Origin of the sequence: Psychrobacter cibarius (assembly GCF_904845955.1) — a bacterium.
Taxonomy (GTDB): Bacteria; Pseudomonadota; Gammaproteobacteria; order Pseudomonadales; family Moraxellaceae; genus Psychrobacter; species Psychrobacter cibarius_B.
Map to the genome: position 1 here is coordinate 115,343 of NZ_CAJGYX010000001.1, position 115,343 is coordinate 230,685.

The 115,343-nt window shown below is 41.8% G+C and carries 92 protein-coding genes and 5 pseudogenes (2 of these 97 running past the window's edge); 56 read left to right on the plus strand and 41 right to left on the minus strand.

The annotated features are described in order from the left end of the window. The 8 genes from JMV76_RS00440 to JMV76_RS00475 all read left to right on the plus strand — a co-directional run. A protein-coding gene (locus JMV76_RS00440; protein ID WP_201501236.1) for a glycosyltransferase family protein crosses the window boundary here: on the plus strand, positions 1-1,952 show its 3' portion. It extends 208 nt beyond the left edge of the window; the window shows 1,952 of its 2,160 coding nt (coding positions 209-2,160); the start codon falls outside the window, past its left edge; it ends in the stop codon at positions 1,950-1,952. A gap of 30 nt (positions 1,953-1,982) precedes the next feature. After that, positions 1,983-2,222 carry a hypothetical protein gene (locus JMV76_RS00445; protein WP_201501237.1) on the plus strand — a complete coding sequence of 80 codons (240 nt, stop codon included), beginning with the start codon at positions 1,983-1,985 and terminating at the stop codon, positions 2,220-2,222. A gap of 288 nt (positions 2,223-2,510) precedes the next feature. Next, positions 2,511-3,434 carry a heparinase II/III domain-containing protein gene (locus JMV76_RS00450; protein WP_201501238.1) on the plus strand — a complete coding sequence of 308 codons (924 nt, stop codon included), beginning with the start codon at positions 2,511-2,513 and terminating at the stop codon, positions 3,432-3,434. 81 nt (positions 3,435-3,515) lie between these two features. Then, positions 3,516-4,370: a hypothetical protein gene (locus JMV76_RS00455; protein WP_201501239.1), complete on the plus strand. Its 855-nt coding sequence runs from the start codon at positions 3,516-3,518 to the stop codon at positions 4,368-4,370. 68 nt (positions 4,371-4,438) lie between these two features. After that, entirely contained in the window at positions 4,439-5,926 is a 1,488-nt protein-coding gene (locus tag JMV76_RS00460; protein ID WP_201501240.1) for a hypothetical protein, read from the plus strand. Between the two features lie 131 nt (positions 5,927-6,057). Next, positions 6,058-7,674: an aldolase catalytic domain-containing protein gene (locus JMV76_RS00465; protein WP_201501241.1), complete on the plus strand. Its 1,617-nt coding sequence runs from the start codon at positions 6,058-6,060 to the stop codon at positions 7,672-7,674. A 33-nt stretch (positions 7,675-7,707) separates the two neighbouring features. Beyond that, the gene (locus tag JMV76_RS00470; protein WP_201501242.1) at positions 7,708-8,448 is read left to right on the plus strand and encodes a 3-deoxy-manno-octulosonate cytidylyltransferase; all 741 of its coding nucleotides are present in this window, start codon (positions 7,708-7,710) and stop codon (positions 8,446-8,448) included. A gap of 2 nt (positions 8,449-8,450) precedes the next feature. Continuing rightward, complete coding sequence (locus JMV76_RS00475; RefSeq protein ID WP_201501243.1) at positions 8,451-9,137, plus strand: HAD family hydrolase; 687 nt, start codon at positions 8,451-8,453, stop codon at positions 9,135-9,137. On the opposite strand, the gene JMV76_RS00480 is transcribed toward JMV76_RS00475, so the two are convergent. After that, positions 9,119-9,964 carry an IS630 family transposase gene (locus tag JMV76_RS00480; protein WP_201501244.1) on the minus strand — a complete coding sequence of 282 codons (846 nt, stop codon included), beginning with the start codon at positions 9,962-9,964 and terminating at the stop codon, positions 9,119-9,121. The genes JMV76_RS00475 and JMV76_RS00480 overlap by 19 nt on opposite strands. Positions 9,965-10,231: 267 nt before the next feature. Between JMV76_RS00480 and JMV76_RS00485 the strand changes: the two genes are divergently transcribed. The 3 genes from JMV76_RS00485 (at position 10,232) to JMV76_RS00495 (ending at position 12,515) form a co-directional block, all read left to right on the plus strand. Then, the gene (locus tag JMV76_RS00485) at positions 10,232-10,933 is read left to right on the plus strand and encodes an IS1 family transposase (RefSeq protein ID WP_201501245.1); all 702 of its coding nucleotides are present in this window, start codon (positions 10,232-10,234) and stop codon (positions 10,931-10,933) included. A 149-nt stretch (positions 10,934-11,082) separates the two neighbouring features. Next, on the plus strand, positions 11,083-11,361 hold the full coding sequence (locus JMV76_RS00490; protein ID WP_201501246.1) for a hypothetical protein: 279 nt from the start codon (positions 11,083-11,085) through the stop codon (positions 11,359-11,361). Between the two features lie 143 nt (positions 11,362-11,504). Continuing rightward, a complete protein-coding gene (locus JMV76_RS00495; protein ID WP_201501247.1) occupies positions 11,505-12,515 on the plus strand; it encodes a CgeB family protein in 1,011 nt (336 codons plus the stop codon). A gap of 106 nt (positions 12,516-12,621) precedes the next feature. Here JMV76_RS00495 and cysG read toward each other — a convergent pair whose 3' ends face one another. From cysG to JMV76_RS00520, 5 genes are all read right to left on the minus strand, one after another. Then, a complete protein-coding gene (cysG, locus tag JMV76_RS00500; RefSeq protein WP_201501248.1) occupies positions 12,622-14,223 on the minus strand; it encodes a siroheme synthase CysG in 1,602 nt (533 codons plus the stop codon). Positions 14,224-14,488: 265 nt separating this feature from the next. Continuing rightward, positions 14,489-15,439 (minus strand): acetyltransferase, encoded by a 951-nt coding sequence (locus tag JMV76_RS00505; RefSeq protein WP_201501249.1) that lies wholly within the window; start codon positions 15,437-15,439, stop codon positions 14,489-14,491. Positions 15,440-15,755: 316 nt separating this feature from the next. Next, positions 15,756-16,394, minus strand: coding sequence for a phosphoadenosine phosphosulfate reductase domain-containing protein (locus tag JMV76_RS00510; RefSeq protein WP_201501250.1), 639 nt, complete (start codon positions 16,392-16,394; stop codon positions 15,756-15,758). Between the two features lie 65 nt (positions 16,395-16,459). Then, positions 16,460-17,056: a DUF934 domain-containing protein gene (locus JMV76_RS00515; protein WP_201501251.1), complete on the minus strand. Its 597-nt coding sequence runs from the start codon at positions 17,054-17,056 to the stop codon at positions 16,460-16,462. Further along, a complete protein-coding gene (locus JMV76_RS00520) occupies positions 17,049-18,740 on the minus strand; it encodes a nitrite/sulfite reductase (RefSeq protein WP_201501252.1) in 1,692 nt (563 codons plus the stop codon). Before JMV76_RS00520 ends, JMV76_RS00515 begins: the two co-directional genes overlap by 8 nt. A 250-nt stretch (positions 18,741-18,990) precedes the next feature. Here JMV76_RS00520 and sat point away from each other — a divergent pair, with 250 nt between their 5' ends. Next, the gene (sat, locus tag JMV76_RS00525) at positions 18,991-20,244 is read left to right on the plus strand and encodes a sulfate adenylyltransferase (protein WP_201501253.1); all 1,254 of its coding nucleotides are present in this window, start codon (positions 18,991-18,993) and stop codon (positions 20,242-20,244) included. A gap of 116 nt (positions 20,245-20,360) precedes the next feature. Here the strand turns inward: sat and JMV76_RS00530 are convergent, their stop codons facing one another. Both JMV76_RS00530 and JMV76_RS00535 read right to left on the minus strand, forming a co-directional pair. Continuing rightward, entirely contained in the window at positions 20,361-20,876 is a 516-nt protein-coding gene (locus JMV76_RS00530) for a hypothetical protein (RefSeq protein ID WP_227678943.1), read from the minus strand. Positions 20,877-21,059: 183 nt separating this feature from the next. Further along, a pseudogene (locus tag JMV76_RS00535) lies at positions 21,060-22,368 on the minus strand (RNA-guided endonuclease InsQ/TnpB family protein). Positions 22,369-22,442: 74 nt separating this feature from the next. Between JMV76_RS00535 and tnpA the strand changes: the two are divergent. The 6 genes and pseudogenes from tnpA to JMV76_RS00565 all read left to right on the plus strand — a co-directional run. Next, a pseudogene (gene tnpA, locus JMV76_RS00540) lies at positions 22,443-22,841 on the plus strand (IS200/IS605 family transposase). A 340-nt stretch (positions 22,842-23,181) separates the two neighbouring features. After that, complete coding sequence (locus JMV76_RS00545) at positions 23,182-24,198, plus strand: sulfate ABC transporter substrate-binding protein (RefSeq protein ID WP_201501614.1); 1,017 nt, start codon at positions 23,182-23,184, stop codon at positions 24,196-24,198. Between the two features lie 249 nt (positions 24,199-24,447). Continuing rightward, positions 24,448-25,542, plus strand: coding sequence for a sulfate ABC transporter substrate-binding protein (locus JMV76_RS00550; RefSeq protein ID WP_201501254.1), 1,095 nt, complete (start codon positions 24,448-24,450; stop codon positions 25,540-25,542). 283 nt (positions 25,543-25,825) lie between these two features. Further along, positions 25,826-26,710: a sulfate ABC transporter permease subunit CysT gene (gene cysT, locus JMV76_RS00555; RefSeq protein ID WP_201501255.1), complete on the plus strand. Its 885-nt coding sequence runs from the start codon at positions 25,826-25,828 to the stop codon at positions 26,708-26,710. Then, positions 26,710-27,666: a sulfate ABC transporter permease subunit CysW gene (gene cysW, locus JMV76_RS00560; protein WP_201501256.1), complete on the plus strand. Its 957-nt coding sequence runs from the start codon at positions 26,710-26,712 to the stop codon at positions 27,664-27,666. The genes cysT and cysW overlap by 1 nt, the downstream gene beginning before the upstream one ends. Before the next feature lie 114 nt (positions 27,667-27,780). Then, a pseudogene (locus tag JMV76_RS00565) lies at positions 27,781-28,500 on the plus strand (sulfate/molybdate ABC transporter ATP-binding protein); the annotation flags it as partial. 153 nt (positions 28,501-28,653) lie between these two features. On the opposite strand, the gene JMV76_RS00570 reads toward JMV76_RS00565, so the two are convergent. Further along, on the minus strand, positions 28,654-28,983 hold the full coding sequence (locus JMV76_RS00570) for an ArsR/SmtB family transcription factor (RefSeq protein ID WP_045456178.1): 330 nt from the start codon (positions 28,981-28,983) through the stop codon (positions 28,654-28,656). A 378-nt stretch (positions 28,984-29,361) separates the two neighbouring features. Here JMV76_RS00570 and JMV76_RS00575 point away from each other — a divergent pair, with 378 nt between their 5' ends. The 3 genes from JMV76_RS00575 to bfr (JMV76_RS00585) all read left to right on the plus strand — a co-directional run bounded on the left by JMV76_RS00575 (position 29,362) and on the right by bfr (JMV76_RS00585) (position 31,025). Next, on the plus strand, positions 29,362-29,553 hold the full coding sequence (locus tag JMV76_RS00575; RefSeq protein WP_045447323.1) for a (2Fe-2S)-binding protein: 192 nt from the start codon (positions 29,362-29,364) through the stop codon (positions 29,551-29,553). A gap of 436 nt (positions 29,554-29,989) precedes the next feature. Next, positions 29,990-30,478, plus strand: a complete 489-nt coding sequence (bfr, locus tag JMV76_RS00580) for a bacterioferritin (protein ID WP_045447320.1) — start codon at positions 29,990-29,992, stop codon at positions 30,476-30,478. A 67-nt stretch (positions 30,479-30,545) separates the two neighbouring features. Then, positions 30,546-31,025: a bacterioferritin gene (gene bfr / locus JMV76_RS00585; RefSeq protein ID WP_201501257.1), complete on the plus strand. Its 480-nt coding sequence runs from the start codon at positions 30,546-30,548 to the stop codon at positions 31,023-31,025. Between the two features lie 190 nt (positions 31,026-31,215). On the opposite strand, the gene JMV76_RS00590 is transcribed toward bfr (JMV76_RS00585), so the two are convergent. Beyond that, a complete protein-coding gene (locus tag JMV76_RS00590; RefSeq protein ID WP_198329923.1) occupies positions 31,216-32,592 on the minus strand; it encodes a DHA2 family efflux MFS transporter permease subunit in 1,377 nt (458 codons plus the stop codon). Between the two features lie 355 nt (positions 32,593-32,947). Between JMV76_RS00590 and yghU the strand changes: the two are divergent. From yghU to JMV76_RS15005, 5 genes and pseudogenes are all read left to right on the plus strand, one after another. Continuing rightward, a pseudogene (gene yghU / locus JMV76_RS00595) lies at positions 32,948-33,803 on the plus strand (glutathione-dependent disulfide-bond oxidoreductase). A gap of 359 nt (positions 33,804-34,162) precedes the next feature. Then, complete coding sequence (locus JMV76_RS00600; protein WP_227689978.1) at positions 34,163-35,434, plus strand: DUF1176 domain-containing protein; 1,272 nt, start codon at positions 34,163-34,165, stop codon at positions 35,432-35,434. 583 nt (positions 35,435-36,017) lie between these two features. Further along, on the plus strand, positions 36,018-37,685 hold the full coding sequence (locus JMV76_RS00605) for a DEAD/DEAH box helicase (RefSeq protein ID WP_201501258.1): 1,668 nt from the start codon (positions 36,018-36,020) through the stop codon (positions 37,683-37,685). Positions 37,686-37,861: 176 nt separating this feature from the next. Beyond that, the gene (locus JMV76_RS15000) at positions 37,862-38,548 is read left to right on the plus strand and encodes a DUF819 family protein (protein WP_265090249.1); all 687 of its coding nucleotides are present in this window, start codon (positions 37,862-37,864) and stop codon (positions 38,546-38,548) included. A 35-nt stretch (positions 38,549-38,583) separates the two neighbouring features. Next, positions 38,584-39,105 carry a DUF819 family protein gene (locus JMV76_RS15005; protein WP_374190029.1) on the plus strand — a complete coding sequence of 174 codons (522 nt, stop codon included), beginning with the start codon at positions 38,584-38,586 and terminating at the stop codon, positions 39,103-39,105. Positions 39,106-39,116: 11 nt separating this feature from the next. Here the strand turns inward: JMV76_RS15005 and JMV76_RS00615 are convergent, their stop codons facing one another. Continuing rightward, complete coding sequence (locus tag JMV76_RS00615) at positions 39,117-40,529, minus strand: aminotransferase-like domain-containing protein (RefSeq protein WP_201501259.1); 1,413 nt, start codon at positions 40,527-40,529, stop codon at positions 39,117-39,119. Positions 40,530-40,711: 182 nt separating this feature from the next. On the opposite strand from JMV76_RS00615, the gene JMV76_RS00620 reads away from it, so the two are divergent. Together JMV76_RS00620 and capB are read left to right on the plus strand one after the other, a co-directional pair. Further along, a complete protein-coding gene (locus tag JMV76_RS00620) occupies positions 40,712-41,653 on the plus strand; it encodes an EamA family transporter (RefSeq protein WP_201501260.1) in 942 nt (313 codons plus the stop codon). Positions 41,654-42,015: 362 nt separating this feature from the next. Further along, complete coding sequence (capB, locus tag JMV76_RS00625) at positions 42,016-43,494, plus strand: caprolactamase subunit beta (RefSeq protein ID WP_265090250.1); 1,479 nt, start codon at positions 42,016-42,018, stop codon at positions 43,492-43,494. Here the strand turns inward: capB and JMV76_RS00630 are convergent. Further along, a protein-coding gene (locus JMV76_RS00630; protein WP_227690053.1) for an IS3 family transposase occupies positions 43,486-44,723 on the minus strand; the annotation gives its coding sequence in 2 pieces (ribosomal slippage) (positions 43,486-44,417 and positions 44,417-44,723; 1,239 coding nt in all). The genes capB and JMV76_RS00630 overlap by 9 nt on opposite strands. Before the next feature lie 101 nt (positions 44,724-44,824). On the opposite strand from JMV76_RS00630, the gene JMV76_RS00635 reads away from it, so the two are divergent. The 6 genes from JMV76_RS00635 (at position 44,825) to JMV76_RS00655 (ending at position 50,329) form a co-directional block, all read left to right on the plus strand. Then, positions 44,825-45,055, plus strand: a complete 231-nt coding sequence (locus JMV76_RS00635; RefSeq protein WP_201501261.1) for a hypothetical protein — start codon at positions 44,825-44,827, stop codon at positions 45,053-45,055. A 49-nt stretch (positions 45,056-45,104) separates the two neighbouring features. Next, a complete protein-coding gene (locus JMV76_RS00640; RefSeq protein ID WP_265090251.1) occupies positions 45,105-46,610 on the plus strand; it encodes a hydantoinase/oxoprolinase family protein in 1,506 nt (501 codons plus the stop codon). Then, entirely contained in the window at positions 46,611-47,186 is a 576-nt protein-coding gene (locus tag JMV76_RS15010; protein ID WP_265090252.1) for a hypothetical protein, read from the plus strand. It begins immediately after the preceding gene. Positions 47,187-47,354: 168 nt separating this feature from the next. Further along, on the plus strand, positions 47,355-48,419 hold the full coding sequence (locus JMV76_RS00645) for an AraC family transcriptional regulator (protein ID WP_201501262.1): 1,065 nt from the start codon (positions 47,355-47,357) through the stop codon (positions 48,417-48,419). Positions 48,420-48,504: 85 nt separating this feature from the next. Next, complete coding sequence (rhuM, locus tag JMV76_RS00650) at positions 48,505-49,497, plus strand: RhuM family protein (RefSeq protein WP_201501263.1); 993 nt, start codon at positions 48,505-48,507, stop codon at positions 49,495-49,497. A gap of 88 nt (positions 49,498-49,585) precedes the next feature. Further along, positions 49,586-50,329 carry a M90 family metallopeptidase gene (locus JMV76_RS00655; protein WP_201501264.1) on the plus strand — a complete coding sequence of 248 codons (744 nt, stop codon included), beginning with the start codon at positions 49,586-49,588 and terminating at the stop codon, positions 50,327-50,329. A 151-nt stretch (positions 50,330-50,480) separates the two neighbouring features. Here JMV76_RS00655 and JMV76_RS00660 read toward each other — a convergent pair whose 3' ends face one another. After that, positions 50,481-51,146 carry a hypothetical protein gene (locus tag JMV76_RS00660; RefSeq protein ID WP_201501265.1) on the minus strand — a complete coding sequence of 222 codons (666 nt, stop codon included), beginning with the start codon at positions 51,144-51,146 and terminating at the stop codon, positions 50,481-50,483. A gap of 209 nt (positions 51,147-51,355) precedes the next feature. Here JMV76_RS00660 and JMV76_RS00665 point away from each other — a divergent pair, with 209 nt between their 5' ends. Together JMV76_RS00665 and JMV76_RS00670 are read left to right on the plus strand one after the other, a co-directional pair. Continuing rightward, a complete protein-coding gene (locus tag JMV76_RS00665) occupies positions 51,356-51,841 on the plus strand; it encodes a hypothetical protein (RefSeq protein ID WP_201501266.1) in 486 nt (161 codons plus the stop codon). Between the two features lie 1,282 nt (positions 51,842-53,123). After that, positions 53,124-54,392, plus strand: a complete 1,269-nt coding sequence (locus tag JMV76_RS00670; RefSeq protein ID WP_193836979.1) for a tyrosine-type recombinase/integrase — start codon at positions 53,124-53,126, stop codon at positions 54,390-54,392. A gap of 246 nt (positions 54,393-54,638) precedes the next feature. Here JMV76_RS00670 and lldD read toward each other — a convergent pair whose 3' ends face one another. The 3 genes from lldD to JMV76_RS00685 form a co-directional block, all read right to left on the minus strand. Then, complete coding sequence (gene lldD / locus JMV76_RS00675; protein WP_193836978.1) at positions 54,639-55,781, minus strand: FMN-dependent L-lactate dehydrogenase LldD; 1,143 nt, start codon at positions 55,779-55,781, stop codon at positions 54,639-54,641. Between the two features lie 127 nt (positions 55,782-55,908). Then, on the minus strand, positions 55,909-57,681 hold the full coding sequence (gene dld, locus JMV76_RS00680; protein WP_445260950.1) for a D-lactate dehydrogenase: 1,773 nt from the start codon (positions 57,679-57,681) through the stop codon (positions 55,909-55,911). Beyond that, positions 57,678-59,384, minus strand: coding sequence for an L-lactate permease (locus JMV76_RS00685; protein WP_201501267.1), 1,707 nt, complete (start codon positions 59,382-59,384; stop codon positions 57,678-57,680). Before JMV76_RS00685 ends, dld begins: the two co-directional genes overlap by 4 nt. Before the next feature lie 294 nt (positions 59,385-59,678). On the opposite strand from JMV76_RS00685, the gene JMV76_RS00690 reads away from it, so the two are divergent. Continuing rightward, positions 59,679-60,584: a LysR family transcriptional regulator gene (locus JMV76_RS00690; RefSeq protein WP_201501268.1), complete on the plus strand. Its 906-nt coding sequence runs from the start codon at positions 59,679-59,681 to the stop codon at positions 60,582-60,584. 177 nt (positions 60,585-60,761) lie between these two features. On the opposite strand, the gene JMV76_RS00695 is transcribed toward JMV76_RS00690, so the two are convergent. Genes JMV76_RS00695 through JMV76_RS00720 form a run of 6 tightly spaced genes read right to left on the minus strand, consistent with a single transcriptional unit; the run spans position 60,762 to position 66,646 of the window. After that, positions 60,762-61,388 carry a condensin complex protein MksE gene (locus tag JMV76_RS00695; RefSeq protein ID WP_201501269.1) on the minus strand — a complete coding sequence of 209 codons (627 nt, stop codon included), beginning with the start codon at positions 61,386-61,388 and terminating at the stop codon, positions 60,762-60,764. 41 nt (positions 61,389-61,429) lie between these two features. Beyond that, complete coding sequence (locus tag JMV76_RS00700) at positions 61,430-62,797, minus strand: hypothetical protein (RefSeq protein WP_193007400.1); 1,368 nt, start codon at positions 62,795-62,797, stop codon at positions 61,430-61,432. Then, complete coding sequence (locus JMV76_RS00705) at positions 62,787-63,467, minus strand: hypothetical protein (RefSeq protein WP_201501270.1); 681 nt, start codon at positions 63,465-63,467, stop codon at positions 62,787-62,789. The genes JMV76_RS00700 and JMV76_RS00705 overlap by 11 nt, the downstream gene beginning before the upstream one ends. 14 nt (positions 63,468-63,481) lie before the next feature. Beyond that, complete coding sequence (locus JMV76_RS00710) at positions 63,482-65,371, minus strand: hypothetical protein (protein ID WP_201501271.1); 1,890 nt, start codon at positions 65,369-65,371, stop codon at positions 63,482-63,484. Positions 65,372-65,400: 29 nt separating this feature from the next. After that, positions 65,401-65,844 carry a hypothetical protein gene (locus JMV76_RS00715; protein WP_201501272.1) on the minus strand — a complete coding sequence of 148 codons (444 nt, stop codon included), beginning with the start codon at positions 65,842-65,844 and terminating at the stop codon, positions 65,401-65,403. Continuing rightward, entirely contained in the window at positions 65,834-66,646 is an 813-nt protein-coding gene (locus tag JMV76_RS00720) for a hypothetical protein (RefSeq protein WP_201501273.1), read from the minus strand. Before JMV76_RS00720 ends, JMV76_RS00715 begins: the two co-directional genes overlap by 11 nt. A gap of 391 nt (positions 66,647-67,037) precedes the next feature. Here JMV76_RS00720 and JMV76_RS00725 point away from each other — a divergent pair, with 391 nt between their 5' ends. Beyond that, positions 67,038-67,877 carry an IS630 family transposase gene (locus tag JMV76_RS00725; RefSeq protein WP_201501274.1) on the plus strand — a complete coding sequence of 280 codons (840 nt, stop codon included), beginning with the start codon at positions 67,038-67,040 and terminating at the stop codon, positions 67,875-67,877. A gap of 113 nt (positions 67,878-67,990) precedes the next feature. On the opposite strand, the gene JMV76_RS00730 is transcribed toward JMV76_RS00725, so the two are convergent. Beyond that, entirely contained in the window at positions 67,991-70,381 is a 2,391-nt protein-coding gene (locus JMV76_RS00730; RefSeq protein ID WP_201501275.1) for a TonB-dependent receptor, read from the minus strand. Between the two features lie 523 nt (positions 70,382-70,904). Between JMV76_RS00730 and JMV76_RS00735 the strand changes: the two genes are divergently transcribed. Then, on the plus strand, positions 70,905-71,180 hold the full coding sequence (locus JMV76_RS00735) for a hypothetical protein (protein WP_193007407.1): 276 nt from the start codon (positions 70,905-70,907) through the stop codon (positions 71,178-71,180). A 189-nt stretch (positions 71,181-71,369) separates the two neighbouring features. Here JMV76_RS00735 and JMV76_RS00740 read toward each other — a convergent pair whose 3' ends face one another. From JMV76_RS00740 to JMV76_RS00765, 7 genes are all read right to left on the minus strand, one after another. Then, entirely contained in the window at positions 71,370-73,490 is a 2,121-nt protein-coding gene (locus JMV76_RS00740; protein WP_307783589.1) for a TonB-dependent receptor, read from the minus strand. Beyond that, entirely contained in the window at positions 73,487-73,669 is a 183-nt protein-coding gene (locus JMV76_RS14670; RefSeq protein ID WP_227689979.1) for a hypothetical protein, read from the minus strand. Before JMV76_RS14670 ends, JMV76_RS00740 begins: the two co-directional genes overlap by 4 nt. A 162-nt stretch (positions 73,670-73,831) precedes the next feature. After that, positions 73,832-74,818: a siderophore ABC transporter substrate-binding protein gene (locus tag JMV76_RS00745; RefSeq protein WP_193836977.1), complete on the minus strand. Its 987-nt coding sequence runs from the start codon at positions 74,816-74,818 to the stop codon at positions 73,832-73,834. After that, positions 74,815-75,591: an iron ABC transporter ATP-binding protein gene (locus JMV76_RS00750; RefSeq protein WP_201501276.1), complete on the minus strand. Its 777-nt coding sequence runs from the start codon at positions 75,589-75,591 to the stop codon at positions 74,815-74,817. Before JMV76_RS00750 ends, JMV76_RS00745 begins: the two co-directional genes overlap by 4 nt. Further along, positions 75,588-76,538 carry an iron chelate uptake ABC transporter family permease subunit gene (locus JMV76_RS00755; RefSeq protein WP_201501277.1) on the minus strand — a complete coding sequence of 317 codons (951 nt, stop codon included), beginning with the start codon at positions 76,536-76,538 and terminating at the stop codon, positions 75,588-75,590. Before JMV76_RS00755 ends, JMV76_RS00750 begins: the two co-directional genes overlap by 4 nt. After that, positions 76,535-77,473: an ABC transporter permease gene (locus tag JMV76_RS00760; RefSeq protein WP_201501278.1), complete on the minus strand. Its 939-nt coding sequence runs from the start codon at positions 77,471-77,473 to the stop codon at positions 76,535-76,537. Before JMV76_RS00760 ends, JMV76_RS00755 begins: the two co-directional genes overlap by 4 nt. Before the next feature lie 337 nt (positions 77,474-77,810). Beyond that, the gene (locus JMV76_RS00765; RefSeq protein WP_198329938.1) at positions 77,811-78,767 is read right to left on the minus strand and encodes a helix-turn-helix domain-containing protein; all 957 of its coding nucleotides are present in this window, start codon (positions 78,765-78,767) and stop codon (positions 77,811-77,813) included. A gap of 193 nt (positions 78,768-78,960) precedes the next feature. On the opposite strand from JMV76_RS00765, the gene JMV76_RS00770 reads away from it, so the two are divergent. Continuing rightward, the gene (locus tag JMV76_RS00770) at positions 78,961-79,266 is read left to right on the plus strand and encodes a cupin domain-containing protein (protein WP_201501279.1); all 306 of its coding nucleotides are present in this window, start codon (positions 78,961-78,963) and stop codon (positions 79,264-79,266) included. A 542-nt stretch (positions 79,267-79,808) separates the two neighbouring features. Here JMV76_RS00770 and JMV76_RS00775 read toward each other — a convergent pair. Next, a complete protein-coding gene (locus tag JMV76_RS00775) occupies positions 79,809-80,324 on the minus strand; it encodes a hypothetical protein (RefSeq protein ID WP_201501280.1) in 516 nt (171 codons plus the stop codon). A gap of 340 nt (positions 80,325-80,664) precedes the next feature. After that, complete coding sequence (locus tag JMV76_RS00780) at positions 80,665-81,621, minus strand: hypothetical protein (RefSeq protein ID WP_201501281.1); 957 nt, start codon at positions 81,619-81,621, stop codon at positions 80,665-80,667. A gap of 239 nt (positions 81,622-81,860) precedes the next feature. Between JMV76_RS00780 and JMV76_RS00785 the strand changes: the two genes are divergently transcribed. From JMV76_RS00785 to JMV76_RS00840, 12 genes are all read left to right on the plus strand, one after another. Then, positions 81,861-82,874, plus strand: coding sequence for a LysR family transcriptional regulator (locus tag JMV76_RS00785; RefSeq protein WP_201501282.1), 1,014 nt, complete (start codon positions 81,861-81,863; stop codon positions 82,872-82,874). Between the two features lie 286 nt (positions 82,875-83,160). Continuing rightward, positions 83,161-84,459, plus strand: coding sequence for an NRAMP family divalent metal transporter (locus tag JMV76_RS00790; protein ID WP_374190030.1), 1,299 nt, complete (start codon positions 83,161-83,163; stop codon positions 84,457-84,459). A 345-nt stretch (positions 84,460-84,804) separates the two neighbouring features. After that, positions 84,805-85,695, plus strand: a complete 891-nt coding sequence (gene prpB, locus JMV76_RS00795; RefSeq protein ID WP_201501283.1) for a methylisocitrate lyase — start codon at positions 84,805-84,807, stop codon at positions 85,693-85,695. Between the two features lie 93 nt (positions 85,696-85,788). Continuing rightward, complete coding sequence (locus JMV76_RS00800; protein WP_201501284.1) at positions 85,789-86,421, plus strand: DUF2059 domain-containing protein; 633 nt, start codon at positions 85,789-85,791, stop codon at positions 86,419-86,421. Between the two features lie 104 nt (positions 86,422-86,525). Continuing rightward, complete coding sequence (gene prpC, locus JMV76_RS00805) at positions 86,526-87,665, plus strand: bifunctional 2-methylcitrate synthase/citrate synthase (RefSeq protein WP_201501285.1); 1,140 nt, start codon at positions 86,526-86,528, stop codon at positions 87,663-87,665. A 224-nt stretch (positions 87,666-87,889) separates the two neighbouring features. Further along, positions 87,890-90,547 (plus strand): Fe/S-dependent 2-methylisocitrate dehydratase AcnD, encoded by a 2,658-nt coding sequence (acnD, locus tag JMV76_RS00810; protein WP_227689980.1) that lies wholly within the window; start codon positions 87,890-87,892, stop codon positions 90,545-90,547. Between the two features lie 237 nt (positions 90,548-90,784). Continuing rightward, positions 90,785-91,462, plus strand: a complete 678-nt coding sequence (locus JMV76_RS00815) for a tetratricopeptide repeat protein (RefSeq protein WP_201501286.1) — start codon at positions 90,785-90,787, stop codon at positions 91,460-91,462. A gap of 13 nt (positions 91,463-91,475) precedes the next feature. Further along, positions 91,476-92,720, plus strand: coding sequence for a 2-methylaconitate cis-trans isomerase PrpF (prpF, locus tag JMV76_RS00820; RefSeq protein WP_201501287.1), 1,245 nt, complete (start codon positions 91,476-91,478; stop codon positions 92,718-92,720). Positions 92,721-92,738: 18 nt separating this feature from the next. Further along, complete coding sequence (locus JMV76_RS00825; RefSeq protein ID WP_201501288.1) at positions 92,739-93,518, plus strand: DUF4145 domain-containing protein; 780 nt, start codon at positions 92,739-92,741, stop codon at positions 93,516-93,518. 22 nt (positions 93,519-93,540) lie between these two features. Further along, positions 93,541-95,394, plus strand: coding sequence for an ABC transporter ATP-binding protein (locus JMV76_RS00830; RefSeq protein WP_227689982.1), 1,854 nt, complete (start codon positions 93,541-93,543; stop codon positions 95,392-95,394). 71 nt (positions 95,395-95,465) lie between these two features. Beyond that, positions 95,466-96,092 (plus strand): GNAT family N-acetyltransferase, encoded by a 627-nt coding sequence (locus tag JMV76_RS00835; RefSeq protein WP_201501289.1) that lies wholly within the window; start codon positions 95,466-95,468, stop codon positions 96,090-96,092. A gap of 144 nt (positions 96,093-96,236) precedes the next feature. Beyond that, complete coding sequence (locus tag JMV76_RS00840; RefSeq protein WP_201501290.1) at positions 96,237-97,781, plus strand: bifunctional 2-methylcitrate dehydratase/aconitate hydratase; 1,545 nt, start codon at positions 96,237-96,239, stop codon at positions 97,779-97,781. 133 nt (positions 97,782-97,914) lie between these two features. On the opposite strand, the gene JMV76_RS00845 is transcribed toward JMV76_RS00840, so the two are convergent. After that, a complete protein-coding gene (locus JMV76_RS00845; protein ID WP_201501291.1) occupies positions 97,915-98,706 on the minus strand; it encodes an SDR family oxidoreductase in 792 nt (263 codons plus the stop codon). A 240-nt stretch (positions 98,707-98,946) separates the two neighbouring features. On the opposite strand from JMV76_RS00845, the gene JMV76_RS00850 reads away from it, so the two are divergent. Together JMV76_RS00850 and JMV76_RS00855 are read left to right on the plus strand one after the other, a co-directional pair. After that, on the plus strand, positions 98,947-100,311 hold the full coding sequence (locus JMV76_RS00850) for a DUF2868 domain-containing protein (protein WP_201501292.1): 1,365 nt from the start codon (positions 98,947-98,949) through the stop codon (positions 100,309-100,311). A gap of 130 nt (positions 100,312-100,441) precedes the next feature. Then, positions 100,442-102,076 (plus strand): DUF3482 domain-containing protein, encoded by a 1,635-nt coding sequence (locus JMV76_RS00855; RefSeq protein ID WP_201501293.1) that lies wholly within the window; start codon positions 100,442-100,444, stop codon positions 102,074-102,076. Between the two features lie 38 nt (positions 102,077-102,114). On the opposite strand, the gene JMV76_RS00860 is transcribed toward JMV76_RS00855, so the two are convergent. From JMV76_RS00860 to JMV76_RS00870, 3 genes are all read right to left on the minus strand, one after another. Next, positions 102,115-103,140 (minus strand): ArsA family ATPase, encoded by a 1,026-nt coding sequence (locus JMV76_RS00860; protein WP_201501294.1) that lies wholly within the window; start codon positions 103,138-103,140, stop codon positions 102,115-102,117. 47 nt (positions 103,141-103,187) lie between these two features. Continuing rightward, a complete protein-coding gene (locus JMV76_RS00865; RefSeq protein WP_045454674.1) occupies positions 103,188-103,481 on the minus strand; it encodes a cory-CC-star protein in 294 nt (97 codons plus the stop codon). 123 nt (positions 103,482-103,604) lie between these two features. After that, the gene (locus tag JMV76_RS00870; protein WP_055125815.1) at positions 103,605-105,284 is read right to left on the minus strand and encodes a carbon starvation CstA family protein; all 1,680 of its coding nucleotides are present in this window, start codon (positions 105,282-105,284) and stop codon (positions 103,605-103,607) included. Between the two features lie 296 nt (positions 105,285-105,580). Here JMV76_RS00870 and JMV76_RS00875 point away from each other — a divergent pair, with 296 nt between their 5' ends. After that, complete coding sequence (locus JMV76_RS00875; protein ID WP_198329952.1) at positions 105,581-106,249, plus strand: hypothetical protein; 669 nt, start codon at positions 105,581-105,583, stop codon at positions 106,247-106,249. Between the two features lie 102 nt (positions 106,250-106,351). Next, positions 106,352-106,915, plus strand: coding sequence for a hypoxanthine-guanine phosphoribosyltransferase (locus tag JMV76_RS00880; protein ID WP_045447249.1), 564 nt, complete (start codon positions 106,352-106,354; stop codon positions 106,913-106,915). Between the two features lie 80 nt (positions 106,916-106,995). Here the strand turns inward: JMV76_RS00880 and JMV76_RS00885 are convergent, their stop codons facing one another. The 5 genes and pseudogenes from JMV76_RS00885 to JMV76_RS15220 all read right to left on the minus strand — a co-directional run. Then, complete coding sequence (locus JMV76_RS00885) at positions 106,996-107,514, minus strand: MepB family protein (protein WP_083475789.1); 519 nt, start codon at positions 107,512-107,514, stop codon at positions 106,996-106,998. Between the two features lie 37 nt (positions 107,515-107,551). Continuing rightward, entirely contained in the window at positions 107,552-108,121 is a 570-nt protein-coding gene (locus JMV76_RS14675) for an ATP-dependent DNA helicase (RefSeq protein WP_227689984.1), read from the minus strand. 71 nt (positions 108,122-108,192) lie between these two features. Then, positions 108,193-109,764, minus strand: coding sequence for an ATP-dependent DNA helicase (locus JMV76_RS00890; protein WP_227689986.1), 1,572 nt, complete (start codon positions 109,762-109,764; stop codon positions 108,193-108,195). A 74-nt stretch (positions 109,765-109,838) separates the two neighbouring features. Continuing rightward, entirely contained in the window at positions 109,839-114,383 is a 4,545-nt protein-coding gene (locus tag JMV76_RS00895) for a UvrD-helicase domain-containing protein (protein ID WP_201501295.1), read from the minus strand. 69 nt (positions 114,384-114,452) lie between these two features. After that, a pseudogene (locus JMV76_RS15220) lies at positions 114,453-115,343 on the minus strand (exodeoxyribonuclease V subunit gamma); it runs 3,631 nt beyond the window's last position.

Here is a 115,343-nt window from a genome sequence, read left to right on the forward strand (position 1 = left end):
AGCACTGGCAAGGTAAGAGTTACAAACGTCTATCCTTAGCTATGATGGCTGAGCTTGCAGTCGCTCTTAATCATATTTATGCTTACGATGTCATTATTGTCCGTGGTTTAGAGATTGCCACTGAGTTGCTAAAGTTTCCTGAGGTACTGTCTAAGTGCTGGATGTACCTAACAGACATTCCTCAAAACCTAGCTGATTATGATACTGAACAACAGCAGGTTATGCAGAGTATTGGTCAAGGGTGTCAAAAACTACTGTGCCAGACTGAAGGTTTTAAAACACTATGGCAAGCATTAGTACCGAGTCTTAAAGACAATAAGTTCAATTTGTATACGCCAGTTATCCCCGATATTCCGGATGACTTATCTTTGATAGCAGAGCGTCCTGTGCGCGCTATTTATGCTGGTAAGTTCAAAGCCGACTGGATGACTTTGGAAATGGTGAACGTTTGGCCAAGTATTCATTCTGGGTTACCAGAAAGTGAGTTTGTGATGATTGGCGATAAGATACATAATGAGCCTTTCCACCCCGAATATCAGCAGCACATGCAGCAAGCTTTAGAAGATACAGATGGTTTGCTTTGGTTCGGTGCTCAATCTCGAGAGGTGGTTCAGCAAAAACTGCAACAAGCTAGAGTGGGCCTCTCTTGGCGAGCAGAGAGCATGAATGATACGGTGGAATATTCTACTAAAATTTTAGAGTATGGCGGTGCAGGATGCGCTGCTATTCTTAACCGTAATGCATTACATGAGCAATTATTAGGAAGTGACTATCCTTTATTCGCTAATAGCGCAAGGGAGTTTTCTCAGCAGCTTACTCGTGCGCTAATGGTTCCTGAAGTTGCTCAGCAAGCTGCCGATGCACTACAGAAACTAGCGAAGAGACATACCTTCTCAACACGTGTGAACGAGATACGACAATGGCTAGCAGACATACCTGCTGTACCTAAGGCTGTAAAAAAAACACGCATATTAGTAGCAGGACATGATCTCAAGTTCTTTACTTTATTACAGAGTAAGCTTGCGGCCTCAGGACAGTTCGAGTTTCTGATTGATCAGTGGCAAGGTCATGATAAGCACAATGAATCACAAAGCCATGCATTACTACAACAAGCTGATATCGTTTTTTGTGAATGGTGTTTAGGTAACCTTAAATGGTACTCGCATCATAAATTACCGCATCAGCGTCTTATCGCTCGCTTTCATCTTCAAGAGCGAGAACTACCTTATGTGGCAGAAGCTAACTGGGATAACATTGATCATATTAGTTACGTTAGTGAGTTTATTCGACGCGAAGGGCAAAAAACTTTTGGATTTCCTTATGAAAAGACTTCGGTAATCGCTAATTTGCTAGATGATAAAAAGTTTACACCTAAGAAAAAAACTGATGATTCTCGTTATACGTTAGGTATCATTGGTGTAGCCCCATCTCGCAAGCGTTTAGATCGGGCGATTGATTTATTAGAAGCATTATTAGAAGAAGATGACAGATATTGCTTGCGTGTCAAAGGGAGGAATCCACTAAATTATAACTGGTTACTGAAGCGTGAAGATGAATTAGCTTATTATCAGCAAGTGTTTGAACGCATTAATATAAACCCTAAATTAAGATACAAAGTCATTTTTGATCCACCTGGCGATGATGTTAATGAATGGTTCACTATGGTAGGTTTTATTCTTTCTCCATCCGATTTTGAGTCTTTTCATATGGCGATAGGTGAAGGGATGTTGACGGGGTCAGTACCTATAATATGGGATTGGGACGGAGCTGCTGAAATTTGGGGTGAAGATAATATAATTAGTTCTTTGGAAGGAGCTAAAAATTTAATTATAAACTCTAACTTAAATAAGGAACTTGATAATACAAGGCATGTATTAGAGCGTCTTTCATCAAAAAAAACTGTTGGTCTTTGGGAGGATTTACTTAAATCCAATACATGTACTGACTTATAGAGATTATTGAATAAATTATTTGGTGTTATTATGAGTGTTAAAAAAGTATTGGAATTTGAAAAAGATGGATTTATACCTGTAAATAGACCAGATTTACAACCTTATCCAATGAGTATTCCTTTTGATTGGGCGATTGACCCTTATAATGATTCTAATTGGTGCTTCCAGTTGAATACATTAAGATATTTAATGATTTATTTAGGAGCATATAATGAAACTAAAGATAAAGAATATATTTTGAAGCTTATTAAATGGATAGAGGACTGGTGAGCATTCATTCGGAAAAGTAATATTGAGTTCGCTTGGCATGATATGGCTACGGGCATAAGATCTGAAAAATACAAATTCTATTTGAAGCTTGTGATAATAATAATATCAATAAACCATATTTTTTCAAGAACTGGTAAATAAGCACTTAGAAGTTATGATGTCTGAAGGCTTTTTAGAAGTAATCACAACCATGGTCTTTATGTAATACATGGCATTAGATGTCTAGCAGAACTTATTGACGATAATAAAGAAGTTATAGAGTTTTGTGAGAAAGGTTGGGATGAAATATTGGAAAACCAACTTGACGAGAATTTTATTCATAAAGAACATTCTCCTCATTATCATTTTCTCTTTGTCGAAACTTTAGACAGATATTTGAAAACTAATTTTTATGATAACTTTCCAAAAATGCACAAATACTTCAGTGAAGCAAAAAAGAACTGCGATTTTCTAACTTTGCCAGATGGAAGAGAAATACCGTTTGGAGATACAGACAACGCTTTATCTCGAACACCAAAATATAAAATACCATCTAGCGAAAAACTAACTCTATCCGGATACTTTGTCTATAAAGATTGTGAAGACCTTACTTACTTGGCTTTAACAAATAGTTATCATAGTACAGTTCACAAGCATTGGGATAATTTATCCTTTATTTTTGGTTATAAAGGTCAAGATATACTTATGGATCCCGGTAAGTATAAATATGATAATAGTGACCATATAAGAAAGTCAGTGGTAGAGTCGAAATCTCATAATACAGTAAATATTAATGGACTGGTATGGGGAAGAAGAAACCTAATAAAAAACTCACTAAGGCTCATAGGTAAAATTGATAAAAAAGGTATAGTCAAATGTTTTTCTAGAATAGCATTGGAAACTCATAAGGAAAAAATACTGATAAACCGTAATATGTATTATTATCAAGGATTTTTAAAAATCAAAGATAGAGTTGATATAAAAGGTAATTATTATTCTATTTTCATATTAAATAAAGACGCTAAGTTATTGAAAATAAATAATGACGGTTCTTATATTTATATTTTTAATGAAACAAAGGTTAGTTTTAAATTCTTAAGTGATGATGAGAAGATTGTTTTACCAACAATAATTAATACTCCTGTATCATACAGCTATGGATCTTATAATAATAGTATCACACTTAAAGTTAATTTTAATAAAACCCTAGATACAGAGATGCAGATACTGTAGGAATACATATATATATACATAAATCAACTTATTATGCTTTAAAATTAAAGTTATGACTTTTATTAAAATTTAAGGAATACAATGTTTGATATAGAAATTAAAAATCTAGAGAATAGTATTGTTGTAAGTTTAAAAAATACTAATAACAATTTCTGTGAGTACGCTTTCTATTTATATGAGGATGGTAGCAAAATTAGTACCATTTGGTATCAAGAATCACCTACAATAAATTTTGATATTGACATAAAAGGCGTTGAGTATTTCGTAAAATGTTTTATTAAAGATAATAAAAAAGAAAAAACTGAAATTATTACCTCTGAAAAAATTTTTATCGAAAAAGTTAATTATGATTTAAAAAAATGGAGTGATAAAGTTGAACTTACCTCATTAGATGAGATTAAAAATGATTTACAATTTAAGGACGGGGTAAAGATATTTAAACATAAGGAGCAAACAATTGATTTTTTGGTTGATGGTTCGGATCGCTTTGAAAAAGATAGAGGCATTTTAATTTGTTTTTCAGCTGCAGTTCCTAATCGCTCGGAAAAGTCAGCACCATTCTTTTCAGGCATGAAAATAGCTTTGCAAATGAATATGCCTATTATTGCAGTTTCTGACCCTTCATTAAGCTTTTCTAACAATCTATCTTTAGGATGGTATGCAGGAAATGAGAATATCATTGATTTGCCCAAAGTAATTGCTAATATTTTAGATCAATACGCCACTACTCTCAATACGAACTTAATATTATTTGGAGGCTCGGGCGGAGGTTTTGCGGTTTTATCTGTTATTGATGAGATGGAGACCGACGCGACAGGTGTCGTATGGAATCCACAAACTTCTATTTCTGAATTTGATCCAAATATAGTTCGTAACTATATAGAAAGCAGCTTCCTCGAAGATACCTATGTATCTAGTGAGATTATAACTTTTTAGAGACAAAAGGTATTAAACATGATTTAACAAAAAGTTATAAAAATAGAAAGAATAATAAAGTTTTGTATATGCAAAATTTAGGCGATACTGATCATATCAGAAAACATGCCAACCCTTTTATTAAATCATTAAATGCAAAAAAAATAGATAAGTACTCATACTCTACTAATTCAGGGGTATGCTTGTGGATTAAATATTGGGGAAAGGGTCATATTGTTCCAGACTACGAGATGAGACTGAATGTAATAGATAAGCTTATTGGGAAAAAAAATATAGAGGATATCGCATTAAGCCTATATAAAAGTAAAAATATGATTACAGATTTTGAATGCCTATCTGTATCTGAGTTAGGGCAGATTGGTAATGATACATTAGAAAACCTATGCAAGGATTTATTTATTGATAATAATTTGCTTTTTAATTCAATTAATAAAGAGCTGTTTTATGGGTCTAAACCAGTATTTAGTAAATGGCTAAATAATAATAACTATGTATATTATGAAGGCGATTTGAATTTTTGGATTGTTCAAAGATTTCACTTCTGTTACTGTGTCATATTTCTTGATTTTGAGTTAATTGTATATCGAGGCGGTAGAGGAGTTAAATTATCGTCAGCAATTAACGATGTGGATGCTATTACGCAGGATGGTTTTATACCACTAGTTGAACCAAAAATATCATTGATAAATGGATACTATAGACCTTATCATTATTTTTACGATACTTTACAAACCTTAGAACACAGTAAAATTTCCAATTTTAATGAAATTATAGACTTACAAGAAATAGCATTCCTTCCATCTAGTATTCTAGCTCCAAGATTGAATAATAAAGTAATCTCAGTTGAGGAATTACCTGCATATCTTAAAAACAAAAATAGCGTTGCGATAGCATTAAGTTCAGTTCGCCCAATTAAAGGTTTGAATTTTATTAAATCGTTTTCAGATAAAATTTATGATAGAGTTGAAGCAACATATAAATTGTCTGATGAGTTTGTTGAAAATAATTTTATTATATGGATAGGTATTTGTCAGGAGTCACGACAATGGTTTGAGCAACAAACTGCCTTAGAAGGACTGATTAATAAGATTAAAGCTCTTAGAAAAGATGTTCATTTTATTTTCGATGGGCTTACTTGTCCTCATTATTTGAATGAAGACGAGTATAAGTATGAATATTGCACTAAAGAAATTGAATTATTAGAGGAAATAGTTAAAAGTACCGGTCTAAAAAGCGCTGATTTTTCAAATACTATAGGAGCACATGCTTTTAAAAAAATTTATTTTTCGAAACTAGTTGACTTTTTCATTACTGATGCACTAACAGATTCTATATGGCCGGCAACATTTGGCAAGAAACCAGGAGTTGCATACTCTATCGAAAGGAGTGAAATAGTACAATATCATCCAAATACTGAATTTGTTCCTCAAGAGCACGTCATTGAGTCTGGTGATCAAACCGGTAATTGGGCTAGAGTTGGTTTCAGTATAGATCCTGATTTCTTTATAGACTTTACTATAAGTGCGTTAGAACAAAAAACTTCATTTTATTTTTAAGAAAACTTACTCAAGCTTATTATTTATAATTAATTTTTTAAAATTAAATGCTGTATATCAATGTTTAGAATCATTTTAGACCACTAAAGTTAATAACTATATTATTAATAGAAACTACTAGGTAATTAGATATGGGTTTATCATTTTTAGATTGCACACTCCGTGATGGTGGTTATTACAATTCTTGGGACTTTTCACCTGAGTTAATTAATGACTACCTCATTGCTATGCAGGCCGCGGGTGTAGATGTAGTAGAGTTAGGTCTTCGCTCAATTCAAAATAACGGTTTTAAAGGTGCTTGTGCTTACACTACTGACGAATTTTTACGTAGCTTGAACCTACCTGCTGACTTGATCATTGGCGTCATGGTTAACGGGAGTGAGTTAGCCAGTGATAAGCCACAGGTTGATGTTTTAGAAGCATTATTCCCAGTATCAGCAAATGAAACACCGGTTGATTTGGTGCGCATTGCTTGTCATGTACATGAATTTGAGAAAGCTTTAGAGTCAGTATCATGGCTAAAAGACAAGGGGTATCAAGTTGGTTTTAATTTGATGCAAGTCGCTAACTGTTCAGAAGACGAAGTGAAAGCATTAGCGCGTATGGCCGCTGATTACCCAATAGATGCTTTGTATTTCGCTGATAGTATGGGAAGTATGACGCCAGATCAAACGGCTGAGATTATCAATTGGTTCCGTAGTGAATGGACAGGACCTATGGGTATACACACTCATGATAACCTAGGTTTAGGTCTATCTAATAGTTTGCGAGCTATTGAAGAGGGTGTAACATGGATAGATTCTACTGTGACAGGTATGGGACGAGGGCCTGGTAATGCGTTAACAGAACAATTGGCCATTGAGATAGCTAGTCTACGAAACCAATCTGCGAATTTTGTGCCTCTAATGACATTAATACGTACACATTTTGGCCCTATGAAAACGGCTTATGGTTGGGGCACCAATCCTTATTATTATCTCGCAGGCAAATATGCTATTCACCCCTCTTATATTCAAGAGATGCTGAGTGACTCGCGTTATAGCGAAGAAGACCTTTTAGCAGTGATTGAGCACTTAAGAGTCGAGGGCGGTAAGAAGTTTAGTTTAGATACCTTAGAGGCTGCTCGTCATTTTTATCATGGAGAGCCTAAAGGAGAGTGGCTGCCAACTAGTGTCTTTGAGGGACGAGATGTTCTACTATTAGGTACGGGGCCTGGTGTCGCTCAGCATCGCGAAGCATTAGAGCGCTATATCCGTCAAGAAAATCCTTTAGTGCTGGCACTAAATACTCAAATATCAATCTCTGCTAACCTTATTGATTTGCGAGTGGCTTGCCATCCAGTACGCTTATTGGCTGACTGCGAAGAGCATACTAAGCTTCCCCAACCTTTAATCACACCTTATTCAATGTTGCCCAAAGATGTGCAGCAAGCGTTAGGCAATAAAGAGGTATTAGATTTTGGTATCAATGTGCAGGTCGATACTTTTGAATTTGCAGACAGTTATTGTACTATTCCCAATTCTTTAGTTGTATCATATGCATTGGCACTTGCTACTAGTGGAAAAGCCAATCAAGTTATGTTGGCAGGTTTTGATGGTTATGGTGCAGATGACCCCCGCAGCAAAGAGATGCAACACCTATTTAGAACTTATCGAAACAATCCTCTTGCTTTGCAAATCGAGGCGATAACTGCAACACGCTATAACCTAAAAAATAAGTCTGTGTATGCGCTACAAAAAAACACTTGAGACTAATGTTTAATAGTTATTGTAAGGAAGGATATGCGTAGTGTCGTTATTATACCGGCTCGCTATAGTTCGAGTCGCTATCCTGGGAAACCCCTAGTACATCTTCTTGGTAAACCTATGATACTGTGGGTAGCAGAGCTATCTGCCATAGCAGTGGGTAAAAGTAATGTTTATATAGCCACTGAAGATGAGCGAATTGAAGAAGTGGTAAAAAAAGCGGGTTTTCAAGCAGTGATGACTTCTGATGACTTACCTACTGGTACAGATAGACTGGCAGAGGCTGCACAAAACATTGCTGCTGATATCTATATCAACGTACAAGGCGATGAGCCTTTGGTAGATCCTCAGGATATTATTAAAGTGAGAGATGCCAAAATAGCCAACATGCAGGACGTTATTAATGGTTTTAGTTGGCTCAGTGAGGATGAAGACCCAAATAATGTCAATATACCAAAAGTTATCACGAATGAGAATAATGAGCTTGTATATATGTCACGCGTATCTTTGCCTGGCTACAAGACAATTGAAAACGCTCCTAAGTCCTATAAAAAACAAGTATGTATATATGCCTTTACCAAACATGAGTTAGAAAGCTTTTACCGATTCGGTAGAAAGAGTCAACTAGAGCATTGTGAAGATATAGAGATACTTAGGTTTTTTGAATTAAATAAAAAGATTAGGATGGTTGAGACTAAGCCTGGAAGTTTGGCAGTTGATGTACCTAGTGATGTGTCGAAAGTTGAGGCAGCAATGCGTGAGGTAATGAGTAGATGAGTATGAGTCTGCCATTATCTGACTATAAGACTTTCATCTTTGATTGTGATGGAGTTCTTCTCGATTCTAATAAAGTCAAAACTCAAGCTTTTTATCAGGCAGCGTTGCCGTATGGAGAAGCGGCTGCTCAAGATTTATTAGAGTATCATGTTGCAAACGGAGGTATTTCAAGATATCAGAAATTTGCTTATTTCTTAGAGCATATAGTTCCTTTACATACACCAGTCGCTGTAGAGGCAGATTTAGAGTCCTTACTCAGCACCTATGCTCAATTGGTACAGGAAGGACTACTTAGCTGTAAAATAGCGACAGGTTTAAAAGAGCTACGATATCAAACTCGGCAAAGTAAATGGCTAGTAGTATCTGGCGGTGATCAAAAAGAACTTCACAGCATCTTTGCACAGCGTAATTTGACCTCTCTTTTTGACGGTGGTATTTTTGGTAGTCCTGATAATAAAGATCACATATTAGCTCGTGAGTTAGATAGTGAAAATATTCAATTCCCTGCTTTATTCTTAGGAGATAGCAAATACGACTACCAAGTTGCTCATCAAGCTGGAATCGACTTTGTGTTTATAAGTGGGTGGAGTGAAGTCGAAGCTTATGAAGGGTGGTGTAAAGTTAATAACTTGTCCAGTATTAAGAGCATTGAAACTCTATTATTATATAGTCAGTTCACAATAAAATAAATACAACCCATATCCTGAAATAGCTTAGGCAGATTATTCTCCATCCACCCTTGGCGTAGAAACTTAGCTTGAGCCCATTTCTTTTCAATGGGGTTTAGATCAGGACTGTAGGGTGGCAGCCATAGAATACGATGACCGTGCCTGTTCAGTAGTTTTTGAATACGCTTGCTCTTATGAAAGCGGGCATTATCCATAACGATCACGCATTTAGTCTTGAGACTTGGAATTAGCGTGAACTTGCACCAGTCATAAAATATATGGCTGTTGATATTTTGTTCAAAGTAATCAAGCGCAAACAGCATCTTTTTATACAAAGCACCGATGACATTAGTGCGCTTTTTTGCTTGCCAGTTGAAGCTGTCGATACAGGGTTTGCCTATCGGTGAGTATCCGTAAGGTCTTATAGTTTCAGCCTCAAAGCCGCTCTCATCCATATACACAATGGGATAGCCTTGCTGTGTAAAGCGATCAAGCTTACTCTGATACGACGCTCTTTTATCAGGCAGGCTTTTGGATGCTCTAAGGTCTTTTTTTTGACTGATACCTAGGCGTTTTAAAGCAGTGTGCATGCCGGTCTTACTACAGTTGAATCGCCTAGCTCGCTCATACAAATAGTCATCTGGATGTTGTTCAACGTCTTTTAAGAGAGCTTCATTCGGTATTTTAGTCGGTGGTTTATTCCGGGTTTGTTTGATACTTGAATCTTTGAGCCAGCGCTGTAATGCGGTTTTGCTAATATTATAAAAAGTACAAGCCTGACGGATACTCATGTCTTTGTTTTTGACACTTTTAATCACTTGTGCTCGAAAATCTGCTGAATAGGTCATTTGTTATTCTGCCATTTCGCTTGTTTTAAAACGATTGTATCTTATTTAAAAAGAACTGACTATAGCGTTTACTTTGTGGATTTTGTTAGTTAATGGGTTTTTTTCAATGTATTAATAAATAGAGAGATATACTTTAGAGGTCATTAGAATAATGCCCAACATCATTGGATTATAGATTCTTAATAAAAAAAACGGTGGTGTATCAAAAAGTATGCTGGAGTAATAAAGGAAGGGTGACAGCCGAAGCAAGATGATATATTTGAGGTTATGAAGACACAAATACAGATCAATTGCCCCGACTGTCACAGTCCCAGTTTAAAGAAAAACGGCATAAAAAGCTATGGCAAGCAGAACTACCAATGTAAGGACTGCAAACGCCAGTTTATTGGCGATCATGCGGTAACCTATAACGGCTGTCACTCTAGAATAGAAGATCTCATACGACTGATGACTGTCCGAGGTTGCGGCGTTAGAGACATAGCCGTTATAGCCAAGGTTAGTATTGGAAAAGTGCTTAGTACTATAGGCTCATCCATTTACAAGATTGTACCTAAGAAGCGCTACTATGAACGCTTAGAGGTTGATGAGTTCTGGACTTACGTATATCGCAAGAAGCGTAAAGTTTGGCTTATTTATGCTTATGACCGTGCTACTAATGAGATTGTCGCTTATGTCTGGGGCAAGCGTGACTTAAAAACGGCTCAGAAACTAAGAGCACGTCTTAAGCAACTTAAAGTGAGCTATGACTCTATTAGCATGGACAATTGGGACAGTTTCATAACGGCCTTTAAAGGTGATAACAAACGAGTTGGCAAACAGCATACGGTAGGTATAGAAGGTAATAACTGCCGTCTTAGACACCGATTAAGACGATCGGTTAGAAAGACTTGTTGCTTCTCAAAAAAGCTTGATAATCACTTTAAAGTATTCGATCTGGTGTTCTTTTATGTCAATTATGGCTACGTCTGATGCCAGCATACTTTTTAGAACACCACCAAAAAAACTTAAGCCAATAAAGTGAGTAAGGTAATCAATAAAGTATTATAGTAAGTTAGGCTTTTAGGGTATCTATAATATAGTACCCACAACTAAATTTTATAGCGTTCTAAGGGTTAATTATGTTTAATGTAAGCATTTCTGCAGAAGATAATAAAATCTTCGGTAAGCTTGTTGTCGATAGTTATTTTTTTGAAGAAGCTAAGTATGATTATGCTTTTTATTTATATAATGACAGCCAGAAAGGGAAATTAGATGCTAGGTGGTATAGGGATAGTAAAGAAGTAACTTTTGATTTAGTAGGTATGTCTGGAAATTTTTATATCCGATGTTTTATTCGTGATAAAGAGATTAAAAATAAAAGAACTTATGATTCTGAAAAGATAGCTATCGACCTTTAGTACTATAAAAAGCAGTTTTTTATTTTTACTAACTTTTCTAAAATTAACTTTCAATTAATTAACTAAGACCATATAGTTTTTATACATAAAAAAATAATATAGTTGCTATAGTGCCAGCTATTCTATTTAGTAGGTACAATACAATGAGATATTTATTTAATACCTCTAAAGAGATTAGAGTCGCTTTAATAAGTGACGAGTTAACGTCTTTAGCATTGGACGAAAGTTCTGTAAAAGTTTTTCAAATTAAAGATAAAAACTGGTTTCAGCTATTTAAAATATTTAAACCTGACTTTATATTGGTTGAATCAGTATGGCGAGGTTATAAAGAGTCATGGCGTTATAAGGTTGCCAATTACCCTGATTATCCTGAACGTAATAATGTTGAGCTACGCAAGCTTTTAGAGATGGCGGATCAGTATAATATTCCTGCTGTGTTTTGGAATAAAGAAGATGCTGCCCATTTTAATCGCTTTATTAATTCGGCCAGTTTATTCAAATATATACTGACCGTCGATTCGAACTGCGTTGAGCGCTATCAGGCGATATTGGGTGATAAAGTAAAAGTAGGGGTGTTACCCTTTGCTGTGCAGCCTAAGTTTCATTATCCTGCCACCTCACCACCGCGTCACCGTAAGAGCCTATTTATCGGCAGTTATAGTAAGCATGTCCATAATGCTCGGCAAAAGTGGCAAGATATGGCATTTAGTGCAGCGTCGCCCTTTGGATTAGATATCATAGACCGTAACTCAGACCGTAAGTCTGATGTCTATCGCTATCCAGACTTACCTAATACTAACGTATATCCTGCGGTCGCTCACAATAAGACTGGCGATATGTATCGTCAGTACTCGCATGCACTTAATGTCAATACTGTGACTGATTCACCGAGTATGTTTTCTCGTCGATTAGTTGAGATTATGGCATGTGGTAGATTAGCGATTACTAATCCCAGTTTGGCAGTTAGTACGCGCTTTGAGGGTATGTGTGAAGTTGTCGACAGTAAAGAGCAGGCTGATGAACTATTCGCGCAGTTATCTAAAGGCTATACTAAGCATCAGGAAGAAATGATGCGTTATGCGAGTGCCCATGTGTTAGAAAACTATAACTACGATCAATGGCTCCAGCATATTATAGACTTTCTTGAATTATAGCGTAATACTCACAATGCAACTCTACTTAAGTTTTTAGAAAGCATTAATAAAGTAAGCCTGTTAGCAATGACTAATAGGCTTTTTTGTACTCGTTAGAAAACTTATCCTAGCCAATAACCAGCTGCTCCAAACTATCATCAGCCGTTGCCAAATTAGCTACCATAGATAATGCATGCGCTTGCTGGTGAGCAGTCGATTTTGGTGTTGCCGCTGTACCATCACGCAACCAGTTATTGTCAGGTTTTGAGGTGTTCTGATTATTTTGCTGATTTTGTAAGTTGTACCAAGCCAAGTCATCATGCAAGCTTACGACATCACCCATAATCAGCAGAGCAGGCGTGGGCAACTGGCTTTTTTCTTGCAACTCAACGATATTGGCAAGCGTACCTGTTAATACTTGCTGATTGGGCATACTAGCATTAGAGACAATGGCAATTGGGGTGTCGCTACTACGCCCAGCGTCAATCAAGCCTGTCGTCAAGCGCGGCAGCGAGTGCAGCCCCATATAAAACACTACTGTTTCATCAGTATTCAAAAAGTTTTTGAAGTTACTATTGGGCGCGCCAGCCTTTAAAAACCCAGTGACAAAACGTACTGATTGCGAATGGTCACGGTGCGTGAGTGGAATACCTGCATAACTGGCGGCAGCGTTAGCAGCAGTAATACCAGGTACGACTTGATAAGGGACGCCGTGCGCACGTAAGCTTTCAATCTCTTCACCGCCGCGGCCAAAGATAAAGGGATCGCCACCTTTTAGCCGTACCACACGGCGACCTTCTTTTGCACTATTGACCAACAGCTCATTGATACCAAGCTGTGCGACGGCATGATTGCTGCGTTTTTTACCGACAAACACTTTGTCAGCATCGCGGCGGCATAGGTCTAATACTTGCGGAGAAACTAACGCATCATAATAGACAATATCGGCTTGCTGCATGAGACGCAGCGCTTTAAAGGTAAGCAGTTCTGGATCACCGGGGCCTGCACCGACGATATAAACTTCGCCCATTGTATTTTTTACGGTTTGGGATTCTGTAGATGTATTATCTGCTGTATTTTTTTCATTGATAGCGGTTGCAGTGTTATCTAAATCGGCTTGCAATTGGGCAGCCGCTTCCTTCTCATTACCGGCAAACATCAACTGACTGACTTGACCTTCAAAGGCGCGTTCCCAAAACTGGCGACGTCCGGTAAGGGTTGGAATTTTTGTTTTTACCTCACTACGAAACTCGCCAGCCAGCTTGGCCAATTTTCCATAACCTTGTGGAATTAAAGTTTCAAGACGAGCGCGCAGTAAACGTGCCAGCACCGGCGCTTTACCGTTAGATGAGATACCAATCACAATTGGATTGCGATCGACAATGGCAGGAAATATAAAATCGCATAAATGCGGGGTATCAACGACGTTGACGGGAATATTCAGCTCGCTAGCATCAGCGTGAATCTGATGATTGAGGGTTTCATCATCCGTTGCGGCGATAATAACGCGTGCACCTATCATATAAGCTTTATTGTAGTTTTCACAAATGAGTTCGTGCTTACTATCTGAGAGTAAAGCTTGTATTTCAGCACTGATACTTGGCGCAAGAATCGTGATAACAGCACCTGCGCGACGGAGCAAGTCAGCTTTACGTAGTGCGACATCACCGCCACCAACGATCAATACTTTGCGGTCTTCTAATTTAAAAAATAGCGGAAAGGTGTTCATAGCATCACCAATGATTCAATCAATATAAAATATGCCACCATTATGAGGTATCACGCGCTACGTCTCATGCAGTGAATTGGCATTAACATATTCGTTTTTGTCATGATAAAGGTGTTTTTTGCTAGGATGTGGAATAGGTAGGGAATTAAAATGCAGAATCGCGATATAAAAAACCACAAGCTAACTTTTAAGCTTGTGGCTGTTATTTATATTAGATTTTTGCGTTAGGTATTAACAAGGACGAGATTCAACCTTGTAAAGCAACCTATTCAAACTCACTTAGCATTTTAGTAATACGCGCATCTTTTTGTTGCCAAATATCCTCTAACCAATCAAACATCATCTTTTTAGTGGTCTCGTCACGGTCATAACCGCCATCCATGATGGCCGCAAATAACTCGTCCGGTATGGTTAAGCGAGTCACATCGACACCCAAGCGTCGAATATTGCCTTTCCATAAATCATCATAATCAGGCGCGCCGTCTGGGTAGACGATAGTGATATCTAAAATAGAATCCAATTCATCGCCTAACGCATTAAGCGCTAACGACAAACCGCCAGCGCGTGGTTTTAACAAATGCTGATAAGGAGATTTTTGTTGGTCATGTTTTTCTTTAGTAAAGCGCGTGCCTTCCAAATAGTTTAATAGGGCAAAGGGTTTGTCTTTTAATTGACGACAGGCACGCTTAGCCTCAAGGAGATTTTGTTTTTTAAGTTCTGGATTCTTTGCCATCGCTTTGGCAGAAAAGCGCTTCATCATTGGAAAGTCTAAGAAGTAAAATGCTTGACCGATAACGGGGATATAAATCAGATTAAACTTAGTAAAAAATCGCGTTAAAGGCAGCGTATCTTGGCTGATATATTGCACGATACTGGTGTCGACCCACGATTGATGATTGCTTACCAAAAGATACTGCTTGTCTTCGCTCAAGTCGTCGGGCAGATTAATGCGCCAGTCTTTATGGGGTAGCGCGTGGTCAATCACGGCATTATTACTATTAATCCAGTATTTGGTAATCGCAATTAATGCATCATCCGCAGCTTTCGCGCCAGTCAATACTTTTGCCGCGCCTAAGCTCCAAATAGGCAGACCAACCATCGCACTGTTGGCCGTGAGGACGCCTGTACCGGTCAAAAAGGAGGCTGCTTTACCTACAGCTGGCAGCTTATCGTGCAGTTTTTCATAGAATGAATCGATTTTTTTTATAAAGGGCATAACAAATATCCATATTGATGAGCGCGAGTGCCTATAAGGATTGGGCAACTTCGTCCATGATTTGGCTTTAAAAAGTCAGCTTAATGACGTGCAGCCCACTAAGGCAAGCCATAGAATACCTCAATGTTAAACAATAAGACGTTAAAGAAACGTTAATGTTTTAATCAAAACGATTGTAGAACGCCACTTTCGTATTGATTTTCATGTCAATCACCATAGTTAACACAAAAAAAAGCGATGATTTTAATGTCATCGCTTTTTTTATTTAATATTATTGGCTTTGTACTGAATTGCTGATTAATTACTGGCTAATTACTTACAGCTGCGTGTGCAGACCACACTCACGGCTTTCTTCAACCTTAGTCGGATCAAAGTAATCAAACTCATTTGGTAGATTATGCTCTTTAAGATACACGTCTAAATCAGCGTCATTTTTCTCAAATAACGGCGCTACTTTTAACACACCATCTTTTGATAAGCTAAGCACATCAAGACCTTGGCGGAATTCAGTTTGATCTTTACGAATGGCATTAAACCAGACATCAGGTTTTAGCTCATCGAGTGCACGGCGGAATGGCTCAAGTTTTACTTGGTCAGTGAATTCGTCATGCTGCGGATTGTCAATGCCTGGGATACCGTTCATGGTGGCATCACGATAGGCTGCTGTTTGCTTAGGAATATAAGTGATAACGTTTAAATTCAAATCACGGATAACTTTATTGGCAAATTGATAGGTCGCATCGGTGTTATAACCTGAATCTACCCACAATACCGTGATATCAGGGCGCTGCTTGGCGACCAAATGCAAAATCGCAGACTCATAAGGGCGGAAGTTGGTGGTAATGATTGGGTTTTTCGCTTGGGTCAGTGCCCATGCAACGATTTCTTCTGGTGATTTACCCTGCAGGTCTTGGTTGGCTTGGTCGATATCTAGATTTGGATGTAACTGGCTCATGGTAGATTCCTCAATTGTTGTGAATATAAAAACGATAAATAATAAGTTTTATGGTTGATGCTACATCAAGCACCTGCAAACATTGGTAGTGCGGCGGCATTGCGACCGTCATAACTGCTAGCAAGAGCGGTAAACGCTTGTGAGATCTTAAAGTCCGACTGTAAGTCGTGTTCATTGAGCACAAAGCTGTCGACGCCCACACGTAAGAGATAGGCAATTTGATCACGGCCGAACGCGCCAGCCACTCGAATCTCGCCTGTATAACCGATTTGGCGCAGCGTTTGTACAAAGCTAAAATTGCGTCCATCAGCGAATTTGGGCACATGAATGACGATGAGATCCTGCTTTAACAGCAGCTCACTGAGCGCTGCCAAGGCATCTGTATCTGTATCAGCGGTCATCCATAATCCAACACGGCTACTATGTTGAATGATTAACTGATAGACCTCTTTGAGCAAACCGCTTGCCAGCGCCCCTGAGCCGTCCAACAAATCAGCAAGTGGGACTAGAACGTCAGGCTTATCTTGCTTATGCAGCAGCTCAAGTAGCGTGATATCTACCGAGGCGATACCATCTGGTAACGTCTCAGTGGTTAACGCATGCCAGCTATCGTTATGGCTAATATCGACGCCCTGACTATCCAAAATATGGTGATTAGCCATAGACCTTCTCCTTAAAGGGATCAATACCGACGCGCTCAACCAATTCGCCAAAGCTTTCTACATCGTTATCGGTGGTGGCACGCAAATCGACATAGACATCAACGATCTTTTGAATGGTGTCAGCAACCGCTTCGGTAGGGACGGAGCGGCCTAGTATTTTGCCAAGTTTGGCATCGTTACTCGAGTTGCCGCCAAGACTGATTTGATACCAGTTTTCACCTTTTTTATCGACACCCAGTATACCGATATCGCCCGTATGATGGTGCGCACAAGCATTGATACAACCCGACATGTTTAAGCGGATATCGCCAAGATCATATAGGTAGTCCAAATCGCTAAACTGCTTTTCAATTTGCTCAGCGATATTATGGGTGGTGGCGTTGGCAAGCGAGCAATAATCCCAACCTGGGCAGACGATCATATCGGTCAAGGTATTGATATTAGGTCGTGCCAGATGTAGCTCAGAAAGCTGTTGCCATAACTCGTATAACTGATTGGTTTGCACGTCAGCGAAGACTAAATTCTGCTGATACGTACCGCGCAGCTCGCCAAAGCTATACTTGTCAGAAAGGTCAGCAAGCGCATCCATCTGCGATTCGGTGACATCGCCTGATGGGACGTATTTACCGTCAACCAATCCTGCTTTTAAAGAAATGACAACCGCACGGTAACCAGCGACTTTATGTGCCACAGTATTTTGGTTGTACCAATTGGCAAAATCCTTATCAGCGCTCAATTGCTGCTGCAAATCAGACTGTGCTTGTAGCGCATCAAAGGTCACATAATCAGGTTCACTAAAGAAGCTACTCGCATGCTCAAAGTTGGCATCCGTCAGCGTCAGTGGCCCGTCCTTGGTATGTGCTTCCCACTCAGCATCGACCAATTTGGCAAAGGCAGGGCCGCCCAAGGTATCGACCAAAATCTTGATGCGTGATCGGTATTTACTGCCTTTATCGCGGCGACCATGTAGGTTATAGACGCGCAATATGGCATCTAGATAGCTAAGCAGATGCTCGCGAGGTAAAAATTTATTGATCACTTTACCAAGTACTGGGATACGACCGAGACCACCACCAACTAGCACTTCAAAGCCAAGCTCGCCATCTTCATTTTTCTTTAAATGCAAACCGACATCGTGGACTTGCGTCGCTGCACGATCATTATCAGTGCCGATAACGGCAATCTTAAATTTACGCGGCAAAAAAGCAAACTCAGGATGAAAGGTCGACCACTGGCGAATGATTTCGCAATAAGGGCGCGGATCGGCAATCTCATTTTGATGAATGCCGGCATAAGGGTCGGTGGTGGTATTACGGATACAGTTACCAGAAGTTTGAATAGAATGCATCTGTACCGACGCCAGCTCTGCCAAAATATCTGGCACCTCTTCTAGTTTTGGCCAGTTCAGCTGCATATTGGTACGGGTAGTGAAGTGTCCGTAGCCTTTGTCATATTTACGGGTAATCTCCGCCAACTTACGCAATTGGTAGCTGGCAAGCAGACCGTAAGGAATGGCGATACGCAACATCGGCGCATAACGCTGGATATAGAGGCCGTTTTGCAAACGCAGCGGCAAAAATTGCTCTTCTGGCAGCTCGCCTGCCAAAAACCGTTCGGTTTGGTCGCGAAACTGGGCGACTCGTTCTTCTACCAAGGCTTGGTCAGCGTAGTTATATTGATACATGACGTAATCTCAATTTTTTAAACATAAAAGCAGCGACGAAAATGATTGGCGTGTGTAATCAATCTTATTGCCAGTCGCAAGGTAAACAATTCAGAGTCACATCATATAAGCTTGCGCCTGCAAACATAAATTCCTTTAAGACATATGTATATCCAAAGTCAGCATAAATTTTCATAACGAAAGTTAGGTAGCCTATGCTTATCAAATTTATCACGACTTATTTCATCACTACCTATAAAGGTTTCAAAAAATGACATCTACCACTGCTAACCAACAGCCATCAAAACTTGTTCCGCCACATGGCAGCAGCGAGCTTAAACCATTACTATTAAAGGGTGATACCCGCAACCAAGCATTGAAACTTGCCAGCAGCTTGCCGACGATTACCCTGAGCTCGCGTGAGCGTGGTGATTTGATTATGCTCGGTATCGGTGGCTTTACGCCGCTAAATGGCTTTATGAACCAAGCGGATTGGCAAGGGGTGGTTGATGATATGCGCCTGCAAAGTGGCAACAATGCTGGCTTGTTTTGGCCAATTCCCATCACTTTATCAGCGCCGAAAGAAACTGCCGACAGCCTAAACCAAGGTGATAAAGTCGCGTTAGTGGCGCAAGATGGTGAGATTATGGGCATCTTGACGGTAGAAGAGACTTATATCATTGATAAAGAGCATGAGTGTCAGCAAGTTTTTACCACCACTGATAGCGAACATCCGGGCGTGCAGCAAGTACTTAACCAAGGTGAAGTAAATATCGCAGGTAGTGTCGAAGTATTGAGCGAAGGCGAGTTCCCAACCTTATATCCGGAAATTTATAAAACCCCTACTGAAACGCGGGAAATACTGGATGCCAAAGGCTGGAAAACGGTTGCCGCTTTCCAAACGCGTAATCCAATGCATCGCTCACACGAATACCTTGCCAAGATTGCTATCGAGATTTGTGATGGAGTCTTGATTCATTCATTGCTCGGGGCATTGAAGCCAGGCGATATCCCAGCCGAAGTGCGTCAAGAAGCCATCAAAACCTTGATTGATAATTACTTTAGACAAGATACGGTTATTCAAGCCGGTTATCCGCTAGATATGCGCTATGCCGGTCCACGCGAGGCATTACTACATGCCGTATTCCGTCAAAACTATGGCTGTAGCCACTTGATTGTTGGTCGTGACCATGCTGGTGTCGGCGATTATTATGGTGCCTTTGATGCACAAACGATATTTGAACAGGTTGGTAAAGATGATCTTATCACTCAACCACTAAAAATTGGCTGGACGTTCTGGTGTAATGCTTGTAATGCCATGGCATCAGATAAGACTTGCCCGCATGAAGCGTCTGAACACGTTAAAGTATCAGGTACGAAGCTGCGTAAAGCGCTATCAGAAGATGAAGAAGTACCAGACAACTTTAGCCGTCCAGAAGTATTACAAATTTTGCGTGATTATTATGCTGGTATCGCAAGAGAGGAACGTGCTGAAGTGAAATTGGTTGGTGCCTCTGCGGTGTAAACCAAGATTATCAGCATACAAACCAGTATCAAAAAAAGGTGTCAGATGATAAGTCTGACACCTTTTTTTGATACTGGTTTTCAACGCCTGTTATCTAAGCTAGCGTTCGTTATCTATTAAATCTCTAAATCTGTTGTCAGCTTTTGATAGTCACCAATCAATGTGCCACCGCCAGAGCAGAAGTAGTTAAGCGCGTATTTATCTTGACTATCAATAGTCAGCTTATCATCCTTAAATTGAAAGAATGCTGTACTGTCATTGACTTTGCTTTGGAAAATAATGCCGTGCGCGTCGTCTTGACCCATTAATGTCGCCTTGCTATCAAACTGGCAACTGGGCTTTTTAATATCGCTACGGGCGCGAACCTTTATGTTGATTTGCTGATCACTCTCTGCCCGTACCATGACGCCAACCCAATCATAGCCTTGCGCGCGCTTTTCATAACCTTCATCAGCATAATCTCCAACGACTGCTTGCACAGCTGGCATGACATCGGCTATAGGTTGTTTTATGGCTTGGTGATTCACGCTAGGTGTCATGTTATTACAGCCACTTAAGGCAAACAGAGCCGCCGATGTGGTGAAAAATACCGAAAAAAAGCGTGAGTGACGAGCGGCACGAGGTGGAGACATGATCATTTAAGTACCTTTGATAAAGGAGTGATTAAGAGGAATGGTCGTTATCTAAACGAAACGCCTAACAGCATGGCTGTAAGGATATTAGAGATAGTATCGTTTACATAAAGGCTCGTCTATTTGACATACTCCCACCACTTTCGCCAAGCTCAAGTGGGGGGATTCTAAAAGCAAACGCTCTTAGGCAACATTCTCACGAATATCACAAGTTTTCTGTTTCAACGGGCGACCCTTTACCGCATCTTCCCTCCGCAGACAACACGGCATGCCCTGCCGCTAATATGTTGCGAGCCGCGTTAACATCTGCGTTCGCAACATAACCACATTGGACGCACTCAAATTTTGATTGAGTTTGTCTATTTTCTTTGGCGACATGCTTGCAGTTAAAGCAGGTTTGGCTGGTGTAACGTGGATTGATTTTCACTAGCAGCCCACCTTGCCATTGCTGCTTGTACTCAAGCATATTGACCATCATGGCCCAGCCTTGATCCAAAATTGATTTATTCAATCCTGATTTGGCTTTGACATTATAACCTTTTTTCTCCATCGACCCGCTTGCAGACTTCGACATATTGGTTACTTTTAAGTCCTCACAAGCAATCATAGCGTGGTTTTTGCTGATGCTGGTGGTGATTTTATGCAAGTAGTCATGACGAATATTGGCGATATGATGGTGCAATTTCTGTATCTTACGGTTTTGCTTTTTCCAGTTTTCACTGAATTTTACTTTCTTGATTAATTGACGCTGTAATCTAGCAAGCTTGAGTTGATTGGCTTTAAAGCCGTTTTTAGGTTTGATGTATTCACCATTTGAGGTGGTGAGTAGTTTGCTGATACCCATGTCTAATCCAATAGCGCTTATGGCAGGATGCCGAGGGTTCTCAGCCAGTTCAAGTTCACACCCAAACGACACGTACCAGCGCCCTGATTTCTTGCTGATGGTGACGTTTTTGATGGTGCCGATAATGTTTTGGGATTTTCTAAACTTCACCAAGCCAATACCGTTGGGTAGTTTGACTCGATTGTCCTCAACACGGCAATATTTATCAAACTGAACCAAGCGAATTGAGTCGCAGCCATCGGACTTGTGCTTAAATCTTGGCATCAGTGGACGTAGTTGGATCTCCGATCCATCAGCCAATTTAAAGAACTTGGGTTTACGGGGTTTCTTTTTATTTTCTTTTAACCTGGCATGGACTTTGGGGTCAAAAAAACGTGACCAAGCAGAGGCGAGATCACGTACTTTTTGTTGTAAAGCCACCGCATTTGAACTGGTTTTTAGGAAGTCAAAATCAGGATTACTTTTTAAATCTATAATTTTATTAACCAGATTGGTGGCATTAATAAACTCGTTGTTAGCAAACATCTCAAATGAGATTGCCAGCATTTGATTCCAAACAAAACGCGCAGAGCCGACAAGATTATTTAAAATAACCGTTTGCTCCGTATTAGGCTCAAGCCTAAATTTATACGCTTTGTTGATCTTCATAAACACTTTCTTTATTAATGAGTGTGTATTTGATATTATGATTATAATTCTAGCACTTAAGGGTTTTTATTACAATGAGTGAGATATATAAAAATCGCTATGCCGCCTTTAACCTACACGTTCATTTGGTTTTTTTTACCAAGTACCGAGAAAAAGTTTTAGTTGAGTTGCATCATGATTATTTTAGTGAATGTGTTGCTGAGCTCTGTAAAATTTTTGACGCTGAGCTAAAGGAGTGTAACGGTGAGGCAGATCACATTCACATGCTTATTCAGTATCCGCCAACGGTGTAGTTAAGCAAGTTGGTTAATAATCTAAAGTCAGTCACAAGTAGACGAATGAGAGGCGATTTCATTGAGTTAAGAGCAGCTTATGCCAAGCCGGTGCTTTGGTCCCGATCTTATTTTGCAAGCTCTTGTGGTGGTGCGCCATTAGATATTATTAAGCAATATATTCAGAATCAGCGAGGCTAGCCTAAGCCTTGTGAAATAATTAATAAAATGACTTATGCCAAGTTAATCACTCGATAAGCGCATTTGTCACTAAGCATTTGACTCACATGCTGTTAGCATATTTCTCATTATCCATAGAACCGCATCCAAAGGATTATGAGCATTAATAAGATTGTTAATGCTGTGAAAAACGCTTCTATCAACATTATCGAGAGCACCCATGCAACCAGATAACAAAAGTATTCAGCAAATATCTCAAAATCTTCGTTTTGCGAACATACATACACTTGTTGAAAATAAAAATACGCAGACGCCGCTCGCCAATATCAGTGTTAAAGTTAGTAGCGTACTGGCGTTTGCCATGCTGATGACAGGCTGTAATCCTACCGAAGCCACTCAGCAAGACGGCTCGAACGCAACGGGTGATGCAAAAAATATCAGTTTATTAAATGTCTCTTATGATGTATCACGCGATTTTTATAAAGATTATAACGCTTTATTTAGCGCAGATTATCAACAAAAGCATTCAGACAGTCAGGTCAATATCAACCAATCACATGGTGGCTCAAGCAAACAAGCGCTGTCGGTTGCCAATGGTCTGCAAGCAGATGTAGTCACCTTAAACCAAGAAAGTGATATGAATCTGTTGGTTAAAAAAGGCTTGGTTGCCTCTGACTGGCAGCAAGCGTTCCCAAACAATTCGGTGCCTTATACCAGTACCATGGTGTTATTGGTGCGCGATGGTAACCCCAAAAATATCAAAGACTGGTCGGACTTGGCGCGTAATGATATCGACGTGGTGATACCCAACCCGAAAACCAGTGGCACCGCGCGTTATGCGTTTTTGGGTGCTTATGGTTACGGATTACATCAATTTAAAGAAACGGTGCAAAGTCCTGCCAAAACGGATGATTTTATAAAAAAGCTACTGGCAAACGTGGTCACTTATGACAATGGCGCACGCGCCGCAACGACTAGCTTTACTCAGCGCGGACTGGGCGATGTGCTCATCACGACCGAAAATGAAGCGCATTTAGCCGTCAAGAAATTTGCCAAAGGACAGGTCGATATCGTTTATCCCAGTTATTCTATTGTGATTGCCAACCCAGTAGCGGTCGTAACAGCCGTCACTGACAAGGGCGGCAAGACGGCAGCGGCGAATGCTTACCTAAAAGGCTTATGGGACACTCCAGCACAAGAGCTTATGGCAGAGATGTATATGCGTCCAAGTAACCCACAAGTGCTGGCAGCTCACAAAGCAACCTTGCCTGATATTGAGACTTTTGAGCCGGTAGCAGTATTTGGTTCTTGGGAGCAGATTATGGACACTTTCTTTGTCGATGGTGGGCGTTTTGATCAGCTGGCAAGAGTGAAGTAGGGAGCCTTTATCAAGAGATCGTCAATGACCTGATACATGCTCAAAGTGCTCAATTTGTATGAGCCAGAGCGGGTAGTTAGTAGGGTGTCAGCCTTATGTGTTAACGATACTATTTAAGTAATTGATAACCTTGTGTTTATCCCTTTGTTATTCCATTTTGGCAATAACATACGCATATTCATCATTAAACATAATAAGATGGCACTGTTAGCATACTTACATTACTTAACAGATACCTTTGAGGAATTTATGACATACGCTTTGCACTATCAACAAAAAAGTAAAAAACGTCACGTCTTGAGCATTGCAGGCGTTGCATTAACCTTAGGGCTGGCTGGCTGTAGCAATAGCGAGACAGAAACGACTGCTAATGCAGATGGCACCGCTGCCACAGAAGGTCAAAATATTGAGCTACTGAACGTCTCATATGATGTGGCACGTGACTTTTATAAAGACTACAACCCATTATTCGTTGAGCATTATAAAGCTGAAAATCCAAACAGCAATATTCTAATCAAGCAGTCACATGGTGGCTCAAGCAAACAAGCGCTGTCGGTTGCCAATGGTCTGCAAGCAGATGTCGCTACCATGAACCAAGGCTCTGATATTGAGCTGCTTGAGAAAAAAGGTTTGGTTGAATCAGATTGGGAAAGTAAATTCCCAGACAATGCCGTGCCTTTTACCAGTACCATCGTATTCTTAGTCCGTAAAGACAATCCAAAAGGCATCAATGACTGGGAAGATTTGACCAAAGAAGGCGTTGAGATCGTCATGGCCAATCCAAAAGTGACGGGTAATGGTCGTTATGCGTTCTTGGGCGCTTATGGTTATGGCTTACATGCTTTTGATAAAAACGAGGCCAGTGCCAAAAACTACGTGAAAGACATGCTTAAAAACGTCAAAGTTTATGAGAATGGCGGGCGCGCTGCGACCACCACTTTCGTTCAGCGTGGTATCGGTGATGTCCTAGTGACTTTTGAAAATGAAGCCAACTTGGCAGCGACTGATTTCGGTGCTGGTAAAGTAGACATCGTTTATCCTAAATACTCTATTAAATCAGAAAGCCCTGTTGCGATTGTCCAGTCAGTGACAGATAAAAAAGGCACAACGGATGCTGCAAAAGCTTATCTTGACTACTTATGGAGCGAGCCTGCTCAGCAGCTAGCAGCCAATCTATACTTGCGTCCTAGCGTCAAAAGCGTCCTTGATAAAAATGGTGATAAATTACCACCAATTGAAACCTTCCGTCCAAATGATGCCTTTGGCACGTGGGATGAGATTATGGGTACTTACTTCAGTGATGGCGGCGTATTCGACCAGTTAGCCATTAACGCCCCGCAGTAATCACCTGCTAAGTGCATAAGAGAAGCTACTGCGCTAGCAAATGCAGTCAGTCACACCGTTAGTCATGCAGAACCTCATAAAGGACATGGTCGTATACGCTATGTCCTTTATACCGTAAGCACACCAATAACTACCTGATAGCATGGTTTTATGGACGACATCATCGTTAAATGCTTTCTGTTAAGTGCTCTTTTTAAGTATCAATAGTGAAAACCCACGTTAAGCAATAACAATAAATAGTAATCATCGCTAAGTACGATTGGTTAGGCAATAGGACATCATTATGAGTGCAAAAACATCTCCTGCCAGCAAAGCCCCTGCAAAAAAAGGGTGGTTAACACGTTTGCGCCAACGCAATGTGCTGCCAGGGTTCGGCCTAAGCATGGGTATCACGGTCTTTAGCTTATCGCTACTGGTGGTATTACCGTTTGCCATGATGGCCTACACCACGACTCAGATGGGTTGGACTGGATTCTGGGAGACAATTAGTCAACCGCAAGTCACTGCTGCTATCAAGCTAAGCTTATGGATGTCGTTTTTGGCGATGCTGACCAACATGGTGTTTGGCACATTGGTCGCTTGGGTACTCGTACGCTACGAGTTCTGGGGTAAGTCGTTGATTAATGCGCTAGTTGATTTACCATTTGCATTACCAACGGCGGTCACGGGCATTTCGCTTGCGACCCTTTATGCCCCTAATGGTTTGATTGGTCAGTGGTTTGATAAATTTGGCATTCAGGTCGCCTTTACACCTATAGGTATTTGGCTCGCCTTGGTTGTGGTCAGTTTCCCCTTTATTGTCCGTGCGGTACAGCCTGTACTCGCTGAGCTATCGGTTGAATTTGAAGAGGCAGCCGCGGTATTGGGCGCCAATCGTTTTACGACGTTTCGCAAAGTAATTTTGCCAGAGCTTTTGCCCGCTTTACTCATGGGTGCAGGCATGATGTTTGCTCGTGCCACTGGCGAGTACGGTTCGGTTATCTTTATCGCTGGCAATATTCCCATGCAATCAGAGATTTTACCGCTCATTATCGTTAGTAAACTAGAGCAGTTTGATGTTCAAGGGGCTTCTGCAGTTGCATTATTTATGCTACTGATCTCATTTGTGATCTTATTGACCATTAACATTATGCAGTGGAAACTGTCGCGCCGTGTAGGAGCTCGCTAATGCAAATATCTAATAGCTACGACTACCAGAGCAACGCAGCGACTAAAGATACGCCATGGATACGCCTTACCTTTATCGTCATCGCAGTGCTATTTATGGTCATCATGTTGGTCATTCCGTTGCTGGCTGTGTTCTATGAAGCCTTTAAAGGTGGCTGGCAGTTGTATATTGCCTCGTTGGTTGATCCAGAAGCCCTGCAAGCCATTAAGCTGACATTAATTACCGCTGCCATCGTCTTGCCCATTAATATGGTGATGGGTATCGCCATTGCATGGTTGGTGACCCGCTATCAGTTTAAAGGTAAGCAGCTCGTTACTACCTTGCTTGATCTGCCATTTTCAGTATCACCCGTCGTTGCAGGTTTGATGTTTGTTTTACTATTCGGACTCAATTCCACCATTGGCGGCTGGCTTGAGAGCATGGGGTTTCAAGTTATTTATGCGGTTCCAGGGATCGTGCTCGCTACTTTATTTGTCACCTTTCCCTTTGTAGCACGTGAGCTGATACCGCTGATGCAGACGCAAGGCGACTCTGAAGAGCAAGCGGCATTGACCTTAGGCGCGACTGGCTGGCAGACGTTTTGGCATGTGACGCTACCCAATATCAAATGGGCACTACTCTATGGTTTGATTTTGACCAATGCGCGGGCAATGGGTGAGTTTGGGGCGGTGAGTGTGGTATCTGGTCATATTCGCGGCGAGACCAACACCATGCCACTACTGGTTGAGATTGCTTACAATGATTATAACTTTACCGCCGCTTTTGCCTTATCAAGTCTACTTGCCGCGCTGGCGCTCGTGACGTTGCTTATTCAACAAGTCATGACTAAGCTACAAGAGCGCAAATTTGCCAAGTCCGAACGGCTGGCAAGTGTGCCTGAGTTACTGGTAAGTGCCAACGCTACGAAGGCTACCAATACTACTGATGCAACAACCGCTGAAAGTTCGGATAAATGATAAGCAAAATTATCTACACTTGGTCTGCACAAGGGCTGGCATTTAATTTAATAATATAAATGCGGTAACCAAAAAATCTGCCACGATACCAAAGATATAATAAGAGAACCCATTATGAGCATCGAGATTCGCAACGTTAATAAAAAATTCGGTCAGTTTACCGCCTTAGATAATATCAATATCACCGTGCCGACTGGCAAGCTGACCACTTTACTGGGACCATCAGGCTGTGGCAAAACGACGTTGTTACGCATTATCGCTGGTTTAGAGTATGCTGACTCAGGGCAGATATTGTTTGATGAGATGGATGTGACCAATACGCCAGTGCAAAAGCGCCATATTGGCTTTATGTTTCAGCATTACGCATTATTTCGTCATAAAAATATCGCCGATAATGTCGCCTTTGGACTGACCTTGTTACCAAAGAATGAGCGGCCAAGTAAGGCAGATATCAATAAGCGCGTTGCTGAACTATTAGATTTGGTGCAGCTGCCCCAAGTTGCCAATGCTTATCCGCATCAACTCTCTGGTGGTCAGCGTCAACGGATTGCGCTGGCTCGTGCCTTAGCAGTGAAGCCGAAGTTATTGTTGCTCGATGAGCCTTTTGGTGCCCTCGATGCCAAGGTACGTAAAGAGCTGCGCACGTGGTTAAAGAACATCCACCATGAGCTTGGTATTACCAGTATCATGGTCACTCACGATCAAGAAGAAGCCCGCGCCGTCTCAGATGAGATCGTGGTCATGAATCAAGGGCGGGTAGAGCAGGTAGGCACATCGGAGGAGCTGATACACCAGCCAGCCAATGCGTTTATCAGTGATTTTTTAGATTTGGCATAGTGAAATTTGGTGCAGTTCTTCTGTTATAACCCATAAAAAAAGACCTATTTATTGTAGGTCTTTTTTTTATAGGTTAAAGCAGGTCTCAATTTCATTTGGTATCTAGCGTTATTGAGATCAAATGTTGATAGCAATAATGTTAGATAGTTATCATATCTCAGCAGGCTTGGACATATCGATATCTTTGCTAGATATTTGCTTATAAGTAATATCCAAAATCTCTTGGCACCATTCTGGCAAGTCGTCAGCGACTTCATACCACATCCACGTACCGTCGCGAACACAGCTTAAAATACCGAGTTTCTTTAAATGGTTCAAATGACGCGATATCGTTGGCTGTGGTTGATCTAGTATTTCTACCAACTCACCAACACAGCGCGATTCTTTGTTAAATAGAATTTGAAATATTTTTAAGCGCGTCGGGTCAGATAAGACTTTAAATAACTCGATAGGTCGTATCGTAAAATTATTATCAGACATAGAACAATTCCAATTGGGCTTTGTTAATAGGGGTTCAATATAACAGCAGTTATCTACAAAATCGATTAAAAAATGGGCCAAATTACAGTTCGTCGTTAATTTACTACCTTTCATCATATTCGGTTACACGCACGCTTATATTCACTTACATCAATTAACTGTGTGCAATATAACTCTACTTTGATGACTGTACTTTTATACCAATAATATATCAAATGCTATCGCAAATGATAATAGTTATCGTTATTATACATCAAGCCATAAAAATGACCGTGAATATCAAATCAAACACTCTATTCACCATGTTTATCATCAATGCACTAAATTTATGAGCAATAAAAGTAGTTACCGAATAGCGGTATTCAGAGGAGCCAGACCATGTACGTATGCATCTGTAATGACGTAAAAGAAAAGCAAATCAAAGCAGCCATTGCTTCAGGTATCGATACCCTTGACGGTCTAAAAGATACCCTCGATGTTGCGACTTGCTGTGGCTGCTGCGAACCGATGGTTAACGATTACCTAGATGAGCATCATGCTAGACTCGATGTCTTGGCTTACGCTGTCTAAACGTTATCAAACCAGAGATTTACTACCCAGCTGTTCATCACCTCATTACACCAATATCACTAGTACGCCTCGATACCACATACATTCAATATTCCGCACTTATCCTTTGGTCATTATACATAAAGGGTAAGTTGCGAGCGTCCATATAACTTTACCTATACGCCTACTACAATGATATTGAGCATCATTAGCAGCCATTATTGCGATAAGCCAGTGATTACTAAAGCTAGCTAATTATGATTCTCAATTAGCATCTTATTCTTAGTTCATAACATTACAAGCTGTATAGAGCCTATATGCTACTATATCTGTCTCACGTTGTAAGACGTTTTGTTGATTTTGATCTTTACTGATCAGTTTACCAATAGTACTATCCTTATATGGATAATTATGAATGTACGGTGATCTGTAAAATATAAATAGGGGAGTATAGGTTATGATAGGTAGCCCAAAAGTCATTGATTATTTGAATTTTTTGTTAGGCGGTGAGCTTGCTGCCCGTGACCAGTATTTTATTCACTCAGAAATGTATGCTGAGTGGCATTATGGCAAATTGTACGACCGTATCCATCATGAGATGGCAGATGAGACGTTACATGCCCAATCTATTATTCGCCGTATCCTAATGCTGAGCGGCACACCAAAAATGACGGTCAATGCCATCAATATCGGTGCGACAGTTCCTGAAATGCTGCAACTTGACCTTGAGCTAGAGTATCAAGTACAACAGCACTTAAAAGACGGTATTGCTCTTTGTGAAGCAGAGCGCGATTATGTCACGCGTGAGATGTTGGTAGAACAATTAAAAGACACTGAAGAAGATCATGCGCATTGGCTTGAGCAACAGTTGCGCTTAATTGAGATGATCAGTCTGCCCAATTATCTACAAAGCCAAATGGCAGAAGTTACTCCCAATCTTGTTTAATGTCACGAAGATATGAACAATAACCATAGTATTTAGCATAAATAACGACATGAAAGGGAGAGAGATAATGAAAGGGGATAAAGAGGTTATTCGCGCTTTAAATAAAGTGCTCGGACAGTCATTGATTGCCATCAACCAGTACTTTTTACATGCGCGCATTGCGCGTCATTGGGGATTAGAAACTCTCAATGAGAGTTTCTATAAACAATCCATCGCTGAGATGAAATGGTCTGATGAGCTGATTGCCCGAATTTTATTGCTAGGCGGTTTACCAAATTTGCAAGATTACGGCAAGATGTTCATCGGTGAAGATGTGCCAGAGATTATCGAATGCAATTTGCGCCTAGAAAAACAAAAATTCGAGATCATTACCGATGCCATTACTCTATGTGAAACAAAGTCTGACTATGTGTCACGCCAGCTATTGGTGACGCTAAAAGATGGTAATGAAGAGTATCAAGACTGGTTAGAGACTCAAGAAGACTTGATCGAAAGCATTGGGGTTGAGCGCTATATCCAATCACAAATGGATGATGACGCGCCTTAATGGTTCATTATTGATGCAATGAATCGTACTATTCTCTAAAAATGCCAGCGTGTCGTGTGGTTTATAATCACTCACATGCTGGCATTTTTATATCTCATATTTGACAATACGTGCTATCTGCACTGCTGACAAAATCAACGCTTAATCAATATTTTTCAAAGTCTTTATCCAAAATCCAAATATCGGCGGCTCAGTATAAGCCGCGCCCATCTTCGGGCTTGAGTCGTAAGAAGTACAGCCCCGAGAGAATGGTTAAGACCCCAAGTATCCAATAGGTGGTTTGAAACGCTGTCAGCGTATCCATTTGTAGGCGTTCACGTAACAGCGTCAGTACCGCTGCCCCAAAAGCAATACCGAAACTAATCGCTAACTGCTGATTGACCGCCATCAAGCTATTGCCGCTACTGGTTTGAGCACCTTCTAAATCACCGATAGTAATCGTATTCATCGCGCTGAATTGCATAGAATTACAAGCGCCCATTATGGTCAAAATAGGGATAAACCATAACCACTGTGAGGCATCGGTAAACTGTGCCAACACAATGATGAGCGTGCCCATCAAAAACGTGTTGAAGACCAGTACTTTGCGATAAGTATAACGCTGAATAATTTTACTGACCCAGGGTTTAATCCCGATAGCACCGACCGCGATGGGCGCGAGGAGCCAACCTGCCTGCGACGGTGAGTATTCAAACACCACTTGCAGCAACAGCGGCAGCAAAAACGGTACAGCGCTAATACCTAAGCGCGTGAATAAGTTACCAGTGATGCCAATACGAAAGGTGCGAATGTCAAACAAACTCAAGGGGAACAAGGGTGCTTGACGACGCTTGGCGTGCCAGATATAAGCGCCTATCAATAAACTGGCCACCAAACTAAGCAACAACCCATAAAACCCTCGACCAGTCTGTGAGCCGAATTCTACAGCAAGCGTAAACCCACAAGCCGCTGCCGCAAACAATAAAAATCCTGTCCAATCAAGCCGCTTGGTATCCTCAAATAGTGCGGGAACCAGTTTTTTGCCCATGATAAAACCAAAAATGCCCATCGGTATATTGATCAAAAATATCCAATGCCAACTGGTATATTGTACGATATAGCCACCTAAGACCGGTCCTACTAGCGGTGCTACCAAAGCAGGAATTACCGCAAAGTTCATAACGGTCAGCAGCTTATTGCGTGGGTAGGATTTGACCAATATTAAGCGAGCCACAGGCGTCATCATCGCCCCGCCAATGCCTTGTATAACCCGTGAGCCAATCAAAAAATCCAACGTTGGTGACGCAGCACATAGCAGTGAGCCAATACAAAAGATAATAATCGCTGCCAAAAATACTCGGCGCGTGCCGTATTTATCCGCCAAAAAACCACTGATGGGAATAAATATGGCCAAAGTTAGCGCATAACTGATCACCGCCCACTGCATTTTTAATGGAGACTCACCCAGCGCCTGTGCCATTTGTGGCAATGAGGTGTTCAAAATAGTGGCATCTAAAATTTGCATAAATAGCGCCACCGCTAGCACATAGGGCAAGTATTTATCTTGTGTCGGGGTTAGCGTTACCATGTAAATCTCATTAGATATCCCATCATAAAATGAACAAAATAGTCTATTGACGACTAATTCGCTATACCAACCGAGTAGTATAAGAAAGACTCAATCATAATAAAAGGGAATCAAAGTAACGGCTGGCGGTTGAGGTTATAGAATTCTGTGTTTAGAGATAATAATATTAACACTGCTTACAAGAGAGGACTTTAATATCAGGGTTGGTTATCGTTATAGTAAACCCTCGCTAACGACTTAAGCCAATAGATAAGCAATACAGCCAATCTCATCTCAATCATATGAGATTGAATTGACTACCGACGATATAAGTAGAAGCATCAACAATACGATAAAGATAAACTGAGGATATATTATGAGTCAGGAAAGTAACAAAGCTTGTAATCATACCGATGGGCAGAACGATAAATATGTCCCGCCAAAGGTTTGGACGCAAGACAAAGAAAACGGTGGTAAGTTTGCCAGTATCAATCGCCCAACAGCGGGGGCTCGCTATGAGAAAGCGCTGCCAGTAGGCGATGCGCCATTACAGCTGTACTCGTTGAATACGCCAAATGGCGTCAAGGTCAATATCCTGTTAGAAGAGCTTGCCGAGATTGGTATTAAAGGTGCTGAATATGATGCCTATAAAATTGATATCTCTCAAGGAGAGCAGTTTGGTTCTGGCTTTGTAGCCATAAACCCTAACTCAAAAATTCCAGCCTTGGTTGATCATTCTGCTGATGTAGCTGGCGAGCCGATAGCGCTATTTGAGTCTGGTGCTATCTTGATGTATCTGGCAGAAAAATTTGACCAGTTTATGCCTTTATCACTTGGCAAAGCACGTGCAGAGTGTTTGTCTTGGGTCATGTGGCAGATGGGTAGTGCGCCTTTCTTAGGTGGCGGCTTCGGACATTTTTATGCTTATGCGCCTGAACCGCTAGAGTAGCCGATCAACCGCTATACCATGGAAACCAAACGCCAGCTCGATGTGCTGGATACCCCATCTAAAAGACAGCACATATATGTGTGGCGACAACGAAGCCGATTATAATATTGCGGATATGATTATTTGGGCATGGTATGGACAATTGGTGCTTGGAAAGCTTTATGACGCTGCCGAGTTCCTGCAAGTTGATGACTACAAGCATGTGAAACGTTGGGCACAGGCAATTGCTGAACGTCCAGCCGTTAAGCGTGCCGTAGACTTGTCATTAAAGCCTATTGACTAAACCTGTCGATAACAGACGCATTGATAAAATCAAGGCTGATAGGCTATTTGCTTATCAGCCTTGATTTTATCCGACATCTTGCTATTCTATATTCATATATGGTTATATTAAAATAGAGATATACTTACCTGTTTACATAATGATACATTAGTACAACAGATAGAAACCTTAGTACGTTAAGATAGCTTGAGTAGCTCAAGCAGATAACACCTTAATAAGCGGGTATTTGTACTGCTTATTTAATTGGCTCAATATCATTGGGATACCAGCAAGGTGAATAGAGCCAACTATAATAGACTGAGTAAATCAGACAACATATCTGATTGAAATAAGATTGACTATATTGATGGATAACGATTATGAAGGATGATAACCGTAAACGGATCAACTTCTCACGACAGGAGATGGCTAGCGAATTAAAAGTTATCAATACCAAACTCAGCGCCATTTATAACGATCAACAGATAGATGCTAATCAATACTCAATATTGCAATACAAAGCCAACTTAACCACCCATCCTAAAAAAATAAAAAAGATACTCTTATTGATGATAAAAAATAAAATACGATTACCTATGTTTGCTGCTATCAGCGCAGCTTTATTTAGTACAGCGACGATGGCCAGCAATGGCATTGAATTTACCAATCAAGACTGGCAGGTAGTATGCGACAATACCCGTACGTGCCGGCTGGCAGGCTATCAAGCAGAAAACAATAGCGAATTTCCTATATCGGTATTGCTCATACGCCGTGCAGGCGCAAATGCTGGTGTGGATGGCAAAGTAAAGTTGGGCGGTGCTAAAGAAAGCTCATCTAAAGCCTTGATGCAACTTGGCAATCGTCATCGTATATCGTTGTTCATCAATGGTAGAGACTATGGCGAAACCAAGCCGTTTTCAACTGCAGCAGGTAATGCTGATCTGACCCCAACACAAGTCACAGCGCTACTAGAGGCACTGACTAAGTCAAGCAAAATTGAGCTAGTGCTACGTAACTCACGCTGGCAACTGTCTGATAAAGGGGCTAGCGCCGTCATGCTCAAAGCAGATGAAGCCCAAGGTCGAGTAGGGACGTCATCTGCTTTTATCAATACTGATGCTGCTGCCAAATCAAATAGCACTGTATTGTCACCCAAGTCCGCACCAAAACTGCGCTTTGTGGCGCCCAATCCGAAAGCCGTCGCTAGTGACAATAGAAAGTTTGTGATGAAATCGTCGCAGCTAGCGGTGCTGATGAAAAGTACGATGAAAGATGCGGATAGTGACTGTCCCAATCTATCAGACAAATCACCATGGCGTGTGAGCCGACTGAATGGCTCACAGCTCTTGGCACAACATGACTGCTGGACAGGTGCTTATAATACTGGTGCAGGCATCTGGGTCATCAATGACAGTAAACCTTATAAACCGACATTGGTAACCACCAACGCCACTAGCTATGATAAGGGTAAAATCACTTCCGTACAAAAAGGTCGCGGCATCGGTGATTGTTTAACCAAGACTGATTGGGTATGGACAGGTAAGGCATTTGAAAAAAGCCATGAAAGTACCACAGGGCTTTGCCGTATGATTGAAGCGGGCGGTGCGTGGCAGCTGCCGACGTATGTCACTGAAGTTAAAATGGTGCGATAGCCGCCAATAATACTGCTGATTGTCTTATTACTCAGCATATTGAACGCGTACATCTATAAGCAAATTTGCTTTATTTACCGAGAAATTTAATAAATAGCTACATATAATATTTTATTGTGCTATACTGCGTCGCCACGTTAGCTTAGGCTTTCGTGAATTATGAGATTGATAACATCGCCTGCGATTTTGGGTCTAGGATGACCATAAGTAATTGTTGCCGATGATTTTGTGTACTTAAATAACCTGTCATGAAAATAGCAGTTATTTTTGACTCATATCTTATCTACCGAACCATAAATATGGTTTAAATTGGTTGTTATTCGCGATTATTTGCTTTGGACAAAGCATTAATAATACGCTTATATCAAACAAGGATGAGACACTCGGCACTACCACCAAAATACGTCAGACAGCACGAACGCATTTATTGTAGAGGCTCTAAGCTTTATTGGCTTGGCTTCTGATTATCGACACTTACATGTGGTCCGGTAATTCTTTAATAAAGGCAGCGTGGTGAACGGTTATCAGTGGTATGCATCAAGCTTGCTGAATTTACAGCAACTTATACTTACCAAGGATTCTCATGACTGATATTTTATCTGCAATCGCCGCTGAAAACGGCATCATCGAAAACACTGATACTCCAAATAATGATACTAATAATCAAGCGGCTACTACTGACGCGACTGATGAAGATCAAATTACCTCTGCTGAACTAGACATTGCCAAGCCGATTTTGACCGCGCTTGATCGCAGTGGTTATACCAATCCAACACCTATTCAAGCACAAGCCATTCCTTTTGCACTAGCGGGCCGCGACTTATTATTGTCTGCGCAGACCGGTAGTGGTAAAACTGCGGCATTCGTTATCCCTGTACTTGACCGTTTAAGCCGTGCCACTAGCTTTGATAAATTAACTAAAGCCCTTATCTTAACGCCAACGCGTGAGCTTGCTCAGCAAGTACATGATAGCGTACGTACTTATTCTAAAGATATGCGTGGTCTATTCTGCGTGCCTTTAGTTGGCGGCGCACCATACAATGGTCAGACCACTGCGTTGAAAAAAGGCGTTCAAGTTATCGTTGCGACCCCAGGTCGTTTACTTGGCCATATCAATGCTGGTCGTGTTGACTTATCAAGCCTAGAAATTTTGGTACTTGATGAAGCTGACCGTATGCTAGACATGGGTTTTGCTGATGACATCAGTGACATCCTTCGTGCCGCACCAATTGATCGTCAAACGATCATGTGTTCTGCAACTTGGGATGGCCCAGTAGGTAAAATCGCTGCCAGCTTCACTAAGAACCCTGAGCGTGTATCAATCAAAGTAGAATCTGCACACATCGAAGAAAAAGTGTACTACTGTGATGATTTTGATCATAAAAACCGTTTACTTGACAAAATCGTTTGTCAGCAGGATATGGAACAGATCATTATCTTTGCTGCTACCAAACGTAGCACTGAAAAACTGGCCAAACAGCTACAAGAAGCGGGTCATAAAGCCAGCTTCCTACATGGTGATTTGCCACAAAGCAAGCGTAACCGTATCGTTCAAGACTTGCGTAATGGTAAAGTAAAAATCCTAGTAGCGACTGACGTTGCGGCTCGTGGTCTAGATATCCCAGCTATCTCGCACGTTATTAACTATGATCTTCCACGTCAGACTGAAGATTACGTCCATCGTATCGGTCGTTGTGGTCGTGCTGGTCGTACTGGTATCGCTATCAGCTTATGTAGCATGGATGATCGTCCACAGCTAAACGCTATCAATCGTTACTTAGATCGCAAAATGGAAGTATGTATCATCGAAGGCATGGAGCCTAAGAAGACTTATGTACCTAGCGAAAACAAAGGTAATGGTCGTGGTCGCGGCCGTGGTCGTTCAAACGGCGGTGGTGGTAATGGTCAAGGCCGTGGTCGCGCGGGTGGTGGCTATCAAGGTAATCCTGCTAATGCTCGCGGTCGTTCAAGTGACAGCGCATCAACTGGTCAACGCGCAAGCAATGACAGCGGTTATCAAGGTAAGCCACGTGACGCGTCAGGCAAGCCAAATGAGCGTTCAGGTGGTAAGCCGTATCAAGGCAAGCGCACTGGTGCTCCTAGCCGTGGTGATAGCACTGGCGTTCCACGTGGTGAGCGTGCTGCTACCGGTCGCGGTCGTCCAAGTGGCAGCCAAGGTCGTCCAGCTGGTCGTTCTGACAGCCGTGGCCAAGGTCGTCCAAACGGCGGCAACCGTGGTAACAACTCGTAATACTGTTATATTTGGTGATTAGAGTTATTAATTCCTTAATCGCCTAAAGATAGCACTAAAAAAGCCAGATACTCGTTATCTGGCTTTTTTGTGTTTATTCGATCGCTGCTTGCGCGTTTTTTTCGCCTTGTCTATACTAACAAGCTTTTATTCATCGTGTGCTGCGGAGCTATTTGATGCCCGATATTTCTCATTTAACTATTGATAGCCTGCCATTGGCTTTTGGCATCATTATGGCCATTATCGGTTTGGTTTTTTATACCCAAGGATTACCCGGTAAATTCTGGCAGCGCTTTTATGCGGTATTGCCGGGTATTGTGCTGTGCTGCTTTATACCTGCAACGCTTAATAGTTTAGGTGTCTTTGCTGACGGTATTGGCTCACAGATTTATGGCTTTACTGCCACTTATCTGTTGCCAGCAAGTTTGCTGTTAATGACCTTGTCGATGGATGTACCAAAGATATTGGGGCTAGGCTGGAAAGCCATCGCCATGTTTTTTGCTGCTAGTATCGCGATTATTATTAGTGGTCCAATAAGCTTAGGTGTCGCTAAATGGATCTCGCCTGAAATGTTCACGGATGATACGCTATGGCGCGGGTTTTCGGCGGTGGCGGGTAGCTGGATCGGCGGCGCGGCAAACCAAGCGGCGATGAAGGAGCTATTTGGCGTCAGTGATGATTTATTTGGGATGATGATTTTAGTCGATACCACCAATGCCTCACTTTGGCTGTTGGCTATCTTGGTACTGGCGAAGCATAGCGATAAGATAGATCGGCTATTGAGGGCAGACACCAGTAGTATTGATAAAGTGATTAAGGCGGTTAGAATTATGAGCGTGACAATGCTCGTCCAGCAACTTTAAATGACTTGATGGTGATGTTTGGCTTATGCTTTGCTATGGTGGGTGTCGCACACTTTATTGGTGGTCAAGTTGCAGGGTTTTTTGCGCCCTATAGCTGGGCTGTACAATATAGCTTTGCCAGCTCGTTTTTTTGGATGGTAGTGATTATAACTCTAATAGGGGTGATTTTTTCCTTTACCAAGATACGTCGCCTTGATCATGTGGGCGCTTCCAAAATTGGTACGGTATTTATCTTCATCTTGATTGCTGCTATTGGTATGCAAATCAATCTTGCGGGTATCGTTTCGCAGTGGCGACTGCTCCTTATTGGTTTATTATGGATGAGCATTCACGTTGTCATTATCTTTGCTGTGGCTAGGATAATTCGCGCACCATTTTTCTTTTTGGCAGTCGGCTCCAATGCCAATACTGGCGGTGCATCATCGGCACCTATTGTCGCAACGGCGTTTCATCCATCGCTTGCACCTGTAGGTGTGTTTTTGGGCATTCTGGGCTATGCGGTAGGCACTTTCGGTGGCTATATTAGTACCCAATTGATGCGCTTGGTGGTGGGGTGATGGTGTTTTTATCAATATTGACTGCTTTTATCCAAATAATCACCCAACCACTTCAAAAACTCATCGCCAGTTGTTGATACATTTAGGCGCAGATGAGTAGAGGCACGGGCATCTGGATAAAACAGTTGCCCTGGTGCGACCAGCCAGCCTGCTTTATAGGCATCTAGTGCCAGCTGCCTGGTATCCCACCCCGTATCTACCCAAACAAAAAGACCTGCTTGCGTATGCTCAGGATAGACAAGCCCTATCTTTGGTAATACTTTGCGCATTCTTTCATGAGCGCTATATAAATGCTGCTGCACTTTTTTAATCTGCCGGCGATACTCGCCATGCGTCCATAGATGATGACAAACCCGTTCGCCAAATTCTGGCGTGTTTGAATTGCTTAAGGTTTTAATACGCAACACATCATCGATGTAGTTATCAGGACAGACCAACATGCCAACGCGCCAGCCTGACGCCATTGACTTTGAAAATCCTGTCGCATAAAACACCCTTTCGAACTGATCTAGGCTGGCATAACGCAGCACTTGACCACCCGGTACGAATGCAGCGTATAAATCGTCCTCAAAAATATAAGCATCGTACTCATGAATAAGGTTAAGTACTTGGTGCGCACGAGCAGGGTGTAGGTTACAAGAGGTCGGATTATGCAGTACGCTATTGGTTAAATAAAGCTTAGGACGATGCGTCGCAAACAGCTTTTGCATCTGCTCAATATTAGGCCCTTGATGGTCACGTTCTACAGAGACGACGTTTAATCCCTGTTGTTGCAAACAGCTTGATAGCCAATACCAGCCCGGCCCATCAACGACCACTGTATCCCCAGCTTGAGTAAGCAGCCGCGCCACCATGGTCACGGCTTGCGACACTCCTGCCGTAGTAATTATATGGTCGGTATGAGTTTGCATACCCAGTGTATGCAGGCGTTGAACCAGCTGCTGACGTAGCGGCAAATAGCCGTGAACATTACCATAGTCATAGATAAAGCCATCTGCTTGCTGGGTGACCTGACGTATGGCCCATTCCATCTTCTCATTACGTACCCAGTCTCTCGGTAATGTTCCCACCCCCGGTGAGCGATAGTGCGGGATATCACTAAAAACTTGCTGTATCAGCCAGCGCGTATCTATTACCGGGTGCTGAACAACTGCTCTTTTATCATCATTCGGTTGAACTGAATTTGTCTGCGTATTGACATAATAGCCCGAGCTGGGCTTAGCGATTAGCACACTGGTAGCCACCAATTGCTCATAAGCTTGTACCACCGTAAAGCTTGATATATTTAATAGTTTCGCTAACTTTCGCACCGAAGGCACACGCTGATTGGGCAGATAAATCTGCCAGTCAATACGCTGCTGTAGCCATTCAGCGACGGCGGCAGTCTTGGTTAAATTGGGATTAAGCGTATAGGTTTCGACCATAATGAATGTGCTTATCTTTTCAATGTCATAATTAATTGTCATGTTAAGAGCAACTATACACTTTGTTCACCATTCGTAAAACTGTATCGGGTCTGTTATGGGCATTTAAACTATAGTTGGTTATTAAGATTCAAATATTAATAACAACTCAGAACGAATGACAGCCACTTTAGGACAAGCCTATGATCCCTTTACACATCGTATTAGCCGTTTTGGTTACCTTTATTTGGGGTGTAAACTTTACCTTTATTGCCTGGGCGCTTGAAAGCTTTCCGCCACTGATGTTAACCGCGTTACGTTTTTTCTTTACTGCCGTGCCGTTGGTGCTGTTCCTTAAACCGCCCAAATTCAACCGTACGCTATTTATCTATGCCATTGGTACCTTTGTTATGCAGTATGCCTTTGTATTCACTGCCATGCATTTGGGTGCATCAGCAGGTTTGACGGCGCTGTTGTTGCAATTTCAAATTTTTATTACCGTCTTGCTGGCGTATGTCATATTAGGTGAAGCGGTGAGTCGTATGCAGATTATCGGTATGTTAGTCGGCGTGCTAGGGTTAGGTGTGATTGCGCTCAATCTCGGCGGTGATATGCCTTTGGTTGGCTTTATCTGCATACTGATTGCAGCCATAGGCTGGAGCTTTGGTAATATTGCTTCAAAACAAGTATCAACGCAGCAGAGCAATATCTATACTACCGCGCCTGCAGATAACAACAAAGCTTCAAAGAAAACATCGACCCTGTCTGCGGTATCATTGGTAGTATGGGGCGATCTGATTGCTTATATGGTTTTGACTCTGTCCTCTCTGCTATTTGAAAATGAGGCATGGACGCTTGCAACATTTACGCAGGCGTCCTTTAAATCTTGGTTATCGCTTGGATTTATCGTCTATGTCTCAACCTTGATTGGCTTTGGACTTTGGGCGCATCTGCTTAGTCAAAATATCGCCTCTAAGGTGATGCCTTTTGCCTTGCTGGTACCTGTATTCGGTATGGCAACTTCAGTACTGCTCATAGGAGAGGTGGTCACATGGTGGAAGATGCTAGCGATGCTGCTCATCTTATCTGGACTGATCTTGGCAAATGTGAAGATAGGCTTAGGCAGGAAGTCTGCTCATGCATAGTAGTAAATAACTTATAGCTTCCTATAAGGTTAGTAAGAATAGACTAAAAGAGCCGTGCATCACATATGAGGCATTGCTCTTTTTTTATGTCAAATGCTTTATATGCCACCATGATAAAGATGAAAATAGGCTACTTATAGCTATATCTGTACACTCACAGTCAAAAACTCTGCACGTACAGTCCATCTATTTTGCCAAAACCTCGCTATAGTGAAAAAGCTTGATCATTAGGATAGATGATAAGCCAAATAAAGCGCGCGCTGAAGGGTAAAGATAAGTGGTCGTATAGACCGGCATATTCTTTTATTTCGGCCATATAAACGCGCTTATTTTGACCAAAATTTCTCGACAAGGAGTCTTTTATGAGCAACGCTCACCCCTCTATAGATCCTATTACCTTGTCCGTCGTACGTGGTGCCTTAGAAACGGCGCAGCGCGAGATGACGACAACCTTAGAAAAAACCGCACGCTCTAGTGTCTTTAACTTAGCTCACGATTATAGTAATGCCTTGTTTGATCATCTGCCTGAGATGATTTTGCAGGGTCAGGATATTCCTATTCATCTAGGTTCACTCATGCCGGCCATGAAAGCCGTTGCCGAATATTACGGTGATGACATCCATGAAGGCGACGTTATTTATCACAATGATCCCGTGATGATGGGCAGTCATATCCTAGATTGCTGTATGTATAAGCCAGTATTTTATAAGGGTGAGTTGGTGTTTTGGACAGTATGCAAAGGTCACGTCACTGATATCGGTGGTCCCGTGCCAGCAGGATATAATCCAGACGCTAAAGAGATATACGCCGAAGGGTTGCGCATTCCGCCTATCAAGATTTGGGAAAAAGGCGTTCGACGTCGTGATGTCATTAATTTGATTCATAGTAATATGCGCTCTCGCCGTAACCAAGAAGGCGATCTTAATGCTCAATATGGGGCTTGTGCGGTTGGTGAGCGTAATATGATTGCGTTGCTAGACAAGTATGGGGTAGAGACCGTCCGTGCGGCGATCGAAGAGCTAAAGAATATGGCTGATACCCATATGCGCTCATTAATTTCATCTATTCCAGATGGCCAGTATCATGGTGAAGCAGTATTAGAAGATTCAGGTCATGGTTTGGGTGATTTGACCATCAGCGCCGATATTGAGATTAAAGACAGCGATGTACATATCAAGATTACCAGTCCACCGCAAGTACCTTACTTTATTAACTCTTATGCTGGTAACTCGATGTCTGGTGTTCTACTAGGGCTGATGATGTTTGCCCAAGTAGACCCACCGTACAACGAAGGTTTATACCGCTGTGTCACGGTAGACTTGGGCGAGCATGGCACACTGTGTAATGCCAGAGAACCCGCCCCTCATGTGAATTGTACTACCACACCGATGGAAACCTTAACGGATGCCGTGCGTATGGCATTTGAAGATGCCGCGCCAGATCGTGTGATTGCTTCTTGGGGTCATGCCTCTGGTATCAATATCTCAGGTATTGACCCAAAAACGGGCGAGCAATACGTCACTATGATTCTAGCTTCGATCATCTCCGGTGCTGGCGCAACTCAGCAAATGGACGGCTGGCATGCTTGTGGCCCATTATGTTGCTTTGGCGCGCTAAGCTCTGGTGATATTGAGCTACTAGAGTATCAATATCCTATCTTAATTCATAAGTATGGCTTGGCAGAAGACAGTGGCGGTGCTGGTGAGTATCGTGGTGGTTGCGGCACCGTATGGGAAGTTGAACCGTTGGGTCATGAGATGACAGTAGTGGCGTTTGGGGAAGGCCGTGAGCACCCGACGATGGGTGCCGCTGGTGCGGAGTGTAGTGGTCAACTAATTTAGGACACCTGATAAGAGGTTTTGATTAAAGTAACGTCTTTCTGTTTCAGCTGGTGTTAAATAATTGTTGAAAGTGTGCGGTCTCACGGTTAGATAGTAGCCCCAGATATAATCACTAATGGCACTTTTAGCCTCAGCGATATTCTCATAACCGCCCTTTGGCATCCACTCTGTTTTGAAGCTTCTAAAGAAGCGCTCAGTTGGGGCGTTATCCCAACAATTTCCACGACGGCTCATACTCTGTGTCATACCGTCGCAATCATCGATTGATTCAGCAAATTTCTTACTGGTGTAATGCGTGCCCTGATCTGAGTGAAATAACACACCACTTGGTTTGAGTCTCGTCTGATACGCCATTTTCAGAGCGTTACCTGTCAGAATACTATCGGGTGAGTCTGAGACACTAAAGCCCACCACACGACGGGCGTACAGGTCTAAAACAACGGCTAGGTAACACCAGCCGCCTTTAATGCGAATATAAGTGACATCGCCCGTCCAGACTTGGTTGGGCGCCGTTGGGCTAAATCTGCGTTTTAAAAGGTTGTCATGGGTTTTATGTTCCTGATCAGCGTGCTTGTATTTGTGGGTCTTGAGCTGGCAACTGACCAGTTTCATTTGCTTCATAATCTTGGCAGCTAAGTAACGCGTTAGCCTAATACTGTGCTCATTCCACAGGATGGCGACAATGGTGCGAGCCCCAGCTGATTGTTTGGAGTCATTGAATATTTGACGTATCAAGGCTTTGAGTTTGACACGTTCAATATCGATAGGCTTAGTCTGTGTACCATAGTAGTAGCTGCTTTTAATGATGCCAAATAAGTCACATAGTCGGCATTTACTGACGCTTTTGTCTTGCTCTGCAAGCTTGCTTATCAGCGATAGCCGTTCAGGCTGTCCAAGGCCAGCAGAGCAGAAGCCTTTTTTAATATGTCGCGCTCCATAGTGAGTCGCTTAACCTGCTTACGCAATTCTTGTAGCTCGCGTTGTTCATCCGTTAAAGCGTTGCCGACTTTAGGTGCTTGGCCATTCGTTTCTTGTCGATACTGACTCAGCCATTTCTGCAGGGTGGATTTGCCAATGCCAAGTGAGCTTGCTACATCAGGTATTTTACGCTTATGCTCAGTCACTAAGCTGATGGCTTCAAGCTTGAATTCTCGGGTATATTGATTGCGATTGTTGGTCGTACTAGTTTCCTTCTTTGGGTTATTATAACCTCTTAGAAGCTGTCCAATTTTATTATGCCACTACAGAGCAAATATCACCTGAGCTGAAATTAGGGCGCTTAGAGATTATCCATAAGGATGGCGTCACTGATCTGCACAAGCAAAATATAATGACTGAAATTCAACCGGGTGACCGTGCGCGTAATACCAATCCTGGCGGTGGCGGTGGCGGCTACGGCATCTCGTTTGCACGGTCGGTACCCGCAGTGTTAAAAGACGTCGAAGAAAGAGTGATATCAGTGGCAGCAGCTAAGACTGAGTATGGTGTGGTTATTGACCCACAAACGCTGGCGGTCAATGAAGCAGAGACGAATGCTTTACGTCGTAAGCTGACGGCATAAAACCCAAAACTAACTGATGATATTAAATAATTTGAGTTAAGGATGACTTATGAACAACGATTTTCGTATTGGCGTTGATGCTGGCGGGACTTTTACAGATTTTGTCTTGGCAGAAAAAACCGGTGATGTTCATCTGTTTAAAGCGCCATCGACCCCAGAGGATGGCACCTTGGCCATTGCCAATGGTCTACAGCAAATAGCCACGCAGTTTGACCGTCCTATTGAAGAGATTATTCAAGCATGCGACCTATGTATCAATGGTACAACCGTGGCGCTAAACGCTCTGATTCAGATGAAAGGGGTGAAGGTCGGACTATTATGTACGGCAGGCCATGAGGACAGTATCGAGATACGTTTAGGGCATAAAGAAGAAGGACATCGCTATGATGCTAGCTATCCGCCAGCACCGCAAATCGCCACCCGTGATCGTCGCTTTCCTATTCGGGGTCGTATTTTAGCTGATGGTACTGAACACGAGCCGCTAAATGAGCAAGACGTGCTCGATGCAATCAGAGCACTTAAGGAAAAAGACGTTCAAGCAATTGCTATCTCTTTCGTCTGGTCTATTCGTAATACTCAGCATGAGCAGCGCGCCAAAGAGCTTGTTGAGCAGCATATGCCAGGGGTGTTCGTCTGCTGTGGTAGTGACGTATATCCACAGATTAAGGAATACACCCGTACCTCAACGACCCTAGTAAATGCTTATTTAAGCCCAGTTATGGCATCTTATGTCCATAAGATTGACGACTACTTTAAGGCGTTAGGCGCTGAGCAGCCCGTACGTTATTTCCAGTCTAATGGCGGGCTTGCAGTTGGTAGTATCATGCGAGAGCGTGCGGTAAATGCCAATAACTCAGGCCCCGCATCGGCACCGCAAGCAGGCCTTTATATTGCCAGTCCTTTTGGAATTAATGATATTATCACGGTTGATATGGGCGGTACTTCTTTTGACATCACTATGGCTAAATCAGGCAGAACCAGCCTCAACCGCGATATTGATTTCTTACGTAATCGTATTGGTGTGCCTATGATTCATGTAGAAACATTAGGGGCAGGCGGCGGCTCTATTGGACATGTTAATACCTTTGGTATGCTAGAGGTCGGTCCTCAGAGTGCTGGAGCGACTCCTGGACCGGCATGTTATGGTAAAGGCGGTGACTTGCCAACCGTCACAGACGCAAACTTAGTATTGGGCTATCTACAGCCGAATGCGGTGTTAGGCGGTAGTGTCACTTTAGACAAAGACAAAGCAGTACAAGCGGTGCAAACACACATCGCTGATCCGCTAAACATCGAGTTAGATCATGCCGCATTTGGTATCAGTGCTATCGTTAACCAAAACATGTCTAATGCCATTCGCCGTATTACTATCGAAAAAGGCTATGACCCTCGGGATTTTGCGCTAGTCTGCGCAGGCGGAGCAGCTGGCATGCATATTATTGCTCTGGCTGAGGAGATGGGTATTGGAACTATTTTAATACCCAAAATCGCATCCTGTCTCTGTGCCTTTGGTCAGATTATCTCTGATATCAAGTATAACTACTTAGCGACATAAATGATGATTCTCGCACCAGATGTAGAATTGCAATCACTCAATGCTAAGCTACAAGAGCTTGAGGAGCAGGGTGTACAAAAACTGCTAGAAGATGGCTTTACAGATGAAGATATCACCATCGAACGTACCATGGAGATGCGCTATGTTGGTCAGGTGCATGAATGTAACGTGCTGATACCGAATGGTAAGCTCGATGCTGATAGCGTCAGCACCATTTTAGAATTGTTCCATCATCGCCATCGTGAACTTTATACTTATGATGAGCGTGATAGTCACGTCGAGCTGGTCAACATTGAGGTATCAGTAATTGGTAAAATAAGTAAGCCAAAACTACCGAGCCTTGTGCCGCAGGAAGGGGATATCAGTAATGCTAAAACGGGTAGCCGCGAGATGCTGTTTGATCAGTCCTATGACTGGATTGATACGCCTATCTATGACGGTGAGAAATTCGGTGCTGGTGCATTGGTCACAGGCCCTGCGCTTATCCAAGAGCCAACCACTACTGTGGTCATTAAAAATGGCTGGCAAGCAGAGCTGCATGAGACTGGCACTTATAAGCTGACTCGAGCAGCATAAAGCAAGTCTATAAAAGCAGGTTATAAAGAAAAACCAACTCAAGGCTTCAGGCATTAAGTACTCTTTAATGCCTGAAGTCTTTTTTATTTTATGATATAAAAGAGGATTATTGATGAATAACTGATAGGATACCAGTACAGTTGTATACCATATATTGAGTGTTCAAGGATGAATGCAAATCAAAAGCCAAATTGTTATCAAAATACTTCTCATCAAACCTTGCTAACAGATAAGACAAAAGACATCGCTGCACATGATTTATCAATGAATAAAAATCTTCTAAGCCCCTCAGGGTTAGAGATGCCAGCAACGGAGCGCATGCAAACCTTAGGTGCCTTCGATTGGAAATATACCATCAACGAGACTTATTTTGATCTTGATGTTAGTTTTCGGCAACCGAATAAGTTTTCTGGTTTTTTGCAACATGCTAAGCTTCTAGAGATAGGTGTTTCGCACTATCATGCTAATACTGTGCACTATAATCGCGGCAGACAGAGCTCTGGCTATATTGATGACAGTATTTTAATTACTTTTCCTATGACAAGCGACGTCCGTTTTACCCAAAAAGGACGGCAGCTGACCTCTAAACCCGGTCAATTTTTTATTGAACTGTCCAGCTTACCTTATGAGTTCTATCATCTGCACGAAGCATCACTGTATGTGATCAAAGTGCCGCTCGCATTACTCACTACGCAAATGGGCACCATAGAGCGACAGTTTGCACGCAGTATGTCTATTGATGAAGGGGCAGGCAGGTTACTGGTATTTCAAATTGGTCAAATACTGGCGCTTATTCATAACAATCAGCTGGGTGACTTGGAGATAAAAATACTAGAGCAGCAGCTGCTTAATCTTATTGTATTGACATTGAGTGCCCCGAAAGAGGTGATGATGAGTTGCAGCTCGTCCATACAGTCGGTGCACCTAAAGCGCATCGAGAATTACGTTTATTTGCATCTAGAAAACTCCGCTTTAACTCCAGCGATGGTCGCTGCTGCTTGTCATATATCTGTCAGATACTTGCATAAACTGTTTTCTAAGTTGCCCTATAGCTTTTCAGAATGGGTCAAGGAATTGCGTTTAAAGCAGGCCAATCACATTTTAAAAACCAAAAGCTACGTGACTATAGATGAGGTCGCTCATAGAGTAGGCTATGCCGATCAAGGTTATTTTTCACGCATTTATAAGCAGCATTTTGGTTATTCGCCGCGAGATACACCAGGCACAGGATAGTCATTGTTATGTACTCTGTCATGCAGTCGTTGTATGATTTATGAATTAAGCATAAGCGCGTATATTAGGCTAAGGAAAAACCAAGATGGCTGGTGTTACGAATGATAAAACAGCAAAAGTAGAAATTTATGAAAGCGCTGATGGACGGGCGCAGGTAGACGTGCGTTTTGGACAAGATACTATTTGGCTTACGCAAGCACAAATGACCGAGCTGTTTGGTCGTGACCAATCGGTGATTTCTCGTCATATTGCCAATGCCATAAACGATGAAGAGATCGCTGAAAAAAGCAATATGCAAAAAATGCATATTGCAAATTCTGACCGCCCTGTGACTTTTTATGACTTAGATGTAGTTATCTCAGTAGGTTATCGCATCAAATCTCCCCAAGGTGTGCAGTTTAGACGCTGGGCAACCCAGCGCTTACGTGAATACTTAGTTCAAGGCTATACGCTCAATCAAGAGCGCTTTGATAAAAACTCAAGCGAGCTACAACAAGCGTTAAATTTAATTAGAAAAACCGCGCAAAGTCCCGAGCTTAAAACCGATGAAGGACGCGGCTTGGTTGAGATTATCAGCCGTTATACACAGACATTCTTATGGTTACAGCGTTATGACGAAGGCTTGCTTGATAATCCTGCAGGGCAAGAGGGCGGTATCTTACCCAGTCCGACTGAGGCGATGGCAGCGCTGACGGATTTAAAAGCGCAGCTGATAAATAGAGGCGAGGCGACTGAACTATTTGCCAAGCCTCGCGGTGATGGTTTGGACAGTGTGCTGGGTAATTTACAGCAAACCGTCTTTGGCGAGCCTGCATACCCGACCATCGAGAGTAAAGCGGCGCATCTGCTGTACTTTATGGTCAAAAATCATCCTTTTACCGATGGTAATAAACGCAGCGGCGCTTTTTTGTTTGTAGATTTTTTGCATCGTAACAACCGACTGCTCAATGATAAAGGTGACATGGTTATTAATAACACGGGGCTTGCCGCACTAACCTTATTGGTCGCTGAATCTGACTCCAACCAAAAAGAAACCTTGATTAAGTTAATTATGAATATGCTGTCTTTAGAGAGTTAATAAGTAGGTTTATCATCCGTGCCACGTAATACTCATAACGCTAATAATAAAAAGCACAGTCTAACGACAAAATTAAAGGAAATTCAATATGTTTAGCATGATAAAAGACTGGCGCGAGCAGCGCATACTGGACAATAGCGAATTTACTCATGCTGACTGGCTGCAAGCGGCTCAGCGTATTGTGATACTTGATCGGTTAAATGAGGACGAGCTAACACGCTTGTTTGAGCTGGCGACGCTGTTTTTGGCGGATAAGTCGATTACTGGCGCGCAGGGTTTTGAGATTAGCGATGCGGTTAAGCAATCCATCGCCTTGCAAGCTTGCTTGCCTATCTTAAACCTTAGCCTTGAATGGTATGCTGGCTGGTCAGCCATTATCATTTATCCTGGTTCCTATAAGAGTGAAACTACCACTGTCGATGAGCTGGGCATTGTCCATGAGGGTAGTGAGCACCGTAGCGGCGAAGCGTGGCTGCGCGGCCCCGTTATTCTGTCGTGGAAGGATGCCAAACACTCAGGTGAGCGCGATGGTCATAACGTTGTCATTCATGAGTTTGTGCATAAACTTGATATGTTAAATGGTCGTGCCAACGGCTTTCCACCGCTACAAGCGGATATGAATCCTGCGCGCTGGACTGAAATTATGACACGAGATTTTGAGGATTTTCAAAGCCATCATAAATCAGGTCTTGATCGTTATGGCGCGACCAATCCAGCGGAATTTTTTGCGGTACTCAGTGAGGTATTTTTTGAGACGCCGCAAAAGCTGGTCGATGCTTACCCTGATATTTACGACATAATGATGAAGTTTTTTCGCCAAACACCACTTTAATAAAAATCATTAATAGTCACTATTAATGTTCGATAATGAATATATAGACATGAAAAAGCAATGAAAAAGGGCAGTGTGTTAATTTAATAACACTGCCCTTTTTTTTGGCTTATTTTTTCTTTAAGCCTATGTTTTTATAGATAAAAACTATTTAAGTTGTCCATTGCTCATTCACAATAGCGACCAAATAGCGTTTACCTTGATACTCTTCAAACACTAAACGCATGATGCGCCAATCCATACCAGCGTATTCCTCTGAGCCTTTATGATAAAACTCGACAACCTCTGAATTGGGATAAATTTTCTTCAGGTTATTAATCATATTCCCACTGTGTTGGAACTCATTAATACTGATACTGGCATTGTTAAATTTGCTAGCATCAATCCACGTGTCTAAATATGTAGGTAGTGGCGTGACAAGTAGATCGCCCGTACCGTCTTTTTCACCCCAAGTAAAACGAATTTTGGACTGTTGCAAATATTGGGCGAATTGTTCACGGCTAAAGACTTTATCCGTCTCAGGACGCACATAGGCATACATCGAAAAACGGACGCCACGGGTTGGATGAATATCATTGGTGATGCGAGCGAAGTCTTTATTTGCAAGCGCGCGCTGAATACGTAAGGCTTGCTGCTTAAGGGTTTGCTGACTGATATCGGAGACAACAGGCGTTGATGAATGGCCGTTAGATTGATTTGGAGTGGCTATATTGGATTCAGCAGAAGATTGACAGCCAGTTGCTGCTAGCGCCAAAGCCAATGCGCCGCCAACGGTTAATTTAGATGAACGGTCTTTGAAAGTAGATAATAGGGTCATAAAGCATCCTTATCGCAGTGGTTATCGAAATATACGTTAATGTGAATATAATTGGGCAAATTTCACAAGATTACTAAGCAAAAAGTTATTAAGTAATAGATCGTTTTTAGTAGATAAACCGGAATGATACGATAATACAGCAGAGTCATAATATGGTTATGATGTAATGGTTTATAACACTTATATCATTGAAGCTCGTAGAGAACGCTATGCCAACACATTATTCACTGACGCTGCTAGCTATGGGACTAATAGCAACCAATTCTGCTATAGCTGATATAGCAGAGTCAACTCAGACTTATGCAGCCATAAAAATAGCGACCATTAGCAACATGTATCAGCAAGATGTCAACAATCAAGGCATGGATAATCCGGTCGTATTGCAACAGTATGCCGACCCAGATCTACAAGCCGCGATGCAGATTGAACAGGATTATTTTGATAGAGAGCAAATATCTTGTCATGTTGATTATGATGTATTGTGGGATTCGCAAGATCCTGATTATGCACAAGACAAACAGTTTTCGATGACTGACCAAGGATTGGTGCAAGTGAGTTTGGCACATGGCAGCAATGTCTATTATGAGTTGTCATGTAATGGTACCGATGACGATGCTAATTGCCGAGTAGCAGATGTGATTTTAGATGAAGATGGCAAGTCTTTGCGCAAGCATTTACTAGAAACCTGTCGCTAGTAAATGTTGAGTATTATTTTTATTAATATCTAAATATAAAAAGCTATAAACCCTAAATAAGAATCACAGTACCAATCATGAGAGCTTATAAATGGCACTGTATAAAACTATGAACCTAACTTCTAAAGCCATTGGTTTGTTTTCGCATAATGTATATTATGTTAAATAAGCAATACCTGATAGTAAATTCATGGAATTATAATCAAACGGTAAATTATTAATCTGATTGATAATTTCTTGACCAAAATATGTACCACCTATCAAATAAATACTGTAATCACTCCTAACGTAACTACTAGCTGATATGTCTTGAAGGTTTAATACGCGGAGCCCTAATTGAGCTTAGTATATTAGATCAAGTCGCTAATAACCTCTTTGCATGTATTTCACAAACCTATGTGTTGTAGATACAGTAATTCTACCATTCATTCAAAGTTAATCTGTTCGATGAACTTGTTCCGACTATGGTTAATATGCTTATTACCTTCACCATGCATAGCTAGCCCTTTGCGTAGTCTCTTATTCTTAATCATCTGGCTCTTTGGTACGAATGCTTTTGCAATGCGTTAGGCATATAAAGATATCACTACCTATAGATTATTAGCTTAGCTCAAAAATCATCACTCTTTTGGTTATCTGTTAATTCATATCCGTTCTAATAGCGCAGGTATGATCTTACAATGCTCCTACTTAGCCTGTCTGCAAGTCTGGTTTGGAACTACCTTATAGTGGCGAATATCATGACCAACTAAGCTGTAATACTTTTTGTTTTAAGTTATCAAAAACCCCTCACTATTCGTAATATAATTTCATCTAAAGCACTAATTTGACAACCGCCAAATTTGCACAGAACAGTACTATGCCCCTAATTTTTATATTCTGTGCACGTACAGGAGCATGGTTTTTGTCGAAAATATGTGCAATCAAATGCTAGGCAAAGCATCCATCTTATATTAACCTCAATTATTTGACCAAAATAACCATTAAAATAACCTAAAGCTCAATAAACGCATAGCCTACTCTTCCTTCAGTCGTTATACTATAATCATCCCCAAGTGAAGGTTGGGGATGATTCTACTTTACAACCTTCCATTTAAAGGGTTTTGTAAACTCACTAATGAATAACAGTGTCCATGTTAGTGTCCAATAGCTATCTACGTTTCCCAGAAGACGCTTCTCAGGATTTATAAAACGTGCGCAAAGATTGCTCTAAATCTAAGTATAGAGATAATAGATTAACATTCACAATTTACCTAGCTTATAAAGCTGACGGATGTACATCATGGCTGTCGATAATTTAAATGATATCAATAAACTTGAATGCCGAGATAAAGATTACTCGGTCAGTGTCTCAGGTATCGCGGGTTTAAGTATTCGTATTTATCCAAATGGTAAAAAGGAATACTACTTACGGTACGCTCATCCCCATATCGATGGTAAGCGCCCTAGAATGATGCTAGGTAAGGTCGAAGATATCAGTCTATATGAAGCTAAGTATAAAGCAGAAACTATACTTAGCATGGTCGCACAAGGCTCCGACCCTAAAGCCATTCATAAAAAAGAGCAAGTCAATAAGTATGCTCATCTAAAGAACGCCACATTTTCTGAAATCACACAAGCGTGGCGAGATCACAAAACGTCAAGTCGTCACCATAGTAAATCTAGAAAGCGCGCGTTTAGTGACTCAACCCTTAAATTTTGGGATTTGTGTCTAGGATACATGTGCCAAGAAATTGGCGACTTAAGAATGAATGATATCACGAGCGAGATGATATTGAGTGTATGTGAGGCGATTCAAAACAATGAAAATCAAGCAACCTTCGTTGGTGCCAGCACTCGGCTTTATACTGAAAAAGTCTTCTCATTTGCTGTCGCAAGAGGATTATGCGATAGAAATGTAGCTATTGATACACGTGGCGAGCTCGCACCTGCCAGTTCAGGCAACCACTTACCAGCCATTACCAAGCCTGATCAGTTTGCTACCCTCCTGAACGATATGTCCCATTTCAAAGGTGCAAGTAAAACCACATTAGAAGCGATGAATTTACTACCGTATGTCTTTGTGCGTAGTATCGATTTGCGGTCTATGCGTTGGCAAGATATAGATTGGGATAATAAGCTATGGGAGTTTTCTCCTACTAAAGGCGAAGGTCGTGATGACATGGTATCTCATTTAGTTGTACCACTAGCCACTCAAGTAATTGAGCGCTTACGAAAAATACAAGCAATCACAGGTCACAAAGAACATGTATTTGCATCGATACGTGTCTCAAGCAATCCTTATATTAGCAAAGCAACACTAGTACAAATATTTCATAGGCTTGGCTACAAAGATGTGCAATGCGCTCATGGCTTTCGAGCATCAGCTAAAACCTTACTTATGGAGCAACCTGAGTTGCGTTATTCAGATATCGTGACCGAGCTGCAATTAGGACATCGAATAAAGGATACGCATGGCGGCGCTTATAACCGATTAGATGAAATTGATACTCGAATACTGATGATGCAAGATTGGGCTGATTATATAGATAAGCTCCGGGGTTCAACGTAATACTTACTTTACGTTAATAATATACCTATTAGCATTCACAATGCACAATAAGCCCTTTGCATAGCATCTCATTCCCAGTCATCACATAACAACCAAAACACCCTAACATTCTATTGTTGGTAGCCTAGATATTGGAATTTCTGCAACCTCGCGCTTGTGATCAACGACCAATCTGACGGCTTCTAATCTCCGGTATCTTATCTGCATGAGCTCACTTCATGTACTGACAAACTCTATAGCCTCAGTTTAATTATCCAGTTTTACCAAACAGTCAGAATTAATATCAGCAATCGTTTTGGCACCAGTCAAGGTCATTGCGACGCGTATTTCTTTATCTAGCAGTTCTAACAAATTGCTTACCCCTGCACCGCCATCCGCTGCTAAAGCATAAATAAAAGCGCGCCCTAGCATGCAAATATCAGCGCCCAAAGCCAACATACGCACAATATCTAAGCCATTACGTATGCCAGAGTCGGCTAAAATTTTAATCTCTCCTTTAACCGCATCGGCAATAGGAGGCAGCGCCCGTGCACTGGATAAAACACCGTCCAGTTGTCGCCCACCATGATTGGATACGACTATGCCGTCTGCCCCAAAACGCACCGCATCTTTGGCATCTTCTGGGTCCAAAATACCTTTGATGACCATAGGCCCATCCCAGTACTCGCGAATCCAATCTAAATCTTTCCAAGAAATAGAGGGGTCAAAGTTATTACCTAGCCAGCCTATATAGTCTTCCAATCCTGTTGTCTTGCCTAAATAAGTAGAGATATTACCCAGATCGTGCGGACGGCCATTCAGTCCTACATCCCATGCCCATTGCGGATGCATCACAGACTGGAAGTAACGGCGCATAGCGGCATTTTTACCGCTCATACCAGAGTGCATATCTCGGTAGCGTGCCCCTGGTACCGGCATATCCACCGTGAAAACCAAGGTCGAACACCCCGCCGCTTTGGCACGCTCCAAGGCATTTTTCATAAAACCTCGGTCCTTTAATACGTAAAGCTGAAACCACATTGGACGGTTAATTTTAGGCACTACTTCCTCAATCGGACAAACCGAAACTGTCGACATGGTAAACGGAATGCCTTTTTGATCGGCTGCCATAGCGGCCTGCACTTCTCCGCGGCGGGCATACATACCTGTCAGACCTACGGGTGACAACGCGACAGGCATAGACAGAGTTTCATTAAATAACTGCGTCTCGAGACTAAGCTGTGACATATCATTCAGTACACGTTGTCTAAGGGCAATTTTTGATAAATCTTCAACATTATGTTTTAAGGTATATTCCTCATAAGCACCGCCATCTATATAATGAAATAGAAATGGTGGCAGTCGGCGCTTGGCAGCAGCCCTGTAGTCGTTTGGAGATGAAATAATCATACGCTTGCCCTTATTCTGTTAGATATCTATGTAATATTTTTGAATCTCTAATTATTTATTGATTAGTGCTAAACGATGGATGCAATTGGCTTGTTTTTGAAGCAGCAAGCTTAGCCCAAACTGCCTATTACAAACAGCACGAGCAGTTACGTTTGGTTTTTGACATTTTACCGATGCCGGGATTAAAGCTATTGGTTGGGTCTAGACTTTTATAGAAATTCTGCAAATCAGGCTCTGCTTCGTATAGATGACCGACATTATGCTCAGCAGGATATTTGGCTCCGCGTGCGCTCAATAGCTCTAACATCATCTTTTTAACAAGCTTGGCATCACTGCCCTTCTTTAATATATAGTCTTGATGAAACACATAACAAAAGAAATGTCCGTAATACAGCTTCTTTTCTAAGTGTTTTTCAATGTCTTCAGGCAAGCTTTCAAGCCACTCTAGCTCGTTACGTGGTATGGCAATATCCAGCGCTAATATCTCACCGACCTCTTTTTCATGTATAACTTCATAGCGTAATGCGGCACCGGCTGCGGCAAAACGATTTAAAAGCGCGCTTTCTGATTCTTCCTGACTACATTCAAAATAGTTACCCGTGTCCGACGCATCAAAAAACGTCTTCAGAAAATCTTGAGCCTCTGCTATACCTTCATCACTCATTTTTATGATGAGGTGATGCTCGTATTGATTACGGTACTCCATCATGCGCTTGGGCAAATGCTTTGGAAATAGAGTAGCGATAAACTGCATGACTTTGTCAGTGAAATGCTTTGGCATCCATGACCACTTATGAAATTTTGCATCCATAGCGCCTTTGATAGAGAACAGTCTAGGTAAAGCATTTGTACCGAGATGCTTGATACTCAAGAACGTGTCTTTACCGTATTTAGCGGAGACATCAAATATATCACGATGCATATACTCGCCCACTTCAGGGATATTGTCGAAGCGGGATAGTATCTGTCTTCTGAGCTGTGCAAGCTCACTCACACTGTTGGTGCCTATGTAGAAAGTTTGCTCTTTTGCCGCTATTGGATAAGTGTCAAGACGTACTGCAAATACGGCAAGCTTGCCAGCACAGCCGCTTGCTTCATACAGTCTGCGCTTGTCCGCATTAAAGCGACTGGGCGTGCTTGCATCAACATCTTTTACTCGGGCGATGTACTCTCTGTCAGATGCGAGCTTACCAGTGTCAGGTAATTCTCTTCTATCAAAATGACCGTTTTGCAAATTCGTTAATATTTCTTCAGGAGTATCACCCAACTTGACGTCTAGATGATTGACTAGCACCAGTTGACCGTGTTCATTTATTTGGGCAAACAATGCAAGCTCGGTGTAAGCAGGCCCTCTTTTAACCAGAGCTCCACCAGAGTTATTAGATATACCACCAATAATAGACGCACCTAACGTCGAGGAACCGATGACAGAGTGAGGCGCTCTATTGACAGCATTAAGCTGACTTTGCAACTGATGCAATGTCGCCCCAGACAAGCTAATCACTTGCTCGCCATCATTCACCAAATACAACTGGTTTATGGCAAGCGTATTAATCACCACAACGGGTCTATCGTAGTCATTACCGCTTGGTGTTGAGCCTTCAGTCAGGCCTGTTTTTGCCGCTTGCATAATGATAATACAGTCGCCTTCAACGCACACTTCTAGGCTACGCCAAATGTCCAGCAATGTTTGCGGAAACAAAACCGCTAAGGCACTGCCGCCACCAGAGCGCCACCCCATTCTATAGTGCTCATTTTTCTCTGGATCAGCTTGTACATTACTCGCGCCTAGCAAGTTGGTTAGTTTATCTAACACCTGATCAGGACTAAGCATGCCTTGAGAAGCTTGATTTGACGAAGATATATGACGCTCCTTATCTTGTAATGGTGTGTCACTCATGATGCCAAGGGACCTTGAAAACCAAAAATATAAATGGCGGCCATGACGATGATGCCACAGAACAACACATAGTATATGGTGGGTAAAATAGTACGCCTAAGTGTGGCGCCCTCCATACCAAGTAAACCCACCGTTGCTGATGCAGCCACCACGTTATGTATGGCAACCATATTACCGGCTGCGGCACCAACCGCTTGCGCTGCGATGATTAGAGAAGGTGAAATATGTAAGCTCATGGCGGCTTCATATTGGAATTGACTGAACATCATATTAGATACGGTATTAGAGCCTGCGATAAATGCACCTAAAGCACCAATGGTTGCACTAATCAATGGAAAAACATTGCCAAAAGTACCTGAAAACAACTCTGCACTGGCGACTGGCATACTCGCCACATCTGATAAGTTTATGCCTGAATTAATAAAAATTCTAACCATTGGAATCGTAAAGATAAGTACAAAACCTGCCCCTAACACAGTCTTACCTGATTCTTTAAAGGCACTGTTTAGTGCGCTGACGGGCTTTCTAGTTTGAAAAGCGGCGGCAACCAAAGCACTAATTAGTAACAAGCCGCCCGGTAAGTATAAAGGACTAAAACTGGCACTGATATCTGTCTCACCTAAAATCGAGGTTAGGTCTACTGCTACACTGTTAAGTAAAGACTGAAAGCCTGTAAATACTCTTGAAAACACCAGTAAAAGGGCAACCAATAAATAAGGGAACCACGCCATAAGGGTGGACATCTTCTTATCACTCAAGGTTAGCGTAATATCTTCTTTACTGACCACTAACTTACCAAGCCATTCACTCGGCCAGTTTTTTTGCGGTTCAAAATCCCATGTGGTTTTTGGTACCAAAAACCCTCTTTTAGCAGCATTAACAATGACAGTAATACTGACCAAGCCACCGACCAGTGACGGAAACTCTGGCCCTAAAAAAACACCGGTTATCATATAAGGGATTGTAAATGCCAAGCCTGCAAAAATTGCAAACGGCCAAATCGCAAAGCCTTCCCGCCAGCTTTTGTTTTTACCAAAGAAGCGAGTGAGCATCATCACCATAAAAAGTGGCATAAACGTACCAATGACACCGTGAATAATGGCGACTTGACTGGTAATCAGTTGTAAAAATTCGCCCCACTGTACTCCTTGTTGTGCCAGTTGAGCACTAATGGCAGCTTTATCTAACCCATCATTTACCCCTATCACAATAGGCGTACCGACCGCACCAAATGATACAGGTGTACTTTGTATCATCATTCCCATCAACACCGCACCCAGCGCCGGAAATCCTACTGCCACCAGCAAAGGCGCTGCAATAGCGGCAGCTGTACCAAAACCAGAGGCGCCCTCAAGAAAGCAACCAAAGCACCATGCAATAATAATGGCTTGCACACGCCTATCTGGCGATACATTAGTAAACCCAGCACGGATAACGGCGATTGCACCAGTATGTTTTAATGTATTCAACAAAAAAATAGCACCAAAGACTATCCACAATACCGAAACCGTAATGACCAAACCCTGAATAATAGATGATGACACTCGGTTAAGCGTCATATCCCATATAAAAATGGCAAGCGCAGCGGTAACCACTAAAATGATAGGCATTGTTTTTTTAGCTGACCATTGCAAACCTATCAGAAAAATACCACAGAGAACGATTGGCAGTAATGCCAAAAGCCCATATATTGTTTGATTCAAAATTACATCCTTTTGATTGTGTGATCTTCCTTGAACTAAGTCATCGAAGCCTTTATTTTGACGAATCTATGATGACTAAGTTGTATTAAATATTCACAAATAGGGACTGCTTATTTACTAAAGCTGTCTTGTAGACAAAGCCGAGCACGACTTGCGACAGTTTATGTCCCAATGTTAAAAATGCCCTGAAATAGTCTACGCCTTGTTAATTCATTGATATATTGCATCAATGGACAATGTTATTTTCCTTTTTTGCTATAATTAGAAACACATTACTAAAATTGGAGAACAAGTGTGACCAAAGCTGACGACATGATTTTATTCGTTCAAGTTGTCGAAGAAGGGTCATTCTCTAGAGTCGCTGAAAAATTATCATTGACGAACTCGGTAGTGAGCAAGCGCATTGCGAGATTAGAAGAGAACTTAAATATACAACTGCTTTATAGAACCACTAGAAAGTTGAGCTTAACCGATGCAGGCAGGGCGCTTTATAACAAAGCTAAAATTGCTAAATCCGCCTTTCAAGAAGCTGAAAATGCTGTCACGGGTTACGGCGAAGATATGAAAGGTCATATACGTATAACCATGCCTGTGGTCTCTGCGAATTTCATATTTAGCGAATCTATTGCCGAATTCTGTAAACAACACCCTGAAGTATCAGTAGAGTTACAAATTACCAATCGATTGGTTGACTTGATAGAGGAAGGATTTGATTTGGCACTAAGGACCGCTGTGCTTGAAGATTCTTCACTCATTGCAAGGCGCCTTATAGATAGCCAGTGGATTATATGCGCGACTCCAGCCTATTTAGAGCAACATGGTGCGCCTCAAACTCCTGAACAGTTACAAAATCATGAGTGCTTGGTTTATAAGTTTGATAATACGGCTAACAGTACATGGCCGCTATATATAGACGGCAAAGAGCAATTAATATCTGTCCCTGGTCGGTTTCATAGCAATCATCTGAGTGCAATTAAACAAGCCGCGCTTAGCGATTTAGGTATCGCTTTTTTACCACAAGTGTTGATCTATGAGGAGATACAGAAAAATACACTCACGCAGATTTTACAATGTTTTACCAGCAAGAAGCTGGGGCTATATGCGGTTTATCCTAAGGCCAGACAACCGGATCAAAAGTTAAAACTGCTCGTTGCACATTTACGAGACTCATTACATCAAAAACAGGCTTACTACTACTAAGTAATAAGCCTGTTTTTGATGTATATAAAAAAACTAATAAAGCGGTCTTAAAATTAAAGAGATAGTGAAGAGTTTTTTATGGGCAATAAAAACTGATTGATGAGCCAAATATAATTATCATATTAGCTACATTGGCAAGTTAGGTAATCAAGTCATAACACATTGCTGTTCTGAATATTAACTTGCTTGCGTATCTATTGTCGTATTATCTTCTTCATTTGCTAGCTCAGACTCAGTGTCAAACTTACGCTGAATCTCCTGATAAAAAGAATGGCCTGCGTTGGTTAATATATAAGCTTTTTTGCTAGGTACTTCAATCATAATATCTCGATGAACCAATAGTTTCATAACCACGTCTTGTAACGTCCGCTCACCTTTTGTGATGAGTTTGGACTTCTCCAATATCTCTTTAACATGAGGCATGTCTGCCATTTTCAAAAAATCATCTTCAGTCAAGCCACCACTTTTTGCATTGGTTAATTTACTGAGTTTAAATTTATGGTGATTAATATATTGACCAATAACAAGCAACATAGTCATCGCTTTCATTGCTAGTTCAGTTTTTGTGCCATCTAGCGTGCCTGTAGCAACGATGCAAATATACTCAGGATCATTTATTGGTGCAATAACCAGATGATAACCGCTCATTTTATACTGTTTAACGTATTCATCTTTATTGTCTATTATCTCAATAAATAATGGATTAACGGTGTCATCACCTGCATTATCAAGGAGATGTTTATTGAGCATCTTTCCATTCATTAAATGGCTATATATCTCTCTGCTTAATGTGTAATTTGCCATAATAGCGTGCTACCTGTCTATTTGAAGTAACGTTAGGATGTTTAAAGTGAGGCTTCTGCATAATCCCAAATGATATAATCAAGATAATAAACACCATCATCAATCCTATCACGATCGTTGCGGCGCTGAGACACACATGCGTCATCCAGTGCACTTAAAAAGTATTCGAGCGCATACAAAAAATCTATTATGCCCGCATTAGGCAATAACTCCTGTAGCTTCTGCCACACATAGCGTTGTACATTCTCAATCATATTATCCACTGCTATCTCATATAACGTTATACTCAATATTTGTTCGCAGCGTTCCTCTTCAATGTCAATCTCTAGTGGTAACGCACGTAAGGGATTATCCAGCTTTTGCTTCAACGGACGTCTGAGCATCATCTCATAATAATTATTAAAATGATCCAGTCCCCTACTTGGTGAATAGTTAAAACGTTTCTCGTACTTTTTTTTATGATCTTCTAAACCATCAAAGGTTGTGGCAAGCTTGAATACCTCGCTGTCCGCATTTAAGTATTTATTCTGATGGCGTCCATGCCTTAAAGGCACTAGCGATTCAACCAACACCCCAAAAGCGCGCTCCATACTCAAAAAGAACTCTCTTTCTTGTGCTAAATTCACCAAATAAGCGTTTAAACGACTGGCAATGGCTCTGATGTCTTTGTAATAACAGAAGATAGCGCCAACGCGAAACTGTAGTGTTCTCGCCTTGTCTACTTCCCCTATTTCTTCAAAATAATGCTCAAGATCTTTTAAGGTTTCTGATAGATTTTTAGTCCCTTTTAATTCAAGGCTTGGGTTAATAAACTCAAGGCAAGGCGTGATGTTACGATGATATACATGCTGCGCTCTATGAAATAACTCATCTAAACCCGTCTCTAATGAGCCCATTTCACGGCTTTTATACATATCTGCAATTTCATCGACACGGTAATCTAGGACTCGCATATTTTCAGAGATATCTACTTGAATGTCGCTAAGTTTTTCATAGAAAAAAGCATAAGTCTCTTTAAAGTTAATACCCTCAATGGGCAAAGTCGTCAACTCATTTGCCAGTCGAACGACGTCTTGTCGATGCGATTCAAAAGGTTGAGAATCTAATTGTTTTTTGCGAGAAATATCCAGCCATACTAAGATGTTATAAATGTCTTTTGATAGCGTTACCATATTGGTTAAACCATCAATATTAACGAATACATTCGCCTGCAATAATGCCTCGACACTTAAGATATCTTTTAAGGCATAGTCATCATCTTGATAAATAACTTGTTCGTAAAATTTCAGATACGCTGTCATAGGAAACTGTAACGCTGTCTCGTTGGCATTAATCACATCAACGAATCTAAAAAAATGGGATTTATGCTTTAATATACCTGCTAATATCGCTTCTCGATTAATGACCATGCACAACCCTCCCCTGACGGTTGATTTGGCTCGGCATAATATGGAAGATACAATCACGAGATTTGGGCTTGCCATCGAGCAAGCTTTTATCAACTCGAATGTAATTAGGGATATAGCGTAGGGCGTCTGCATGCAAGCCCGGATTGGCGCATATAATAGTGAATCCAGCATTGCTTACCTGTTCAACAATGGTCTTGATATTATCTTTGTCAATGGTGCCCACTTCATCCACAATAATAGGCATGCGTAAGCTACTGCCTTTTTGGAAAGCTTCACTAAACAGCAATGTGGCAATTAAGGCGGTAATGGTACTGGTCGTACCGCCTGATTGTGACTTTTGTTCGATTTCACCCGTCGCCTGCGTATACTCGTAATCAATACTATCAATCAAATTACGCATTTTTAAACGTTGACTGTTTGAATGGCTAGTCTTTTCAACATAGTTGATAAGTGATTCATAAAAGCGCTCATCTAAAAGACTAGTTTGATTGGCATTGTGCTTAGCATAGGTACGCTCCAAATTCGCAAAATCAGGTGCTAAGTTAAGCTTAAGAGAGACTTGATGTAAGTTAGATATCTTATGCTCATTCAATTTTTTATTGAGGGAGCTAATCGTCGTACGTAGTAATCCAGCCGAATCTGTAATTTCTTTTAATAAGTTATCAATCACACTATTATGGGTTTTTATTTTGTCATGATAATTGCTTTTTGAAATTCAAGCGTATCAAAGGAGTTTTTGTATTGCTGAATCACCTCTCCCAGACTATTGATACCTTCAATACGCTGGTGCTGATTAATACCCTCTACCAAAACCACTTCTGTAAAATCTGACACTTTGCTGACAAGCCTGTTAATACGCTCACTTAGCCCGCCTATGCTATTGGCGATTGTAGATGCCGCATTTAAATTAATCTCAATATCATTATTTTCTAAATATGATGCTATCTCAGGATCGTCTTCCGCTAGATAAGGCAATCCCTGCGATTTTCTCACACCTGCCAGCAGACTTGTAATGCTCTCAGCCTCTTTACCAAAGCTAATAATGTCATCGAACTGCTCTACGATTTGATTGTACTTACTGTCTGTTGATGCTTTAGATTGCTCGTTAATGGCTAGCAGGTCTTGATCCTCTGCCAGCGCCTTGTCTTTTTGGCTTATTTGCTGTGTTTTATCCTCTATCTGACTTTTGATCAAGGATAATCCTTCAAGTAGCGTAATATTGGTATCAAGCTCTACTATCTGCTCCTTAAGGGTTTGTTTTTTCCCCTCAGCAATCTTTTTACCTATGTCTGTATCAAACTGAGACAGTGCGCTGTTTAACTCTCCAATCTCTTGGCTCAATGTAAACGCTTCTTTCTTATCTTGTGTAATAGTTTTTTCAAACTGGGAGCGCTGTTTATCAGCATCATAAGGGTGATAAAATGTATTAGGTAAAGTGCACGATAAAAAGGACAAATGATTAGCATCATCAACCGTAAACAGCGCCGTAAAATCACTAATTTGACGTAGAGCTTCCTCCGTCAATGGGCTATTAGCGGTAATATTTAAAAAATCCTCATTAATACTGCCTAATATATGAGCGCTATGGGAGGGTAACTGATTGGCAAGTAACAAGTCATGATTATCAAGTCCGTTTTGAGCGGATTTTATTTTTTCCTCTAAGTCCTGTTTCTGCTTATTCTTTTGCTGAATTAAAATAACTGTGTTTTCTTTAGCTTGCATGGCTTTAAAAGTTTCGTCATACCTATGACGTTGGATAGTCATTTCAGCAATAATATCTTGTGGGCTTTTGTGAGAAAATTGACCTAATATTTTCTCAGCTTTGATTTTCTGTTGCTGCAGCTGTGCTACTTCCTCTTTTAATGCTTTGTGCAGTGTACCCAATCTAGTAATCTCATTTGCAACTTGCTTTACTTCTTCTATGGCATGATTGCGTTCTCTCTCAATGTCTTCCTTTCTAGCACCAATAGCGATTTTATCTTGAGCATACTGCTGCTGCTTTAATTTAAATTCTCGTAAAAATGCCGTGTACTCTAAGACCGCATGTTTTGCATCCAGATGTAGAGCATCAAACTGCTTTTGAATAAATTCATAGTCGTCTTTATTCTCCGTTAAGCTTTTAATCTTTAAACTTTCTTCAAATAGCTGCGCGCGCTCTATCTTAAGGTCATGTACATTTTCGTTCAGCTTCTCTTTGTCTCGTCCCCGCTGCATCTCGATAATAGTCGCAATAGCATTGGGCAATTTCTTTTTCTCATCCTTACCAGCATCAAACGCTAATTCATAAACTTTGACAAAAGAGCGAATAGACGCCTCTTTTTGGTCTTTAATCGGCACCACACAAAAATGGCTGGTCTTAGATCCTCTATTACCATACATCACATTTTGTAATTCTTGCTTGGTGGTGAGGTGTAATCCACCCAGTTTTTTCTGTATCTCTATCAGGCTTTTAATACCTAACTCATCAGCAAAGTAATTGGTCTGCTCATTCCATATGAACGGCTTTATCTCTTCATAAGGCACAGGGAAGAACAAACGATGGTATTTATAATCTCCAACACGGTATAGCAGCATCGTAAATAAACCAGCGTGGTTCTTTACTTCTACGGCGATAAAAGATTCACTGATTGGAAAATAATGTTTGTAAGACTCTTCCTTGCTGTAGGGATCATTTGCTTTGTTCGTAAAGTTAAATTTGCTTTGTTCGTAAAGTTAAATTTGCTTTCACAGTTATTAAAATTGACCTCAGGGTATAAAATAAGCTTAGTCGCGGCGAGACTAGAGGTTTTGCCGCGGTTATTTTTACCAAGTAGTACTAAAGGCTCGTCGATGGGTATCTCTGAGTAAGCATGACTTGCGGAGTTAACTAAAACAATCTTATTAAGAGAATAGTTGAGTCTAAAGTCATCATTCAAATAGTCATCAATACCCTGTTCTAAGTCATTGTCGATCAATGGACTATCTTTATGATCCATAGTAGGGGCATTTATATTGTGAGCCGTAAGCTCATTAAAAGACAGGTGATGAGTATTAAAATCAGTAGCCATACAAATATGCCTCTTGTTCTAAGATAGTATTATGTTTTTTAATAATGCGTATGCAGGGGAGCAGTGCTTGAGGCATATTCTCATCAAGGTTGTATACCTTTTGCATATATTCGGGCGAACATTTATCAATAACTTGCTTAAGGCAAGACTCGACATCATTTGGAATGACAAAGTGAATCTCCATGCTTGATGGCAAGTTATTAATCAGTGAGGTTGCCGTTTTAATGCCGCCCAAGTCAAGATCTAGACATAAATACAAGGTGTTATAAAGACTTAAAAATGGAAGGTGTAAGCTATTAGTAATCTCTGTCCCTGCACCAAAGATGACGTCAATGTCTTTACGCATATCCTCAGTAATTTGGTAGTGCTCGCTCAAAAACTTAAATGTTTTATCGCTATGAATAAACAGCTCTCTGTTTTCTAATATTAACGCAGACTTATTGGTTTTATATTTAGGAATCCTACCGTCGTCTTTGAATATCAGAACGTCAGGATTGTTTTGGTATTTTTGGATAAGGAGTAGTGAGCCATTCACTTTAAATGCATGGCTATTATTTTGCATTGCTCCTGAGACTCTATCTTCACCTTGACTGTCAGCATAATGATGTAAAAAAGCCAACTTTTCAGGGTCGATATAACTTAGGATGTAAGTATGTGCACCCTTTTTAATCGATTGTAGGTCAGACTCAGCAAATCCATCAAAGGATGAAATAGACGCTATTAATTTCTGAAAAGCTCTAAGATTAACAGCTTCACCAGCGTCTATTTTTTCCAAATAGTTTTTTAAGGTTTTCGCAGCCATATATCAAATCTTTTTTAAAAGTCATATTAAAAACAGGTAACCGCAGATCATGCAAGTAGTACAATGAAGGGAGCATCATACCTAACAGTTTAGTGGTCCGCTGACTATATCATATCAGCACAGTTTCAGACATTAATAGAACAAAAGCGAGAAATACGACGACTTCACGAAGTATATAAAAAGTTCATGACGAATTGAGACAGACTAAATAAGGAAGTAAAAAGTAAAGCAGTATTTTGCTACTCCCTTACTCATAGATAGCGTACTAAAAGTTGATACCGAATAACGGCTAGGAGAATGTTGATGAATGCCTGTTTAAATACAGTCTATATAGTAGATATTTTATAAAAGTGGTACAGTAGTTTTAAAACAAGCGAAAAGTAAAAAGATTATGACTTATTCAGCAGACTTCCGTGCTCAAGTGATTAAAAGTGTCGAACAACAAGATATGAGTATCAGACAAGCTTGTGCATTTTATGACATTAGTAAGGCCACGCTACAGAATTGGCTCAAAAATCCTAGTATTAGACTAACACGCAAAAAGCCACCCAGTATAATCCCTAACGAAGCTTTATTAAAAGATGTTGAACAGCATCCAGACGATTACATGTACGAGAGAGCACAGCGTTTTGGCTGTAGTAAGTCGGGCATCGAGGCCGCTTTAAAACGTCTTGGTATCAGTCAAAAAAAGACCTTAGAGCATCCAAAAGCTTGCCCATTAAACAGAGCTAAATATCTAAGTAAACTGGGCGACTACATCGCTCAAGGCTATTCAATTGTATACATGGATGAGAGTGGCTTCGAGGCTGAGACCATCCGCTCTCATGGCTATGCACCTATTGGTACCCCTTGCATCGATAGCTATAACTGGCAAGGTAAAAAACGCACCAATGTTATTGGTGCCTTATATGAAAAAGCGTTATTTGCACTTGATTACTTCGAAAAGAATATCAATGGCGACATATTCTACAACTGGTGCAAAAACACGCTAATACCAAGTCTTAAAATAAAATGCGTAATCGTCATGGATAACGCCAGCTTTCATAAACGCGTTCAGAGATTACTCAACAGGCATGGTCATCGCTTGTTATTTCTACCGCCTTACAGCCCTGATTTAAACCCTATTGAAAAAAAATGGGCACAGGCTAAGTTTCTACGACAAGGGTGGATGGAGAATAATTTACCTAAGCTGTTTCATGATATGGGTTGTACCAATTTTATTCTGGATTGACTATACCATAATGCTACAGGCTTACTATTATAAGAAATTGCAAAGGTTTTGAAAAATGTAAAAACCTTTCACGCTATTCAATAATTAGCGTAAAAGGTTTTCTGATATTATTTTTAATAATCCACAGTGTAGCTCAACCCGTAAGTTGTGCCCGATGCAGGCAGACGATTCAAGTCACCATAGGTTGTTTGATGATAGACCGTTAGATAATCCTTATTGAGTAAGTTATAAATCCCATAGTCTACTCGGCCTACCGGCATTTTGACTTGTCCTAATACATCAAGCGTCATATAACCTGTGACTGGTAATGCGCTAGAATCAGGATCTTTTTGTTGATCCTTAAAGGCTTTATCATCACCACCAATTGCTAATGCTTGTAGACGTACATTGCTGCCTTTATCAAAGTTGTATTGCGCAAATGCAGTGCCTTTAAGGGGTGTCAAGCGTACGGCATCAAGCTCCAACCAATCACCATCTTTATCATATTGGCCACGAGTATAGGCGACACTGCCACCCAATTGCCATTGATCATCAATATCATGGCTGAGCGAACCTTCTATTCCGTAGACGTGCTCATCAGCATCGACCACTTCTACCGTATAGTCATTGGTAAAACGTACCGTTTTGTCTGATTCATTATAAAAACCGCTCAATCGTGCAGCAGTATTGCCATGCTTACCTTGCCAGCCCAACTCGTAATTGTCGATTGCGATAGGTTGTACATTGTCTGAGTTGACGACAAAGCCTGCCCGTACATCACGTAGCGCACGCTGAATATCAGCAGTCGTAAAGCCTTGTGAAAAATTGGCAAATACTTGGTCATTTGGGGTTAATTGATAGCTGGTACCGATATTAAATAGGGTTTTATCGTGGTCTGTATTGCCCTTTTCCACTTGACCGGCCTGATAGTCAATGCCATAAGCATTACTGACACCGTTGATGAGAGGATCATTAAAATACTCTTCGAGCAATTGCTCATAAATGGGCGTGAAAGTAGCCGTTTCTGCTTTGAGTTTTTGATAGCGCACGCCCGCACTGGTATGCCATTTATCAGTGATATCTATATCCGCATTGACAAAAGCGCCCCATTTATCAATGGTGGTATCTGGTCCGCCATTATAAGTAAGACCATTAGTTTGAGCGCTCAAACCATTACTAGCAATAAACATGTTTAAGTCTTGGCCTTCATAGGTTTGCTCACTTTTTTCGCGTTCAAAGTCAGCACCATAGCTAAATAGCGTCTTTTTACCTGCGATTTCGCTATCCGTTTGCATGGCTGCGCGTAGACCCATCACTTCAATATCTGCTTCTGATTGAGTGACGAATGTTGCCGCGCCCAACAGCTTACCTAGCGTGTCTTTATCAGTAAGGCCATTGGTAGCCCAAACTTCAGCTGCTTGGTCTGCTGCACTTTTCCCAGAAGGATAGAAACGGCCTTTTTCGTCTCGATAGTAGCCAGTCACGCTCAGATTTGAGCCTGCAATATCATCATTATTATAATTTAGGTTCACCGATGTTTTGGTGGTATAAGGCTCGTTTTCTACGTCGGCACCGTCAATCGCTTTTAAAGATGGTGGTAATTTTTTCGGTTTTAATAATACTTGTAAATTTTTACCATAGTCTGGACCATAGTCAGTATCCTGCTCATCATTATAGTAAGTCACTGCCAAATCAAGACGTTGGCTGTCAGTGAGCTCTATACCCAAGCTACCGTTAACACTTAGCGACTCGGTATCTTGTTGGTCAGTTTGATTGACGTCTGGGCTGATGCGATTATCATGACTATCGAACTTGCCGCCTTTCGTTTCATAATCCACATCTAGGCGACCATAAACTCGCTCACCGCCATAGCCTAATGTCTGCCCCACATGATAGCCCAATGAATCTGAGTCAAAATTACGGCTGCTACTGACGCCGATTCTGGTTTGTCTAATAGGACCATAACCCACCATAGATTTTGTGACGAGGTTAATCAGACCACCAGCCGCGCCAGCCCCATAAATACTGGTCGCACCAGACAGCACCTCTACCCGCTCAAGCTGCGCAGGATCGATACTGTTTAGCTCGCGTGAAAGGCTGCGTGAGCCACTCAATGGCACACCATTCAGCAAAAACTGCACGGGACGGCCATGCATGGTAGTGCCATAGTTACTGGTTGAGCCACTACTTGCCCCCAAACTTGGAATCAGCTGAGCCAATATATCTCCAGTAGTACGATTACCTGTCGCCTGCATTTGTAGCTCATTTTCGGTAATTACCTGTGTGACGGCGGGCATCTCACTAATTTTTTGTGCCAAAGCCGTTCCTGTCCTTGCTGTAGCAGTGACCGTAATGGTATCTAAAGTCGCGTTTGGTAACTCACTTGAGGCGGCGTTGACAGCTAAGTCTTCTGAAAGCATCGTATTTGAAGCGATGTCCATAGCACTGACATTGTTTTGTGCATATAGTTGCTGGCTGATACAAAAGGTAAGAAAGGATAGAGCAACTTGATGGTGGCGTTTCATATTCACTTCACTTAATTGGAGGATCAAAGAGTGGTAAAAGTTATATTTAGCTAATAATGCTGTGTGTACTAACTTTGTGAACAATATTGTAAATGATAATCATTTTTGTTTCTATAATTATTTACAATATTAAAAACCCTATTGCTTCCGAAAAAATACTACTCCAGCGTCACTCAAGATTTGATATCTAAGCGGTATCCATAATTCAATTAATAGCTTTCTATATGGCTCAACACTGATATATTATTCATATCACCCAAGCGCCTGAACAAGGCTTCTTAGAGCATATGATGGCCTTGGTACGATAGAAGATGCCAAACGTACCAGAACGCCAAATGAGATTGAACTGACTATATTGCCGTCCTCTCAAAAGGCAAACTCATTGCTATTTTTATTTCAGTGGCTTTGTTAGTTTTCTTAATTTCGACAACGATTAGCGTAGTAGTCATGAGCTGGATGCTCAAGCTAAGGTGATTGTGATCTTGGGACGAGCGGTGGAAGCTGCTGGCGACGTCGATGTACTATGGATTTAGAACAACAATTACCAGAAGTGGCTCGCCGTGGTAGTATGCTACTGCTCATTTCATTAATATTAGTCCAATACGGTCTTATGAATTTGCCGGCAAGAGAGATAAATACTGGGCGTACAGTAGGTGTCACTTTCGTTCTGCTAAGCATGATTATGGAGCTGTGGCTCACTCCTTCATTTACCAACACAAGCAATGCTAAAGTTAACGTGGCTAGCAATTTAAGTGCCATAAAAAGCACTCCAATAGGCACCATTCTATTTATGCTTTAGGTAACAACTTGCCAGTAGAATAACGAGTAATTATTGATATCGCTAAGTCTACATCTCATCTACTTTTTGAGCCTTGAACTCACAGAAAAGTGAATTATATGCTAATAAATTTCCTATTTGGGTGCGGCAAATCTTTAGCACTCTAATTCACTAACCTATAATGATATTACAAACACGCCTTAACTCAAATTAAAAATCCATTGTGGCTGACAGCATAAATGTACGTGGCTCACCCAAACCTAGACTGGTATAATGCGGCTTTGCCCAATAAGCTTTATTCGTTACGTTAGCAACACTTGTTTTCAATGTCAGCGGCTTTTTATCAAAAGAAGTGGCATAACGTGCACCTAAATCATATACAGTGCGACCTGGTAATGACAGTGAGTTGCCTGCGTCGAGATATTGCTTAGATATCGAGTTTGCATTAGCTGTCAATGTCAAGTCTTGAATAAAAGGTAGGTCCCATTCAACGCCAAGCTTAGACTGCCATTTTGGGACACTTGTAGCTCTATTGCCCTCATTAACGCCACCAAGCGTCTTGGTTAGCTTCGCATCAATATATGAAACCCCACCCATTAGGCGTATATCTTCAATGGGTGAGCCAAAAAACCCCCATTCAACACCTCGGTTACGCTGTTCGCCAGCATAAGAAAAGATATTACTAACAGGGTCCAAATAACTATTCGGTTTCTCTATTTCATAAGCACTTAGGGTATGTGAGAACTCACCAAGATCAAGCTTTACGCCAACTTCTTTTTGTTGCGTCTTATAAGGGGCAAACATTTCACCAGCATTCTCTGCATCTATCGGTGCAGTAGAACCTTGGCTCAAACCTTCTATATAGTTAGCATATAAAGAAACTTGATCGTTTACTTTACTTAGTAGCGCTATTGATGGCGTAGTCGCACTTTCGTTGTAATCCTTTGCTGATGCCAGCATACCTGCTTGTTTACTTTCTGCCTGTTGATGTCGCAGTCCTAAAGTCAGCTGATATTTATCCTCAGCAAAAGACAGTGTGTCTGCAAGACCATAGCTGGTCAAATTCGTTTTTGTGTTCAGTAGCGCAGGAGAATTGAAGGGAATATTACGCGACTCCCATACTGGTTTATATATGTTCGTGACCCAGTCTTCAGCTAATAAACCCCTTCTAGCACTTAAATCATAATCTTCCTGATAGTCAACGATGTTAAATGCCAATTGATGATTAACTCGTCCTGTTTGGAATTTACTTTTTAACCCTATCTCAGCAGACTGTCTTTCGACTTCATCATCAACTTCTCCAAGGTTAGTCCGATAATCTCCTGCGGCATTGATAATCTGCGCGACAGAGGCACTCTGCGACTTAAATTTTGTTTTACTATTTCCGCCCGCACCATAAATCATTAAATCGTCAGTCACATCATATTCACCACGTATCATTAGCCCCTTATCTTCACTATCATTAAATGCCCAGCTTGGGTTCAGTAGCGTCTCTGGTTTGGGCGGCTTAGGAATCGACAATCCTGGTGCTAGGGTGAGACCGCGAGTCGGTCCATCGACACGATCTTTACTATGATAAAGATCTGTCGATAATCGAGCACGCTCTCCTTTCCAGTCCAGTGCAACAGAAGCCAGTTGCGCTTGTTTTTCTTGATCATTTACTGCACTATCACCCTCTCTATAAGCACCATTAATCCGAACACCAAACTGCTTGTCTTCACCAAAACGCCGTCCTACATCCACATGCCCACCAAGTTGTGAGTCTGATAAATATCTTGCCGTCACTCGCGTCAACGGCTCATCGCCTGCTCGTTTAGGCACTAGGTTGACTGCACCGCCTACTGAGCCTTTGGGCGGCATACCATTCAATAAAGCTGAGGGCCCTTTGAGTACTTCGATACGCTCAAACATCTCAGGTGAGCTACGATAATAAGGTGCCATACCGAATAGCCCGTCTACCGTAACATCACCAATGTCTGAAGAGAATCCACGGATAGAATAACTTTCAAGATTCTGGCCACCAACCCCACTGCTAAAGACGGCAGGATCAGTAGCAGCGATGACAGCCGTAATATCGATGGCTTGCTGATCTTCAATAAATTTATCGGTATAGCTGATGGCACTAAACGGCGTCTCTAAAAAATCCTTATTTCCCAAAAATCCAGCATGATTGGTATAGGTCACCTGCCCGCCTGCGTAGCTAGGATTGTCGTTGCGTTCTGCCACTACCGTTATCGCAGGCAAGGTCACTGTAGGAACGTTATTATCCTCGTCTAACGGTGGGGGTTTCGCTCCTTTGCCAGACTCAGTAGTTTGCTCACTATGTGTCACATTACTATTTGTCTGTGTGCATACGCTGATAGCATACAGATGAATACCGTCCCAGCGACTAGGCTCAAAGACATGGCAAGTCTTGCTGATACGATATAATTGAGCGCGAAAGAAGGTTTGGTCAGTGTCGCCCGCTGTTTGACCCTATTTTTATGACCTAGGTGTTGAAGTTGGTGCATGGAAACGTCCTCTTGTTTTGATGGAAAATAATAATGCGAATAAAAATACAAATGATAATCATTAACAATTTAGGATAAGAAGAACCCTCTCTTTCTCACTTAATCATTCACTAGGCCGTGTCCTAGTCCTACGTTAAAAACATCATTCGTCTTAGGATAGCTTTAGAACGTTGGTTGATAACCTTTGAGGACATCGTCCATTATGATGTTTAATGAGGTTGGGCTGGCGGCTGCTATATACCACGCATCTGCATCAACAAAAACAACACGACCGTTTTTCCATGCTGCTGTTTGACGAAGTAAAGGGTTGCTCACCTCCTCAGGATTGATAATAGCGCGATGCTCCATGACAGCGGTACGGTCTACGATATAAAGAATGTCTGGATCTGCCTGCTGTATAAACTCACTAGAAATCGGTTGTCCATGTAGGCTGGTCTCTACAATCGTACTCGCAGGCTTCACACCCAAGTCATTAAAGATAAATCCATAGCGTGATTGCAGCCCAAAATTGCTAAAAGCCCCATTATTATGTAAGACAACCAGTGCTTTTTCTGGGCGGGTTTTTGTGAAGTCCTGAACCTCTTTGACTCTTGTATCTAACTGCGTGGCTTTTTGTTCTGCCAATGCCTCCTTATCAAAAATACGACCTAAAGTTAATAAGTGGCTTTTAACACTGGCTATATGCTGCTGACTGTTATTAAAATTCACATCGAAATGTAGAGTCGGTGCAATCCCTGACAGCTCTTGATAGTTAGCGGCGTGAAGCGGGGTCATCAAAATCAGATCAGGATGTAGCGCATGGATACGTTCCATATTTGGCTGAACAATAGCGCCCAAGTCCTCTACTGCGTCATCCGCTTTGTACTGCGAAAGAAAGTGCGGAATATAGTCTTTGACCATTCCTGCAATCGGAACATCGAGCTGATCCAAAAAATCAGCTTCATTCATATCCAGTACCGCGACGCGTTGCGGTCGATTATTGATGACAGTAGTACCAAGCTCATGCTTGATCGTGATGGGCGTCTCAAGTTTTTGTGACGCGTGTGCTGGCTCATTTGTCAGCTCAGTAGAAGTTTTTTCGCATCCTTGTAATGATACCGCTGCCGACATGACCAGTACCCAAACCCAATCTCTCTTACTCAAATTCATACTGCATCCCCTGATAAATTGAAGTAGTTGCACAGGCAACCACGTTCACTACGAATGATCTCAAAATCAAGATCGTATAACTCACTTAAGTTGGCTTCTGTCACGACCTGTTCAGACAATCCACTAAAGCTAAGCGCGCCATGCTTCAAAGCCACAATATGGTCAGAATAGTTGGCTGCAAAATTGATATCATGAATCACCAAAATAACCGTGCGCCCCTGCTCATCACATAGACGGCGTAAGGCTTGCATGATTTGTACGGCATGCTTCATGTCAAGATTGTTTAGTGGCTCATCCAATAACAACACATCTGTCTGTTGCGCGATGGTCATCGCCAAAAAAGCCATTTGCCGCTGTCCACCACTTAATTCATCCAAATAAGAATGACGTAGAGGCTCTAATGCCAAAAAATCAATGGCCTCATCAATGATGCGTCGATCTTCTGTGGTTAGCGCACCACGGCTATACGGAAAGCGCCCAAAGGAGATCAGCTCCTCCACGGTTAATCGTAGATTAAACCCTGGAGACTGCCGCAGTGTCGCAACATGATGCGCGTATTCAGAAGTACCAATCTCACGGATGTCACGATCATTGAATGATATCTGACCACTACTTGGCTCCAATAGCCTTGCCATCATCATCAACAAGGTGGATTTTCCAGCACCATTAGGACCAATTAAAGAGGTAACACTGCCAGCCTGAAATTCTAGGCTGATATCTGATAGCACAGATTTTTTGCCATAGTTTTTATGGACATGGTTGATGGTAATCATGTGAACCCTCTAGTACGGACCGTCAGCGCAAGAAAATAGATGCCACCCACAAGGTTGACGAGAATACTGACACTGGTTTTATAATTAAAGACATGCTCAACAAAGATTTGAGCGATTAAAAATATGGCGATAGTAATGGCACAAGCGATGGGTAAGGTGACTTTGTGTTGGTTACTCCCTGCAAGCGCATAAGCGATGTTGGCAATGAACACACCCATAAATACCGTAGGACCGATCAAGCTCGTTGACACAGCCACCAAAATGGCAATTAAAGCCAGATATAACTTAACGTATCTAGGATGGTTTACACCAAGAGACAGCGACTGCTCACGGCCAAGCGCCATCACATCTAAGACAGGCAGTGTCTTACGACTAACCCATAGTACGGTGGCTACCGCAAGCGCTCCATAAAACAGAGTCTCTGGCTGAGATCGATTAAACGAGGTATAGCTTAACCCCTGAAAAACCGAAAACTCGCCAGGGCTAATACGCAGCTGAATAAACTGCGTAACCGTACCGATGACCATCGTTAACACCAAGCCAAATAACAACAAGGTATAGACATCATTTTTACATCGAGGGAAAAGCCAGTGATGAAGTGCCCAAGAATATGCCAGCATCAATACGATTGATACGATAAAATTACCACTGACACCTAGCAGCATCAGTCCATTTGTACCCATCACAAACAGCAGCAGCACTTGCCACAGTAAATAAACAGCCTCATAGCCCATGATAGAAGGCGCCAAAATACGATTACCAACAATAGTTTGAAAGATTATAGATGAAAAAGCTAAGCATATACTACCGAGAACAATAGTCGCTAGACGCATCAAACGCTTAGGAATTAAGTAATCAAAATCTAAATCAGAGCCTATCAATAAGAAGATAAGCGCCAGCAATACAATCAGTATCACGGTCGCCCAAATCTTTGCCGCAGTACTCATCTTACTCCCCTCATGATTAACACAAGGAATATTACACCGCCTACCCCGCCTGCGGTAAGGCCAATAGGAACCTCAAAAGGATAAATGATGATCCGCCCAAAAATATCACAAATCAGCAGCAAACAAGCACCGCCTAAGGCGACTACTGGCAGTGTCCGCGACAGGTTTTCCCCGTACTTTAGAGCGACTAGATTTGGAATAACCGGCCCCACAAAAGGTATGGCGCCGATGGTGATGACTGAAGCGGTCACCGTTACTGAGACTAGCATAAGCCCTAAGGCAGCTGTCGCCGCATAGCCGAGTCCTAGACTGGCGGCCATGTCCTCGCCCATACCCAGTACCGTAAAGCGATGGGCATAAATATAGGCTAATACAATGATGGGCAAAATAATATAAATAAGCTCGTAATGACCTTGTACAACCCTTGAAAAATCTCCCAATAACCACCCTTGCATACTTTGTAAAATATTATGGCGATACGCATAAAACTCCGCAATTGAGCTCAGCACACTGCCATACATCAACCCAAGGACAGGAATAAGAACAGCGCTCTTAAACTTAATACGACTGATAATGAGAATAAAAAGTAAGCTTGAGGCAAAGCAAAAAACCAGCGCAAAGATCATTTTACTACTCGTACTGGCATTAGGAAGCATGGTGAGCGAGACCAAAATGCCAAGTTTGGCAGCATCCAAACCCCCTGAAGTTGCGGGCTCAACAAACTTGTTACGGACGATGTGCTGTAAAATCACGCCGCTAACAGACAAACCCACTCCTGTCAGTACCAGCGTAATCAGCCGTGGTATACGGCTCGCCGTTAGGGTCAACCATGCATCGTTGGAGAAATTAAAGAGAGCGATAAGTGAGGTCTGTTTTGATCCCAGCATAAGAGAAACGGCACAGAGTAAAATGAGTAACAAAGATAGTGAGCGCATTGTTGAAGTTCTTCTTACTTATTACGAATGACTTTTTACTACGCTGAAACATACCACCAACAGTCTATAAAACTCATTGCTAGGACTTTTCATTAAAGCATAAATGAGAATCAATCATACTATGCTTGTTTGAATAGGTAAGTTGAATATAAGGTGAAATTGGGAAGTTATACCGTGAATAAGGGAACTTATTCGGAACGATACCTCAGCACTTACCAAGGTTTGAAGATTGAATTAACTCAGGCGCAACATAGGTTTGGCATAAATAAGTCGTATATCAGCAATGCTTATTTAGCTGATTTTAGAAGATTGTGGCAGCTTGACATCTATTGGTTGGCTAGATAAGTTGTGTGGGTGTAACGCCATAAAATTTGGCAAAAGCTTTACTGAAATTGCTAGGATCACGATAGCCAACATACCATGCAGTCTCTTGGACGCTTTTATATTCATCTAGCAACAAACGCATTGCTTCCTGCATACGCAGTTCACGGATAAAGCTGCCGATTGTTTTACCCGTTTGTTGTTTGAACTGTTGCTTGAGATAGCATTCGTTTATACCCACTCGTTGAGCCAACAAGGAAATTGTTAATTTATTACTGTACTCTTGGCGAATAATATCAACGGCCTGATCAATTTGGCTTTTTTGGTTTGCTAATCGGCCTGATATATCTTGAATGCCTAAAATATCTTGGCAAAGCAGCAATGCTTGACTCTCTAAAGCTAATCGATCACTCAAAGTACAGCAAGGTAAAGAGAGGATATAAGCTGCACGAGCAAGTAGACGTGGCTGGTTGGATAAGCTGACTTGAACCATTTCAGGATCTTGATTATTAGAAGGTAATAGCCATGTTGGAACAGCGAAGCTTTCTGCCCAGCGCGACAACAATGTTTGATTAAAATCGATTGTTACGATATGGCTATTTATAGGGGAATTCTGCAAATATTCAGTGTCAACTATAGAGTTTATATCACCAAAATCTCCTGATCGTCGCCAAATTTGCTGCGAATGAATACTTGTATCAGTCCGTAAATTACTAGCATGTAAGGTATAGTTCGCATCTACAATTAAGTGCATCCCTACATCACAAGAAAATGGTGCGGCGGGTTCCACCAAAGATTGGCTGCTAGCAATGCTGTTTCGACCGAGCACGATACCATTATGCAAGCTCAGTAAGTCACCATAACCAGAGCTGCCATCATAAGTTGGACGTTTAATCAAATAGTCAGAATCAGGATGATCGAAAGACCAGTATTCGGTCTGATAGTGGTCGTAAAATGCATGTAAGTTTGCCATATAAATACAATCAAGATGTTTTGGTATGTGTGTTTATGTTATATCCAGCTAAAAATAGCTTTACACGTATAAATAGCCAGTTCTCCAGTCTTGAAGCAATAATAGCATTATTAGTAATAAACAATCATCTTAATGTTAATGATTATCAATTAAATATAATTCAATGGTATTCACATACCAAAAAGGAGTAAGCATGAGTCTGCTGATAGCGAATATAAAAAAAGAGCTTGATGATATTGAACAGTTTTGGAAGCCTACTGATATCGCTCAGTTTAATCAATTAACCGTAAAACTGGCTAAATTGAAAGGTGAATATGAATGGCATAATCACGAATATGAAGATAAGCTATTTCACGTATTGTCAGGCCAGTTATTTATTATATTAGAGGACAAAACCGTAGAGGTGAACGCTGGTGAAGTTGTTGTTATTCCTAAGAGCAGCAACCATAAACCTTATGCGCCTACCGAAACGAGTGTAATGTTTTTTGAACCTTTATGAATATATAGCCGGTACAATATAATTCAGATACAAGGAAGGCGAGCGAAAGTACTACAAATAGTAGACTAAGCGAGCCTGACACCGTATCTGATTTATATAGGATTGACTATAGAATTAAATCTATAACAATGTTTCTATTACAGCTATTTGATTGAAATGCATCTGAGCACTCAGTATTAATAATTTGTAAAGCCGTTAAAAATACTGCCGCCTTTGTAAATTAAATGTCGAAAATGCAATATGCATAATAAACTTATCAACCATTTATTGAATACCCACTTTGCTTTTCAAAGAGTGGTCAGCCAATCAATCTTGCAGATTTTTCTCCTAATGAAGGTGTGAATATTAGCACTCTCATTACTCGCGTTTATATTATTTCAATATCAGGATATAACGAGGCTAAGTTAACCAAATCCCTCCAATGAGTAGGAGCTTCTCTGCCTGCTTACAAAGCTATCTGGAGATATGCATATGTCAAATAGCTGGTTTTAAATAAGTCGTCATCTGCGTTTCAATGCTATTGTATTAGCATATAAACTTGATTATTTTTCCTCACGGTATAAGATGTTTTTTGCTTCTACTCTAAAATCTTCATGACTAATCGCAGGCTCAATGCTAGCTGTATTTAGGTTCACATGTGAGACAGACGCTTCTGGCTCACGATATAAGATATTCTGTGCTTCCTGTCTAAAATCACCATAACTGATAGCAGTCTCGACTTGAGCGTGCTTAGCTTCAACATTAGCCTGATTGTGATTTTTTTTAACCTCTGCTAGAGGTGAACTATCTGCTGCCGACTCGTTGATTTGATGAGTAGCTACCGTAACAGGTAGATGAACACTTACCATGGATGTTTGAGGGATTGTTGAAAAAAAACGAGCCGACACAAATATAGTCATTAACAACAAGACACCCACTATAGCAAACCATTTTACATGACTCAGCAAACTGTCTTTTGCTAGCTTTGCTGTGTCGGTTGCTAATAGCGGCTCGTTATTAGAATTACTGGATAAGCCAACACTTTTATTGATATCACTTTTATTGTCTGAGAGAGTCATAATTCAATACCGAGTCAATCCATGTTATGAACGGCCTATCACCGTATCCTTGATCTCAGGATACGGGCTCTCGGGTATGTTGCAATGATTTTTGGTATGAGCGATAGAATTGACTGATAAGCGGCTTGAAAGCACTATTATTGTATGGCTAATTGCTGATGAGCAATTTGAAAAATGGTGATAAAAATGAGATGAATTGCAGTCTAATAAGTAAAATAGCACAGACTATCTCGAGGTATTAAGCAGATATTTAACGCTGCTTGGCAAAATTCAGTCCATTTGAATTGAGAATATACCTTAGATTGAATGACTAGTTGAAATTATGAATGTGCAGCAGACCCTAATCATTGGTCTCACGATACAAGGTACTTTGGGATTCTTCTCTAAAGTCATCATAAGTGATGGCTGCCTCAGCTGCTGGCATGGTCGATGGGGCTTCAGTAGTCTCTACCCCATTAGGATTGGTGTCTGGATTCTCAGTGGGGGATTCCTCTGGTTGCGATATCACTGTCGATTTGTCTATCGCGCCTGTATCAGCAGAAGGTTGGTTGTCATCGGTTACTACTGCTTTGCCAGTGCTAACAGCTGGTGCTGCATCTGTCGTTGTTGTTTTCGTCTCTGCACTATCAGGTGCAATCGTTTTCGTTGAGGTCGATAGAACACCGGTGAAAATTAGTGTTGCTACAATAATAGCAATCAATAATGAGCCAAATATCATGCCAATAATAAGCGGTTTTTTGCTACTTACTTGCTTTTCCTTTGATTTTGCTAATTGTTTAGCAATGGCACTGTCATTTACAGCGTCGTTATTATTAGATAGTTGTTCGTTTCTAACTTTTTCCGCTGCTAATTTTTCTGAATCTTGACGTTTTAAATCATCAGCATTTGCGCTGTCAGCGATATATAAAGAAGATTTATCGTTATTTGCATCAGAGTCTAAAGAGTTGTCAGTATTAGCTATCGGTGCATGATTTGTCGAAAAACCCTCGTCTTTATCGTCATCAGAAAAATCTACATTAATACCTGCGCTCACGCTTTCTTGCTCTAAAGTAGCAAATAATTCTAGCTCTGTGGCGCTTAATGGCTCATACGATGAAAGATGATTGGTATTCTCTAGTGGTTTTAATGCATTTTCTTTGAAAGTAGCGTTATCCTCATTACTATCGACATTTTCGACACGCGTGATAAAACGCTCGTAGATATTATCTTTACGCATACGCTTACGTGGCTTAGTATTAGCAATTTTGGCTAAATTTGCCTCTAACTGCGCATTAGGGCTATTTTTTTTGTCGCTCATGAAGTAATACCAAACCAGTTTTTACCGCGAAAAAGTAGATAATAGCTAGAATTAAGAATAAAGTTTTTATTGTTTGCTAAATTGTAACACTAACGTTAATAAACAATATAGTAGCTCGCCTCGTTCGCTTCAAGCATAATTTGTCGCTTACTGCTCTTATTCGGATAAAATAATCAAAATAGCCAAGAGAAGATAAGCCACAAGCAACGGTGACATCATAAACAAGTGAGCATAAAGATATGGATTTAAAACAGCTCAACGCTTTTATTGCTATCGCAGATTCACGGAGCTTTAGTGCCGCAGCGACTAAAACTGGATTGTCACAACCAAGCTTGAGTCGTCTGCTTAAACAGCTTGAAACAGATATGGGTGTGGAATTGGTCGATCGCTACCATAGACCGCTACATCTGACTGAAGCTGGTACATTCTTTTACGACAAAATCAGCGCCATATTGACAGAAATTGATACCGTCACCAGCATGACGCAGCGGCTATCGACGCCCAGTAGCATGCTGAATATTGGCTTTGTCCCATCCGTGCTTTATGGATTGCTTCCTGAAATTATTGCCATGTTGAAGCAATCCAGCCCCGATATCGACGTCAATCTCAAAGACATCAGCTCATATCAACAAATAGAGGCACTCAAATCTGGTGAGATAGACATCGGATTTGGGCGTTTCCCCCATCAAGATCCATGGATTCAGCAAATACTACTACGTCATGAGCGTTATGTCGTCGCCTTACCAAAAGCGCATCCTTTGGCGCATGTAAAGGAGCAACGGTTGATAGACTTAGCGAATAATCGTCTGATTCTCTACCATCAAACCCATTTACCGATAGCGACTAGCGTAAGATCAACCAGCGCAAAGCTGGATAATAATACAAAATCCAGACGCATAAGCGCTGAGCAATCCGCACATAGCACGCCTATTACTGAACCTTTACTACACTTATTCGCACAATACGGTATTTCGCCTTTTATGACTACGACGGTGAGTGACTTGCAAGTAGCGCTAGGCTTGGTGGCGGCTGGCGAAGGCATTACGCTTGTGCCTGCTAGCCTAAAGACCGTGCGTACCGACCAAATCAGTTATCAACGTTTAGTACACGAAAACGTCACCTCCCCTATTTATCTGCACACACTCAAAGATTTCGTTCATCCCAGCATTTCTGATTTGCTGCGCGCCACCTATCAGGTATATGAGCAGCGCGGCATCACTTATCGGCAGCAAAAATTTGTGTCACAGCCTTAAATTATCAGATATTGAATGGATATTGTGTTATAAAGAACCGCTAAAAAATAATCAGCCTTAATACTCGATATTATCAACTGATTATGCTAACTAAAAAGAATGGCAATGCAAACAAATAGTAATAACAACTAGAATAATCATTCTCCTGACTGGCTTCGGTGTGCTAAAGTCGATACAAGATGAATCGTTTTATATTTAAGCAGTTTATAAAGCCCTTCTCTCATGATCATTGGCAAGCTGACACAGGTAAGTGATAATTTGCCGTTTTAACCATTTAGAGGTATTCATGACCACACAACCACTCAATAACCCACGCACCAACCCAAATGCCACTGACGATACCGCGACATCGCAGCAAGAAGGCTTTAGCTGGCGCATCTTTGGTCCCGGTATTTTGATGGCAACCGCTGCTATCGGTGGCTCGCATTTGATTTCATCGACGCAGGCTGGCGCTATATATGGCTGGCAACTGGCCATTATGATTATTTTAGCCAACGTTTTTAAGTATCCATTTTTTCGCTTTGCAACCGACTACGTCTATGACACTGGCGAGAGTTTGATTGCAGGCTATGCCAAACGCTCAAAAGTATATCTGTGGGTATATTTTATACTCTCTATCCTATCAGCTGTCATTAGTACGGGTGCGGTCTCGCTCATCGCGGCGGTGATACTAGGTTTTATGCTACCCGCTTCCCTTGGGCTATCGACGATGGCGCTGTCATTGATTATCGTGGCGGTTTCTTGGTTCTCTTTAATTGCGGGTCACTATAAGCTGCTTGATGGTGTGACCAAATGGATTATGATTGCCTTGACGACTGCGACCGTCGCTGCTGTCATCATTGCTGCTGGCAAGCCGACAGTCATGGCTGCTGACTTTGTCGCGGCTTCCCCTTGGAATTTAGCAACTTTAGGTTTCATCGTGGCACTCATGGGCTGGATGCCAGCACCGCTTGAGTTTGCCGCCATTACCTCGATGTGGACATCTGCCAAAGTCAAAGCCGATCACACCACCCATCGCCAAGGTTTGCTTGATTTTAACGTCGGTTATGCCGTTTCTGCCATTTTGGCATTGTTCTTCTTATCGTTAGGTGTGTTTGTACAGTATGGCTCAGGACAAGAAATTGAGCTGGTCGGTGGCGCTTATATCAATCAGTTGATCAACATGTATACCGCAACCATCGGTGAATGGTCACGTCTATTGGTCGCTTTCGTCGCCTTTATGTGTATGTTTGGCACGACGATTACCTGTGCAGACGGTTATGGCCGTGCCAACGCTGAGTGCTGGCGTCTAATAAAAGGTGAAAGCGAAATCAACAAAAAGCAAATCGCTTTTTGGACGACCTATGCTATCGGTGGTGGGTTGATGATTATCACTTTCTTTACTGGACAACTAGGTACTATGCTTAAGTTTGCCATGATATCGGCGTTTGTTTCAGCGCCTATCTTTGGCTGGTTGAATTACTCATTGGTTAAAAACCATAAAAAACTGTCTTTTGGTATGAATGCACTCTCTATCGCAGGACTCATCTTCTTAACGGGTTTTGCGCTGTTATTTTTAGCCAATCTTGCTGGACTATTTGGCTAGGTATCGGTTTTAAAAATATCTATTTATATCATAAAAGCCCTTTTAGCTTAGCTATTAGGGCTTTTTGGTAAGCTAAAACCATGAATCGATAAAAATAAGCGCAACCGCTATTGTAAATAAATGTAAATAATGGGCTATACGTGTCTTTGTGAATTCAGCAATATGAATAATAGTTTGAGCAAACCATTAATTTATAGATAATGCTATTTACATAGTGAATAATATTAGTTTTAATAAACTATTTATTTAAATTATTGTGCTCAAACAATGCTTTGCACTCACTGATTATTGGGTATAATCGAACACAATAACGATAATACTATCTCTCTATGCAAGGACACTCACATGACTTTACCTTCAGCAGGCGCACGCTTTCGCAGTGCTTTGACCCAAAAAAATGATAATAACCAGCCACTACAAATTGCAGGTGCTATCAATGCCTATACTGCAATGATGGCGACCCAAGTCGGTCACCAAGCGTTATATCTCTCTGGTGCTGGTGTGGCAAATGCCTCATTTGGTCTTCCTGATTTGGGTATGACTAGCCTTGATAATGTACTAGAAGATGCACGACGTATCACTGACGCAGTTGATACGCCGTTATTAGTAGATATCGATACTGGTTTTGGTGGCGCGTTTAACATTGCACAAACCATCAGAAAAATGGAAAAAGCAGGCGTGGCAGCGGTACATATCGAAGATCAAGTCGCTCAAAAGCGCTGTGGTCATCGCCCAAATAAAGAAATCGTCAGTATTTCAGAAATGGTTGATCGCTTAAAAGCGGCATTGGATGCCAAAACTGACCCTGATTTTGTGGTCATGGCACGTACGGATGCGTTATCGGTAGAAGGTCTTGATGCTGCTGTCGAGCGCGCTGTTGCCTTCCAAGAAGCAGGCGCAGACATGATTTTTGCCGAGGCGTTAACCGATATCGAAATGTATCGTAAGTTCACTGACGTATTGGATATCCCAGTACTCGCCAACATGACAGAGTTTGGTCAGACCGACCTTTACACCACTGATCAACTATATAGCGTGGGTGTCGAGATGGTGTTGTACCCACTATCAGCATTCCGTGCGATGAACAAAGCGGCATTAAACGTTTATCAGCATCTATTGACTGATGGCACACAAGAAAAAGTTGTTGATACCATGCAAACCCGCATGGAGCTGTATGATTTCTTAAATTATCATGAGTTTGAGCAGACACTAGACAAGCTATTTGCTAATAAGTAGTTAAGAATTAGTTATTGGCAATACTGAAAAGATAGCTCACCTTTGAGTGTGTTATCTTTTCGAAATCCGTCTTCATTTACTTTTAGGTTATTTATGCCATTTTTTACTGCTAATACTGCTTTTAAAACGTCACTACTGAGCAGCACGCTTGCGGCGCTATTATTCATGACGGGCTGTGATAAAACACCAGAAACCGCCGACGACACCACCAGTGGTGCAAGCACTGCTGAAGTTGATGCTACCGCACCTGCCACTCAAGATGACTTGGTCATGACAACGATTACGCTAGATACTGTCAACAGCCTACTATTTGCACCGGCTATCAATAGTGGTGCGCTCAGTGCAGAGCAAGTCAGCTGTCTCGAATCACGCGACAAAGACTTGGGCAAAGCCGAAGTCGATAGCTTCTATAAGAGTCAGGTTACCGATGCAGAGTTACATGAGTTGCATAACTTTTATACGTCAGAGGTAGGGAAAAAGCTGATTGCGTTTGGTAATGAGCAATTGCGTGTCATGAATGGTGAAGAGATTGCAACGCCAATGGCTGATCCTACTCCAGAAGAGATGACTGAGATTCAGACGTTCATGGAATCACCACTGGGTGTCAAGTACATGAAAATCAATAATGCAGAAGGCGAAGGCAGCGCAATGGAAGTCTTGAATGTTCCTATTGAAGCGGAGTTTGAGCGTTGTAATGTCGATTTAGATGGTCCACAGCCTGCCTAACGCTCAACTGGCGCTATCATCATTCATCAACTGATAAATTTATTATTAGAAACTTAGAAACACCGTTTTTCACCCAAAAAGCTACCCACAAAAGGAATTTCATCATGGCAGCACAGAACCCATCAACAAAAGTATTGTCAGGCGCAGGGCTACGCGGACAAGTCGCTGGCAAAACCGCTCTATCTACCGTCGGCAAGTCAGGCTCTGGTCTGACGTATCGCGGTTATGACGTGTCAGAGCTGGCAGACAAATGCATCTTTGAAGAAGTGGCCTACTTGCTTCTTTATGGCAACTTGCCGAACCAAACTGAGCTTGACGCTTATCAGACCAAGCTCAAAAGCTTGCGTGGTCTACCACAGTCATTAAAAGACGTGCTTGAGCGCATTCCTGCCGAGTCTCATCCAATGGATGTTTTACGTACCGGTTGCTCTATGCTGGGTAACTTAGAAACTGAAATGAGTTTTGATGAAGAAAACGACCAAGCAGATCGCATGCTTGCGGTATTCCCTTCTATTATCAACTACTGGTATCGTTTTACCCATGACAACGTGCGTATCGAAACCGAAACTGATGATGCCACCATTGGCGGTCATTTCTTGCATTTGCTAAAGGGTGAGAAACCAAACGAGCTACACGAAAAAGTGATGAACGTGTCTCTTATCTTGTACGCAGAGCATGAGTTCAACGCCTCGACCTTTACCGCTCGTGTGTGTGCTTCTACGCTATCTGATATCCATTCTTGTATCACTGGCGCGATTGGTTCACTACGCGGTCCTCTGCATGGTGGCGCTAATGAGGCGGCGATGGATATGATTGAAGGCTTTAGCTCACCTGATGAAGCCGAAGAAGAAATGATGGGTATGCTAGCGCGTAAAGACAAAATTATGGGCTTTGGTCATGCCATCTATAGCGAATCAGATCCACGTAACGTCGTTATTAAAGGCTGGGCTGAGAAGCTAGCTGCTGACGTTGGTGATGAAGTGCTATATCCAGTATCAGTACGCTGTGAAGAAGTCATGTGGCGCGAGAAAAAGCTGTTCTGTAATGCTGACTTTTTCCATGCCTCAGCCTATCACTTTATGGGCATTCCAACTAAGTTGTTCACGCCAATCTTTGTTTGCTCGCGTCTAACAGGTTGGGCAGCACACGTATTTGAGCAACGTGCTAATAACCGTATCATTCGCCCAAGTGCGGAATATACCGGTGAAGAGCTGCGTCCAGTACCAGAGATGAGCGCGCGTTAATCCATATATATTTACTATCTCGGATAAGTGCTTATGCGAGATAACCAGTTTAACTGCTAGATATATTCACAATTTAGCAGTTAAACTTTTTCTTAATAACCTCACTTTCTTTTTAGCCATATTTTTTTAGCAAAGCCTTCTTCTAACTTCTAATTCCACTAATGACTTTGCTAAAAGAATGACTATTTTTTAAATTTAAACCAGCCAACTGCCAAAGGTGAATCATGGACAACGCTCTAGTACAACCAATGAATGATCAATTCAAAAAGCCCCTGCCAGATACCGACCTCTATTACTTTGACACCCGCGAGGCTGTCGAAAACATTGAAGCTGGCGCGTATGACAAGCTACCGTTTTGCTCAAAAGTACTATGTGAAAACTTGGTACGTCGTTGCCCACCAGAAGAGCTAACAGCTGCTTTAAAACAACATATTGAGGGCAAACAAGATTTAGATTTTCCTTGGTACCCTGCCCGCGTGGTTTGTCATGACATCTTAGGTCAGACCGCGTTTGTCGATTTGGCAGGTCTACGTGATGCCATCGCTGAGCAAGGTGGCGATCCGTCTAAAGTGAATCCAATCGTGCCAACGCAATTAATTGTTGACCATTCACTAGCCGTTGAACATGCCGGCGTTGAGGAAAACGCTTTTGAGAAAAACCGTGCTATCGGAGAGCGCCGTAACGATGATCGCTTTCACTTTATCAATTGGTGCCAGTATGCCTTTGATAATGTCAACGTCGTACCGCCCGGTAACGGCATCATGCATCAGATCAATCTAGAAAAAATGTCGCCTGTCGTCCAAGTCGTCCAAAACAAAGCCGGTGAACAAGTAGCCTTTGCCGATACTTTAGTCGGTACAGATAGCCATACGCCTATGGTCGATGCGCTTGGCGTTATCTCTATCGGTGTTGGCGGATTGGAAGCTGAGAGCGTTATGCTAGGCAACCCGTCTTATATGCGCCTACCAGATTACGTTGGTGTTAAATTAACTGGCAAGTTGCAAAAAGGCATTACTGGTACGGATCTCGTACTTGCGATGACTGAGTTTTTACGTGATGCAGGCGTTGTCTCTACCTATATTGAATTCTTTGGTGAAGGTGCACGTCAGCTGAGTGTTGGTGACCGAGCTTCTATCTCCAACATGACGCCTGAGTATGGCGCAACTGCTGCCATGTTCTATATCGATGAGCAAACCATCGATTACTTACGCCTAACTGGTCGTAGTGAAGATCAGATTAAACTGGTTGAGCAGTATGCCAAGCAAGTGGGTTTATGGGCTGATGGCATGGAAAAGGCCGAATACGCACGTGTACTTGAATTTGATTTATCTGCGGTCGTGCGCAATCTGGCAGGCCCATCTCGCCCGCATGCACGTGTATCGACAACTGATTTGGTTGCAAAAGGTATCGCTCATGGCGCTGATGAGAAGCTACCAGAACCAAAAGATGGTCTCATGCCAGATGGTGCGGTTATTATTGCAGCCATCACCAGTTGTACCAATACCTCAAACCCACGCAATATGGTAGCAGCCGGCCTCGTTGCCCGTAACGCCAATGCAAAAGGCTTATTACGTAAGCCTTGGGTGAAGTCTTCATTACCACCTGGCTCAAAAACGGTAAAAATGTACTTAGAAGAAGCAGGCCTGATGCCTGAGCTCCAAGAAATCGGCTTTGACGTGGTTGGCTTTGCTTGTACCACCTGTAACGGCATGAGTGGCGCACTTGATCCTGACATCGAGAAAGAAATCATTGATAATGACTTATTCACTACCGCAGTGTTATCAGGTAACCGTAACTTTGATGGTCGTATCCATCCGTATGCCAAGCAAGCATTTTTAGCATCACCACCATTGGTGATTGCCTATGCTATTGCCGGTAATATCCGTTTTGATATCGAAAAAGACTCGTTAGGAAAAGACCAAGACGGCAATGACGTTTATCTAAAAGATATCTGGTTTGATGATGACGAAGTTGATGCTATTGTCGCGGCAGCAGTGAAGCCTGAGCAATTTAACGCCGTTTATATCCCGATGTTTGATGAAGCCAAAAAAGACACCGGAAAAGCATTAAGCCCACTCTATGACTGGCGCGAGCAGACCACTTATATCCGCCGTCCGCCGTATTGGGAAGGCAAAATGGCGGCGATGAATAAGCTAAAAGGCATGCGTCCGTTAGCGGTATTGGGTGATAACATCACCACTGACCATTTATCACCGTCTAATGCGATTTTGGGCGATTCGGCGGCTGGCGAGTATCTTGATACCATGGGTCTGCCAGCAGAAGACTATAACTCTTACGCAACCCATCGTGGCGACCACTTAACGGCGCAGCGCGCGACCTTTGCCAACCCTAAGCTATTGAACGAGATGGTACGTGACGAGCAAGGTGAAGTCATCCAAGGCTCGCTGGCTCGCGTTGAACCCGAAGGTCAAGTCATGCGTATGTGGGAAGCGATTGAAACCTATATGAACCGCGAGCAGCCACTCATCATCATCGCAGGTGATGGCTATGGTCAAGGCTCAAGCCGCGACTGGGCTGCTAAAGGGGTTCGTCTAGCTGGCGTTGAAGTCGTGGTCGCTGAAGATTTTGAGCGTATTCATCGTCAAAACTTGGTCGGTATGGGAGCGCTACCTTTACAGTTTAAAGAAGGTGTCAATCGTAATACGCTTAATGTCGATGGTACTGAAATATTCGATATCGAAGGCGAAGTGTCTGCTGGCGGTGAGATGACATTGGTCATTAACCGCACAGATGGCACTGTCGATAAAGCCTCAGTGAAATGTCGTTTAGATACTGCTGATGAAGTTAAAATGTATAACGCTGGCGGTATGCTCCAGCGCTTTGCTAAAGAGTTTATCGATGGCACGTTAGATATCGTTTAATAGAAACGAATAAACAACAGCGATAGCTGCCGTACACGTGACAAAAGCCAATGTTATATTTATATGGCATTGGCTTTTTTAGTAGTCTCACAATAGATTCTGATACTCTTTAGTCTTATTAGGCTTCTATCCATTAAATACATTACTTATAGTATTTTATTTAAATGAATTTTCTTAAAAAATAAACATTTGTTTTTCTATTTAGTATAATTGTCATTTTTTATCATAAGAAGTGGCATGAAAAACATCAATAGAACTTTTATTATTTTGATTTCTGTATTGAATCTTAGCGGTTGTAGTAGTCTCACTGATTTATCAATGGTAGACATCTCTATTTCCATTGTCATTATTGCTATTATTATTGGTTGTTGGGTTTCTAATGTACGTACGGGCCGCGATATACAAGAATCCGTTGATAGTATTATACAAATTCGACGGGAACAACTTGAAGTGGCTAAGTCCGATTTGAGACCTGGCATTGATGAAGGCGACCCAGTTTCGCAGTATCTCTTGGCGCTTAAATTTCATACTGGTGATGGTGTCGGTCAAGACTTAGTAGCAGCGTGTTACTGGTACAGTTTGTCCGCTGAAAGTAGATTTATTCATGCCGTGACAACTTTAGCCCTTATGTATATAAAAGGATGGGGTACCAAGCAAGATTTAACTAAAGCTGCTAAGCTTTTGTCTATTGCCTCAAAAGAAGGCGATCTGCAGGCACAGAACTTTTTAGCAGCAGCCTATTTAAACGGATGGGGTGTTCGAAAAAATGAAGAAAAAGCACGTTATTGGCTGCAACAAGCAGCTGCACAAAGCTCTGAAGAAACCAGTAAGTCTTTAAATATGTTGTCGCCGCAATCTATTGAGTCATTAACAATGGTCATTCAAAACGGTGATGAATATATCGTACTAAAATAATAGGAATAAAAAAATGACCCGACCAAACCCTGCTTTTGCTCCACAAATCTCTGTCCCAGCCACTTATATGCGTGGCGGTACCTCAAAAGGTACATTCTTTAAACTATCTGATTTACCACAGCGTTGCCAAGTCGCTGGCAAGTCGCGTGATAATTTCCTATTGCGGGTTATCGGTAGCCCTGATCCTTATGGTAAGCAAATCGACGGCTTAGGCAATGGCAGCTCTAGCACCTCAAAAACAGTCATCTTATCTAAGTCTTCTAGATCAGACCACGATGTGAACTACTTGTTTGGACAGGTCAATATCGCCAAACCAATTATTGATTGGGCGGGAAATTGTGGTAATTTAACCGCTGCGGTAGGTGCTTGTGCCATCAATATGGGCTTAGTCGATACTGATAAGATCGCAAATAGTGCGAATACTGGCATTTGCGAAGTACGTATTTGGCAAGAAAATATCGGTAAAACCATTATCGCCTACGTGCCTGTATACAAAGATGAAAATGGTAACGTACAAGTACAAGAAACTGGCGATTTTGAATTAGACGGTGTGACCTTCCCTGCTGCTGAAGTCAAAATCGAATTTATTGATCCCGTTGATTCATCAAGCGATATGTTCCCCACTGGCAACTTGGTCGATGACTTTGATGTATCCGGCTGTGGCTTGGCTAGCGATAGTGTTAAAGCAACTTTTATTAGTGCTGGTATCCCAACCATCTTTATGAAAGCAGAAGATTTGGGCTTTACCGGTACTGAGCTACAAGGCGACATCAATAGTAATAGCGAGCTACTTGCCAAGCTTGAGAAAATCCGTGCCAAAGGCGGCGTTGCGATGGGGCTGTTTAAAGACGTCAGTGAAGCGCAAACCAGTCAACATATTCCTAAAATCGCTTGGGTTGGCACAGCACAGAGCTATACCGCCTCTAGTGGTAAATCTGTTAATGCTGATGAGATTAATTTAGTCGTACGCGCCATGAGTATGGGGCAACTGCATCACGCCATGATGGGCACAGCAGCGGTTGCAATAGCAGCGGCAGCAACGACACAGGGTACATTGGTCAATGAAGCGGCAGGTGGCGGTCAATCTAAAAATCAACTTAGTGAAGTGCGCTTTGGTCATCCATCAGGAACGTTATTAGTAGGCGGAAAAACTGAGCAAGTCGATGGACGCTGGCAGGCTAAAAAAGTATCAATGAGCCGCTCGGCAAGACGTATCATGGTTGGTGGAGTCTTTGTACCAGCAGATGCTTTTAACTAATAATTAAGGTATCAAGGAATGAATAGAGATCTATATAAGCGGCGATTTACCGTAGATGACCCACCTGATTATATTTGCCCTAAGTGTAATATTGGACTTTTACGAATTAAAGAAAATAGCTTTGAAGAATTTGAAGAACTTGATGCAAAAGAAATGCAGAATAAACATGAGCTTGATCAAGACTTGATTGATTATATTTTTCACTGCATTTTTGAATGTAATAACCATAAATGTGCTAGTAAAGTTGTATGTACAGGACGCGGAAACGTGGATTTTGATATAGACGTCGATGAGTTTGGTAGTCAATCACAATATTGGTATAGCGACTATCGACCATTATTTTTCCATCCAAATCTCAAGTTAATCACTATCCCAGAAGATACACCTGCTGATATCGAAAAACTACTCAATCAGTCATTCGAACTATTCTTTACCTCTCCTTCTGCAGCAGCCAACTTAATAAGAATATCTATCGAAGAAGTTCTTACCGATCAAGGTGTAGACCTGTATTCTAAAAAAGATGACAGTAAAAAAATGTCTCTACATAGTAGGATTAAAGAACATCTACCAGATAAATATCAAACTATAAAAGAGCATCTTGAAGCTGTGAAATGGTTAGGTAACGCTGGCAGTCATTCAGATAATGAATTAAGTTTGAACGATACTATGGATGCTTATGAACTGGTTGAGTACATTCTCTTGCAAGTGTATGCGCCTCCTACTGATAATTTAAATACATTGGCACAAGATATCAATCAATCTAGAGGCCCAATAAAAAACAGACGTCTTAGTAATTAATGTAACTTTGTAATAAGGTATTATGCCAACTATTCCTACACTCAACAAACCTCCGCTAGAGAAGAAGCCGCCACTCAAAAAAACGGAGCGGCGCGCTTTGTTATGGGATATCCTCAAAAAGCTTGCCGTTTTTGCCGCGCCATATAAAGTATTAATTATTGCCACTTTGATATTGACCGTGCTGGGTTCGTTTACCGCTCAGGTCAATGCCTTTGTGCTGCGCTATGCCGTTGATACTTTGACCGAAATTTCCACGCTTGCCGAGCCATGGCAGGCAGGCTTGCGTATGCTCGGCATCATTAGTGCGGTACTCTTAACCAAAGAGATCTTGTCGATATTCATCTCGTTTGGGCAACGCTTCTTTGGCGAAAAGATTCGTATCAATCTATCACGTGATTTATCACAAAAAATCATTGAGCGCATCCTCACCTATCGGATGGCATTTTATACCAGTAGCGAAAACGACAGCGGCAAGTTGCAAACGCGTATCGACTATGGTGTCAGTAGCTTAACCAGTTTAGTGCAAAACTTCTTTATCGATATGTTACCGCTATTTGCCAGCGCGATCGTCTCACTCATCATTATGTTTTCGACCAATTTTTGGATAGGCTTGGTCGGTCTTATTATCATCCCGATATATTTCTTCATCAGTCAAAAACAAGCGCGGCGTCTACAAGGATTCCGTCGGCAGATGCGTGGCTATCGAGAAGCCAAAAGTGGCTTGGTTATCTCCTTGATCAACTCCATCAGCGTGGTGAAATCCTTTGTTCGTGAGTCGATAGAAGCAGAAAAACATTTAACCATTCAAAAAGACATGACTGACAATCAGCTGCGTATTCGCAGTATTGGTTTTATTTATGATGCGATAAAGACCTTTATTGAGCAAATTGGTGTAGTCGTTATTATTCTGCTGACGTCCTACTTTGTATTAAAAGGCGAGATGACCATTGGTATGATTTTATTCCATGTCATGCTATTCCAAAACGTCGCCGCCCCTATCCGCCAATTGCATCGTATTTATGATCAGATTAATAATGCCCTGACTTACGCTGAAGGCTTCTTTGATATATTAGAAGATGAAAGCCAAGTTGAAGATATCACGGGCAGAAGTAGTGAAAATTTAAAAGGTCATATTGAGCTGAAAAACGTCGATTTCACGTATCCGAATGGCACGCAAGCGCTAAAAGATGTCAGCTTTACTATCAAGCCCAATCGTATTACTGCGCTGGTGGGTTTAAGCGGTGCTGGCAAGAGTACGATTATTAGCTTATTGGTAAAGTTTTATGCGCCAGATAGCGGCACCATATGGCTAGACGGACATAATTTAGCCGACTGCGATACTCATGAATTGCGTCAAAATATTGGCTTGGTACTACAAAGTAATCATATATTTTCCGGTACGATTAGCGAAAATATCCGCTATGGTGATATGAATGCGACAGATGAAGATATTATTATTGCAGCAAAAAAAGCCTCTATTCATGAGCAAATTATTAATTTAGCAGAAGGCTATGAGAGTACAGCAAAGTCATTGTCTGGTGGTCAGCAGCAGCGTATCGCGCTGGCACGGATGTTTTTAAAAGATCCACCCATTGTGTTTTTGGATGAGCCAACCGCTAGCCTCGATGCCATCGCCAGCCAACAAGTGAAGAAGAGCCTAGATCTCATCAAAAAAGATCGTACCGTGATTATGGTCTCGCATAATATTGCCCAAATTATCGATGCGGATGATTTGGTCGTGATAGAAGATGGTCGCGTGGTTGAAACCGGTACGCATGAAGCGCTATATGAGAAACACGGCAAGTATTTTGAGATATTCAATGCCATGTCGGATAGCTTAAATTTGGATAAAATCAGCCAGACTCTAAAGGGTTAGGAATGGTTAATGTGTACCTAAATCGTTATAATGCCAATCTTTTACCGCCTATTTCCAGAAGCTAGCCCACTATGACTTGTGAATTTTCTATCAAAACCTTTGATGAGCTGACCTCAGTTGATCTCTATCATATTTTAAAAGCCCGATCACAAGTGTTTGTGGTTGAGCAAAACTGCGCTTATCAAGATATGGATGAGATGGACTTTGATTGCCTACATCTTATCGCGCATCAAAACGAGGCGTTGGTAGGCTACTGCCGTATCATTCCGCCTGAATTTAATAAATTAAAATCCAATCTATCGGTCGCCGACCCTACGATTAAGACCAATCATACTGCTATGCCTGCCATCGGTAGAGTGCTGGTATTATCAGAGCACAGAGGTGACGGTATAGCGCGGCAGATGATGATTCATGCCATTGCGCACTGCCGTAAAAAATATGGTAAAAAGCGCCCAATTATACTCTCTGCACAAGCCTACTTACTCAGCTTCTATGAGTCCTTGGGGTTTGTACCTGAAGGCGATCATTATCTCGAAGACAACATAGAGCATGTGAAAATGGTTCTATACGTTGCCAAGAAAAACAAAGTACAAAAAGAGCGTACTGAGTCTGCCTCCACAACGAACAAAGTATTAAGTTTTCTGCTGTTTATCATGGCGGCTTTATTTGTGTTAGGTCTGCTATATTTGATGATTTAAGCGCGCCGCAAGGTTTTAATTTTTAACATAATTCAGTTTGGTTGTTTCATATTGATTATGCTACTTTTAAATGATGGCTAATTTAAAAAGATGACCGAGATAATGGGTCAAGGAAGTAGCACACTCAAGGAAGAGGAGACAACCATGTCAAATGATAATTCAGATACAACAAATTCAAATAAAAATGATGCAACGGTAGAAAGCAATGTCCGTCCAGAATATGACATTGAGATTCAAAAGATTGCTGATTATGTGCTTAATTATTCGATAGATAACGACTCCCCCAATAGCGCAGATGCTTGGAATACTGCACGTCACTGTCTGATGGATACGCTTGGCTGCGGTCTGCTTGCGCTACGTTTCCCTGAATGTACTAAGCATCTGGGTCCTGATTGTGCCGATCAGCTTACACCTAATGGCGCGCGCGTTCCGGGTACAGCCCACAGACTAGATCCTATCAAAGCCGCCTTTGATATCGGCTGTATGGTGCGCTGGCTCGATTATAATGACACGTGGCTGGCTGCTGAATGGGGACACCCTTCGGACAATTTAGGCGGTATCCTAGCGGTCGCCGATTATATTAGCCAACAAAGTTTCAGTCGCAATCATCAGCCATTAACCATACGTGAGGTACTCGAGGCTATGATTATGGCACATGAGATTCAGGGGGTAATTGCACTCGAAAACTCATTCAACCGTGTGGGTCTTGATCATGTGTTTTTAGTTAAATTGGCCTCTACCGCTGTGGTCGCCAAGCTCTATAAATTGCCACGTGAGCGTATCATGGCTGCCATCTCGCAGGCGATCGTCGATGGTCAGGCGTTGCGTACCTATCGTCATGCACCCAATGCCGGTAGCCGTAAATCTTGGGCGGCAGGCGACGCTACCAGTCGTGCGGTACGCTTGGTTGACATTACTCGTCGCGGTGAAATGGGTATCCCTGGGGCACTCTCTGCATCGCAGTGGGGGTTTTATGATGTATTGTTTAGCCATACCAATAAAGACTTAGCCCTTAAACCTGCAAACGAGCGCCGTTTTACTTTCCAGCGTGAGTTTGGCAGTTACGTAATGGAAAATATCTTATTTAAGTTAAGCTTTCCTGCCGAGTTTCATGCGCAGACTGCTTGTGAGGCGGCTGTGATTTTACATCCACGTATTGATGACAGAATCGACGATATTGAAAAAATTGTCCTGACCACTCATGAATCCGCGATTAGAATTATCTCTAAAGAAGGCACATTGGCCAACCCTGCGGATCGCGATCATTGTTTGCAATATATGGTCGCGGTGCCTCTACTAACTGGCGATTTAATGGCAGAAAATTATGAAGACGATTATCATGCACAGCACCATCTTTTAATTGATGGTCTACGCCGCAAGATGATTGTAGAAGAAGATGCGGGTTATTCAAAAGATTATCATGACCCAAGTAAGCGCTCGATTGCCAATGCCATTCAGATATTCTTTAAAGATGGTAGCAGTACCGACAAGGTTGCCGTCGAATACCCAATCGGACATAAACGTCGCCGTACTGAGGGCTTGCCGATATTAGAAGCCAAGTTTCGTGCCAGTTTGGCGACGCGATTTATCGACAGTCGCTGTCAGGATATTTTTGCCCTTTGTAGCGATCAAACCCGCTTAGAGCACACACCTGTACATGAGTTTATGGACTTGTTTATGGCGAACTAAGCATTTTCCTATCTAAGAATCACCCTTATATTATCAATAAAACAGGACGTGTCATTGTCATCATATTAACGACAACGACACGCCCTGTTTTTATCTATTGAATTGGCTTTATGAATCTTTTAATCGTTTAGAGCTACCAAGGTATGGATTCCCCTGCCCAGTCAACAAAGCTTCCTGATTGCGCAGCTGTCATACGGTTAAGTACTTCTAATAAGCATTCCGCACTGTAGGCTGGCGAGAACAACTGACCTTCGGCCACATTACCTTGAAAAGGGGTTGATAGTTGCGTATTTACCGTTCCTGGCTGCAGGACAACCACGCACACGTCTTTGAGCGAGCGACTCCATTCAATACTCAGGTTTTTCATGCCCATATTGAGTGCCGCTTTACTCATACGATAGCTATACCATCCGCCCAGTTGGTTGTCACTGATACTGCCAACGCGCGCGGATATCGTTGCAAAGATTGCGGGCTTGTCATTACTACGCGCAGATTTGGCTAATAGTGGTCTAAAATGTTTGGCAATAAGCAAGCTGGCTAAGGCATTCACTTGCATATTTTGTAAAAAGAAATCAGTCTCAACCTGACGCAGCGCTTTTTCTGGCTGCTGCGTCGCCGTATGTAATAACCCTGCACAATTGATAATCCAATCAATATGAGTGGTTTGCTGCTGAATAACCTCGGCTGCTTGTTGGATACTCTGTTCGTCGCAGAGGTTCATGGGTAACCAATGCAGATTGTCAGCCTCAAAATCAGGTACATTGCGATGATAAGTCGCAAAAACATGAATACCTTGTTTTCCACCATTATCGGTATTCGCATTCTCATCCTTATTGCCACTGGCAGTGCCATCTACTAATTGCTCAATCATCGCTCTACCAATGCCGCCTGTACCACCAACGATTAGATACGTTCTGTTATTCATGATGATTCCTTTTCTGGATTTTCTTTAACAGCGTTTTTTCACCCTCTGTTTTTTTACACTATTGTCATTATCATTTCGTTCATTATTCATTTTGGCTGATTTTTATTGTCTTTACCATGATAAAAATGCTTAATAAATGTTCATTTTTTAACATTTGGCGAAGGCGTGTCCTCATATATACGCTACAATAATCAAGAATTATCTCCTACATAAACGCCTTTATATGGATGTTATCGCATTATGCTATCACCCCAAGATCAATTGACTGAGTTGGTACGCACGCTTGAGACGCAGCAACATGTCTTTGCCACTGACCCGCTACTTATCACGGAAAAACTACAAGGTGAGGATGGCAAACCCATTCAAAAATTGCACCGCCGAGCCTCACGTATCGATAGTAACGGTGCGCTGGCACGAGTATTAGGCAAAATTGACGGGCGTATTAAAGGCATTATGGTAGTCATGAGCGTGGTGTGGTGTCTCTCGGGATTTTTGGGATTATTCACCTTACTACAGACCAATGTGGTGAATTTCTTTTATGTATTGGTTTGCTTACTGGGTTTTCATACCATTATGCTGTTAGGTTGGCTGGTGATGACCCTGATTAATCAAGGCAAGCCGTCTTCGAATTGGTTTGCCAATTTTGTCAGTCCCAGTTATCTGATACGTGGCAAGGATGATGTTACCAAGGCGGCAGTCGATTTGTACGAGCGCCAATTACAGCATAGCGGGATGCGCTGGTATTTGGGACGATTTAGTCATCAGTTATGGCTGGCAACGTTGACGGGCATGCTGCTAGCGATTATTTTCCTGTTGATTGTGCGTCAGTATAGCTTTAGCTGGGAGTCGACTTTACTATCCGATCAAGCGCTAATTACTTTGACACAGGTACTTGGCTGGTTACCAAGTATGGTTGGGTTTGATGTGCCAGATAGCAACGCTATTGTACAGAGTCGCTTGGTGACTGATGCGATGCCATTGACTGTTGCGCGGCAATGGGCAGGCTTATTGGTTGGTAGTTTGCTGATGTACGGTATTGTACCAAGAGCGATTGCTTGGGCGTTTTGTGCATTGATGTTCCGTCGTAAAAAGATGCGGTTGGACATTAAGCAGCCCTATTATCAAAAGATTTTAAGCTTTTGGCAACGTCAGGTGGTAGATGCGGATGACTTTAATGAAGTGCCTGCGCCTATTGCGCCAAAAGCAGCGGTCAGCGCTGGCAAGAAGCTGGTTGCTTTGCTTGAGTATCCAGCAGAGCAGGATAACTGGTGGCTTGCAGGTCTGGATACCAATATTCATAATAGTGAGATAGAGAATTTCGGTATCGTTGATGATCGTGACGATATGGCACGTCTGAAGACGTATTTAGACAGTCATCCAGTGCAGGTCTTACTTGGTATTCATCATAAAGCCTTACCTGACCGTGGCACATTGCGTAAACTTGATCAAATCGCTGCTCACGCCAAAGATGGGCTGATTGTGCAGCTGCTGAGTGATGCAAGCGCTTTAGACTTAACCAAGCAGGTTGCAGACCATCAAGATGTTCGTTATCAGCAGTGGCAAACCGCACTCTCTGCCCGCAACATTGGTCTAGTGAATAATTGATTGACTAGCCAAACTGTGATTATCAGTTACTCAAGACAAATGGTTAGTATTAATACCGAAATAGCACACAATTTGTTCTACAATAAAAGCGACTGTATATTTTGATCATTAATAAATATAAGACGATATTATGAATAATGATAATAAAAAAGAGAACTATGAACACAATAAGCCTGCTGGTCTCTTTGCAGATAAGGCTTATGAGGCAACCCCTAATACCGCAAACAGCACTTTAAAATCAGCTGTAACTCAGTCAGTGGAAACTCAAGACAATCAACTTTTATCAACTGAACCATTAACAACAACGACAAGTATGACAAGGAAAACCATCGCCAGTGGTGAACCGCTAAAATTGGCCGTCGTTGGTCATACCAATACGGGCAAGACATCCATACTGCGTACACTATTGCGTGACGTCTATTTTGGTGAAGTCAAAAACGAAGCCGCAACTACCCGTCATGTAGAGCAAGCCAAATTAACAGACAGCCAAACGGGCGAAGTGTTGGTGGTATTGTATGACACACCGGGTTTAGAAGATGCGTCAGGATTGATGGATTGGTTGGAGGACAATACCGCCAGTCGGCGTGATGGCATTGAGCGTTTGCAACAGTTTTTGGCAGCAGACATTGCCCAAGGTGGTGAGGCACTAAATAGCAATGAGGACTATAGCCAAGAAGCTAAAGTGATTCGGCAGCTGCTGACAAGTGATATGGCCATTTATGTCGTCGATGCACGTGAGCCGGTACTCGGTAAATATAAAGACGAGTTAGCTATTTTATCTTGGGCAGCGATTCCTGTTATGCCGGTATTTAATTTCACTGACAGTCAGGAAGCCAATATCGACGAGTGGCAGACCATGCTGGCGCGTCGTAATTTGCATATTTCTACACGCTTTGACTCCGTAGCTTTTGAGTTTGCAGATGAAATGCGCTTATGGCAGAATTTAGCCACCATGCTTACCCACTCTGAGATGCTTGAGCAGTTGATGGCACGTCGTACTGAAGACTGGGCACAGCTTTATGATGAGGCCAATATTATCATTGCTGATTTTTTAATCAATGTTGCTGCTTTTGTTCGTGAGATTAGTGAAGATGACGACCCAATGCCAGTATTACAGCAAATGCAAGAGGCTGTGAGACAAAGTGAACGGGCGATGCAGAGCAACTTGCTCAATTTATATAAGTTTTATGACAATGACGTCGCGGCAACGCCACTTGAGCTACAGGCCTATCAGCAAGATCCATTCGACCCCGAGCTTCTCAAAAGCTATGGTATTCGCACCACATCTGGTGCTGCGGCTGGCGCGTTACTAGGACTGGGTATTGATGCGGCCGCTCTTGGCACAACCTTGGGGTTAGGCGCTGCTATCGGTGGTATCGCAGGTGGATTGCTCTCCAATACTGGCAGTATCGCCGATAAAATATCAGGGGTTAAGCGGTTACATATTGACCCTGCCACATTGACTTTGCTTGCAACGCGAGCGCTTGACTTGCTCACTGCCCTACGTCATCGTGGGCACGCGGCAACTGATGCCACGCAGCTAATATATAACGGTGAGAAATCCAGTATTGAACAGTCGTTAGATGACGAAAGCGCCACTGTCACACCATGGCCAACACATAAATTACCAAGTGAGCTAAAAAAAGCTCGTGGCAAACCGCAATGGTCATCACTCAGTAGTGGTAAGTCTGAACAAGCTCAATTATTACGTGCAGATATGGCATGGTCGCTGGCAAGTAAGCTACAGTCATATAAACCTGAGTAATGACCGCCAATTTTGACTAAAGTGATAGATATGATTGTTTAAGGAGATGGGTGTAATAAAGCACTCAATGCATCAGTGCCGCGTACGTCCGTTTGTTGCAGATATATTGGGTATAGCGGATACTTGGGAAAGCTTTGCTCAATATCTTGCATTAATTGTTGTTGGCGCTCAGCACGACGCTGCCAAAAATCATCAGACTGAGTTGGTGCTATCAACTGATTGATAACGATGGCGGCTGGCATGAGCTTACTGTCTTCTAACTGCTCTATCGCTCGCTTTGTTTCAGCCAGTGGCAATACGTCAGCCGTCATAACTAATACAATGGCGGTTTGTGTACGGTCATGCAGTAGCAACCCTGCCTGACGAAACAGCTGTTTGCGTTTCTCTAGTACGGATACTGCTTGCTCCCAGCGATCATTCCTCTTTTCAGCAAACGGATTGGCTAAATCATTGTCATTTTTTTTCTGGATTTTTTGCTCATGATTACCCAAATGATTTGCCACTGAGCGCAGTTTTGCTTGCCTTCGCTGCTGAGCGAGTAATCCATCCGTCCATGCCCCCATCATCTCAGGCAGCACTAATAAACGCAGTGTATGTCCCGTCGGTGCGGTATCAAAAATAACGTGCTCATAGCCGGCATCTGCTGCTGCAACCAAGTGCTGGCACATAGATTCGAGCATGGCGGCTTCTTGTGCGCCAGGTGCTGATTTTGATAGCCGTAGATGTTCGCGAATTTTTGGCATCATGTCTGGATTGGCATAGGAAGTAATTGTACGTTCAACTTGGGCAAAATGCTCATCGACGATGATATCAGGGTTTAGTTCAATAGCATCTAGATAAGGATTTACTACTGTTTTTTTGTTTTTTAGCGGGACGTTTAACACATCGCCCAAGCTGTGCGCTGGATCGGTCGAGACAATCAGTGTCTTTTTGCCTTGATTGGCATAATAGCTGGCAAGTGCGGCGGCAGTGGTGGTTTTACCGACACCGCCCTTGCCGCCGATAAATATAATCGGCTGCTTTGCCAGTTGCTCTACCAATGCGGGTAAAGGGTGTAATGCCATACTTATATCTCATTTTAGTTAATTCAAGTTAGCTAATTCAAAGGAAACTAGCAGCAACCTACATGGTCAAAAGGGCATCTATCCATACCCATACGTGTATGCCATTCATGGAAGTTTTCTAAAAACAAAGGCTGCAATTCTAGCGTATAAAAGCTTGCCGGATTGTCGATACCCAAGCTTTCCGCAAACATGAGTAGCATGAAAAAATCTTCTTCATCACGTGCGGCGCGTGCCATCGTTTGACGATAAGGCGCATGATAAAACTCGTTTAGCCCAGCCGCAAACCTTTGCCACCATGGCTCGATATTTTTTATGGGTTTTGTTATATCTGTGTTTTCCATAATCGCTCTTCTTTTTCGGATGCCTATTAACTATCATGCCTATATGAGACAAAAAACGCCAGCAATTGCTGCTAGCGTTTTTATCGTATTTCAGTAAGTATCAAACTAGGCATTTAACATGGCTTAGAGGTTACTTTTGCCTCTGTGTATCGACCACTCTTTTCGGAGTACCGATAGACTCTCAAACGTCACTAAAATCGTGGCTATCAAAATAATGATATCCATAATAATAAGCAGCCAATTACCATCATTGAAAAAGGTTTTTAGCTGAATCAATAACGCAAAAACCGTCATGACCAGTAAGAATGACAATGGCCCCAAGGTATACCACACAGGTCTACCTTTACGTAACAAGATAACAGTGACAATCATCAAGGTTAATGCAGCCATGAGCTGATTCGTCGTACCAAATAACGGCCAAATAATCATACCGCCAGCACCATCGATGCCACCAGCACCAAAGGCTAATAACAAACAGCTACCAACGGCAAGCAATGTTGCCACCACACTTTTATTTAGAACAGGCAGTTTATAAATTTCACCAAACTCTTGGAAGATATAGCGTTGCAAACGTACCCCAGTATCCATCGTAGTACCAGCGAACAATGCTGCCATTACCGTCAGCATCGTCTGCGATAAAACCATATCAATACCGACGCCTGCATTCAGTATGGTTGCACCGCCATCGATAAAGGCACCAATAGAGCCATCACCAAATTTTTGATAAACAGCTTGCCAGTCGCCAAGGGTTGCAAAGCCTGCCGTTGCCGCAAGTATCGCACCCAGTGCCAGCATTCCCTCACCCATGGCACCGAAGTAACCAACGAAACGTACATCTTCTTCTTTATCAATCTGCTTAGATGTCGTACCCGTTGCCACCAAACCATGAAAACCTGAGATTGCACCACAAGCAATGGTCACAAACAATAAAGGCACCATAGATGGCGTACCGATTGGCAATGCTGTGTTTATCGCTGGCGCGACAATATTCGGCGTCGCAATAAAGATGGCAGCGTATAACAAAATTAGACCGACAAATAACTGTAAGCCATTGATGTAATCGCGCGGCTGCAAGAGCATCCAAACCGGTAATAAAGAAGCGATTGCCGCATAGGCGAATAAAATGATAATCCAAACAGCATTGTCAGGTAATCCTAAGAATGTCTCAGGTAATACGACAGGGAACATAGGACCAAGATAGATAAGCCCATATAAAGCCGTGACCCCAATGATTGATACCCAAACCAGATTCATCTTGTAGCGATAAATACACTGACCGATGATAAAGGCGACTATCAAAGCCCCCCAAACAGGTAGCACAGCGGACGGAGTTTTTATCATCATATTAGCAATAGCGACACCAAATACCGCATTTACCATGAGTAATAATAAGAAAATAACGATCATCATCAAGCTACGTACACGTGTACCCATGACGGTACCGGCAATCGAGCCAATCGACTGACCTCTATTACGCATACTAGCCCAAATGGCTGACATATCGTGGACACCTGCCATAAAAATCGTGCCCAATACTACCCAAATGATAGCAGGTACCCAGCCCCAAATAACCGCAATGGCAGGACCAATAATCGGCGCTGCCCCTGCGACTGAAGTAAAATGATGTCCCCATAGCACGTATTTATTGGTGGGGATATAATCCACCCCATCTTTCATAGTGTGCGCTGGCGTGGGGATACTGTTATCCAATGCCAAGATTTTAGTAGCGATAAATTTTGAGTAAAACAGATAGCCGCAAAGCATCGCGGCAACAGCAAACACTAGCACGATTGCACTATTCATCTTATCTCTCCTTAGACAAGTAATAGGTAGCCTTATAAGTTCAAGCTTTTTAATTTAGAATATAAAAAATATGTTAAATTAGTCGGCGACTAGTGACTTAGCGCACCTGTCCAAAGGCTGTTTATAGAAGTACTGTGGTATCATCATCCATTAATAAGGCTTTGCATTCTATCGTTAGCACATGTCACTAGTCAGCATATGGTGAGTCTTTGACTGCAACCCATTTAGATACTAACTGATTTAACGACAAATGTAACGCTGGTTAAACATGAAAAACAACAAATAAAGGAAGCACCATGGCGCATTATTTTGGGTTTGCACCTTCAGATAAATTGAAAGCATTAATCATTGACGCTGAGCAAGTGATTGCCTCAAATGAGGAGGTGGAATACTACCCATATCGTGATGCCCTGACGCATCAAACAGCACGTGATCTAATCGACAATTTGTTGATTGGATTGGTAGATATTATTCCGAACCCTGAACGTCAAGCTTCAATGCGAAAAATTGTTGGCACAGTTGAAAAAGCGACAGATACGCTGCTTAACATCTTACTCGGTAAAGAGAATAACGAAGAAGTGATGCCAAGCTTTCATTTCTTAAGAGATCGGGCGACGTTTATTGATAACGAAGGTGTAAAACGAGTGGGTTTCAAATTATCTGATGCAGATGCGCAAACCATCGAAAAAGGCTTTGCTGCTATCACACCTGAGCAAGTAGATATGAAAGCATTTAAAACAGCGCTTGAAACCATGAATGAAGAGACATTGACTCACTTTATCAGCCGCTATGCTGAAACCCTGAAACTTGGCATGATTAAACGCAAAGCTGTCCCAGTTGCCAAAGCCGCCATTGATAAAGGCATGAGTATGGCCTTAAATAAGTTGCTACCCGACCTACCGGATCGCTCTTTAAATCGTTTAGCAAACTATTACCGCCCTTTCATCGTAGAAAAGCCGGAATAAATGCCAGTATTTGATTAATTTTGTCTCAAAAGACAGATGGTATTGGGCAAATTCACTAAAATTTGCTAAAATAAGCGGCACTTTTTACCGAAGGCGCACCCGATGACCCAAATCAGCAACCAAGAAATTGAAAAAACATTACGCAACTCAGAGTGCCTTATCAGTAGCATCGAAGTAGCCGCTGCTTATGAGCGCCTTGCCGCCCAGCTCAACCTACATTATGCTGGTTTAAACCCAATCGTTATGGTTGTTATGAATGGTGGACTTATTCCAGCTGGTCAACTATTGACTCATTTGACATTCTATCATCGCATGCATTATATTCATGCATCGCGCTATCGTGATAATGCAGGCACCAATGAGCTAGATTGGAAATTCAAACCTGATGTTAGTATCGAAGGTGAGCATGTATTGCTGATTGACGATATTTTTGATGAAGGTATCACGCTAAAAACAGTTGTCGAAGAATTAAGCAAAGAAAAACCTTTATCACTTGAATGTTGTGTGTTGCTTAATAAAGAGCATGATCGTAAAGTTGAAGATTTTGATGTTGATTTTGTCGGTATCAATGTTGCAGATCGTTATGTCTATGGCTGTGGTATGGATTTCCATGGTTATTTGCGTCATCTGCCTGGCATCTATGCCATCAAAGAAGACAAAGTTTAAGTTCTACATTTGAGTTCAAAAAAAGCATCCAATTTGGATGCTTTTTTATTGCTTGGATTTTGCACTTACTGTTAATTTTGCTACTCATACAATGCCCGTATTTTTTCTGTAGGCAGTATGTTTGTACCAGTCACCACGAAGAAATAATCGAGTTGCCAATTCTGTGTCTTCTTAGCAGTATTACTGGTTGGATTATCCCAGCTAGGATACACCCTGATACCCATCTTACCTTTTGTAAAATGAGACTGAAGAATATTATGTCTAAGCAAGACATTTTTTGGAAAAACAAACTGCCCAAATGTATGCTTATCTTTAAATGTCGTGACTACCAATAAGTCTGGTGACGAATCATATTGAAAAGGTTGATTAATACCTTTGGAATCTTTTTCCCAAAAGGTAACGAACTGCCCTACTTTGGTAGGTGTTTGTTTAGCTACTCTGAATCTAACTGTTTTGACAGCCCGTCTGTTCATTAATTCAAATGTACCAGCAGCATATTCTAGATTTTGTTGTTCTTCTTGAGTTGAAGCAATAATCAATTGGTTGGGCTTATAAATAATTTCATTAATATGCTCTAGCACAGTATCAAAGGTATACAACTCTAGTCCTCTTTTTATATTTCTGAGCATTTATCTATTAATGCTTAGAAAACTGTAATGCCAAACCTGTATGGCGCTCAGTAGGTGTTTGAACAGCCTTTTCAAAAGCAGATTTTGTACTATATATGGTTACCTGTTTCTTAGCACGGGTCACCGCCGTATAAATAAGCTCTTTGCTTAGCAATCTAGCATGACTATTATCAAAAGTAATAGCCACATGATCAAACTCAGACCCTTGTGACTTATGAATGGTCATTGCATATGCGGTGGCGATGACTTCTTCATTTAGTAAATTAACGGCAATCCCTTGAGTTTTATTTTCAAAAAACACTTCTAGTCGGCTTCTATCATCGCTAGTCTGCAAGCAGAAACCGATATCACCATTAAACAATCCTAATTCATAGTTGTTTTGTAGAACCATGACAGGACGGCCATGAAACCATATGTTTTGGCCCAGTGGTAGCTTTAGCTCAGCAAGATGCCACTGCGTGAGATAATTATTAATATAATGATCGCCCCACTCGCCATTATGGCCAGCACTTAGAATTCTAAACTCATTAAATGTTTCCATTAGTGATGTAATCGTATTTTTTACTGATTCTGGCATGGATTTTTCTATTGGATTTTTTAGGAGTTCTTTTATTTTATTTATATACTTAATATATTTTAATGATATCTTTAGAATAATTTTTTATTACTTAGGCTATTTCTTGTCTTATTATCTTTAAGCTCATTTGTTTGCAGCGTATTTACATAATGAAAACTCAAGGCTTCATCCTGCCTTAACAGCTGCCAGATGGCTTGCGTATCTATCTCTGCCTGATTAATTTGGTAGGCAAGTTTGCCAATACCTGATTCTGCGCTAAATCTGCGGCTTTCGGTTAACTCTGCATGAATGGGTTGTAACAGTGGAATACGGCACAAGTCAGCCAACACTGCTCCTGCATCTACCGCTGCTAGCTGGTTCGCATCGCCCAATAGTATCAGCCTTGCACCTGGTTTTACTGCACTTACGAGATAATTAGCCAACTCGACCCCGAGCATCGACGCCTCATCAACGATGATGATATCTTCTCCAAGTGGATTGTTAGTATCGTAGCGCGGTCTGCCCGTCCGACCAATACCTAACAAGCGATGGATGGTTTTAGCTTCTTGTAACTGTAGATCAATATCTGCTGCATCGAGAGCAGCTTGTAAAGATTCTTGCATGCGTTGGGCAGCCTTACCAGTCGGTGCTGCCAATGCCAGACTGGCACTATCCGTACTGAATCTAATATTTTCAGCCCCATCTTCCCTACTCTCTGTCGCTTGTTGCAGCGCAATGACTAACTGAGCCACGGTATAGGTTTTACCTGTACCTGGACCACCAGTAATAATACTAAACGCGTTGTTATTAGCAACATTAATCGCCTTTACTTGGTGCTCATGAAGATTTTCAGGCATTGCTATCTGTAAAGGACTTACTTGCTGATTTAAAATATTGTTGATATTTTTTGCTAAATTAAATTCTGCTTGCCATGCACGATGTAGCCAAAAAGTTAGTGATACTGCTGAACCTTCTGTGTTTTGGCTGTTAACTTTTTTGTAAATAATAGGTTGATTTTTTCTACTTAGGCTATTTAACTTATCGTTATTATTAATGCTAGTATTAACCTCAGCAAACAAATCGTGTTCATTAACTAGGCGTATAAAAAAACTTAAGTCCGTATTTTTCAATAATTGGTATAGCGTAGCAATCATGTCAAAACGCTTGGTTAGCACCTCTTTTTCGTGGTTGCTAAGCGCCAATTGCATCCACAGCTGATCTCTCTTATCAAATAGCGTGTCTAGCAATACGAATAGCGACCTTTCAGTTGTAGAGTCATCATCTGATTGCGTATTTATTTTGGTATCTATCAGCGTAAAGATTGGCATTGCTAGCATCTCTAATAACTGTTGCTGCCAAGCATATAGCGTAACTACTTCATCATTGATTTGACCTTGCAATGCTTCTTCATGCTCAGAGGACTCAATGGTTAATACTGTATGCCCCTCTTCCAAATGAGTCGCTAACATAACGAATAGAGCGGTGAATAAATTACTTTCTTCTGTTTTATCGACTTGCTTGCTATTAGTATTAGCTTTTGCATCCGTTGCCTTATACGCTAAATACGTTTGCTCGCGGCGTAGCAATATATAATCACTGATGTTACTAGCCCAGCTTTGTTGTAGCCCAATTACTGCCTTGCTCTCTTTTTTATTATTACTCATAGTATGCTTGTCTCTATGTTGAAATAGTTAATCGATATCATGTTTTTTAGCATTTAATCATTACTTCTAGCCTATTAATCGGGCATGCCAAACAACGCATCCAAACCTTTAATAAAATCGATTGGAATATCCCACGTGACTAATCCATAGCGGTCGTTGTGCATTGAGTGGCTATTATCAGCCTCTTTAACATCTGGTGATAGATCATCAGCTGCTTGAGAATTGGGATCATACACACCTCGTAAAAAAACATACTCCACAGCGCCTAAATACTTATCTTCATTGCCTGCATAATCATGAATCCTCATTGAAAGGAATCGGTGTAACGCTACTTGATAAATCGCTGCTTGTAGCCAGTACCCTGCCTTGGACATTGCTTGCTTAAGTGTATCTTCATTATAATCGCTTAGGCTATTTCCTAGAAAGTTGCTTTTATAATCGACAACGTAATACTTGCCAGCATGTTCATACACCAGGTCAATTTCGCCGCGCAGATAACGATACAAATGTGCTTTATTTTGCGGAATAAGAGTGACGTGTTTGTCTATTTCGTCAGGTAAATATTGTTGAAATAGCCTACTGATATCCTGAGCTTTAAAATTCTCTGACAGCCCCATGTTGAACTCTAACTCAGCAAATCGCTTACCCTTACTAAGAGAAATTAAGGGTTGATTGGAGGCCAATAGCGGCGCATGTAGTACCTCTTCAATCCAAGCAATTAATGCCTCATGCTTGGTAGCATCTATTGAAGCAAGATCAAGTGAACTAGTATTAAATGAACCGTCATCGCCTTGCTCTTGTTTCTTCGCTTCTGATCGACGGCCTTGCTGCTCAGCACTGCTATATGCCAGTGGCAATTGATAGCTACTGATGGCTCTATCGATAACCTGAGACCACTGCGCTTTATTGTTGAAATCAATTTTTTCAAATATCTCATGTAAAAACGTACCCGCATTAGCACCTTTTACAAAGGTAAAACGGATATCATCTTCTGACTTGAGGCTTAGTTCACTGTCTTGTTCGAGAGACTCTTTGCTATTAAGTGAATGGAGATCTGAAACTGAAGACTCTGTCATATCGATGTCTATCGCATCATCAATACGCTCATCGACTATCGCCATTGCTTGTGTAGATTCATCGAGCTGACGAGCCAAAGCGGTAAAGCTGGTCTTAGCCCAGCCATAAAAATAATTGGTCTTCATGACCTCTGAAAAAAGCGCGTATTCAATAGTCTCTGTGGCAGGCTTATGAGCATTTGACTTGGTAACAGCGAGCTGAACATTATCATTTACGCCTGCTGATTTAGCATCGTTGCTTGCGTAATTCTTGTCGTAGAACTCATTAACCTTATGCCCTCTGAGCATACCTATCGTACCTTTAAGTCTATCTGGTAGTTCAAATTTCGCTTCTGGTGATTCAAACCAATAAAACACTGGTTTTCGCTTCATATCTCTTGTGTCATTAGGGTCTCTCAAAACAACATAAAGCTGCTCACTGGCTCGAGTAAATGCCACATAGCCAAGGCGGCGGCGCTCATCAAAATTCTCTTTTGTTTCGATATCCGTATAGTAATCTTCAACCGTGGCAGAGCCTTGCAATGGTGAGAAGCGGCGCTGATTACCCGATTGATTATCTGTCGACTGCTGTACTTCTATCGATTTCCGAACTAGCGCTGAAGGCGCTTGTTGGGCATTGTATAAGTACAATCCATAGTCTTCCTTATTGCCTGACTGCCTACTGGCATCACCCATTCCCAGTACATACACACTGGGAAACTCAAGTCCTTTGGACTTATGAATGGTCATCAGCTGTACGCCAGACTCTGTCGGTAGCGGATATTGCTTAGCCCAATCACTATTGGGCGCTGCATCTATATTTTGTCTAAACCAAGCCAGTAGCTCATGCTCGCCCATACCTAGGCCATACTGCGCCAAGATATCCATCACATGACGTAAATCCATGATATGACGATCGCCTTCTGGATGAGCCGCTAGCGCTTGCCAAATGCCTTGCGGCTGTATGGGATTTTTATCTAACAAGTAATGCAATGCCGACAAGATGCCAAAGTGCTGCCAACGCTGTGCGCCTTCTTTTAGATAAGTAATAAAATCTTGATAGCTCTTTTTATTATCAGTAGCCTTATTAACTGAGGTATCCTTCGAATTAGAATTATTTGAATGGGAGCTTGTTGTACTACTGCCCTCAGTAATTCCTGACTCATGATCCGTCATCATGGCTTTGATGTTTTTAATACTCAGTCCATATAGATGACTGGTCAACACCCGATTAATCATGTCATGACGATACGGATATAGCATGGCACTCAGCAGCGCCGCCACATCTTCTGCCATGATGGTTTCAAAAATACTGACATCACTGGTAGTCAAGGTCGGTACATTAAGCTTAACCAACTCATCCTCAACCCGCTTTAAGTCTTTTTTGGTACGTGCCAGCACGCCGATATCACTGGGCTGGATAGGCTTGCCTTTTAAGGTCTGATCACTACTGAGCAAAGTCGCAATATGACGCGCTGTGATTTCATGCTCATCGTACTCAAGCTCTTTGTTTTTATCATAAGGTAAGTGTAATACGCTCACTGGCTGGGCAGAGAGCACCTCAGTCACTAAAGTAGTGCTGTGAGCGTCTGGTTCATTAAACCAAGACAGCTGATTTTCTGGTTTTGCCGCTTTGATATGCTGGTAATAAATACCTGCGCCTAATTGAGCTAATTTGTTCTCGCCAGTGGTTACATCAGCCATGCCGAACCAACAATTTAGGGCATTAATCACGCCAGCATTTGAGCGTCGGTTAATATCGAGCGTCCAAAGCGTGCTTTTATCAAATTGAGCTTTCATGTAGTTATAGTTGGCCACATCGCCACCACGAAACCCATAAATAGCCTGCTTGGGGTCACCAACCAATAGCAAAAACTCATGGCTGGCTTTTTTAGTAGCTGACTGTTTATTATTATCAGCAACCTTGCCCTTTTTCTTTGGCAAATAGATACTTTCAATCATAATGGCTTGCGCGCCATTGATATCTTGCGACTCATCAATCAACGCCACAGGATAGTGATGACGAATATAACGTGCCAGCTTCTCTCCTTGCCGACCAGTTAATGCTTGGTTTAGACGTACCATTTGCAGGCTAAAGGTCGTCTCACCACGCTCTTCCAAAATAATTGGTAGCCTGTCACGTACCGCAAGCACGATATGACGGTTAAGATTGGCTAAAACAGTCACTATGTATTCGTCTAGCTTTTTGCTTTCTTCAATATAGCGTTTAAAGTCACGAACGACCTGCAACTCATTAAATATCAGATTAACTCTTTCGCCATCTTTTGGTTTATAGAATTGTTTGCCTACGTCATCAGTTTTCTGAAAAGCTTGTATTAACTTTCCTGTATAAGTTTTTGCATCTGATATAAATTTATAAGCGGCTGGCCCAAAATCTTTTAATGCTTGAATGATTTTCGGCCAAGAGTCTCTATTATTTTGTAGCTGTCCTTTTGGAACGTCATAATACTCGCCGTCAGGTTTAAAAAAGATATCAAGCTCATCGCTGCGCTCAATGATAGTATTTATAAGCCGCTCATAGCCCTCAAACGAAAAGTCATTTACTACAATCTCATCAATTGGCGCAGAAATAAAGTTAAGCGAGCGATTCACATATTTTTTATGATCACTCACGGCAGTCAACTTGCCTTGCTGATCCATAAGCGCATACAGTTTAGGCCGCTCATGATGTAAGCGGCTTTGAAACTGACGCAGCTCATCATGAATAATACTATCGGTCACCTGCTCAATACTGCTTTCTTCGATAATAGCCATACCTTGCTGATGACCTGTCTCGCTACTGTACTCCTTCAGCCATTTTTGCGCCAAGCTATCGAGCGTACCCACAAACAGTTTATCCAACGTGGTTAAAACCAGTGCTGTACGCCTGATAGCTTCCGTCATTGGATAGCTGTACACGTGATCCAGCAAATAACCGACGAGATGCAGGTTAATGGGATCTTGCATGATGCCATCTAAGCGCACATATTTTGCCTGTGCTACCAACCAGTCTTCACGGTCTTTATTTGCTTGCGCACGCTTTGTGGCAGCAGCTTGCTTATCAGTAGCAAGGTCTTGGTTTAACTCATCAGCGCCTATCTCAGTATTTAAATCCGTACTTGATTTTTTGCCCTCTTGTTTATCCTTATCGCTTTCAGGCATCACCTGCAATATATTGGGATACAAAGCCTCCTTATTACTGATGTCAGCACTTAAACTGTTGACCCACTGCAATAATTGATAAAAATCCACCAAACGATCATGAATACGCTGACGCATCTCAGCGGCAGCGGCTCGCGTAAAGGTCGTGGCAATAATTTGCTCTGGCGCACGTCGTGCTTCAATTAGCAGGCGCAATACAATGCCTGTTAGCGTCCAAGTTTTACCAGTACCAGCAGACGCTTCAATCAGGTGCTTGCCCGTTAGGTCAACATCAACTGCTGGTATGACATCAGCCTTACGCTCACTCATAGGATCTGAGTGAGGCGTATCTGAGTGATCATCGAATAAATGTGGCTGTGTAGAAAGTTCAATGATATTGGTTGGATCAGTCAAGTCTGTCATATGGGCGCATACTTTTAATTATTATTTATTGGATCAAGAGAGCAGAAATCGATTATCCTAAATGACTAGCTAGCCATCTAAGTCAATTAACGCAGTAAACATCGGCTCATATAATGGTTGAGCCAATGTAGTCAATGCCCCTGATAAAGCCTTAAATGCATCTTGGTCACGCAGTACATATTGCCAAATGGCATGCTGCGATCAAGTATCATATACTGTGTCTGTATGATAGCCAGACCGTAACCAATCTGAAAAGTCTGCTCGTTTTGGCCAATAACTGCCGCCTTCACCATTTTCAGACTTTGAACACTGATCAAGGTAATTGAGTGCATATTCTGGGAGTAATGTAATAGGCACTTGCCCAGATAGCTTGGAAAAAATCGCCCATTTTATCAGCTCAATCACAGCATCTTCATACACAATTGGGCTTAGCTTAAATGCGATTACCTTGTCATATTTCTTAACTTGTGAGCTAGGCTTATTAAAGCGCCAAATACTCACCCCATCATTTAATGCCGCTTGCTCGGCAGTGGTACGTCTGGCCACTTGCCAATACAAATGTGATAACCAAAATTTGAGTAAATGCCTAGGACTGGCAGAATTGGGCAATATATTTAACCATTGCTTGGGTGATTGCTGAGCATAGGGCACGCTCGCCTGAAGGTGAGAATGGCTGCTATATGAATCTGTCGGTACTAATACAGGTACTGAGCCTTTGATCTTAATGATTTTCGGCAACAACTTGAGCAGCGTTTCTACCTCTTCGATATCTGCTTGGCTTTTTGACTCGTTATTAATACTATTTAGCAAGTTTGCCAGCTCTATCTGAACAGGATGCTCGGCGGTTGGCGTTAGTAGCTGCAAACCTGTCGTACCCTCTGCTCCATCTTCATTAGGTACAATATTTTCGCCAAAACTATTAGCTATTAACTGCTCTTTAAATTCCAAACATTGCTGTTG

Coding starts and splice junctions, on each gene's coding strand:
- JMV76_RS00445 (WP_201501237.1), top strand. CDS start 1,983: ATGAGTGTTAAAAAAGTATTGGAATTTGAAAAAGATGGATTTATACCT.
- JMV76_RS00455 (WP_201501239.1), top strand. CDS start 3,516: ATGTTTGATATAGAAATTAAAAATCTAGAGAATAGTATTGTTGTAAGT.
- JMV76_RS00460 (WP_201501240.1), top strand. CDS start 4,439: ATGCAAAATTTAGGCGATACTGATCATATCAGAAAACATGCCAACCCT.
- JMV76_RS00465 (WP_201501241.1), top strand. CDS start 6,058: ATGGGTTTATCATTTTTAGATTGCACACTCCGTGATGGTGGTTATTAC.
- JMV76_RS00470 (WP_201501242.1), top strand. CDS start 7,708: ATGCGTAGTGTCGTTATTATACCGGCTCGCTATAGTTCGAGTCGCTAT.
- JMV76_RS00475 (WP_201501243.1), top strand. CDS start 8,451: ATGAGTCTGCCATTATCTGACTATAAGACTTTCATCTTTGATTGTGAT.
- JMV76_RS00480 (WP_201501244.1), bottom strand. CDS start 9,964: ATGACCTATTCAGCAGATTTTCGAGCACAAGTGATTAAAAGTGTCAAA.
- JMV76_RS00485 (WP_201501245.1), top strand. CDS start 10,232: ATGAAGACACAAATACAGATCAATTGCCCCGACTGTCACAGTCCCAGT.
- JMV76_RS00490 (WP_201501246.1), top strand. CDS start 11,083: ATGTTTAATGTAAGCATTTCTGCAGAAGATAATAAAATCTTCGGTAAG.
- JMV76_RS00495 (WP_201501247.1), top strand. CDS start 11,505: ATGAGATATTTATTTAATACCTCTAAAGAGATTAGAGTCGCTTTAATA.
- cysG (WP_201501248.1), bottom strand. CDS start 14,223: ATGAACACCTTTCCGCTATTTTTTAAATTAGAAGACCGCAAAGTATTG.
- JMV76_RS00505 (WP_201501249.1), bottom strand. CDS start 15,439: ATGCCCTTTATAAAAAAAATCGATTCATTCTATGAAAAACTGCACGAT.
- JMV76_RS00510 (WP_201501250.1), bottom strand. CDS start 16,394: ATGAGCCAGTTACATCCAAATCTAGATATCGACCAAGCCAACCAAGAC.
- JMV76_RS00515 (WP_201501251.1), bottom strand. CDS start 17,056: ATGGCTAATCACCATATTTTGGATAGTCAGGGCGTCGATATTAGCCAT.
- JMV76_RS00520 (WP_201501252.1), bottom strand. CDS start 18,740: ATGTATCAATATAACTACGCTGACCAAGCCTTGGTAGAAGAACGAGTC.
- sat (WP_201501253.1), top strand. CDS start 18,991: ATGACATCTACCACTGCTAACCAACAGCCATCAAAACTTGTTCCGCCA.
- JMV76_RS00530 (WP_227678943.1), bottom strand. CDS start 20,876: ATGTCTCCACCTCGTGCCGCTCGTCACTCACGCTTTTTTTCGGTATTT.
- JMV76_RS00545 (WP_201501614.1), top strand. CDS start 23,182: ATGCTGATGACAGGCTGTAATCCTACCGAAGCCACTCAGCAAGACGGC.
- JMV76_RS00550 (WP_201501254.1), top strand. CDS start 24,448: ATGACATACGCTTTGCACTATCAACAAAAAAGTAAAAAACGTCACGTC.
- cysT (WP_201501255.1), top strand. CDS start 25,826: ATGAGTGCAAAAACATCTCCTGCCAGCAAAGCCCCTGCAAAAAAAGGG.
- cysW (WP_201501256.1), top strand. CDS start 26,710: ATGCAAATATCTAATAGCTACGACTACCAGAGCAACGCAGCGACTAAA.
- JMV76_RS00570 (WP_045456178.1), bottom strand. CDS start 28,983: ATGTCTGATAATAATTTTACGATACGACCTATCGAGTTATTTAAAGTC.
- JMV76_RS00575 (WP_045447323.1), top strand. CDS start 29,362: ATGTACGTATGCATCTGTAATGACGTAAAAGAAAAGCAAATCAAAGCA.
- bfr (WP_045447320.1), top strand. CDS start 29,990: ATGATAGGTAGCCCAAAAGTCATTGATTATTTGAATTTTTTGTTAGGC.
- bfr (WP_201501257.1), top strand. CDS start 30,546: ATGAAAGGGGATAAAGAGGTTATTCGCGCTTTAAATAAAGTGCTCGGA.
- JMV76_RS00590 (WP_198329923.1), bottom strand. CDS start 32,592: ATGGTAACGCTAACCCCGACACAAGATAAATACTTGCCCTATGTGCTA.
- JMV76_RS00600 (WP_227689978.1), top strand. CDS start 34,163: ATGAAGGATGATAACCGTAAACGGATCAACTTCTCACGACAGGAGATG.
- JMV76_RS00605 (WP_201501258.1), top strand. CDS start 36,018: ATGACTGATATTTTATCTGCAATCGCCGCTGAAAACGGCATCATCGAA.
- JMV76_RS15000 (WP_265090249.1), top strand. CDS start 37,862: ATGCCCGATATTTCTCATTTAACTATTGATAGCCTGCCATTGGCTTTT.
- JMV76_RS15005 (WP_374190029.1), top strand. CDS start 38,584: ATGGTGGGTGTCGCACACTTTATTGGTGGTCAAGTTGCAGGGTTTTTT.
- JMV76_RS00615 (WP_201501259.1), bottom strand. CDS start 40,529: ATGGTCGAAACCTATACGCTTAATCCCAATTTAACCAAGACTGCCGCC.
- JMV76_RS00620 (WP_201501260.1), top strand. CDS start 40,712: ATGATCCCTTTACACATCGTATTAGCCGTTTTGGTTACCTTTATTTGG.
- capB (WP_265090250.1), top strand. CDS start 42,016: ATGAGCAACGCTCACCCCTCTATAGATCCTATTACCTTGTCCGTCGTA.
- JMV76_RS00635 (WP_201501261.1), top strand. CDS start 44,825: ATGACTGAAATTCAACCGGGTGACCGTGCGCGTAATACCAATCCTGGC.
- JMV76_RS00640 (WP_265090251.1), top strand. CDS start 45,105: ATGAACAACGATTTTCGTATTGGCGTTGATGCTGGCGGGACTTTTACA.
- JMV76_RS15010 (WP_265090252.1), top strand. CDS start 46,611: ATGATGATTCTCGCACCAGATGTAGAATTGCAATCACTCAATGCTAAG.
- JMV76_RS00645 (WP_201501262.1), top strand. CDS start 47,355: ATGAATGCAAATCAAAAGCCAAATTGTTATCAAAATACTTCTCATCAA.
- rhuM (WP_201501263.1), top strand. CDS start 48,505: ATGGCTGGTGTTACGAATGATAAAACAGCAAAAGTAGAAATTTATGAA.
- JMV76_RS00655 (WP_201501264.1), top strand. CDS start 49,586: ATGTTTAGCATGATAAAAGACTGGCGCGAGCAGCGCATACTGGACAAT.
- JMV76_RS00660 (WP_201501265.1), bottom strand. CDS start 51,146: ATGACCCTATTATCTACTTTCAAAGACCGTTCATCTAAATTAACCGTT.
- JMV76_RS00665 (WP_201501266.1), top strand. CDS start 51,356: ATGCCAACACATTATTCACTGACGCTGCTAGCTATGGGACTAATAGCA.
- JMV76_RS00670 (WP_193836979.1), top strand. CDS start 53,124: ATGGCTGTCGATAATTTAAATGATATCAATAAACTTGAATGCCGAGAT.
- lldD (WP_193836978.1), bottom strand. CDS start 55,781: ATGATTATTTCATCTCCAAACGACTACAGGGCTGCTGCCAAGCGCCGA.
- dld (WP_445260950.1), bottom strand. CDS start 57,681: ATGAGTGACACACCATTACAAGATAAGGAGCGTCATATATCTTCGTCA.
- JMV76_RS00695 (WP_201501269.1), bottom strand. CDS start 61,388: ATGGCAAATTACACATTAAGCAGAGAGATATATAGCCATTTAATGAAT.
- JMV76_RS00700 (WP_193007400.1), bottom strand. CDS start 62,797: ATGGTCATTAATCGAGAAGCGATATTAGCAGGTATATTAAAGCATAAA.
- JMV76_RS00710 (WP_201501271.1), bottom strand. CDS start 65,371: ATGCTGCTATACCGTGTTGGAGATTATAAATACCATCGTTTGTTCTTC.
- JMV76_RS00715 (WP_201501272.1), bottom strand. CDS start 65,844: ATGGCTACTGATTTTAATACTCATCACCTGTCTTTTAATGAGCTTACG.
- JMV76_RS00720 (WP_201501273.1), bottom strand. CDS start 66,646: ATGGCTGCGAAAACCTTAAAAAACTATTTGGAAAAAATAGACGCTGGT.
- JMV76_RS00725 (WP_201501274.1), top strand. CDS start 67,038: ATGACTTATTCAGCAGACTTCCGTGCTCAAGTGATTAAAAGTGTCGAA.
- JMV76_RS00730 (WP_201501275.1), bottom strand. CDS start 70,381: ATGAAACGCCACCATCAAGTTGCTCTATCCTTTCTTACCTTTTGTATC.
- JMV76_RS00735 (WP_193007407.1), top strand. CDS start 70,905: ATGGATTTAGAACAACAATTACCAGAAGTGGCTCGCCGTGGTAGTATG.
- JMV76_RS14670 (WP_227689979.1), bottom strand. CDS start 73,669: ATGCACCAACTTCAACACCTAGGTCATAAAAATAGGGTCAAACAGCGG.
- JMV76_RS00745 (WP_193836977.1), bottom strand. CDS start 74,818: ATGAATTTGAGTAAGAGAGATTGGGTTTGGGTACTGGTCATGTCGGCA.
- JMV76_RS00750 (WP_201501276.1), bottom strand. CDS start 75,591: ATGATTACCATCAACCATGTCCATAAAAACTATGGCAAAAAATCTGTG.
- JMV76_RS00755 (WP_201501277.1), bottom strand. CDS start 76,538: ATGAGTACTGCGGCAAAGATTTGGGCGACCGTGATACTGATTGTATTG.
- JMV76_RS00760 (WP_201501278.1), bottom strand. CDS start 77,473: ATGCGCTCACTATCTTTGTTACTCATTTTACTCTGTGCCGTTTCTCTT.
- JMV76_RS00765 (WP_198329938.1), bottom strand. CDS start 78,767: ATGGCAAACTTACATGCATTTTACGACCACTATCAGACCGAATACTGG.
- JMV76_RS00770 (WP_201501279.1), top strand. CDS start 78,961: ATGAGTCTGCTGATAGCGAATATAAAAAAAGAGCTTGATGATATTGAA.
- JMV76_RS00775 (WP_201501280.1), bottom strand. CDS start 80,324: ATGACTCTCTCAGACAATAAAAGTGATATCAATAAAAGTGTTGGCTTA.
- JMV76_RS00780 (WP_201501281.1), bottom strand. CDS start 81,621: ATGAGCGACAAAAAAAATAGCCCTAATGCGCAGTTAGAGGCAAATTTA.
- JMV76_RS00785 (WP_201501282.1), top strand. CDS start 81,861: ATGGATTTAAAACAGCTCAACGCTTTTATTGCTATCGCAGATTCACGG.
- JMV76_RS00790 (WP_374190030.1), top strand. CDS start 83,161: ATGACCACACAACCACTCAATAACCCACGCACCAACCCAAATGCCACT.
- prpB (WP_201501283.1), top strand. CDS start 84,805: ATGACTTTACCTTCAGCAGGCGCACGCTTTCGCAGTGCTTTGACCCAA.
- JMV76_RS00800 (WP_201501284.1), top strand. CDS start 85,789: ATGCCATTTTTTACTGCTAATACTGCTTTTAAAACGTCACTACTGAGC.
- prpC (WP_201501285.1), top strand. CDS start 86,526: ATGGCAGCACAGAACCCATCAACAAAAGTATTGTCAGGCGCAGGGCTA.
- acnD (WP_227689980.1), top strand. CDS start 87,890: ATGGACAACGCTCTAGTACAACCAATGAATGATCAATTCAAAAAGCCC.
- JMV76_RS00815 (WP_201501286.1), top strand. CDS start 90,785: ATGAAAAACATCAATAGAACTTTTATTATTTTGATTTCTGTATTGAAT.
- prpF (WP_201501287.1), top strand. CDS start 91,476: ATGACCCGACCAAACCCTGCTTTTGCTCCACAAATCTCTGTCCCAGCC.
- JMV76_RS00825 (WP_201501288.1), top strand. CDS start 92,739: ATGAATAGAGATCTATATAAGCGGCGATTTACCGTAGATGACCCACCT.
- JMV76_RS00830 (WP_227689982.1), top strand. CDS start 93,541: ATGCCAACTATTCCTACACTCAACAAACCTCCGCTAGAGAAGAAGCCG.
- JMV76_RS00835 (WP_201501289.1), top strand. CDS start 95,466: ATGACTTGTGAATTTTCTATCAAAACCTTTGATGAGCTGACCTCAGTT.
- JMV76_RS00840 (WP_201501290.1), top strand. CDS start 96,237: ATGTCAAATGATAATTCAGATACAACAAATTCAAATAAAAATGATGCA.
- JMV76_RS00845 (WP_201501291.1), bottom strand. CDS start 98,706: ATGAATAACAGAACGTATCTAATCGTTGGTGGTACAGGCGGCATTGGT.
- JMV76_RS00850 (WP_201501292.1), top strand. CDS start 98,947: ATGCTATCACCCCAAGATCAATTGACTGAGTTGGTACGCACGCTTGAG.
- JMV76_RS00855 (WP_201501293.1), top strand. CDS start 100,442: ATGAATAATGATAATAAAAAAGAGAACTATGAACACAATAAGCCTGCT.
- JMV76_RS00860 (WP_201501294.1), bottom strand. CDS start 103,140: ATGGCATTACACCCTTTACCCGCATTGGTAGAGCAACTGGCAAAGCAG.
- JMV76_RS00865 (WP_045454674.1), bottom strand. CDS start 103,481: ATGGAAAACACAGATATAACAAAACCCATAAAAAATATCGAGCCATGG.
- JMV76_RS00870 (WP_055125815.1), bottom strand. CDS start 105,284: ATGAATAGTGCAATCGTGCTAGTGTTTGCTGTTGCCGCGATGCTTTGC.
- JMV76_RS00875 (WP_198329952.1), top strand. CDS start 105,581: ATGGCGCATTATTTTGGGTTTGCACCTTCAGATAAATTGAAAGCATTA.
- JMV76_RS00880 (WP_045447249.1), top strand. CDS start 106,352: ATGACCCAAATCAGCAACCAAGAAATTGAAAAAACATTACGCAACTCA.
- JMV76_RS14675 (WP_227689984.1), bottom strand. CDS start 108,121: ATGCCAGAATCAGTAAAAAATACGATTACATCACTAATGGAAACATTT.
- JMV76_RS00890 (WP_227689986.1), bottom strand. CDS start 109,764: ATGAGTAATAATAAAAAAGAGAGCAAGGCAGTAATTGGGCTACAACAA.
- JMV76_RS00895 (WP_201501295.1), bottom strand. CDS start 114,383: ATGACAGACTTGACTGATCCAACCAATATCATTGAACTTTCTACACAG.